Here is a 101,117-nt window from a genome sequence, read left to right on the forward strand (position 1 = left end):
GCTTGCATATACCTGCTTACGTAGGTGAGGCATCAGCAGCTACACCGTCTGTGAATCCGCTATATATCAGCAACTTCGGATTTCCTCCAGAAACTTGTACGAAGAAAAGCTGAACTGGCAGCGGTGGGGGGAAACGGTCCGGCGGCTGCTGGAAAAGCATCTGCCGCTTGCCGGCGCCCCAACGCAGGAACAGTAGGGGCCATTCATGGAAATTGCTGCTTTACGTAGCAGTAAGAAATACGCTCAGTCTATTACCAATACCCCGCATGAACATTCTCGTTGCTGTTGAAGAATTACGCATCGGAGGTGCCCAAACATTTGCCCTCCGACTAGCGCAAGCCTTGCACGAGGCAGGCCACTGCGTATTTCTTTACAATATGTACTGGCAGTACACCGAGCATGACTTGGTAAAACGGCTGGCGCCGGATGTTGAGTTGCTACAGTATCACCCCGTGAGCAAGTCGCTGGACAACCTGCTACTGCGTTCAGATGGCTGGCTGCAGCGGCATGGGCACAGTTCCGCGCTGCGCCTGGGCAGTCTGCGCAAACACCTGAAGCAGGTTATCGAGGAGAAAAATATTCAGGTCATTAGCAGCAATACATTTAAAGCCGACCAATTATGCGCGCAGGTGCTGCGCGAGTTGCCCCACATTCCGCTGATAGTAACCATGCACGGCGACTATGAGCAGTTTCTGAGCGCCTACCAGCAAGGATACGCCCACGCCATTCCCAGCTATATACAAGTACTTACCGAAACAGTCAGCCGCATTAATGGGGTGGCGTACCTGTCCGAGCAGAACCTGGAAGCCTTACAACCCACGGTTGTTGGAGCAGTTGCAGGGCATATTCACCTCAGGCAGATCTATAATGGTCTGGAAGGTCGCTTCTCGGATGAAGCCGCCCATTTCACCCGTGAAGCGCTGCAGGTGCCAGCGGAGGCGCTGGTTTACGGAATGGTAGCCCGGGGAGTACCCGAAAAAGGGTGGGTTCCGGTTATTCAGGCATTTCAGCGGCTGCAAAAGGAAGTGACGCGCCCCCTCCGGCTGCTCCTGATAGGAGCCAGCCAGTTTATGGATCAACTGCGCAAAGAATACCAGACCGAGCAGAACATACAGTTTCTGGGTTTTGTAAATAACCCTGTGGACTGTATCGCCTCCCTGGATGTTGGTATTCTGGCTTCTTCCCTGAAAGAGAGCCTGCCAAATTCCATCGCAGAATACTTATTCTGTGGTAAAGCCGTTATCTCAACCGACGTGGGAGAAATCCAGCGGATGATCTGTACCGACGATGGCCACGAGGCTGGTATTCTGATTGATTTTCCAACGCAGGGGCTGGCCGATGCGGATCAGCTCTACCAAGCCATGCTGCAGTATGCTACCAATGAGGCGCTGCTTCAGCAGCACCAGACCTGGGCCCCTTCTGCATTTGCAAAGTTTGATATGGATCGTTGCGTAGCCGCCTACACGAGCCTGTACCAGGACTGTTTGAACGCGCTGCATACTACGGCACAGGCGTAAGAGGTGACTCGCCTTCCTAGACTTGTCCTTGATCGTTTGAGCTGTTAAGCGCGGTATTCAGGTGAGGGCTACGTAGCAGAAGGTAGGACAACATACTGGGTTACTGTGGGGCAACCAATCCGGGAATAAGATAAAATTAGTAGGGCTCAGGCGTACCAGCCTACGGTGTACGACAGCCGGCCAGAGGCCCCTTATACTAGCCGTCTGCGGCGCATTCACTTGGTTGCGAAGGGTGGTGGGTTATAGGTGAAAGCGTGCTGCTTCTGACAAAAGCCAGTATCTTTGCCGGAAAATTTCTATATGCCGGCTTCTAAGAAACTGCTACTGCTTATTCCCAACCTGGGATTTGGGGGAGCACAACGGGTATTTCACGACCATAGTGTTGAGCTTGCCAACCACTATACGGTAACCGAAGCCGTGTTCAATATGGACGAAGGCAACATCTATCCCAGCGAGAATAAGCTGGTAAGCCTTGCCGTAGATGGTGGGGGTAGTGCTCTTGACAAGGTTCAGAATTTTGCCCGGCGGATCGCACGCCTGCGGAACCTCAAGCGCGAGTTGAAAACGGATGTGTGCGTTAGTCATCTGGAAGGCGCCGACTACGTGAATCTGCTAAGCAAAGGCTCTGAAAAAGTGGTGCTATGCATTCATGGCTCCAAGCTGCACGACGGCAACATCAGCGGGGTGGTAGGCTGGGTGCGGAAAAAGCTCCTGATGCCTAGCCTGTATAACCGCGCCGACCGCATCATTACTGTAAGCCGGGATATCAACCCGGAGCTGGTGGAAAGCTTCGGCGTTAAACCCGAGAAAATCCAAACCATCAACAACTTTTTCGAAGTCGGCCAGATTGAGGCAAAAGCCCGCGAGCCGCTCTTGGCGGCTGAGCAGGCCGTATACAGTGCAGCGCCTGTGCTGGTAACGTCGGGGCGGCTGGCTATTCAGAAAAATCAGGCCCCTCTGCTGGATATCTTCGCGGAGCTGCTGAAGCGCCGGCCGGCCAAGCTAGTGTTTCTGGGCGACGGAGAGCTGCGCAATGATTTAACTCGCCGCGCCCGGCAGCTGGGCCTACGGGTGTATGAGGCGTGGAACGAAGAGGCGCTGACTCCGGACTATGACGTGTATTTCCTGGGCACTCAGAAGAATCCCTTCAAGTACATCCGGCCCGCTTCGCTCTTCGTGTTTCCCTCGGCCTGGGAAGGCTTCCCAATGGCCTTGGGGGAGGCTATGATTTGCGGAGTGCCCCCGGTAACAACGGACTGCCCAACCGGCCCGCGCGAAATTCTGGCTCCTAGCACCCGCACTCCGCGCCAGCCAATCCGGGAAGCGGAAACCGCCGAATTTGGCGTGCTGATGCCCATGCTCAATCAGCCGGCCAGCTTGGCAGCGGATCAGCAGGTATGGGCTGCTACCCTGGACCGTCTGCTGGGCGACGCGACGGAGCGGGAGTGGCTGGGTAAGTTAGCCAGCCGGCGTATGCAAGACTTTAGCCGGGAAAAAATATTCCAGCAGTGGGTGGCCGTTCTGGATGACGTGCTGGCTAAGTAGGCCAGTAACCGTTTCGTATTGTCACCGGCCGTAGGCTAGGCAAGGCAGAATCATATTTGCAGGTAGTAGATTAAGTAAAGCAGTGGCGGTCCTATGAGCCAATTTTTTTCAAATGAACCGTTAACCGATATTTGGCGATACCGCGAAAGCGGCTACGCGGAAAAGCTGGTGGACCATGTGCTGGCTGCTGCCGGAGAAGAGTGGGAGGTCTATCTGCACCTGGAGCTGAGCCGTTGGAAGGGACAAGATCTACAAATCCAGCCCAGCCGTCGGAAGAAGGTAGTAATCTGCATCGGGGATGAGTCGGCCCGTACGGACTACCCGTTCCGCGACCAGGTAGACATCATTTTCCGCATGTATCTGCCCCAGGACCAGCAGGGCAACATATTCCATATTCCAGTGGGGCCTAGCCGGGAATTCAGGCCCGACGCAATCATCCCGCTGCACGAACGAGCACACAACGTCTTCTTCTCGGGGAATTTGCACGGCGGGCGGGCGGAACTCTACCAGGTTCTGGCCGGAGCACCTCCCATGCCGTTTGCTTTACTGCACCGCCTGCGCTGGCTGCTGGGCGAAAACCTAGACAAGAAGTTTCCTGACTCTATCATCCGGTTCAGCAAAGGTTTTCATAACGGTATTCCGCCCCAGGAATACGCCCGCTACCTCGGTAATAGCAAAATTGTGCTTTGTCCGGCAGGTATTGAGAACCCGGAAACCATGCGTCATTTTGAGGCCGCCAGCCTGGGATGCATCATCCTTACCAAGCCGCTGCCTGACGCGCACGTGTACCGCACGGCTCCTTTTATCGTGCTACCATCCTGGCGGGAGCTTAAGCCAACGGTAAACCAATTGCTGCGTGAGCCCAGCCGAATGCAGGAGCTGCACCTAGCCACGTTGGAATGGTGGCGCTCAACTGCCTCAGCAGAAGCCGTGGCTGCCTACATGCTGCACAAAATGACCACTGCTCAGGTAGGTAGTTTAAACTAATAAGTACAGTGGTGCATTCTTCCCCTGCAGATTTCCGACCAGTCGTCCTGCTGATTGATAGCTCCCGGGCCGTTACCGGCGCGTTAAATGCAATTCGGCACGCCACCGGGCCGCTGCAAACACAGTTTCGCTTTGTTTATGTAGTGCCTGCGGGCAGTACGGCGCGGCCGGTACTGGAGCAGGATGGGTACTTGGTGCACGAATTGCCCTTCGTGGAAATCAGCCGGCGTAAGGCCGACCTCTTGCGCTACCTGCCCATGCTACTGCTGAACGGGTGGCGCCTGCACCGGCTGTCCAAGCGTAGTGGCGCGACTATCGTGCATCTTAACGACTTCTACAACCTGACAGGCTACGTAGCCAAACTCCTGAGCTTTGGGCAGCTGCGGGTAGTCACGCACGTGCGTTTTCTGCCGCAGAGCCTAGTACAGCCGCTGGCGCGAACTTGGCGGTGGCTAGGTGAGCAGTTTGCAGACCGGGTGCTCTGTGTTTCGGAAGCCGTGCGCCAATACTTCGGTTCGGCAGTAAGCGTGCAGGTAGTATTCGACCCCATTCCCGGCCCGGAGCGTTATCCTGCGCCAACAGTGCCCGCTAGTCGGCCCGATGGCAGCGTACAGCTGCTCTACCTCAGCAATTACATCCAGGGCAAGGGACAAAACTTTGCGGTAGAAGCTTTCCAGCAAGCCTACGCCCAGAATGATACGTTACGATTGACGTTCGTCGGCGGGGATATGGGAATGGCCAAGAATCGGGAATTTCGACAGCAACTGGAAGCAGGCGTTGCCGCCGCGGGACTAAGCGGAGTAGTGTCGTTTCAAGGGTTTGTAGCGGATGTGGAACAGGCCATTAAAAGCGCCGATATTCTGCTAAACTTCTCCGAATCGGAATCATTTTCCCTTACCTGCCTCGATGCCCTCTACTTCGGTACGCCCCTTATTGCCTCTGACTGTGGTGGGCCAGCCGAGCTGTTCGAGCATGGAGTCTCGGGTTTGCTGGTTCCCAATCGGAATGTTGATAGCATGGCTCAAGCAATTAAGCAGTTGGCTGCCGACCCAAGTCTGCGGGCTCGTTTTGCAGCAGCGGGCCGCCGCTTTGTTCGAGAGAAGTTCAGAGCGGCTGCTACCTACGAGCGACTCGGGCAGATGTATACCGAAGTGCTTACCCGTAAGTGAGTTTAACTTGCCCTGTAAGTAGGCATGTCGCTTTGGTAAAACCCGAGCACAGTCTCTATAACTCGTTCTTGCTCGATGAAAGTAAGGTCATGGAATAGGGGTAAACGTACCAGCGTTCGAGCGTAACATTCGGCGTGCGGAAGAAGCCGTTCATCGTGCTGCGCGGCATAGAATGGACTCTGGTGTAACGGTAGGTAGTGGAATACTGCCAGGATATGGCGTCGCCGCAAGTGCGTAAGAAGATCGTCCCGTTCGACTTCATTGCGGCAGAGTAGTGCAAATACGTGCCAGTTGGGCTGCGCGTCCGGCAAATGGGGTAGCAAGCGGATAGCTCCCGTAGCAGCTAAGGGTTCCAAGGCCATGGCATATCGTTCCCACAAGTAACGGCGTCGGAGCTGAATGGTTTCAATAGCTTCGAACTGGGCCCAGAGGTAGGCGGCATTCAGTTCCGAAGGTAGAAAAGAGGAGCCCACGTCTACCCACTCGTAGCGCGCGGCTTCGCCTCGGTAAAACGCTGCACGGTTAGTACCCTTTTCCCATAGAATTTCGGCGCGGGCGCTAAAACGGGAGTCATTGATGACCAGCATGCCGCCTTCGCCGGAACTCACGTTTTTGGTTTCGTGAAACGAGAAAGCAGCCAAATGCCCAAACGTGCCCAGCGGACGACCTTGGTACTGGGCTTCGATGGCCTGAGCGGCGTCTTCTATTATCCACAGTCCATGCTGCTGCGCAAGATCCAGCAACTTCAATAAGCCCTCGGATGGTTGGCCGCCGTAGTGCACCAACACAACAGCACGCGTGCGAGGGGTAAGCAATGTGGCTATCTGCCGCAAATCCATGTTGGGGTGGTCCGGCTGACTATCGGCAAACACAATGCGCGCACCCCGCAACACAAACGCGTTGGCTGTAGAGGTGAACGTATAACTAGGCACAATGACTTCGTCGCCGGGTTGGATATCCAGTAGCAGCGCCGCCATTTCTAGCGCGGCAGTGCCGCTGGTAGTTAGCAAGGCCTTGGCTACGCCGTAGCGTTGCTCAATAAATTGTTGGCAGCGCTGGGTAAACTCACCGTTGCCCGAAAGCTTGCCCAGCGCCACTGCCTGCCGGATATATTCCAACTCGGGCCCTACTAAGTGAGGCCGGTTAAAGGGAATGAAGTCCGGAGGAAGAGGATGCGGAATCATGCGGTGTGTTCTGCTACGACGTAAAGGGGGCGGGCCCTCACCCCTTCAAAGGTTTTACCCACGTATAGGCCTACTATTCCCAGTACTGTGATTAGCACGCCAGAAAAAAAGCAGATCGAAACAATCAGACTAGCGTAACCCAGCACCACAATCTGGCCCTGTAGCGCCCGAATAAGCATTAGGATGCCCAAGCCAAAAGCACCGCTAGCCAGCAGCAGCCCGAAATAGACGGCCAAGCGCAAAGGCTTATCAGAATAGGAAAGCATGATGTCCAGGGCCAGCTGCAGGCGGCGGCCCAGTGAGTAGGAGGTAGGCCGCTGACTACGGCCATGCTGCACAGGCAAGGAGGTTTGCCGGAAGCCGGCCCACCGCACCATGGTCGGGAAATACCGCGTGCTTTCGCGCAGCTGAAGCACGGTATCAATCAGCCGACGATGATAGATGCCGAAGTTGCCCACTTCTGGGTCCTGAGCCTGGCCAGTAAGATAGCCCAACACGGCGTAAAAGGCCCGGGCTGGCCACACCGTAAACACTGAATCGGTGCGGCGCCCCCGGCGGGCTAGTACCGCCTCGTACCCTTCCTGGGCTTTGCCCCAAAGCTGGCTGATTTCTTCCGGCTGGTCCTGCAGGTCACAATCCAGCACCACTACCCATTCGCCCCGGCTCAAGTCGAGGCCCGCCGTGATGGCGTGATGCTGCCCAAAGTTGCGCGACAACCGTACGCCCCGTACCTGAGGCATGCGCGCCGCGTGCCGGCAGATGTTAGCCCAACTAGTATCCTTGCTGCCGTCATCTACTAAAATAATCTCGTAAGAAACCAGCAAATCCGTTAACGTACTTTCCAGCCGGGCTATTAGCTCATCTAATGCCTGTTCAGCTTGATACACAGGGCTAACCACGGACAGCAGCAGGGGAGAGGACGGTACGCTTGAGGGCATATAGGAAAGGAGGCAGGCCTGACTGTGCGGGGCCATCGAAGTTCTGCTGGTCAAAGATAACAACCTAGTGCCGGGTATGGGGTATTAAGCCCTGTCAGCTGCTGGAAGCGGCAGCAGTTCCCGTACCTTTGTTGGTTCCAATGGGTTACTTACACAGTAGCTCAGCTCAAATGTATAGTATGCGCATTCTTTTTCTGGTTCCCTATCCCACCGGTAAAGCTCCTTCCCAGCGGTTCCGTTTCGAGCAGTATTTCGATTTCCTGACGGCAGCCGGCCACCAGTACGAGGTAGCTCCTTTTATTTCCGATGCTACCTGGGCTATTTTGTATAAGCCTGGCCACCAACTGCAGAAAGTGGTGGGTATTCTACAAGGATTTGCTCGGCGGATAGCGTTGCTCTTCTCCGTATCGAAGTACGACTACGTATTTATTCACCGCGAAGCCTCGCCCATTGGCCCGCCTATATTTGAGTGGCTGATTGCGAAAGTGCTGGGCAAAAAGATAGTCTACGATTTCGATGACGCCATCTGGATTCCCAATACTTCGGAGGCTAATAAGATAGTAGCCGGCGTTAAATGGCACCACAAAGTAGGTAGCATCTGTCGCTGGGCTTATAAAGTAAGTTGCGGCAACGCCTACCTGCGCGATTATGCCCGGCAGTTCAACGCCAATGCCTTTGTTAACCCGACCACCATTGACACTACCCACCTGCACAACCGGGTGCGCGACCAGCAGGCACCGGGCAAGTTGGTAATCGGCTGGACCGGAACGCATTCCACGCTCAAATACATTGAGCAGGTAGTGCCCGTGCTGGCCCGTCTGGAGCAGGAGTACGATTTTGAATTCCGAGTAATTTCCAACCAGCCTCCGGAGCTTCCCTTACGCAGTCTAGTGTATCAGCCCTGGCGCAAGGAAACGGAAATAGCGGATTTGCTCACATTTCACGTAGGGCTGATGCCGCTTGAAGACGACCCCTGGGCCAAAGGAAAGTGTGCATTCAAAGCGCTGCAATACATGGCTTTGGGCGAGCCAGCGCTGGTGTCGCCAGTAGGCATGAATACGGAGGTGGTGCAGGACGGCATAAATGGCAACGTCTGCGCTACGCCTGAGCAGTGGGAGGCAGCTCTGCGCAACCTGATCAGTAGCCCCACAGTGCGAACCCGCATGGGTCAGGCTGCCCGCCAAACGGTAGAAGCGCGCTACTCTGTAGTAGCCAACCGAGAAAATTTCCTGGCGCTGTTCAGTTGAGGCTTGGCAATAACCCGTCGCTTCGGCTGAGCCTTGGCCTGCATAATGTAAAGGGCCGCCAGGTAGAAAGGCATCAGCGGAATCTTGTAGCGAACCAATGTGCCGAAATTGCCGCTGTTGATGCCTACCCCAATGGCGAAAACAATAGAAAACAGGAAACAAAAAAGTAGAATGGGAGTGCTAATAATCAAAGACAACCCTCGAAGCAATCCAGTACGATAAAAGAGTGAAACTGTTAGCCAGATAAATAGTGTTGCTTCTAAAGCTGAAAGTAGCATTACCGGATTTCGAACTTCAAATAGGAAGGGCCGGAAAATGGAAACGATAATGGCTTGCGGGGCTACTTTCAATGTAGAACTCAGCGAACCATCGAATTCCCCGATGTTATAAGTTGAGCCGTTGGCTGCGTAGGTAGTTAGGTATTGCTGATTGATTTTGGCTCGCTCACCCAGTTTTTCCACATCATACTTCTCGTCACCGGCCGTTAGGCCAGTAGCTCCCAAGTAGCCCGCTCCAGCCCCAAGTAGCAAAAAGAGTGGCTTAAGCAACATGCGCAACGCAGCCGACTTAATTCGCTGGTTATTCTCGTTAAATACCCACAATAGAGCTGCCGGTAGGAAGGAAAGCAGAATATAGACCTTCACCGACATCAGAACATAGGCACCCAGCGCCCCGAGAATCACAGCAGTTGGCAGGTTCTTCTTCAGAATGAAGGCGTGATAAAATCCATAAAAAGTCCAGCCCAGCGCCCCTATGCACAAGGAATCTTTCATCAAGCCCGAGCCCCAGAAGAACACAGACGGCAGAAAGAAGATGGCAATAGCCAGCTTCTTATAAGCTAAAGGGTAGATGCGCAGGAAAGTGATATACATGGCCCACATTCCGCAAAAGCTGAGAAAAGCAAAGCCAAGGGCAATAACGGTATAGCTGCCAAAACCAACCAGAGCGAATACGCTGGCTACCTGCGCAACAAAATATTCCGTCGGGGCATCATACCAGTACATCTGGCCGGTATAGCGCAACATATCCGCGTCGGCAGGATGCTTCCCTAGCAGCAGCTTAACCCCCGTACTGAATGAGTCTCCGAAAGCCTGGTATATTACCTTGACGTGGTGAAAATAGTTAAACGTGTCGCCGCCGCCGTAGTAAAACTGGTAGATTAACCCTAGCCCAATAGCGCCCAGAAACTTAACTGATAAGGCAGGGATGAAATACTTCTTGGTCAGAGGGTTAGTAAATCGTTTGCGCACGGCAAAGGCTACTGCGTAGAACAGGCCTAAGTAAAGCGGGGTTAAAAACAGGTCCTTGAGTTCCATACACAGTGCGCGGTAGCCTTCCCTACTTCCGTTTCGTTTTCAAGTACGCCTTTGCCTCCTTGTATTGTTCCGAATCGTGGTCGGATTTGTCCAGCACCACGCTGTAGTAGCGCCGGGCCGCGGTAACATCCTTGCCCCGGTCGGCAAGGCGAGCTAGGGCGAGGTTTGCAAAAACGTAGAATCCGTATTTAGTTTCTCCGTTGGTTTCAGCAAATACAATGCAGCGCTGGTAATACTCCTTGGCCTTGGCCATGTCTTTATACCGGTTCTGCATCAGGTAGCCTAGGAAGTACGTTGCGTAGCGGCCACTGTTGGCTTCGTAGCCTGGCAGCCCGCGGTTAAGCTTGTCCAGCATATCCCGGCTAACCCGCTCGCACTCTCGAAACTCGCCCTGCCGGAAGCAGGCATTGGCGTAAATGCGTTGGAGATAGCCGTTGTCGGGGTAGGTAGTAGCCAAATACCGGGCAATGGGCATAGCCTGCTCTGGCTTGTCTTCCTCGTTGATAAGGATGCGCATGAGAAATACCCGGGCCTCAGGACCCACGTAAAACCCGTTATCAGCCACGTTACGCAGCTGCTGTAGGCCGAGCTGCTTGTTGCCCTTAGGGAAAAACAGCAACACAGGCTTGAGCAAAGGGTAGTTATCGGGAATCCAGACGGCGTAGTAATTGAACAAGGCCTGACCAAATAAAAACTCCGGGCTAAGGCCATTGGCTTCCTTGCTTTTATCGAGGTAGTCTAGGGCCCGCTTGGCACCTACCGTGGCCTTCCGCCAGTCGTGACGTTCGGCGTGCAGGCGAGCATCAAAACCATAGCCAGCCGCCAGGAAAAAGCATGCTTCATAGTTTCGGTTATCGGCTTTGTACAAGGCCTCGCCCTTGGTAATAGCCGTATCCATGTAGGCAAAGAAAAGCTTGTCGTACTGGGTAGTTTGGATGCCCGCCGGCATAATTTTCCACCAAGTGCTCAGCCCCAGCAGAAAGTAAGGCATGGGGTGGTTAGGATAACGGCGGCGCAAGCTACGGAACTGCCGCTCGGCCTTGTCGTACTTGAAGTTGTAGAGGTTGAAAACCGCTCCTTCCAGCTCCGTCTGAATGTCTTTGTCGAGCAGGAGCCAGCCTTTGGTGTCAATGGCACCGGGAGCTACATCCACGTTTTCCAATTGTACCTGCCGCAACGAGTCCTGAAGGAGTAGCGGGCGGGCCGTGTCGGGTTGCTGCGCCAGCCCCACGAGAGGCAGGAGCAACAACAGGACAAATTGGAGTCGTTTAAACATAAGAATAACGAATTGCGGCTTCAAACACAACAGAGCAAATGTCCCATACTATTCATTGCAACAGCTAAAGTAGAACATTTGGCCTAGTTTTGGACAAATAAGATACACCATATGCAGCTTTTACAAGCCCTGTGCCAGATAGCGGCCCCTTCTGGTAATGAAGCTCCTCTGACAGAATTCTTGCTCCGGTACATACAGCAGCACCAACCTACTTGGCGCACCATACCAACGGTAGTAGCCGGTGGTGAGTTCCAGGATTGCATTATTCTTATATTTGGAAAGCCTCGCACGGCGGTTTTTGCCCACCTTGACAGCATCGGCTTTACCGTGCGCTACGGCCGGCAGTTGGTACGAATTGGGGGGCCTGATGCCGAAACTGGTTACCGCCTAGTGGGCCGCGACGCGCAGGGCGCCATTGAGTGTACGCTGCGAGTAGACGAGGAAACCGGGGCCTTGAGCTACGATTTCTACCGCGAGATTGAGCGCGGCACGGAGCTCACCTTCCGGTGTGACTTCCGGGAAACCGAAACCACCGTGCAAAGCTGCTACCTCGATAACCGCTTGGGAGTTTGGAATGCATTGCGCCTGTGCGAAACTCTGCAGGATGGCATCATAGCCTTCTCATGTTGGGAAGAGCACGGCGGGGGCTCTGTGGCGTATCTGGCCCGCTACATCTATGAAACCTACGGCGTGCGACAGGCTCTGATTTCGGATATCACCTGGGTGACGGAGGGCGTCCGGCCGGGCCAAGGCGTGGCTATTTCCCTGCGCGACTCCCTAATCCCGCGCCGCAGCTACGTGGAGCGCATCCGCCGCATTGCCCGCGAAGCTGGTATTGCGCATCAGCTGGAGGTAGAGGCTAGCGGCGGCTCCGACGCCAAGGAACTCCAACTCGGGGCCCAGCCCTGGGACTGGTGTTTCGTGGGGGCCCCCGAGGACAACGTGCATTCCCCGGACGAAATCGTAGCTAAAGCCGACATGGCAAGTATGCTGGCCTTGTACCAGGAGCTCATGCGCCAGCTCTAAGGGTAGCTTTACTTAGAAGCCAACCAAGCCGGGCGGCTGCCGCGTGAACCTTACGCGGCAGCCGCCCGGCTTTTGTGCTATGGCATCGGCACTGCTACGGCTTACTGCTTGACTATTAGCTAATAAATTCTATTTTACCCCACCAATCGTTCTTTCTCACCTTTCTCTTTCCCAACCACTTCAACCTATTCCCGCCGTTTATGATGAACATTCTGTACGTAGTGCCGGCCCTGGGAGTGCTGGCGTTAGTATACACGTGGTTGCGTTCGGGTTGGGTAAGTCGGCAGGATGCTGGCGACGAGCGGATGCGCACCATTGCCGGCTACATTGCTGATGGGGCCATTGCCTTCCTCCGGGCTGAGTACCGCGTGCTGGCCATTTTCGGGCTGATTGCCTCGGCCTTTCTGTTTTACCTGGGCAACACCGGCGAAAAGTCAAGCCCTATGATCGTGGTAGCCTTCATCATCGGGGCCGTATTCTCGGCGCTGGCGGGCTTTATCGGGATGAAGATTGCCACCAAGGCCAATGTGCGCACGGCCCAGGCCGCCCGCACTTCCCTGAGCCGGGCCCTGAGCGTGTCGTTTTCGGGCGGTTCGGTGATGGGGATGGGCGTAGCGGGGCTGGCGGTGCTGGGTCTGGGCTCGTTGTTTCTGGTGTTTTACAAACTATTCGTGGTTAACGCCGGCGGCACGGCCAACGACGTGCACATGGAGCGGGCCCTGGAGGTGCTGACGGGCTTCTCGCTGGGGGCCGAAAGCATTGCCCTCTTTGCCCGGGTAGGTGGCGGCATTTACACCAAAGCGGCCGACGTAGGCGCTGATCTGGTCGGCAAGGTAGAGGCCGGCATTCCGGAAGATGACCCCCGCAACCCCGCCACCATTGCCGACAACGTGGGCGACAACGTGGGCGACGTGGCCGGAATGGGCGCCGACTTGTTCGGCTCCTACGTGGCGACCATTCTGGCGACCATGGTGCTGGGCCGAGAGGTAGTGGCCCGCGGCGACCAATTTGAGGGCCTCTCGCCCATTTTGCTGCCCATGGTGATTGCCGGCATGGGCATCATTGCCTCACTGATCGGGATTCTGATGGTGCGAGTTAAGGAAGGAGGCAACGTGCAGGGCGCCTTGAATTTGGGCAACTACGTGTCAGTCATTGTGTCGGCGGTGGCTTCCTACTTCGTTATCCGCTGGATGCTGCCCACCGAAGACCTCACGATTCGCGGTATCACTTTCGACGCCCTGGATGTGTTTTATGCCGTGCTGGTGGGATTGGTCGTGGGTACGCTGATGAGCATTATCACGGAGTACTACACGGCTATGGGCAAGCGGCCCGTGCTCAGCATTGTTCGCCAGAGCAGCACGGGGCACGCCACCACCGTAATTGGGGGCCTGGCCGTGGGCATGGAAAGCACCGTACTGCCCATTATTGTGCTGGCTGCCGGCATTATCCTGAGCTTTGAGTGCGCGGGCCTCTACGGGGTAGCCATTGCCGCCGCCGGCATGATGGCAACCACGGCCATGCAGCTAGCCATTGACGCCTTCGGACCCATTGCCGATAACGCCGGCGGCATTGCCGAAATGAGCGAGCTGCCCAAGGAAGTACGCGAGCGGACCGATATTCTGGATGCTGTAGGCAACACCACGGCCGCTACGGGCAAAGGCTTTGCCATTGCCTCGGCGGCCCTTACCTCCTTGGCCTTGTTTGCCGCTTTCATGGGCACGGCCAATATCAGCTCCATCGACATCAGTAATGCCCGGGTGCTGGGCGGCCTGTTCGTGGGGGCCATGATTCCCTTTATTTTCTCGGCCCTGGCTATTTCAGCGGTGGGGCGCGCGGCCATGGCCATGGTGCAGGAAGTGCGGCGGCAGTTCCGGGAAATTCCGGGCATCATGGAAGGCACGGGCCGACCCGAATACGAGAAATGCGTGGCTATTTCTACGCAGGCCGCCATTCGGGAAATGATGCTGCCCGGGGCAATTGCGCTGGTGGTGCCGGTGCTGGTGGGCTTTACGTTCGGTCCTGAGGTACTGGGTGGCACGCTGGCCGGCGTTACGGTGTCAGGGGTACTGATGGCCATGTTCCAGAGCAATGCCGGCGGGGCCTGGGACAACGCCAAAAAGTCGTTTGAGAAAGGCGTGATGATTGACGGCAAAATGGAATACAAAGGCTCCGACGCCCACAAGGCCTCCGTCACGGGCGACACCGTCGGCGACCCGTTCAAGGACACTTCCGGCCCCAGCATGAACATCCTCATCAAGCTCATGAGTATCGTTTCCCTGGTTATTGCGCCCCACATTGCTGCTCCCGAGCGCGCCCTGACTACGGCCCCGGTGCCCACCGCCGAGCATCAAATAATCGAGAGCAAACCCAAAGCTGCGCTTGCCGCCACCAAGCCCGTACCCAACCATATCCGGTGAGTTACGCGGAGCTATTGGCGAAGACGTGCTGCAACTGCATGAGCACGAAAGCCGCCTTCCTTCCCCGGGAGGGCGGCTTTTTTCTGCTACCTTTGCCCGCCCGCTCACCTACGGCCCAACCCCAAACGGATGACCCCGGACCATATTTCGCTGCATAACAAGCAGTTTGAGCCCTACCTGTCGGCCGCCCAGCTAGCCCAGGCTATCCAGCAGGTAGCCGCTCGTCTCAACCACGACTACCACGGCCAGACGCCCCTATTCGTGGCGGTGCTCAACGGCTCCTTCATGTTTGCCGCCGATTTGCTCAAGGCAGTAACGCTACCCTGTGAGGTGAGCTTCATTCGGGTGACCTCTTACCAGGGCACCAGCAGCACCGGCCAAGTACAGCAAGTGCTGGGTCTCACCGAGGAGCTGGCGGGCCGCCACGTAGTCATCCTGGAAGATATTGTGGATACCGGCCACACCATGCGCATGCTGCTTGATACGCTGGCCGAAAAGCAGCCGGCTTCCCTGGAGGTAGCCACCTTGTTTCTGAAGCCCGAGTGCCTGCAACACGAGCTGCCGATTCGCTACGTGGGCCTGAGCATTCCCAACGATTTTATTGTGGGCTACGGCCTTGATTACGACGGACTGGGCCGTAATTACCCAGATGTGTACAAAGCCGTGTAGGAAGAGTCCTGCGCCTGGGGCTAGCTAAAATTCGCTGGCCTGCGTAGAGGCTTTCCCATTCGTTGCTTATATTTCCAAAACCACCCGTTTTCTCCTTCCTCCGCGTAACTCCCCGCTACTCATGCTGAATCTCGTGCTCTTCGGCCCGCCCGGTGCCGGCAAAGGAACGCAAAGCCAGAAGCTTATTGCCCGCTATAATCTGGTTCACCTCTCCACCGGCGACCTGCTCCGCGCCCAAATTACCCAGGGCACTGAGCTAGGCCTGCGCGCCAAAAAGCTCATGGACGAAGGGCTGCTGGTACCCGATGAGGTGGTAATTGGCATGATCAACAGCGCCCTTAGCGACAACAAGCAGGCTGCTGGCTTTATTTTCGATGGTTTTCCGCGCACCGTGCCCCAGGCCGCCAGCCTCGACCAGTTGCTGGCCCAGCATGATACCGGCGTGTCGTGCATGGTAGCCTTGGAAGTAGCGGAAGAGGAGTTGGTAAAGCGGCTGCTGGAGCGGGGTAAAACGTCGGGCCGGCCCGACGACCAGAACGAGGAGAAAATTCGCAAGCGCGTGACGGTGTACAACACCGAAACCGCCCAGGTGGCGGGCTACTACGCCGAGCAGCAGAAATTCCACTCCCTGAACGGTATTGGCGCCATCGAGGACATCTTCGCCCAGATCTGCGCCATTCTGGACAAGCACCAGCCCGCTACTACCGAAAGCAGCCGCCAGGCTACCGACGAAGTAAAAGCGTAACTTTGCAGCTGCTACCGCTTTGGTAGCGGCAGAACCCTCTGTCATCCTGAGCTTAAGCGAAGGACCTTATCCTGTCAGGACGATGTTCGTTTTTACGACTCGTTCGCGCGGGATAAGGTCCTTCGCTTAAGCTCAGGATGACAGCGTTTTACGACCATCTGATTAAGAAGCCGAACGTGAGCATGCCCTCCATACTTACTGCCTGATTCTTAACTCTTAATTCAACCCAGTGGCTTCTAATAACTTCATCGACTACGTAAAAATCAACTGCCGCTCGGGGCGGGGTGGGGCTGGCTCCCACCATTTCTTTCGCGCTAAAGGCTTGCCCAACGGCGGGCCTGACGGCGGCGACGGCGGCCGTGGGGGTCACATCATCCTGGAAGGCAACTCCCAGCTCTGGACCCTGCTGCACCTGCAGTACCAAAAGCACCTGATTGCCCAGGCCGGCGAAAACGGCGGCGAGAACCTGCGCACCGGCGCTCAGGGCGACGATATTATCATTCAGGTGCCGTTGGGTACCATTGCCCGCGACGCCGAAACCGGCGAGAAAAAGCTGGAAATCACGGAGCACGGCCAGCGCCTGATCCTGACGCCCGGCGGCCGCGGTGGCCTCGGCAACGACCATTTTAAATCTGCCACCAACCAAGCGCCCAGCTACGCCCAGCCCGGTGAGCCTGGCATTGACGAATGGGTGGTGCTAGAGCTGAAGCTGCTGGCCGATGTGGGCCTGGTAGGCTTCCCGAACGCCGGCAAAAGCACCTTGCTCTCGGTGGTGTCGGCGGCCAAGCCCAAAATTGCCGATTACGCTTTTACTACCCTCACGCCTAACCTGGGAGTAGTAGCGTACCGCGACTACAAGTCGTTTGTGATGGCCGATATTCCGGGCATCATTGAGGGCGCCGCCGAGGGTAGGGGCCTGGGCCACCGCTTTCTGCGCCACGTGGAGCGCAACTCCATTCTGCTGTTCATGATCAGCTGCGACTCACCCGATATCAATGCCGAATATCAGGTGCTGCTCAGTGAGTTAGAGCAATTTAATCCGGAACTGCTGGACAAGAAGCGGCTGCTGGCCATTACCAAATCCGACATGCTGGATGAGGAGTTGGAGGCCGAAATCAGGGACACGCTGCCCACCGATTTGCCCACCATCTTTATTTCCAGCCTGACGAACAAGAATATCCAGCCCCTGAAGGATATGATCTGGCAGGCGTTGCACGCCGAAAAGTAGACCGGGGCAGTCTGGCCCGCCAAGACGGCTGAACTAACTGCCTGGCAACTGAAGTTTCAGTGCCACAATGACAGCCAATTAGGGTTTGGCAGGTTCCTTGTGCCCCAAACCGGCTGTATGTCTTCCCGATTCAACCCATTCCGACGATTCCAAGCGAAAATGGCTGACGATAAAAACCCCCAATCCAACGACCCCCAATTCGATCAGACGGGCCCTGCTGCCGACCACGTAGCCGGCGAGGTAACGGACGAGCCCATTGCCCCCGAAACTGCCGGGGAAGTAGAAGGCGCCGCTACCGCCACTGCCGGCTCGAAGACGGACGCTGAATTGGCCGATTTGAAAGATAAATACCTGCGTCTGGCGGCGGAGTTCGAGAATTACAAGCGCCGTACCACCAAGGAGCGCGCCGACCTGTTCAAAACCGCCAATCAGGAGCTGATGGTAGCACTGTTACCTGTGCTTGATGATTTCGACCGGGCCCGCCACCATACCAAAGACACGGAGGATGCCAGCGCGGTGCGGGAAAGCATCGACATCATTCATAATAAGCTCCAGAAAACCTTGAACCAGAAGGGCTTGGCCCCGATGGAAGCTAAGGGTGGGGCTTTCGACCCCGATTTGCACGAGGCCATTACCCAGATTCCGGCCCCGTCGGACGACCTGAAGGGCAAGATTGTAGATGAGGTGGAGAAAGGCTACTACCTCGGTGACAAGGTGATTCGCCACGCTAAAGTGGTGCTGGGCCAATAGCAAGAGTCAGAAGGTCATGCAGAGGCGCAGCCGAAGCATCTCGCGTGGCATCGTTAAAACAGTAACTCCATACGTCAGCACGCGAGATGCTTCGGCTGCGCCTCTGCATGACAAGCCAAGTATAGTAAGATCATGGCAACGAAGCGAGATTATTACGAGGTGCTGGGCGTAGCCAAAAACGCTTCGGGCGACGAGATTAAGAAGGCGTACCGCAAGGTAGCCATCAAGTATCACCCCGATAAAAACCCCGACGACCCCACCGCTGAAGACAAGTTCAAGGAAGCGGCAGAGGCCTACGAGATTCTGTCGGATGAGCAAAAGCGTGCCCGCTACGACCGGTTCGGCCACCAGGCTGGCGGTGGTAACGGAGGTGGCCCGAACATGGAGGACATTTTCTCCCAGTTCGGCGACATTTTCGGGGGCGGCGGCTTCGAGGGTTTCTTCGGCGGCGGCCGCGGCCAGCAGGGCGGCCGGCGCGTGCGCAAGGGTTCCAACCTGCGCATCAAGCTGAAGCTGGACCTGGAAGAGGTAGCCAACGGCGTCGAGAAAAAGATCAAGGTGAAGCGCTATGTGGCCTGCAACACCTGCTCCGGCACCGGCGCCAAAAACGGCACTGACTTAAAAACCTGCGGCACCTGCAACGGCCAGGGCCAGGTAAAGCGCGTGGTGCAAACCATGCTCGGCCAGATGGTTAGCGCCTCTACCTGCCCTACCTGCGAGGGCGAGGGCAAGGTAGTAACCAGCAAGTGCGACGCGTGCCACGGCGAAGGCCGGCAGCTGCACGAGGAGGTGATTCCCATCAACATTCCGGCGGGCGTGGCCGAGGGCATGCAGCTGAGCATGAACGGCAAAGGCAACTACCCTGAGCGGGGCGGCGTACCCGGCGACCTGCTGATTCAGATTGAAGAAGAGCCGCACGAGGTGCTCAAGCGTGATGGTAACAATATCATGTTCGAGCAGTACATTTCGTTCGTGGATGCCTCACTGGGGGCCAGTATTGAGGTGCCGACCATTGAAGGCAAGGTCAAGATTAAGGTAGACCCCGGCACCCAGCCCGGCAAAATCCTGCGCTTGCGCGGCAAGGGCATCAAGGACATCAACGGCTACGGCCGCGGCGACCAGCTGATTCACCTCAACGTCTGGACGCCGAAGAACGTCACGGGCGAGGAGCGGGAGCTACTCGAGAAACTGCGCGATTCGCGCAACTTCACCCCGAACCCCGGCAAAAATGACAAAGGCTTCTTCGAGAAAGTAAAAGAGTACTTCCAGTAAGCCATTCCGGATTATTTATATAAAAAGCCCGCTTTCCGCTACGGAAAGCGGGCTTTTTGCATGGTAAAAAGTTCGTGCAGCAGGTGAGGGGTAGCCACAGAACGAGGAGAAGGAAAGGCCTCTGGGCCTGGCGCGGAAAATATTTTTAGGTTGAGCTGTAATGCAAAGCCGTGGTGGGCGACTTATGTAGTGTTCTTAAACTCTAGCCTGCTCCCGTGGCCGTCTCAGTTGCTTCCGCATCCTTCGTGGCGCACATCAATGCGCACCAGCCCCTGCTGCTGCGCATCTGCCGGATGTACTGCGCCGCGGCCGGCGACCAGCAGGATTTGTACCAGGAAATTGTACTGCAGCTCTGGCGAGCCTACCCCCGCTACGAAGCCCGGGCCAAGTTCAGCACCTGGCTTTACCGCATTGCCCTAAACGTAGCCATTTCCGACCTGCGCCAGCGCACCCGGAAGCCCGCCCCCGAGCGGTTCGGCCCCGCCCTGCCCGATGTGGCCGCACTTCCCGACTCCGGACCTAATGCCGACGACCTAGCCCAACTCTACCGCGCCATTGCCCGGCTCTCAGATGTGGAAAAGGCCTTTGTGCTGCTGTATCTGGAAGAACGTACCTACGAGGAAATGGCTGACATACTTGGGATTACACAGAACAATGTGCGCGTGAAAATGCACCGCGTGCAGGATAAGCTTCGCCACTTCCTAACTCAACTGGCCTGATGGAACTCGATGATTTTTGCCGCCGCTGGCAGGAGCAGCCAGCTGAGCCTACCCACATTTCTTTAACCGAACAAAAGCTACGCGCTATGCTTTCCTCTTCTTCCTCCGTAAATCCGCTGCTTAAGCTGAGAAAAAACGCTTCCCGTGAGCTTAACTGGGTAGTAATAGCCTTTGGGCTGAACGGCTTCAACGCCCTGTATTTTGCTCGGAACTCTGCTAGCCTGCAGTGGTTTGTGGTGATGTTGATGGCAATGCTGTCAGTAGTAGGAGGGCTGGTCTACCAGCGGCTGCGGGTGATTCGGGAAATGGAACAGCAGCAGGATAACTTGTACGAGTCCCTGAAAAACCGGATTGTCCGGTTCCGGCACCTGATGCGGTTGCACGACTACGTAGGGGTAGTAACCTTGACTCTGGTGGTGCTTACAGTTTTGCTGGTTCGATACACTGACCTGCTGAATTACCTGCGGCCTTCCAGCCCCGACTGGGGCCTGCACTTAGCCCTGGTAGCCGCGGGTGTGGTGGCGGTACTGGGCCTTATTTACGCCGCCTATGCGGTGGGAAAAGCGGAACACCAGCGCCGCTATGGCCGCTACCTCGACCAGCTGGAAGCAGCCCTGCGGGAGTTGGGGGAGTAAAGCAGCCGGTTGGTTGAAATACCAGATTCCGGACATAGCAAAAACTCTACATTGCTGCCACCTAACCAATTCACCTGCCGTGCAACCTATTCTTCAAGCCCTGAACGTGCGCAAGGCCTACGCCCAGCACGTTGCCCTCGACGGCGTCAGCCTCGATATTCCGGAGCGCAGCATCTTCGGCCTGCTCGGTCCTAACGGGGCCGGCAAAACCTCACTTATCCGCATTATCACCCAGATAACGGCCGCTGACGAAGGCGAAATCCGGTTTCGGGGGGAGCGGCTCAAGCCCGCCCACATTGCCGAAATCGGCTACTTGCCCGAGGAGCGGGGGCTCTACAAGAAAATGAAGGTAGGCGAGCAGCTGCTCTACCTGGCCCGCCTGCGCGGCATGAGCCGGGCCGACGCCACGGAACGCATTAAGGCCTGGCTGACGCGCTTCGACATCAAGCCCTGGGCTGAAAAAAACGTGGAAGACCTCTCCAAAGGTATGCAGCAGAAGGTGCAGTTCATTGCTACCGTGCTGCACGAGCCCAGCCTGATTATTCTGGATGAGCCCTTCTCCGGCTTTGACCCCATCAACGCCAACCTCATCAAGGACGAGATTCTGGATTTGCGCGACCGGGGCGCCACCATCATCTTCAGCACCCACCGCATGGAGTCGGTGGAGGAGATGTGCGACAGTATAGCCCTGATTAACCGCAGCCGCAAGGTGCTCGACGGGCCCGTGAGTGCCATCAAAGACCAGTTCAAAACCCAGACTTACGAGGTGGAGGGCAAAGGCCGCCTGATGGTAATGCACCCCGACTTTGAGGTGCTGGAACACAAGGAACGCGAAAACGGCCACTTCTACGACCGAATCAGGCTGCACGCGGGCACCACGCCCAACGATTTGCTGCGCTACCTGATCAGCAACGTGGAGGTGCATGCTTTCCGGGAGCTGATTCCGAGCATCAATGACATCTTTATCCGGCGGGTGCGCGAAACCATGCCCGAAAGCCTGGTAGAGCCGGTTTCCGCCTGATTTCCTACCCCCGCAACCTCCCTTCAACCTGAACGCACGACTACTGCTTCCTTCTCATGGATAAAATCTGGCTTATCATTCAGCGCGAGTACCTGACCCGGGTGCGCAAGAAAAGTTTTCTGATTATGTCGTTGCTGGCGCCGCTGCTGCTGGCAGGCAGCCTGGTGGGCATCGCCAAGTTCTCGGGCTCCTCGGAAACGCAGGTGGTAGCCGTGCGCGACGACAGCGCCCAGCGGATGCTGCAACACCTAACGGCCACGGAAGAAGTGCGCTTTGTGCCGGCCAGCGGCACTACCCTGGCCGGAGCCACGGAGGCCTTCAAGAAAGCCCGGCCCAAGCAAGACGCCCTGCTCTACTTCCCCCCAAGCTTCACGCTGGATAACAGCACCGGTATTCAGCTGCTGGCCAATGGCAACGTGAGCCTGAACCGGCAGAGCAAAATCCGGAAGGCCGTGGAAAAGGCTGTGGGCGAACTGAAATTAAGCCGCTCTGGCCTCACGCAAACCACCATCGACAACCTCAAGGCCAAGGTTGAGCTGGACGCCGTGGACCTCACCCAGCAGGGCGGGCGCAAAAACAACGTGGGCACCACCACCGCGGCGGCCTACTTCCTGTCCATTCTGGTGTACATGTTCATTTTCATCTACGGCGTGCAGGTGATGCGCGGAGTAGGGGAGGAGAAGTCGAGCCGCATTATGGAGGTAATGATTTCCTCGGTGAAGCCTTTTCAGCTCATGATGGGCAAGATTCTGGGCATTGCCGCCGTGGTGCTCACCCAGTTTGCCCTTTGGATGGTGCTGTCCTGGGGCCTGACGACCCTGGCCGCCCCTTTGCTCATGAAGTCCGACGTGAAGTCGCCGCCCGCGGCGGCCGTAGCGGGCATGCAGCAGGCCACTACCTACGACAAGGCCCCCGCCGCCACGGCCACTGCCTCCGATGATGCCGCCGTAGCGCCGACAGCGGCTACCACCAGTCCCTGGAGCTTCCTGAGCGGCCTGCCCGTGGGTACCATCATTGGCGGCTTCCTCTTCTTTTTCCTGGGCGGCTACCTGCTGTATTCGGCGCTATTTGCCTCCATTGGGGCCGCCGTGGACGACCAGACCGACTCCCAGCAGTTCATGTTCCCGATTACGATTCCGCTGATTCTGAGCTATGTCGTCAGCATCAACGTCATCATCAACGGCGACCCGAACGGCCCGCTCGCCTTCTGGCTCTCTATGATTCCGTTTACCTCGCCCATTGCCATGGTCATGCGTCTGCCCTTCGGCGTGCCGATGTGGCAACTGCTGCTCTCCGGGACGCTGCTGGTGGCCGGTTTTGTACTCACCACGTGGGTAGCGGCCCGCATTTACCGCGTCGGCATTCTGATGTACGGCAAGAAAGTAACCTACGCGGAGCTGTCGAAGTGGATGTTTTATAAGGGATAAACGCCCCGCATAACGTGAACAACCTGGGCCCCGGTAGCTGTTTACAGACAGCCGCCGGGGCTTTCGGGTATTTTGCTCCGTAGTTTTCCGGTGGCTACTCTCTTGTATGAAGCGAAACTCCCTGCTCCTAGTGCTGCTTGGCCTGCTAGTGGGCCTACCCCTGCGCGCCGACGATAAACCCGCGTACCGGCTGTTCACGGCCACCGGCAAGGCGGCCCCCTACGACAGAATGCTCCGGGAGCTGGCCGCTGCCGACGTGGTATTTTTCGGGGAGCAGCACAACGACCCCCTGGCCCACTGGCTGGAGCTGCAAGTCACGAAAGACCTGTTGCGCCTGCGGCAGGGCCAGGTGGTGCTGGGGCTGGAAATGTTTGAGCGCGACGTACAGCCTTTGGTAGACCAGTACACCACCGGGGAGTTATCGGACCAGGCCTTCGAGGAGCAAAGCCGCCCCTGGCCTAACTACGGCACCGACTACAAGCCTTTGCTGCAGCTGGCCCGGCAGCAAAAATTCCGGGTCGTGGGCACCAACGTACCGCGCCGCTACGCCTCCCAGGTGGCCAAGGGCAGCCTGACCAGCCTCAACGACTTGCCCGCCGACGAAAAGGTGTGGCTGGCGCCGCTACCCCTGGCGGTAGACTACAACTTGCCGGGCTATAAAAACATGGCGAAGATGTTCGGGGGCGACGCTGCCCACGCGGCTGGGGTCCAGAATATAATTCAGGCCCAGGCCCTGAAGGATGCCACCATGGCCTACTTTCTCAACCAAGCCCGCCCCGAAGGCCACCTGCTGCTCCACCTCAACGGCGCCTACCACTCCGACAACCACGACGGTATTTTGGCCTACCTGCGCCAGCAAAACCCCAGGCTGAAAGTGCTGACCATCAGCACCGTTTCGCAGGAGCAGCTGGGCAAGCTGGACCCGGAAAATGCGCAGAAAGCAGATTTTGTGCTCGTAGTGCCAACCGATATGATTAAAACCTACTAGACCCCGGATGCGGACGGATGGCTAACGGATGAAACCGACGAACTGACTTGAGGAAAGTATCCGCTGCGCTGGCTTGAGATTCTCAGGACATACCAACCCGACCTGCTTCGGCTGCGCGCAGCAGGTCGGCCTGAAGTAGCCGATGAGCAGCTTGTAGATGACGGTATCAGTTCATCTACTTGGCGACACCTAAAAACTAGGCCATCCGTTTCATCCGGTTTTGCATCCGTCAATCCTCTGTGGTTTAGTAGCTCACGAAGGGCATCTGGCCCACGAATTCTTCGCTTTCTACTTGTTTGAGGATGAAGTCGGCCAGATCGGCGCGGCTGATGCTGGTGCTGGCATTCACGCCCACCCAGCCCACGCGGTACTGGCCGCGAGCGGGGCCGGTGGTTAGGCGCGGGGCTCGCACTATTTCCCAGGATAACCCGTTGGTTTGCAGCACATCGGCGTGGCCTTGGGCATCGGTTAGTACATGGGGCACGGCCAGGCGCATGATGCCCCGAATGAGCTTGTCGGCTAGTTTGGGCTGATCGGCGGGGTAGGGCAGGCCCCCACCCGAGAGGCTGATGATGCGCCGGATGCCCTGCTGCTGCATGGCCGCGACGATGGTGGCCGTCCCGCGCGTCTGCACGTCCTTGGGTGAATTTTTTACTTGCCCGAACAAGCTCACAACCACATCAGCGCCCTGCAGGGTGCGGGCTACGTCGGCGGCACTGAGCACGTCGCCGGGAATCACCTCCAAGGCAGCCGACCGTTGTGGGATTTTGGCTGGGTCGCGGGCCAGAGCACGCACCGAGTAACCCTGGGCCAGGGCCAGCGGTAGGAATTGCTGGCCGGTGAGGCCCGAGCCGCCAAAAAGAGCAATATGTTTCATAAGCGCAAAAACATCAGGTTTCGGGCAAAGAACCGTAGCTTCGGGGTACTGGTTGCCATGGCTGGTACTAACCTTCAGGTAAGAAATGACGCCTTCGCCCGTATCCATCACTCCGCGCTGTCCCATCCGGACTACCCTGGAACTGGTGGGCGGTAAGTGGCGCCTGCTGGTGCTCCACCAGCTCAGGGGCGGGCCCCTGCGGTTTGGGGAGTTAAGGCGTCTGCTGCCGGGCATTAGCGAGAAAATGCTGGTGCAGGAACTGCGCCTGCTCACGGATGCCGACCTGCTTCATCGGCGCAACTACGGCGAGGTGCCGCCCCGCGTGGAGTACGCCCTCACGCCCACGGGCGAGGCAGCCCTACCCTTGGTAGCCGCCGCCGCTGCTTTCGGCCAGCACTACCTGAGTACCTTGCCCCAAAACCAGAGCCCAGGCCACCAGGTAGCTACTTCCGACCCAACGAAGCAATAAAGCCTGCTGACTTGCCTTCCCTCTCACGGCCTTCTCTCTAACGTATAGCCCGCCATGCTTTCCACCCAAAACTATACCGCCCTGCCCGATGCCGCCGCGTTGCAGCGCCTGTGCCAATCGTTGGCCGTGCTGGACGCCGTTAACTCCCAGGACCTTGAGTACCGCTACTACACGTATAATCCTGACTGGGACGACAAGGAGGCGCTGTTTGAGATGAGCGACGGCGAGGGCGACCAGATGCTGGTGCTGTTCCGGCCGGAAGGCTGCTGCATCAATGGCTACCTGGAGGGCTACGACCAACCCGACAAGGCCCAGGTAACGCGCGGACTCCCGGAGGTTTTCGATGAGTTTATTTTCGGCGAACCGGTAAATTCCATTGGTACTACCTTTTGCCTGTGGTACACGCCGGCGCATGGCTGGCAAACCGGAGTGGTTGAAAACGAAGACGATGGCTCGGAAGAGCTGCTGTTCATCTTCGACGGCCAGCCCGCTACCTACACGGAATGGGCCAATGAATACTTTATCGACGAAACCGACCGGGACCCGATTGACGAGGCTACCGTAGCCCGCATCTACCAACACGAGCCCCTGACCCGGCAACTGGTGCAAGAGCTGATAGATCCACTAGAAGACTGGGCGCAGCTAGAGGCTGACGTGCAGGCCATTGGCTACCCCTACAGCTTCAGCTGAGTTTGAGCCACGCCGCCCCCTACTTACGCTCCTGGCCGCGAGGTAGTGGTACTTCGACTCCGCCTAGCAGAACCAGTTTAGGTTGTTGCAGCCCTGTCAGCTAGCTGTGGTTGGTACTACTGCCGGGGTATCCGACAACACGTAATGCCGCGCTATTTCCGTGAAAGCGGCTACTTGTTGCTGCTGCCACTGCGGGCTTTTACCAAGTTCCTGGCCCAGCAATGCCGCTACCGTTGGGGCCATGCGCAGGGCAGCGCGGGCATCCAGAAACAGCACCCGCACGCGCCGGGCCAGTACGTCTTCCACGGTGCGGGCCATTTCGTAGCGGGCGGCCCACACCACCTCAGCCTGCACAAACTCCAGGCTTTGGTCTAGCTTCTGGCCGAGCTCGGGCCGCTGGGCAATGAGCTGCTGCAGGGCCGGCAGGTCGGAGCCGTACACGTAGAGGTGACTGCTCCGGTCGGGGGTAGGGTGGGCGCCGTGGATGGAGAGGTGGGCGGTTGGGCTGGGAGCGGGGGCGAGCTTGCCGAGCGCAATGACTTTATCGACCGTGTCCTGGGCCATGCGGCGGTACGTGGTCCATTTGCCGCCCGTGATGGTGACAAGGCCCGCTGGCGACACCAGAATTTTGTGGCTGCGCGAAATTTCCTGGGTTTTCTCGGAGCCGGAACCGGCTTGCGGAGCCGCCAAAGGCCGTAGCCCGGCAAAGACGCTCAGCGCATCGCTCCGCCGGGGGGCGCGGGTGAGGTACTGAGCCGTGGTGCGCAGAATAAAGTCTATTTCTTCTTCCAGGGCCCGGGGTTCGGGGCTGTGCTCCTTGAGCGGAGTATCGGTGGTGCCCAGCACCACGCGTCCGTGCCAGGGTACGGCAAATAGTACGCGGCCGTCGTCCGTTTTAGGAATCATCAGCGCCTCGTTGCCGGGCAGAAACGATTTGTCTACCACAATGTGCACGCCCTGGCTGGGCCGCACCAATTTGCGGCCCCCGGGCTGGTCCAGCTGCAGAATGTCATCCACGAAGACGCCGGTGGCATTGACTACGGTTTTCGCCCGTAGCCCATAGGTAGCGCCGGTTTCGTGGTCAGTAGCCCGCACGCCCACCACTTGTCCCTGGGCATCTTTCAGCAGCCCCTGCACCCCGAAGTAGTTGAGCAGCACCGCTCCTTGCTCAATGGCTGTTTGCGCCAGGTTGATAGCCAGACGAGCATCATCGAACTGCCCGTCGTGGTAGAGCACGCCCCCGCGCAAGCCAGCGGCTCTGATGTTGCCCAGGCGCTGCAGGGTTTCGGCCTGGCTCAGGTGCACCGAGGCGCCCAAGCTCAGCTCCCCGGCCAGCAAGTCGTACATCTTCAGCCCAATGGTATAGAACGGGCCTCCCCACCAGCTATAGTTTGGAATGATAAACTCCTGATTCCTGACGAGGTGGGGAGCGTTTTTCAGAAGTAAGCCGCGTTCATACAGCGCCTCACGTACCAGGCCTACGTCGCCCTGCGCCAGGTAACGCACGCCGCCGTGCACCAGCTTGGTGCTGCGGCTGCTGGTACCTTTAGCGTAATCAACCTGCTCCAAGAGCAGCGTTTTAAAGCCGCGGCTGGCGCCGTCGAGGGCGATGCCCAGGCCCGTGGCGCCCCCGCCAATTACCAGTAAGTCCCAGAGTAGCTGCGCCGTAAGCTGCCGGATCAGGTGCTCGCGCTGGAAGATGGATTCAGGGTGAACGTGTTGCATGGAAGAGGCCGTACCCCTGGCTCAACGGCCCAGGTCAGGCTCCTGCATCAACGGATTGCCGCGGAAATAGATAATTTCAGCCGTGCTCGGCGGGTAGTAAGCTGTAGCCACGCCCTATGAACACTCTGCCTATGTTGTTTCGCGAGGCCCAGGTAGCGGATATTCCCCAGCTGTCGGCAGTGCGCCTGTCGGTGCAGGAAAACCGCTTATCCAATCCTGATCTGGTTACGCCCGCAGCCTACGTTGACTACCTTACCCGGCGCGGCCAAGGCTGGACGTGTGAGGTCAACGGGGCCATTGTGGGCTTTGGCATTGCCGATGTGCGGGGCCACAGCATCTGGGCCCTGTTCGTGCGGCCGGAGTTTGCTAGGCAAGGCATCGGCAAGAAGCTGCATAATCTGATGTTGAGCTGGTACTTCGCCCAAACCACCGAACCCCTGTGGCTTAGCACGGCCCCCGGCACCCGCGCCGAAGAGTTCTACCGCCGCCAAGGCTGGCACGATACCGGCCGGACGGCCCAAGGTGAAGTGCGGTTTGAAATGAGGGTAGAGGGGTGGCGGCAGTAGGTGTGAAAATGTATACGCCCTTAAGTAAACGCCTACTGATGCGCTTTTTCGCTCACATAGCACTAATTGTCTGGAGCTTACTGGTATCCACTCAACCAGCTCAGGCTCAGCCTGCCCCCAGCTTTACCGTAGTGCCGCTGGGCGTGAAGGGGGGCTTGCAGGAAAGCAACCTCTCGGCCTACCTTGTGGCACCCGCTGGCTCGACTTCCTACGTTTGCCTGGATGCCGGAACCGTGTACAGCGGGGTAGAAGAAGCCATCCGCAACCGGGTACTTGCTGCTCCGGCCGGCGAGGTAGTGCGCAAGCAAATCAACGCCTACCTTATTTCCCACGCCCACCTCGACCACGTGGCGGGCCTGCTGCTGGGCGCTCCCGACGATACGCCCAAAAGTATCTACGGCTTGCAGAATTGCCTGGCTACCATTCAAAACGACTACTTCAACTGGCGGGCCTGGCCCAACTTCGGCGACGGTGGCAACCCGCCGGCCCTGAAAAAATACCGGCTGCGGGAGCTGGTGCCCCAGCAGGAAACGGTCATCGAAAACACTCCGCTCCGGGTGCAGGCTTTTGCCCTCAGCCACGGTAAGCCTTACCAAAGTGCGGCGTTCCTGGTGCGCAACGGCAGCAGCTACCTGCTTTACCTCGGCGACACGGGCGCTGATGCGGTGGAGCACAGCCAGAACCTGCGGGCCGTGTGGCAGGCCGTGGAGCCCCTGGTGAAGGCCCGCCAGCTTAAGGCCATTTTCATGGAAGCTTCCTACCCCAATTCTCAGCCGGTAACGCAGCTGTTCGGCCACCTCACCCCAAGGTTACTGATGCAGGAAATGGAGGTATTGAGCCAGTTGACTGGCCCGGCAGCTTTGCGGGGGCTGCCGGTGGTTATTACCCACCTCAAACCTTCGCCCGGCAATGAGGCTCTTATCCGCAAGCAACTCACCGAGGCCAACAAGCTCCACCTGAAACTGCTGTTTCCGGAGCAGGGACACCGGCTGGCGTTTTGAGATTCTGCCCGCGGAAATAGATTCCTTGCCCCGCGACAATTGCCCCCACAACACTAGCTTAGCGGCATGTCTTTCCTTTCCCTATGCAAATCAGCCCTGTGCTACGGCGGGCTGCTTCTGCTGGTGCTACTGGCGCCGGTGGCTCAGGCCCAAAGCCAGGCGCCCAAGCGCGAGCCGTTCGTGCTCGGCCACATCGACCGTATTCACTCGGGGCAGCTGAATGAGGAACGGGTGCTGAACATCTACCTGCCGGAGGGCTACGCCAACGAGCCGAAGGTGAGCTACCCCGTGATTTACTTGCTGGATGGGTCCGCTGATGAAGACTTCATTCACATAGTGGGCCTGGTGCAGTACCTGACGTTTCCCTGGATTGACGTGCTGCCCAAGTCCATTGTAGTAGGCATTGCCACGGTAGACAGGAGGCGCGACTTCACCTTCCCGACTCGCAATAAAAAAGACCTGCAAGAGTTTCCGACCACGGGTAAGTCGGCAGCTTTTATGCGCTTTATCGAGCAAGACCTGCAGCCCTACGTGGAGCGAACCTACCGAACGAACGGCCACAAAACCCTCATCGGCCAGTCGTTGGGTGGCTTGTTTGCCACGGAAGTGTTGCTGAAAAAACCGGCCCTGTTCAACACCTATGTCATTGCCAGCCCCAGCCTGTGGTGGGACGATGAATCACTGGTAGCCCAGGCCCCGGCCTTGCTGAAGCAGGCGGCAACAGCGGCGCCCGCCCACGTGTTCGTGGCCCTCGGCAATGAAGGCCCCCAGATGAAAAAGGCCACGGAGGCTATGGTAGGCCTGCTACGGGCGGCCCCCGCCAGAGTCGGCCGCCTGGAGTACGTGCCGTTTCCGGAAGAAACGCACGCTACCATTCTGCACCGGGCGGTGTACAAAGCGTTTGAAACGTTGTATAAGAAGCCGAAATAAGCGCGTGTTCGTTGGCCAACACAAAACCAGTAGCGGGTAATACCGGCCTAGCAGGCTTGGACAGCAGTGGCGTATCTTTCCCGTTCATTCCTGCCGGTTTATGAAACGACTCCCCTTCCTGCTGCTTGCGGGCTTCATGGGTACGATTGCCCAGGCCCAAACCGTTCATTCGCCCACCAACAAGCTTACCCTCAGCTTCCAGCTCAGCCCCGGCGGCGAGCCAACGTACCAGCTCCGCTTTGGGGCCAAGCCCGTGCTCAAGCCCAGCCGCCTCGGCATGCTGTTGCAGGGCCAACCGGCGCTCGACAAGGGCCTGACCATTGCCCGGGTTGATTCCAGCCAGCACGATGACACCTGGCAACCGGTCTGGGGCGAGGTAAAGCAAATCCGGAATCGTTACAAGGAACTGGCCGTAACCCTGCAACAGCCCACCAGCAATGGCCGCCGGGTAGTGGTGCGTTTTCGCCTCTACGACGACGGTCTGGGCTTCCGCTACGAGTTTCCCCAGCAGCCGGGCCTGAGCTACTTTGTGGTGCAGCAGGAGCTGACCGAGTTCAACCTGCCCGCCAACCACAAGGCCTTCTGGATTCCCGGCGACTACGACTCCAACGAGTACACCTATACCACGTCCCGCCTGAGCGAGGTCAACAGCGCCCCCATTGAGCCGATACAGCTCAAGTCGGACCCGAAGCGCGTGCAGACCCCGCTCATGCTCAAGTCGGATGACGGGCTGTACGTGAACCTGCACGAGGCGGCCCTGGTCAACTACCCGGCCCTGATGCTGGACGTAGATACCCAAGCCTTCGGGCTGCGCAGCCACTTGGTGCCCTCGGCTACGGGGGCGGCCGCCTACCTGCAAGCGCCGGAACATACGCCCTGGCGCACCGTGGTAGTAAGTGATAAAGCGCCCGAGGTATTGGCCAGCAAGCTGATTCTGAACCTGAACGAGCCCACCGCCTTTGCTGCCACCGACTGGATTAAGCCCCAGAAATTTGTGGGCGTCTGGTGGGAAATGCACGTCAACAAAGCCAGCTGGAACTACGCCGACACCAGCAACATCAAGCTGGCCGGCACCGACTGGAGTAAGCTCAGGCCCAACGGTCACCACGGCGCCAATACCCAGAACGTAAAACGCTACATCGACTTTGCCGCCAAGCATGGCCTGCAGAGCGTGCTTGTAGAAGGCTGGAACGTGGGCTGGGAGGACTGGGCCGGTAACTGGAAAGAGGAGGTATTTGACTTCGTGACGCCCTACCCCGACTTCAACGTGCCGGAGTTGCAGCAGTACGCCGCCAGCAAAGGCGTGAAGCTGATGATGCACCACGAAACCAGCTCCGCCGTAACCAACTATGAGCGCCGCCAGGATGCCGCCTACCGCTTTATGAAGCAGTACGGTTACGACGCCGTGAAAACCGGCTACGTGGGCCGCATCATCCCGCGCGGGGAACACCACGACGGCCAGTGGATGGTCAACCACTACAACCGCACGGCCCAGAAAACCGGTGAAAACCAGATTATGGTAGACATGCACGAGTCGGTGCGCCCAACGGGCCTGCACCGCACTTACCCCAACTGGCTGGCCTCGGAAGCGGCCCGCGGCAACGAGTTCAACGCCTGGAGCACGGGCAACCCACCCGAGCACGAAACCATTCTGCCCTTTACCCGCCTCATGGGCGGCCCCATGGACTACACCCCTGGCATCTTCCAGATTAAGCTGGAAGGCTGGAACCCGCAGCGCAACCAGGGCAAGCAGGTGCACACCACGCTGGCTAAGCAACTGGCCCTGTACGTGACCCTCTACAGCCCCGTGCAAATGGCCGCCGACCTGCCCGAGGCCTACGAGCAGCACTTGGATGCCTTCCAGTTTATCAAAGATGTGGCCGTGGACTGGGACGACACCCGCATTCTGCTGGCCGAGCCCGGCGACTACCTCACCACGGCCCGCAAAGCCAAGGGCACGGAGGAGTGGTACCTGGGCTCCATCACCGATGAGCAGGCTCGCACGCAAACCGTGAAGCTGGACTTTCTCACCCCCGGCACTACCTATGAGGCAACCATCTACGCCGACGGCCAAGGCGCCTCCTGGGACAAGAACCCCATGGCCTACCGCATCCGCAAGCAGAAAGTCACGAGCAAAACCACGCTCAAGCTGCAGCTAGCCGCTGGGGGCGGGGCGGCCGTAAGCATCAAGCCGGTAGGAAAATAGCTGGAACTTAAGCAACATCTTAAACGCTAAGCAAGCAGCAGTGCCCAGCGGCGGAAACCAGTTCCGTATAATGCTGCTACCCTTTTGTACCCAGTGTAATTATTACATAATGTCTTTTCTGAAAACAGCTTTCAAACACAGCTTGGCTGTGCTCCTTTCTACTGGCCTGCTGACTAACTGCAAATCCGATACGCCGGATGCGCCAGTGCCCGTTGCTCCGCCCGTAGCCACTACGCCCCCGCAATACGGTACTCCTTTTACGGGCGTGCCTAACCGCGAGGATGCCGTGCTATACCAGGTAAACATGCGCGCGTTTAGTCAAAGCGGCAACTTCGCGGGCGTAACAGCCCGCCTGGATTCCATCAAGGCGTTGGGCGCAAACGTGGTGTATCTGATGCCCATTTACCCGATTGGGGACCTACGAAGCGTGAACTCGCCTTACGCCGTAAAGGACTACACTGCCGTGAGCCCCGAGTTTGGTACGCTCACCGACCTGCGGACGCTGGTTGACGCCGCCCACAGTCGGGGCCTGAGCGTGCTGTTGGATTGGGTGGCAAACCATACCAGCTGGGACAATGCCTGGATTACGCAGCACCCGGAGTGGTACCTGCGTAATAACGTCGGCGTCATCCAGAGTCCGCCCAACACCAATTACACCGACGTAGCCCAGCTTAATTTTGCCAGCGCCCCCATGCGCCTGGCCATGATTGCGGCCATGAAATCGTGGGTGTATACGGCCAACGTCGATGGTTTCCGCTTCGACTATGCCGATGCGCCGCCCCTTGACTTCTGGAAGCAAGCCGTGGATACGCTGCGCAACGTGAAGTCTCATAAGCTGCTGCTGCTGGCCGAAGGCAACCGGAACGCCAACTTCTCGGCGGGCTTCGATTATACCTTTGGCTTCAATTTCTACGGCGGCTTCTGGGATGTATATCGCCGGAACGCTGCCGCCACTACCTTCGACGCGCTTAATACCAGCGAATATGCGGGGGCTACGGGTACCCAGCAGGTAGTGCGCTACATCACTAACCACGATGTAAACGGCTCCGACGGCACCCCCGTGGCGTTGTTCGGCGGCAAAGCCGGGGCCATGTCGGCATTCGTTATTGCCTCCTGCTACAAAGGAGTACCCATGATCTACAATGGCCAGGAAGCCGGCATGACCACGGCCATTCCTTTCCCATTTACCTCAGTGAAAGTGAACTGGGGTAGCCAACCCGACGTGACCAAAGCCTACAAGCAGCTACTGGCCGCCCGCGCCGGCAGTGCGGCCCTGCGGCGGGGCACGCCCACGGCCTACAGCACTGCGGACGTGTGCGCCTTCACCAAAACGGCCGGTACTGAGCAGGCCCTGGTGTTGGTAAATGTGCGCAACAGCGCCAAGCAGTACGTGCTGCCTGCGGCCCTAGCCAACACTACCTGGACCAATGCCCTGCAAGGCGGTTCCCTCACGCTGGGTACGCAGGTTTCGCTGCCCGCTTACGGGTATGTGGTGTTGAAAAAATAAGGCGGCAAGAAGGCGGCCTGCGCTCCGTCAGGGAAGAGCAGGCCCGACCGCGCACCGTGAAGCGGTAGTTAGCTGCCGGGGACGAATCGACCATGAGCAGCAAGCCGGTGGGGAAATAGGGCCCAGCACTGGCCGCCGCAAATCGTAGCGTGAAATGAGTAGATTGGGGGCTACTACCCACCGGCTACCCATTTCATGCTATGAGAAGATTTCCTGCCCTTGTGTGCGGCGCTGCCCTGCTGTTCACGGCTACCTCGTCCTCCGTTGCGCCCCCGGGTTGGGAGCCCCTCCTCGACAAGCAGTTGAGCAAGTGGCAGACCTACCAGAGCTACCGCCACCAGCTTGGCTACAAAGGGCAGCCCCCGACGGATGCCCAGGGGAAGCCCCTGCCACCCATTGGCTACAACAAGAACGAGGCAAACGTTTTCTCGGTCCTGATGCAGGAGGGCAAGCCGGTACTGCGCATCAGCGGCGAAATCTATGGCTGCGTATTTACCAAGCAGGATTTTCGCAATTACGACCTGAAGCTGAAGGTGAAATGGGGCACGAAAAAGTGGGTTCCGCGGCTAGATGAACCCCTGGACAGCGGCATCCTCTACAACAGCCAGGGCGAGTGCGGGGTAGATTATTGGCGCAGCTGGATGCTGAGCCAGGAGTTTCAGGTGTCGGAGGGCCAGCGGGGCAATGCCATGGGCGACTTCTGGTGCATTGCCAACTCCACCGCCGACATTCGGGCCGCTTACAACCCCACGAAGGATACCCTACGCTACAACCCCGCCGCTGCTCCCGTGACCATGGGCCGGGGTGGCCCCGGGTTCTGCCAGGCTGCCGCCAATTACGAGGTGCCCAACGGCCAGTGGAACGAGCTGGAACTCATCAACGTGAACGGCCAGAGCGTGCACATCGTGAATGGGCACGTAGTGCTGGCAGTTAACAACTCCGCCGCTGTAGTAAACGGCCAGCGCCAGCCGCTTACCTACGGCAAAATTCAGCTGCAAAGCGAAGCCGCCGAGGTGTTTTACCAGGACATTATGATTAAGCCCCTGGACGCCATGCCCGCCCAATACGCGAAATATTTTAAGTAAAGACTTGGTCCTGCCAAGGCTCAAATGCGCGTTTCCCCAAGCGTGCTCGGCAAAAGTGGACAGTAAGTAATTGCGGACCTGTTAGGCTTAGCCGCCGACTCGGCATGCCAGTAGTGCATTAGAATAACAATTTTACTACCTGCCTTCGCCTCTCATCATAGCGAAGCCAAAGGGTGGTAAGGAAAACAAACCGCAGCCGAGCCGGAGCAGCTGGCCTGAATCGTTTGGTAGATACCAAACGATTCAGGCCAGCTGCTCCGGCTCGGCCATTATATAATTACTTTATAACCTGGTAGCTACTGTCCGGGCGAATAGGTGCGCTCGGCGTGTTGTTTGATGTCTTCCGGATAGAACAGTACGTCCTTGAAATTCTCCTCAACGTACAAGCCGGCCTGGTCAGTGAAATGCGCGGAGGTAGGCTGGTTGTTGTTACCGCCGGCCAATACGGAACGGGCTTTAACCCGCGGCCCAAACTCGACTACCGCAATGAAGCTGTTCCCGACGCTGCCGTAGCGCTTTTTGGTGCCGGGGTAGGAGCGGGAGCCAAAGGCGGCCAAGGAGCCCCAGGCCGAGGACGTAAAGGCCACGGGCAGGCTGGGCTTCTGGTCATCGTAAGTTTCCTGAATGTTGCCAGTGAGGCGCTGAAAACGGTTGACCTCGCCCCAGGGCTTCTGCCAGGTGCCAAAGTCGCGGGTGAGCTCCTCCATGGTTTCCTGCAGGGCTGCTACCTTTTCCTGCGGGGTAGTGTTGGCAATGGCAAATTTGGTGAGGCTGATGTAATCCAGCGTCTGGGTGCCGGGTACCCGGGCGCGCGCCAGGCGCAGGAGTTTCTCACCCCAGTACGTGGCCAAGGTCTGCCCAACGGAGCCTTTTGCGTAGCGTTTGTCCCAGGCTTGGAGCACTTTCATGGCTTCCACTACCTCACCTTCCGGCGGGTTGGGGCTATCGGCCACAAATTGAAAGTCCTTCACCAGTGCCGGAATCAGCTCTTCAAAACCAGCCAGATAGGGGTCTTTGGCGGCGGCAATGAGCGTATCCAATGTGAAAACAGATTTGCGGCTGAGCACGCGCACGGCATTAATGCCCCGGTAGTTCTCGGCATCGGGGGCCATGTAGGCCGGATAGTTGCCCTTGGCCGGGCTGCTGGGGCCCGCGACGGTAAAGGGCGTGGAGTTGCAGTTCTGAATCCAGCCACTGGCCGGGTTTATTACCTGTACTAGCTCGGCGGCTTTGTGCAGGCCCTGCCACTCTGTTTGGGGGTTGCTGCCGTCTACCGGCTGGCTCCAGTCGAACTGGGGGTTGCGCTTGGGCATGAAGTTGCCGTGCCAGTAGGCAATGATGCCCTTGCTGTCGGCAAATACGGTGTTGTTGGAGGCGTTGCCGTTGAGCTTGAGTGTCTTTTGAAAGCTGGCGTAATCGGTGGCTTTGGTGCGCAGAAAAGACTGTTCTAATGCTTCTAGCGGCGTGTCCATCATGCGCACCGTCACCCACTTATTATCGGCCTGCTGGCCCACTACCGGGCCGTGGTGGGTGCGGTAAGTTGTGAACTGCCGGCGCTGCATTTTCCCATCCTGCAGGTACGGAATGGAAACGGTAGCCACCTGCACGGGTCGCAGCTTGGTACCGTAGCGGTAGTAAGGCTTGCCATCCTTCAACTCAATGGTTTCCAGATACTCATCCATAGAGTCGGCCTGGCTGGAAGTGTGCATCCAGCCGCAATGCTCGTTAAAGCCCTGATACACGAAAAACTGCCCCCAGGTCACGGCCCCGTACGCATTCAGGCCCGCCTGGCTGGTCACCTGCACCTCGGGGCGGAAATAGAACGAGGTGTGCGGGTTAATGAGCAGCAGGGCGTGGCCGCTGGCGCTTTTGGCCGGCGCCACCGCAAAGCCGTTGGAGCCGACCGGTTCCCGCTCTGCCCGCTCAAAGTCGGGCCGCTGCCAGGAGGTAGACTTGCGGTTGGCGTAGAAGTTTTTGAGGCGCTCCAGAGGCACCACGCTGATGTTGCCGCCAATGCTGCCTTCGCTAAACAGCAGCGGCATCCAGGGCTGGAAGCGGCGTAATAGCCGGGGCTTAACTGCTGGGTGGGAATAGAGGTAGTAATTGGTGCCGTCGGCGAAGGCGTTGAGCAACTGCTTCATCCAGGCCGGACTTTTTTTATAGAGACGGATGGCCTGGGTGCTGTCCATGAACAGGCGGGCGCGCAAGTCGTGGTAAATGGCGGCTTCGCCTTCTACTTCGGCCAGGCGCCCAATGGCATCGAGGTAATTGGTTTCCACCCGCGGGAAGTCGTCCTCGCACTGGGCGTACAGCAGCCCGAATACGGCGTCGGCGTCAGTTTTGCCCTGTACGTGGGGCACGCCCCAGGTGTCGCGCGTGATGGTAACCTGCTTGGCCTGCTGCTGCCAGCGAGCAATTTCGGCCGGAGTAAATACCTGAGCCTGGGCACCAATAGCGGCCAGCAACAGGCCTGAAATCAAGAAGGAACGCATCAGTAGAGGGTAGGGTGGAAGCTCGTCATTTCGGCCAGCCAGCTTTAGGCTACTTGCGCAAGGCCACCTTTGGCCCCCGGGAGGCCGCCTATGGAAGCAAGCGCCGCTGGTTCAACCGAAATGCTAACTTACCGCCAATATCTTCCATCCCGGTAATACAAAAAAGTATCATGGTTGAAGTAACAAAAGAAGGCGATACCGTTGTGTTCAACGTGAAGGGCTTGCACAAGCTGTGGGCCTTCAAAAGTCAGCTGCAAATTCCGCTCAGCCACATCAAGAGTATCCGGCAAGACCCCGAGATTCTGAAAGGCTGGTGGAAAGGGTTTCGGGCACCCGGCACCCACGTTCCGGGCCTCATTGCCGCGGGTACTTTCCTGCAGGACGGTAAACGCATCTTCTGGGACGTCCACCGCGCCGAAAACGCCCTTATTATTGAACTGGAACACGACGAGTACAATGAGCTGATCATTGAGGTAAAAAACCCGGCCGCCGTACTGGAGCTACTGGGTTCCGCCCGCGCGTAAGGCACTACCCGTAACCACCAGAAACCAAAAGCCCTGACCGTTACGGTCAGGGCTTTTGGTTTCTGGTGGTTACCCTCCCAATAGAAGTGAACCCGAATACGCCGCAGCAGAATTAGGACGAGAAGGACGAGCCGCAGCCGCAGGTGCTTTTGGCCTGGGGGTTATTGAAAACGAAGCCCCGGGCGTTCAGACCATCCTGGAAGTCAACCTCCATGCCCAGTACGTACATGGCGTGCTTCTTATCCATGATGAGCAGCACGCCGTCCAGGTCGAAGGTTTCGTCCTGGTCCTTGGCTTTGTCGAAGCCGAGCAGGTAGCTCATGCCGGAGCAGCCCCCGCCCTGAACCCCTACGCGCAGGCCGTACTCGGCGGGCACGTTTTTCTCAATCAGAATATTCCGAACCTCTTCCAGTGCACGCGCAGTGAGGCTGATGGGAGCAAGTTTCGTGGAGACGGCCGTTGCCATAGTGTGTTCGTCGTTAGGAAAGTAAGGCGACAAAGATACGAAGTCAGCGCTAGTAGCAGCGCACTGCCCATGGGGCACGTGCCGTACTACGCCGAGCCGTAGCGTCGTTTGGTCTTATAACAACGGCTGGCCCCCCGCGGTTCACGACCTATATTTGCCGGCCGGGGTAGCGCACCGCCGCGAAGTTGCGTAGTAATTCGGGCCCCCGTGTGCCTGCGCTACGGCCGGGCCCTTCCCACGTACTTTTTGTTGCCTAATCTGCTCTTCATGGATACATCCGCGTACTTTTTCGATCTGCTTAAAATTATTCTGCCCGCCCTGATTGTGGCCGGCGCCATTTATTTTCTCTTCCAGCAGTTTCTGGAGAAAGAGCAGCAGCGCCGCCTGATTGAAATGCGCCTGGAAGCCAGCAAAACGACCCTGCCCCTGCGCTTGCAGGCCCTAGAGCGCGTCACGATGCTGCTGGAGCGCATCACGCCCAACAATCTGCTGGTGCGGGTAAGCAGTGCCGGCCTCTCCGCCGCCGACTACCACCGGCTGCTGCTGCAGGAAGTGCGCGCCGAGGTGGAGCACAACCTCAGCCAGCAGCTCTACATGCAGCCCGAAACCTGGGCCGCCGTAAAGCAGGCCCAGGAAACCGTCGTGAACCTAATCAGCACCCAGTTTCGGGCGCTACCCAACCCCCAGGAAGCCCGCGGCCCCGAGCTGGCCCGCCGCATCCTGGAAAGCCTCATGACCGACCAGCCCGACCCCACCGCCGGTGCGCTGCTAGCTGTGAAGCGGGAGGCCGTGGCTATGTTCTAAGCAAAAGCTTGAGGTAGCGGCTTTACCCGGTATACCAAGGTGCAACCAACACCCCCCGCCTACTTCGTTGGGGTTTTGCCTGCTGTAGGTCTGCGGTGGGCATTGGCTGCGCCTTGGCATACTGGAGTAACACAAAAGTTTTAACGGCAGCACATGACGAAGACGCGCATTGCAGTGGATATGGACGAGGTAATTGCCGATTCCATTGCCCGCTTCCACGAATGGTACGGACTTGATTTTCAGCTCAGGCTCAGCCTCGATCAGCTTCGTGGCAAGCATTTTCACCAGGCCGTTGCTGCTGAGCATCAGGCTGCGCTCCAAGAGTATCCCAATCGGCCCGGCTTCTTCAAGGATCTGCCCTTAATAGCCGACAGCCAGCGCGTACTGCGCGAAATCAGTCAGCGCCATGAGCTGTTCATTGCCACCGCCGCCATGGAGTTTCCGAACTCTTTTCTGGATAAGTACGAGTGGCTGCAGCAGCACTTTAGCTTTATTCCGTGGCGTAACATTGTGTTCTGCGGCGACAAAAGCATCCTCAACGCCGACTACCTCATCGACGACAACGCCTTTAACTTCGACCATTTCCGGGGCGAAGGAATCCTGTTCGATGCCCCGCACAACGCCGCCGAAACCCGCTACCGGCGGGTGCGCAGCTGGCAGGAGGTAGCGGACCTATTTTTGTAAAAATCAACCTAACCGAAACGGGCCGACAGCAGTAAGCTGTCGGCCCGTTTCGGTTAGGTTGTGCCAAGCGCCGCGGTAGCCAACTTTGCCGCGTTTGCGCCCGACTAGTCAGCTATAGCTGTTTTCTTACACTGCTGCCACTAGGGTAGCATCAATGGCGCGCTGGTAGCAGGCCTCGTAGAGGGGCACAATCTTTTCTACGGCGAAGGTTTCGGCGTGGGCCCGGGCGGCTACTTTGAATCGGGGCAGGTTCTCGTCCTGAAGTACGTAGAGGGCGTTTTTAACCATGTCCTCCACGTCGCCGATGTTGCTGACCATGCCCGTGACGCCGTGCTCATTCAGCTCGGGAATACCGCCGGCATTGGTGCTGATAACCGGCACCTCGCACGACATGGCTTCTAGAGCGGCCAGACCGAAGCTTTCTTTCTCGGATGGCATCAGGAACAGATCGGCTACGCTCAGGACTTCCTCCACGGCTTCCAGCTTGCCCAGGAAGCGCACGTCGTTGCTGAGCAGGCCCAGTTCGCGGCAGATTTTTTCGATGCGGGGGCGGTCCGGCCCGTCGCCTACCAGCAGCAGCTTGGCCGGCATCTGCTTGCGGACCCCATCGAAGATGTGGACCACGTCTTCCACCCGCTTCACGGACCGGAAGTTACTGGTGTGCACCAGCAGCTTTTCGCCGTCAGGGGCAATGGCGGCCTTGAAGTGGCCCTTGTTCTGCTTCTGAAAACGGTCCAGATTAATGAAGTTCGGAATCACCTCAATGTCCTTCTCAATGGCGAAGTACTCGTAGGTTTCCCGGCGCAGATCGGCCGAAACAGCCGTTACGCCGTCCGACTGGTTGATGCTGAACGTAACTACCGGCTCGTAGCTGGCATCTTTGCCCACCAGCGTAATGTCGGTGCCGTGCAGGGTTGTAATGACCGGCACCCGAATGCCCTTCGTGATAAGAATCTGCTTGGCCATGTAGGCCGCCGAGGCGTGCGGAATGGCGTAGTGTACGTGCAGCACATCCAGCTTTTCGTTCTGCACAATGTCCACCATCTTACTGGCCAGGGCCAACTCATAGGGCGGAAACTGGAACAAGGGGTAGGGCGGAATGTAAACCTCGTGGTAGAACAGGTTCTCGTTGAAAAAGTCGAGGCGAACCGGCTGGCTGTAGGTAATGAAGTGGACGCGGTGGCCCTTCAGGGCCAGTGCCTTGCCTAGCTCCGTGGCCACGACGCCCGAGCCGCCGAAAGTAGGGTAACAAACAATGCCGATGTTCATGGGTGGCTTCAACTGAGCCCGGACCAGCTACGGTACGGATAGGGAGGGGGAGAACAATGAGAAGAGCAAGGAGACAAGCAACGGACACTTTCTGCGTGAAACCGTTGCGGGCACCACAAAGCTCCGCCTTGACTTTTGCTTACGAGCAGCCCATTTTTTGGTGCCGACTGTAAAAAAACCGGCGGCAAGTCACCCCGTTCGGATGCCTTGCCGCCAGGGCGGTTTAAAAGAGCAGGAAAGCCGGACAACAGATCATGTTTTCTGTAACGACTTGTAAATCACGTCGTGAATGCGGGTTCGGATGTTGTACTGCCGCAGCTTGTTATTGCCAGCGTCAGGGTACACGCGGTTAGAAAGAAAAATGTAGAGGATTTTGTTTTCGGGGTCCATCCACACGCAGGTGCCCGTGAAGCCGGTATGCCCAAAAGTGCTGGCCGGCGAGAGGTTGCTGGTGGGGCCTTCGGGCTTGCTCGGGTCGCCTTTGTCCCAGCCCAGACCGCGGCGGTTGCCGGCTTCGGTGCTGCGGGCAAATTCCGTGACAATGGGCGTCTGGAAATAGCGCTGCCCGCCGTAGCGGCCGTTCTGCAGGTTCATCTGCATGAGAATGGCCAGGTCGTTGGCGTTGGAGAACAGCCCGGCGTGCCCGCCCACGCCGCCAATCATGGCCGCCGTCTGGTCGTGCACGGTGCCTTGCAGCAGGGTGCGCCGGAAGTAGGTATCATTCTCCGTGGGTGCGATGCACGACTTCGGAAATTTCGCCAGCGGGTTATAGGTCATCGTGCCCAGGCCCAGGGGCTGGTAGAAGTTCTTCTGCAGGAACTGCTCAATGGGCTGCTGCAATACTTTCTCCGCTACCCGCTTCAGAATAATAAAGCTTAGGTCGGAGTACTCTACCGGGTACTTGCCCTTCACCTTGGGCAGCAGACTAGAGCGCCGCACCCAGGACCACACGGAATCTTCGGAAGTAGAAAGGCTGTAGAGCTGCGGGGTTACCTCCCGCGAAAACTGCGGCGACTCGATGCTGGCGTAGAAGGTAGGCTTGGGACCAGCTTTGGTGATGGTTCGCTCCCAGGTCGGGATGCCGGGCTTGAGGCCGGCCTGGTGCATGAGCACTTCCCGCACCGTCATGTCCTTTTTGTTGGTGCTTTTCAGCTCGGGCAAGTAGCCGGCTACTTTCTCGTCGAGGTTGAGCTTGCCCTGGTCCTTGAGGTACATGATGGCCTGCAAGGTGCCCGCTACCTTCGTGACGGAAGCCAGATCGTAGAGCGTGCTGCTGTTCACGGGCTGCGACTTGTCGTAGGTGCAGTAGCCGTAGCTTTTGTCGAACACCACCATGCCATCCTTGGCCACCAGCACCTGGCAGCCGGGCGCGGCAGCGTAGGCCACGGCTTCCAGAGCCACGTTGTCGATCTGAGACAGAATGCGGGAATCGAGGCCGGCTTCTTCGGGCGTACCGTAGCGCAGGCGGCGGAAGTCGGGGGTAGGCAGGCCCGTGCCAGCCTTCAGGTTCTCCGACACCGTGACGGGTAGGCGGCCCTTGGCCGGCAGCGCCCCGAATAGCACCTGCGGTACTACTAGCTGAGAAGCGTAGTTGTCCTCATAACCACACACCAGGGTGCGGCTGCCCTCCAGAAACTTCAGGGCGTAAGCGTTGCCAAAGGCCACCACCACCGTCTTGATGCGCTTGTTGGCCTGCAGCTCCTTCAGGAATTTCAGCGCCCCTTCCCCGATACCGTAGTTATGAGTGGGCGTGTTGTTCATGTTGTGCAGGCTAACTACCACCACGTTATAGGGCGTCAGGCTGCCGGCAATGCGGGCAAAGGTCGAGTCGACGGCGTACCGGTTGGGCACGGCGTACACCGGTCCGTTCTGGTACTTGCCCATAATCTCCTTGTAGGTCGACGCGTCCGAGCCGATGGTTACGGAGGCAATCCGCAGGGTGTCCAGGCGGTTGAAGGGTAGCAGGTCGTCCTCGTTTTTCACTACCGTGGTAGCGTGCTCATAAATCTGCTGCTGCACCATGCGGCTCAGGGGCCGGTTCAGGTTGGTCATCAGATTGGGCACGTCAATGGGCTGGTAGCGGTTCAGGCCCGCCCAGTACTTGGCCCGCAGCATTTTGCGCACCCGCAGGTCAATATCGGCCTGGTCAATCTTACCGGCTTCAATGGTTTCCTTGATTTTCTGCACGGCCATGGGCACGTCCTCGGGAAACAACAGCACGTCGTTGCCAGCCGCCAGGGCCAGGGCATCCAGCTCGCCGGGCTTATACAGGCTCGACACGCTTTTCATGTTCAGGGCATCCGTGAACACGAGGCCGCGGTAGTTCATCTTCTCCTTCAGCAGCCCCGTTACCAGGTTTTTGGAGATGGTAGCCGACAGCGTCCGGACCGTGTCAAACAGGGGCATGTACAAGTGGCCCACCATCACGCCCATCACGCCCTGGTCGATGGCCTTCTGGAACGGGTACAGATCCACGTTCATCAGTCGGGCCAGGTCGGAGTTGATAACGGGCAGAGCTACGTGGGAATCCACGTCGGTGTCGCCGTGGCCGGGGAAGTGCTTGACTACGGCCAGCACCCCGTGGTCCTGCAGTCCGCGGATATAGCTCACGCCGCGCTTAGCTACCTGCTCCTTGTTTTCACCAAACGAGCGGTTGCCAATCACCGGGTTGTCGGGGTTGGAGTTGACGTCGATAACGGGCGAGAAGCTTACGTGCACGCCCAGGGTTTTCATTTTCAGGGCAATTTCGCGGCCCATCTGGTACACGTACTGGTCGTCGTCCATGGCGCCCAGGGTCATGCCTTTGGCAAAGTGCATGGAGGAATCCAGGCGCATGTCCAGGCCCCACTCGGCGTCCATGGCAACCAGCAGCGGCACTTTGGCGGCGGCCTGGTAGCGGTTAGTGAGGTTGGCCTGCCGGCGCGGACCGCCCTGCAGAAACATCAGCCCGCCGATGTTATAGTTTTTGATCAGGAACTCCGTGTACTGGGTGTGCTTCCGGTCCTTGTTGGAGTACGCGGCCACCATGAACAACTGGCCCAGGCGCTGATCGGGAGTAAGCGAGTTAAACACGCTGTCGACCCAGTTTTGCTCGGCCACCGACATGGGCCGCGCATCTTCCTCGCGCGGGGTCGCTGAGGAAATGAGCAGACCCGTAATGGCCAGTACTAGCAGGAATATTCCAATCCGAAAGTCTTTGAGCATCGGCTCCGGTCGTTCGTGCTGAGGGGTGATAGGTAAGAGGAAGGCGAAGTGAAAAGCCCTACTTTTGCGGTTCCAAAAACGGTGCCGGCTACGGAGGCAGGCCACGCTACGGGCCGCTCATGCTGGCCTTTGCATTGTTACCTTCCTCACCTTCCAACGCACAAGACGGTGAATACGTCTCACGCTGCGCACACAAAAGTTGGCCGCAAACTTACGGATAATTTCCCGACGCCGGTTGTTATCAGGCCGATAGCCCCGCGGGAAGGCCCGGAAGCAGCACCGTTTTTTTCGTTGATTTTGCCTTGATTTCGATAGTGTATGGCCGATATTATTCAGCTGCTACCCGAGTATTTAGCCAACCAAATTGCCGCCGGCGAGGTAGTGCAGCGGCCCGCTTCGGCGGTAAAAGAACTGCTGGAAAACGCTGTGGACGCCGGCGCTACCCAGGTGCAGCTCATCGTGAAGGAAGCGGGCAAGCAACTGGTGCAAGTGGTTGATAACGGCTCGGGCATGAGCCCAACGGACGCGCGCATGAGCCTGGAGCGCCACGCCACCAGCAAAATCCGCACCACCGACGACCTGTTCCGCATCCGTACCCTGGGGTTCCGGGGCGAGGCGCTGGCCTCCATTGCCGCCGTGGCCCAGGTGGAAATCCGCACCAAGCAGCGCGACCAGGACACCGGCTCCTTACTACTGGTGGAAGGCTCGCAGGTGAGCAGCCAGCAGCCCGTGGCCTGCCCCGACGGCACCAGCATCAGCGTGAAAAATCTGTTTTTTAACGTGCCCGCCCGTCGTAACTTCCTCAAGAGCAACGCGGTGGAGATGCGCCACATTCTGGACGAGTTTCAGCACGTCGCCCTGGCCAACCCTCAGATCAGCTTCTCGCTGTTTCAGAATGATCTGGAGGTGTTTAACCTGCCGGCCGGCAAGCTGAGCCAGCGCATTGTATCGTTGCTGGGCAACGGCTACAAGGAGCAGCTGGCGCAGGTAGAAGAAGTGACGCCGTTTATCAGCGTGAAAGGCTTTATCGGCAAGCCGGAGTCGGCCAAGAAAAGTCGGGGCGACCAGTTTTTCTTTGTCAACAACCGCTTCATTCGCTCGGCCTACCTCAACCACGCCGTGCTGGCCGCCTACGAGGGGCTGCTGCCTAAGGACACGCACCCATTTTACGTGCTGTTTCTGGAGCTTGACCCCAAGGCCATCGACATCAACGTGCACCCGACCAAAACGGAAATCAAGTTCGAGGACGAGAAAACCGTGTACGCCATTGTGCGGGCCGCCGTGAAGCAAAGCCTGGGGCTGCACAACATGGCGCCTTCCCTGGACTTCGACGGCGACGTGAACTTTGCGCCTATTCAGCCCCTGCGCCTTTCGGGCCAGGAGCGCAACCCCTTTGCCGATGACTTCAAGCCCGACGCCCTGGCTTCCGCGGCGGCCCGGGCCGCGGGTAGCCCGGCTACTTCCAAAAATAAAACGCCCCGCTCCGATGCCTATGAGCGGCAGTTGCCGCCCCGGCCTACCGAGCAAGCCAAGCGGGAACTGGAGGACTTTTATAAGAGCCTGAGCCAGATCAGCGTGCCCGACGTGGAGCACGAGGCCACGGCGGCCGGCGTGCCGGTGCCCTCCGCCGCGGCAGTAGGGCCTCGTCCGGTGGCGGTGCCCGCGCTGCCGCCGGCCGCCGGGCCCGCGCCGGAACTACCCGCGGCCGGCGCATTTGCTACCCCGCCCGCGCCGGAAGAACCGCTGGCGGCGCCCGTTACGGCTACTCCGGAGCTGCCCCTGCGCGAGTCGTCCACGGGGCCCGGCAACAAGGTGCTGCAGCTGCACCAGCAGTATCTATTGGTACCCGTGAAGTCGGGCGTCATGCTGATTGACCAGGTAGCGGCCCGGGAGCGAATCCTGTTTGAGCAGTACGCCCAGAACCTGGAGCGTGACACCAGCGCCTCCCAAACCCTGCTGTTTCCGCGCACCATTACCTTCACCCCCCAGGACTTCGCCATTCTGCGGGAGGTAGAAGAACCCCTGCGGGCCCTGGGCTTCCGCTTTACCGATTTCGGCAAGCACACCATTGCCGTGGAAGGCATTCCGGCCGATGTGCCTGCCCGCGACGAGAAAGAGCTATTGGAGGGCCTCATTGAGCAGTTCCGGACCCACGCCGGCCCCATGAAGCTGGACCGCCGGGAGCAAATAGCCCGGGTGCTGGCCCGGCGCGTGGCGGCTACGGCCGCCGGCGCCCGCCTCTCGGAGCTGGAAATGACCACACTCGTTGACAAGCTCTTTGCCTGCCAGGTGCCCAACTACACCCCCGATGGCCGGCGCACCATTGTGCTGCTGGAGCTGGGTCAGGTGCAGGAGCTATTCCGGCGGTAGCCGGAAAGCGTGGCGCGCTAGGTAGCCGCACCGCCGCCGCTTACGTAGTTCCTTTGCCATCGGAGCCCGGGGCCCGCCTGGCGCTTATTCTTTCGTTCCAACCTGCCCTTCATGTTTCAGCTTACCCCCACGGTCCGCAACCTGCTTATCGCCAACGTGGCGGTGTTTTTTCTGAGTACCCTGGTGAGCAACCGCCTGCTTTTTCTGGCCCTGTATCCTCTTGATAACCGGCTGTTTGGGCCCTGGCAGTTTCTGACCCACATGTTCATGCACGCCGATATTGGCCATATCTTTTCTAATATGCTGGGCCTAATAGCCTTGGGGCCCATGCTAGAGCAGCGCTGGGGCGCCAAGCGCTTTCTGACGTACTGGCTGATTTGCGGTCTGGGAGCGGGCATGCTTTATAATGGCTTGCGCACCTATGAGCTGCGGCGAATGCAGCACGATACAGAAGTATTTCGCCAAGAGCCCACGGACTTGCACCTGCAGGACTACGTGGAGCATAACGTGACTGAAAATCCCCGGGCCTACGACCCCGTCATCAGCCAGCTGCACAAAACCCCCGACGATCAGCAGCTGATTCAGGGCGTGCTCACGTCGATGGAGCAAGGCTACCAGGACAGCCTGCGTTACCCCATGCTGGGCGCATCCGGGGCGCTTTTCGGCATTATGCTGGCCTTTGCCTTCTTCTTTCCTAATACTGAGCTGATGGTTTTTCCTATACCGATTCCCATCAAGGCCAAGTATTTTGTGGTGCTGTACGGGCTGTACGAATTCTACTTTGGGGTCCACCGCGTACCCGGCGACAATGTGGCGCACTTTGCGCACTTGGGCGGAATGTTGGTTGGCCTCGTGGTGTTGCTACTCTGGCAGCGTAACCGCACCCGCATGTACTAAGTCCGCGAACTTGTCAGGGCGCAGGAAGCTTGCCCGAAAATTGTAGAAATTACCGCCCGCTGCCGGTGCCTCACTACCGCCCCGGCCCCGCTTCAAACCTGCCTCACCTATGAGTATTGCCAACGATATCCGCACGGCCTTTAGCAAACGGGACAACGCCCTGAACCAGCTGCTGCTGCTGAATGTGCTGGTGTTCATTGGCTTCATTCTGCTGCGGACGGTGCTGTTCATCCTTACCAAGGACCGTAACGGACACCTGCCGGTACTGGAGTGGCTGGCCGTGCCCTCGGTGCCCGGCACCTTGCTCACCCGCCCCTGGACGCTGCTTACCTACAGCTTCATCCACTTCGAATTTCTGCACATTCTCTTCAACCTGCTGAACCTGTACTGGTTCGGGTCGTTGGTGCGCGAGTACCTCGGCGACCGGCGCCTGGTGAGTTTGTACGTGCTGGGCGCCTTTGCCGGGGCCGCCTTGTACGTGCTGGCGTTCAACCTGATTCCGGCCTTTCGCGATTCGCCGGCTATTTTGTATGGTGCTTCCGCCAGCGTAACGGCCGTTATTCTGGCCGCTGCTACCCTCTTGCCCGACTACACGTTCAGCATTATTCTGATTGGGCCGGTCCGCATCAAATACATTGCCGGCGTAGTGGTGCTGCTGAGTATTGCCGGCATCAACGGGGGGAACCCGGGCGGCGAAATTGCCCACCTGGGCGGGGCGCTGCTAGGCTTTCTGTTCATTAAGCAGCTCCAGGCGGGCCGCGACCTGGGCCGCCCGGTGCAGGCCGTCGGCGACTGGGTAACGCGCCTGGCTACCGGCCGGCCCAACCTGCGCGTAACGCGGGGCGGAGCCGCTACGGCAGTTCCCGCCGCGGCCGTACCCAAGAAAGGCAGCCTGGCCAAACCCGAGCAGGATGAAATTGACCTGATTCTGGACAAGATTTCGCGCTCCGGTTACGAAAGCCTGTCGAAAGATGAGAAGCAGAAGCTGTTCCGGGCCAGCCAGCGTTAAGCATTACCCTAGTTAAGCACCAAAAAGCCCACCGAATGTAATCGGTGGGCTTTTTGGTGGCTGCTAATCAGAAACTTTAAAAACAAAGGGCCTCTCTACCCGGGTAGAGAGGCCCTTTGCGTCTGAAGCTCGTCGGGGCAGCTTAGGCCGAAGCCTTGCTCATGTTGTCGAGGGCGTCCATTACCTCTTTCACGTGGCCGCGCGAGGTTTCCAGCAGAGCCTTTTCCTCGTCATTGAGTTGCAGCTCGATTACCTTCTCAATGCCGTTGCGGCCCAGGATAACCGGGGCGCCCAGGTACACCCCGTTGATGCCGTACTCGCCCTGCAGCTCAATGCACACGGGGAACACGCGGCGCTGGTCGCGCACAATGGCTTCTACCATCTGCGCTGCGGCGGCGCCGGGAGCATACCAGGCCGAAGTGCCCATCAGTTTCACCAGCTCGCCGCCACCCACGGCCGTGCGCTGCACAATGGCATCGAGTTCTTCTTTGCCGATGAGCTCGGTTACCGGAATGCCGCCTACGGTGGTGTAGCGGGGCAGGGGCACCATCGTGTCGCCGTGGCCGCCCATGAGCACGGCCTGAATGTCCTTGGGGCTCACGTTCAGGGCCTCAGCCAGGAAGGCACGGTAGCGGGCCGTATCCAGAATGCCAGCCATGCCAAACACCTTCTCGCGGGGCAAACCCGAGGTGAGGTGGGCCTGGTACGTCATCACGTCCAGCGGGTTCGACACAACGATGATGATGGCGTTGGGCGAGTATTTTACTACCTGCTCGGTTACCGTTTTCACGATGCCGGCGTTGGTCGAAATCAGGTCGTCGCGGCTCATGCCGGGCTTGCGGGGCAGGCCGGAGGTAATGACCACCACATCCGAGTCGGCGGTGCGGGTGTAGTCGCCGGTGACGCCTACGGTGCGGGAATCGTAGCCGATAATGGGGGCTTTCTGCCAGATGTCAAGGGCTTTGCCTTCGGCGAAACCTTCCTTGATGTCAACCAGCACAATTTCGTTGGCAATTTCGCGGGTGGCCAGTACATCGGCGCAGGTTGCCCCTACGTTGCCGGCTCCAACTACGGTAACTTTCATTGGGTGAGGAATTGGGTGTGAACTATGGGATGAGGTCGTAAAGCTAACCCAAAACGGTTTCTGGCAAACCCAATTACCGCAAAACTGTACGGTAGGGGCGCGAGTGCACACGGCTCAACCGTAGGGCTATTGCCCATCAGCTACACCCCTTACATGCGCTTCACCACCAGCACCCGCTCGGTTTCTTCGGTCACCTTGAACCGGTCGTCGGGGCGGAAGCCGATAACCCAGGCAATTTTGCCGTCGGCGGAAACCAGCACCTGCACGTTGTCTTTGAGGTTAAGCGGTACTTTCTGGTCGATGAGGAAGTCGGAGAGCTTCTTCTTGCCCTTCATGCCGATGGGCATAAACCAGTCGCCCTCCTGCCAAGTGCGCACCGTGAGCGGAAACTTCAGGGCGTCCGCATCCAGCGCCGCCACGGCTTTGCCCTTCGGAATATCGAAGCCTTCGGTTACTTCCCGCAGCTCGGTGCGCAGGTGCAGGCCGTCAATTTTCAGGGCTTCCTGGCCGGCTTGCAGCTGGTGGGTGCCAAACTTGGTGAGCGTGCGTGGGGTAATCACCAGCTGCTCCCGGTCCTTGACCAGCCGGTGCGTCGGCGACTCAAACCGGCGGCCCGACTCGGCCCCGAAGCTCTGCACAATGTCTTTTACCATGAGGTAGGAAAAGCCAAACGGCCGGAGCAGTTCGTGCAAGACTACGGCAGTAGCGGCCGTGCGCTGCAGCATCCGGATATCGAGGTAGGTCGCCTCGGGCTCGGTGCGCTGGGCCTGGGCGGCGGTTTCTTCCACGTAGCGGCGCACAATTTCCTCGGCCCCGCCCACGCGCTCAGCGGTAATGCTCAGGGTCTGGTCGAGGTTGGGGTTGATGTCGCGCAGCACGGGTAGTACGTCCAGGCGCAGGCGGTTGCGCTGGTATACGGGCGAGTCGTTCGAGGCATCCTCGCGCCAGATCAGGCGGTTTTCTACGACGTAATCGTAGAGGTCGGGCTTGCTGACGGCCAGCAGGGGGCGCACGAGGTAGCCGGCTTTGGGCCGGATGCCGTGCAAGCCCGCTAGGCCGGTGCCGTGGGTGAGGTTGAGCAGCATGGTTTCGGCCGTGTCGCGCTGGTGGTGGGCCGTGGCAATGTAGTCGAGGCCCTGGGTCTGGCGCAGGCGCTCAAACCACTCGTAGCGCAGGGCGCGGGCCGCCATCTGGGTTGAAATGCCTTCTTGCTCGGCAAACTGCTTGGTCTGGAAAAACTCCACGAAGTAGGGCACCTCGTACTGTTTGGCCAGCTTGCGCACGAACTGCTCGTCGGCGTCGGCTTCCTCGGCCCGTAGCCCGAAATGGCCGTGCGCTATGGCAAAGTCTATGCCCAGCTTGTGCAGCACGTGAGCCAAGACCACCGAATCGAGGCCGCCGCTGACGGCCACCAGCAGCTTATCGGTGGGGGAGAAGAGAGCGTGTTCCTGAATATAGGCTTGAATTCGGTCGAGCATGGGGGGTAGGGAGAAATGCGGTTAACGCAGCGGAAACAGACAAATGCATCTCTCCTGTCATTCCGACGCAGGAGGAATCTGGATTGTTCACCAAAGGCTAACCCAGATTCCTCCTGCGTCGGAATGACAGAAAAGGCTGATGGCTGATGGTAAAAAGGGTAGAAGTTGTTGCATGAGCACAGCCGACAGCTGTCTGGTCTTGATCAACTATCTGTACTATTCCACAAAGAAAACCGTTAGCAACGGCCCTTCTGTACCTTTGCAGTTAAATGTCGTTTCCGAAGCCTCTTTTTCTCTTCCTGCTCCTGCTGTTGCCCCTCCTCCCCTGGGCCCAGCAACGCCCCGCCGACCGCCCCGGTGCGCCGCCTACCCCTACCCAAGGTCAGCGCATCGAGCTACTCGGCGCTGGGCGGCTGCAAGGCGGCACGTTTAACGGCGTAGAAATTCGTAAGCTGATTGGCAACGTGAGCTTCAAGCAGGGCACCACACTGCTGTACTGCGATTCGGCCTACCAGTACACTGAGCGAAATGCGCTGGAAGCGTTCAGCAACGTGCGCATCATTCAGAACGACACCATCACGATTACCGGCGACCGGGGCACGTACGACGGCGACACCCGCAAGGCCCGCATGACCGGCAACGTGACCATGCGCGACCCGCGCATGACCCTGACTACCCAGCTGCTCGACTACGACCTGAACCGCAACCTGGCCTACTACAGCACCGGCGGCCACCTCCAGGACCCGGAAAACACCTTGGACAGCCAGTTTGGCTACTATAATACCCAAAGCAAGGTATTCAGTTTCAAGCGCAACGTGAAGTTGATAACCAAGGAAAACACTATCGACACCGATACGCTCCAGTACAACACCGTCAGCAAAATTGCCTACTTCTTCGGGCCGACGCGCATCCGGGGCAAGCAGGGCAACCTCTACGCCGAAAACGGCACCTACAACACCATTACCAAGGTTTCCAACTTTGCCCGCAACGCCAAAATTGAAACCCCCAACTACCTGCTCGGCGGCGACAAGATTTTCTACGACGAAGCCCGGCAGTACGGCGTGGCTACCGGCCACGTCTCGATGACCTCTAAGAAGGACAACATTGAAATCCGGGGCGACGTGGGCCGCTACTGGCGGGCCCAGGGCCGGGCCAAGGTGTACGGCAGCCGCCCGGTAATGCGCAATATCAACGACAAGGATACGCTTTACCTGACCGCCGACACGCTGGTGAGCCTGGAGGGCCGCCCGCCCCAGAACAAGGCCGGCGTCATCTACGCTTACCGCAAGGTGGGCATCTTCCGCGCCGATTTGCAGGGCCGCTGCGACTCGCTGACCTACGACCGGCAGGACTCCGTCATCTACCTCAGCCACGACCCGGTGCTCTGGAACCAGAAAAACCAGCTCACCGCCGATTCCATGCAGATTCAGCAGCGCAAGGGCCAGATTGACCAGATGCGCCTCTACGGGCACGCCTTCAGCATTGGGCAGGACACGCTGCTGAACTTCAACCAAGTGAAGGGCCGCTACATGGTGGCCTACTTCCGGGATAAGTCGATAAAAAAAATTGACGTGCTTGGCAACGCCGAGAGCCTCTACTATGCTCTTGAGGGCGACACGGCCGTGTCCGGGGTCAACAAATCTGTCTCGGCGACCATGGCCCTGCGCTTTGCCGACAGCAAGCTCCAAACCATCAGCTTCCTGACCAACCCCGAGGCCAGCTTTATCCCGCCCAATGAACTCAAGCCCGAAGATGCCCAGCTAAAAGACTTCCGGTGGCGGCCCAAGGAACGCCCTACCCGCCGCCAAACGTTAGGCAAGCACTTCGCCCTACCGGTCAAGCCCAAAAAGAAAGCGGCCCCCAAGAAAAAGCCCGCCGCTACTCCCCGAAAAGCAGCGCCGGTCAAAAAGAAAACGGCACCTGCCGCCCCCAAGCCGGTAGTGAAAAAGTAGCGCCAGTGGCCTGAGGGGTAGTAGTTTTACTTCCCTAAGCTGTGGTACTCATTGCCTCACTGATTATCCTTACCTTTGCGCCCCTTATGCTGTCTTTCCGCCCTACCTTCTTTGTTCTGCTGCTAAGCACGTTGCTGCTCGGCTCTTGCACCGGCTACCAGAAGCTGCTCAAGAGCACCGACGTGAACAAGAAGTACGAAGCTGCTATTCAGTACTATGAGAAAGGCGACTTTTTCAAGGCCGGCACGCTGCTCGAAGAGCTGATTCCGCTGCTGAAAGGCCGTCCGGAAGCGGAGAAGGCGCAGTTTTATTTTGCCAACACCAACTTCCGCCAGCGCAACTACACGCTGAGCGCCTACTATTTCAAGACCTTTTACGAGACGTACCCGAACTCCTCGTTTGCGGAGGAAGCGGCTTTCATGCAAGCCAAGTCTTTGTTTCGCGACTCCCCGGATTTTCAGCTGGACCAAACCAACACCTATTCGGCCCTGGAAGTCATTCAGGATTTCCTGAACCGCTTCCCCGAAAGCCGCTTCCGCGCCGAAACCGACGGCATGTCGCAGGAGCTGCAGAAGAAGCTGGAAAACAAAGCCTTCCGCGGCGCCCGCCTTTACTATGACCTGCGTTACTACCAGTCGGCGGTAACGGCCTTCACGGGTTTTCAGCAGCAGTATCCGGCCTCGGCTTTTGGCGAGCAGGCGGCCTTCCTCAAGCTCAGCGCCCAGTTTGATTTGGCCACGGAAAGCGTGGAAGAAAAGCAGCGGGAGCGGTACCTGGAAGCCATTGCCTTCTACCAGAATTTTATTGACGCTTTCCCGCAGAGCAAAAATCTAAAGGATGCCGAGCGTATGTACGACACGGCCCGCGACGCCGTAGCCAAGCTCAAGCCGGCTGAATCAACCGCCGCTAACTAAGCGGTTAATTTGTGATGTGATAACGAGCGGCTACCAGCACATCAGAAATTAGCATATTGACCCATCGACAAATCAGCCCATCAACTCCATATGAAGACTCCGAACAACGTACCCGCTTCTATTGTGACCCGCAACATGTCGGACTTCACCCACGAGACTGGCAACGTGTATGAGAGCATTGCCATCATCTCGAAGCGCGCCAACCAGATTTCCGTGAAGCTGAAAGAAGAGCTGAACGGCAAGCTGGCCGAGTTTGCTACCACCGTCGACAACCTCGAAGAAGTGTTCGAAAACCGTGAGCAAATCGAAATTTCCAAGCACTACGAGCGTCTGCCCAAGCCTACCAACCTGGCTGTAGAGGAGTTCCTGGAGGGCAAAGTGCACTTCCGCACGCCCGCTGAAGAGGAGCAGCTGCCCGAGGCCCGCAAGGCTGAGTAGTTCGCGCCCTGTCTCGCACAACAAGTAGCGCCATGCTGAGTTCGGGAAGCCCGGTGCCCGCCTCGTTGGAAACCCTTTCCGACGATTGCGCGCCGGGTTTCCCGAACTCAGCATGGCGTTTTCATGGAATATAGCCTTACCCTCTGATGGCTGAACTGCAAGGGCGCAAGATTCTGCTGGGCGTAAGCGGCAGCATTGCCGCGTATAAATCGGCTACGTTAGTGCGGCTGCTGGTAAAAGCCGGCGCCGAAGTGCAGGTGATTCTGACGCCTGCGGCCACCGCCTTCGTAACCCCGCTCACCCTGGCCACCTTGTCCAAGAATGCGGTACTACAGGGCTTTGTGAAGGATGAGCGGGGCGGAGAGTGGCACAATCACGTGCACCTGGGTTTGTGGGCCGATGCGCTGGTAATAGCTCCGGCCTCGGCTAACACGCTGGCACACTTGGCAAATGGCCTCTGCGATACCCTGCTCGATGCCGTTTACCTCTCGGCCCGCTGCCCGGTGTTTGTAGCCCCGGCCATGGACCTGGACATGTACCAGCACCCGGCTACCCAGGCTAACCTAAGCCGCTTGCGCCAGTACGGCAACCACATCTGGGAGTCGCCGGCGGGGGAGCTGGCCAGTGGCCTGAGCGGCCCGGGCCGCATGCTGGAGCCGGAGCAGATTGTAATCGAGCTAAAGCAATTCTTTGCCGAATAGTCTATCTTATCGGCCCTCTTGGCTGACTTATTTCTGATGGAAACCTTGCGCGTTCTGATTACTGCCGGTCCTACTTATGAGCCTCTGGACCCCGTCCGCTTTATCGGGAACCATAGCACCGGCAAAATGGGCTACGCGCTGGCCGAAACCTTTGCCGCCGCCGGCGCGGTAGTGGACCTGATCAGCGGCCCTACCAGTCTGCCCGATCCGGCCTCATCGAGCATCCGGGTGCAGCGCGTGCAAACTGCCGACGAAATGTACGCCGCCGCTGCCGCCGTAGCCGCCGCGGCCGACGTCTGGGTTTTTGCCGCGGCCGTAGCAGATTACAAGCCGGCGCAGGTGGCGGAAAACAAAATCAAGAAAGCTGGCGACACGCTTACCCTGGAACTGGTCAAGAACGTGGACATTGCCGCTACCCTGGGCAAAACCAAGCGGCCCGAACAATTTTCGGTAGGTTTTGCGTTGGAGACAAACAATGAGCGGGCGCACGCGCTGGAAAAGCTTCAGCGCAAGAACTTTGACCTGGTCGTCCTCAACTCCTTGCGTGACCCCGGGGCCGGTTTCCGTCATGACACCAACAAGGTAACCTTGCTGGGGGCCGATGGAGCGGTAACTACCTTTGAGTTGAAGCCCAAAACAGAAGTAGCCCACGACATTGTGCGTACCGTTTTAGCCCGCTTGCCCCACCATGCGTAACCTTGCCCTGCTGTCCTGTCTGCTGCTGTTGCCGGCCTTACTGCTGACCCGTTCTGCCCACGCTCAAGAACTGCAGGCGGAGGTAGCCATTTCCACGGAAAACGTGACCATTGCCGACCGGCAGCTGGTGCAGCAGATGCGCAACGACATGCAGGCCTTTCTGAACACCCGCTCCTTTACCAACCAAACGTACCGGCCGGAGGAGCGGATTCGCTGTAAGTTCTTCGTGGGCATTACGGAAATTCCGCAGAACGGCACTTACCGGGCCACAGTGCGCATCCTGAGCACCCGCCCGGTGTACGGCACCGGCTACGAAACCAACGTGCTTAGCTTTGCCGACCGGGGCTGGATTTTCAATTACTCGCCCCAGAACCCGATTGACTACTCCGAGAATACCTTCGTCGGTAACCTGTCGTCGTTGCTGGCTTTCTATGCCTATATCGTCATTGGCATGGACCAGGACAGCTTTTCGCCCCTGAGCGGCTCGGCGTACTACGACCGGGCCCGCAACATTCTGACCAATGCTTCCTCCCAAAACGTGACCAATGAGGCCGATGAGGGCTGGAAGGACGGGAACAACGGCAACCGCTACTGGCTGCTCAATAACTTGCAGGACCCGCAGTTGGAGGCCTTCCGCAGCGGTATGTACGCCTACTACCGACAGGGCATGGACGTGTTCATCACCAAGCCCGAGGAAGCCCGCACCACCATTACTACCGCCTTGCAGGGCGTGCAACAAGCCGTGCAGCGCCGGCCGGGTACGCTGCTAGCCCGTGCCTTCTTCACTACTAAGGCCGACGAAATAGCCAATATCTTCCGCACCAGTCCCGACCAGCAGCAGAAGACGCAGGTAGTTACCCTGCTGTCGGAGACGGACCCGACTAATTCGGCTAAGTACCAGGCTATCCTGCGGCAGCCGTAAGCAGGCTCAAAAAAAGATTCAGCGAAAATAGTTAGCAATTAACTAAGTGAGCTAGTAGCTTTGCTAAAGCTACTAGACTAGGCTGTGCCTGGCCCGTAGCTTTTCCCTTTTGTTTGCTACGGCCGGCTGTTCGGCCCTCACGTGGATTGCTATGCTCGTTGACCTGCGCATCCGAAACTACGCCCTGATTGAGCAGCTGCAGCTGCAACCCTCGGCCCTTCTGAATATTATTACCGGCGAAACTGGCGCGGGCAAGTCTATCATGCTCGGGGCCATTGGTCTCTTGCTCGGCAACCGGGCCGATTCGCGCATGCTCTTCGACACGGAGAAAAAGTGCGTGATTGAAGGCCAGTTCGACATCAGCAGCTACCAGCTGCAGGACATCTTCGAAGCCGAAGACCTCGACTACGACACCCAGTGCATTCTGCGCCGCGAGATTAGTCCGGCCGGCAAGTCGCGCGCCTTTGTGAACGACACGCCCGTGACGCTGGAAACCCTGCGTAACATCGGGGCCAACCTCATGGATATTCACTCCCAGCACGACACGCTCTTGCTCGGGGATGCTGTGTTTCAGCTAAACCTACTGGATTTATACGCCGGTCTGGTGCCTACCCGCGCTCAGTACAGCAACGCCTACCGCCAGTACCGCAAGCTGGAGGCCGACCTGAAAGCCTTGGAAGACCAGGTAGCCCAAGCCAACAAGGAGCTGGACTACCATAGTTTTCTGCTTAGCGAGCTGGAGGATGCCCGCCTCGACAATGAGCAGCAGGACGAGCTGGAGCAAGAGGTAAAGGAGCTGGAGCACGCCGAGGAAATCAAGTTTAAGCTTACGTCGGCCCTGCAAAGCCTGACGGAAAGCGAGTACTGCGCCACCAGCGGCTTGAAGGAAGCCGCTACTCTGCTGGGCCAAATTACTGCCTACTCAGAGCAGGCCCGGGAGTTGAAAAACCGCCTTGACAGCTGCCTGATTGAGCTGCATGATATTGCCGATGAAATTGAGGTAGTAGAGCGCCGCACCGAAGGCGACCCCGCCCGCATTGACGAGCTGCAGAGCCGCCTGAATGTGCTCTACAACCTGCAGCGCAAGCACCAAGTCCGCGACGTGGTGGCTCTGCTGGCCGTGCGCTCTGACCTGCGCGACAAGGTAGGCTCCGTGCTCAACCTGGACAAGCAAATCAACCGCCTCCGCCGCGACGCGGAAGGGGCCCTGGCCACCGTAAAAAAGCAAGCGGGCCGCCTATCGGAAGCGCGCCGCAAGGTATTCCCGAAGTTCGAAAAGGAGCTGGTAGCCCTGCTGGCTGACCTGGGTATGCCCAACTCGCGCATCGTGGTGCAGCACCAGGAAGGTCCGCCCGCTACCAGCGGCATCGACGTCGTCAGCATCCTGTTCACGGCCAACAAAGGCGCTCAGCCCCAAACCCTGAGCAAAGCCGCTTCGGGCGGTGAATTCTCGCGGTTGATGCTGTGCATCAAGTACATGCTGGCCGATAAGACAGCGCTGCCGACCATTGTATTCGACGAAATTGATACCGGCATCAGCGGGGAAATTGCCGTGAAAGTGGGCCGCATGATGCAACAGATGGCCCGCAAGCACCAGCTCATTACCATCAGTCACCTGCCCCAGATGGCCGCCGCCGGCGACGCTCACTATTTCGTGTACAAGGAAGACCGCGCCGACCGCACCGTGAGCAATATCCGGGTGCTGAACCTGGAGGAGCGGATTCAGGAAATTGCCCAGATGATTTCGGGCGCCAACCCCAGCCAGCACGCCTACCAGAGTGCCCGCGAGCTACTGGCCATGCGCGGCGAGGAATTGGTAGGGTAGCGGCGAAATTGTGACATGGTGAAATTGTGAATTAGTGAATGGCTAACTTGGCAGCCGCTAAACTGGAGTTTCAAACGGTGCAGTGGAGTCCAATACATCAACGCACCTTTTCACTATCTCACCCTCTCACCACATGTCTAACAACTTACTCGCTGGCAAAGTCGGCATCATTTCAGGCGCGCTCAACGAAGATTCCATTGCCTGGAAAGTAGCCCTGAAGGCCCACGCCGAAGGGGCCCGCTTTGTGCTCACCAACGCCCCGCTGGCCATGCGCATGGGCGAAATCAACAAGCTTTCGGAGCAGTGCAACGCGCCCATCATCCCGGCCGATGCTACCTCTATGGAGGACCTGGAAAAGCTGTTCAGCGGTGCCCAGGAGCAGCTGGGTGGCAAGCTTGATTTCGTGTTGCACAGCATTGGCATGAGCGCCAACATCCGCAAGGGCAAGCACTACGGCGAGCTGAACTACGAGTGGTTTCAGAAGACCCTGGACGTATCAGCCCTGTCGTTCCACAAAATGCTGGCCGTAGCGGAAAAGCAGGACGCCTTGAACGAGTGGGGCTCGGTAGTAGCGCTGAGCTACATTGCCGCCCAGCGCGCCTTCCTCGACTACACGGATATGTCGCAGGCCAAAGCCGTGCTCGAAAGCATTGCCCGCAGCTACGGGCAGCGCCTGGGTAAGCTTAAGAAAGTACGCGTAAACACGATTTCTCAGTCGCCGACCAAAACCACGGCCGGCACCGGCATCAGTGGCTTCGACGCTTTCTACGAGTACGCCAACAAACTGTCGCCCCTGGGCAACGCCCCCGCCGAGGCCTGCGCCGACTACTGCATCAGCCTGTTTTCGGACCTGACCCGCTACGTGACCATGCAGAACCTCATGCACGACGGCGGCTTCAGCACCACCGGTATTTCGGAGGAAATCGTGGAGGCCATTACCGCCAGCATGTCGCAGAACTCGTAAGTGTTTATGCCCCATTGCTTATAAAAAGCCCGGCCTGCAGGTCGGGCTTTTTTCGTTTTATCCAGCGAATTGCGCTTCAATCTGTAGTTGGTCGTAATCCAGAATCAACTCATGGAAACGCTCATATAGGTGGCGCAGAAGGAATCAGCATCAGCAGTAGGAAAGGGAGTTTATGCTGTAAATTGAAGCGAAGGGAGATGTGCCAATCAGCAACTAAGGGACTCGCTACTGATACGCCGGGGTAACATGGCTGCAAGAAATGTGAAAGTGCAGAGGCCATAAAACAAATAAGTAGGCAAGAAGGCTCACGAAGTACAGCTCTTCTTCCCTAGCTCCTCCATATCCTCCGCCGCGCTAGGCCGTAGGACTAGGCACCATCCGTAGCCGCCACGTGGCCGCTTGTTCCTACCCTATCTGCCATGCCCGAACTTATCCGCGACCCAAGCCTCGACAGCACCCTGGATGTACTGCGCGAAGGCTACCCCTTTTTGTATAATCGCAGCCAGCGCTTCGACTCCGACATTTTTCAGATTCAGCTGATGGGCATGAAGGCCATTTGTCTGCACGGAGCCGAAGCCGCCGAGCTGTTCTACAACCCTAAGCTTTTTATTCGGAAGGGAGCCATTCCGCGCCGGGTACAGACAACGCTCATGGGCATAGACGCTATTCAGACCCGCGACAACGGGGAGCACCGCTGCCGTAAGGAAATGTTTATGTCCTTGATGGAGCCCGCCAGCCGGCAGCGGCTGATGAGTTTGCTGGCCGAGCAATGGCAGCGCTATGCTCACCGCTGGGAGCAGATGGACAGGGTAGTGCTCTTCCGCGAAGCCCAGGAAATCCTGTGCCGAGCGGCTTGTGCCTGGGCTGGGGTGCCGCTAGAGGAAAAGGAAGTGCGCCTGCGCGCCCGCGACTTTGGCAACATGGTGGATGGCTTCGGCGGGGTAGGGCCCCGACACTGGCACGGCAAGCAGGCGCGCAGCCGCGGCGAAAAGTGGATGCGCAGCATTATTCGCGCCATTCGGAAGGGGACACTGCCGGTGCAGGAAGGTACGGCTGCCCACACCGTAGCCTGGTATCGGGATGCAGAAGGCGAGTTACTGGATGTACAAATGGCCGCCATTGAGCTGATGAATGCCATTCGGCCCATTGTGGCCATTTCTACCTACATCACCTTCGCCGCCCTGGCCCTGCACGAGTACCCGCCTTACCGGCAGCTGCTGCGCGACCCCGCCGAGGACTACGCTGAGCTGTTTGTGCAGGAAGTGCGGCGCTATTTTCCGTTCACGCCGTTTGTGGGCGCGCTGGTGCGCGAGGATTTTACCTGGCACGGCTTCGAGTTTCCGAAAGGCACGATGGTGCTGCTGGATGTGTACGGCACCCTCCGCGACGAACGGTGGTGGCAGGACCCCGAGGTGTTCTGGCCCGAGCGGTTCCGGCAGTGGCAAGGAAGCCCCTACGACTTTATTCCGCAGGGAGGCGGCGAGTATCTGACGGGCCACCGCTGCGCCGGCGAGTGGATTACCATCGAGGCCATGAAGCAAGCCGTGCTGTTTCTCAACGACGGTATCCGCTACGACGTGCCAGCCCAAGACCTCAGTTATGACCTGACGCGCATGCCCACGCTACCCGCCAGCGGCTTCGTGATGACGGAAGTGCGCGCCACCGGCAAAGGTGCCTTGAACCTGCTGCCCACGCCCGCGGCCGGCAGTAACGTAGCCGTTGCGGCCGGTTGCCCGTTTCACAAGGGGTAAGCAAATGCCTTCAGGTAGTTAGTAAAGCCGTCCCAGATCCTGCCATGTAGCGGACCTGGGGCGGCTTACGTGTTAGGTAGGGTCTGACAACGTTCCCGACAACGTTTGCGCGGAAATAGCGGGGTGCAAGCAACTGAATCCAGCGGATTTCCAATAAGTTGCCGCTCTACCCACTTGTGCGCTATGAAATCCGTCCTGCTTTTCTTTCTGCTAGTCTGGCTGACGCTGGGCCGGGCCCTGGGCTATGATTTTGTGGTGGCGCAGGATGGCAGCGGGCAATTCCGGACGGTGCAGGAAGCCTTCAACGCCGTGCCCGACTTCCGCAAAAAAGTCACTACCATCTTCGTTAAAAAAGGGGTGTATAAGGAAAAGCTCATTCTGGCGGGCTCCAAAAACCTAGTGCGCCTGATTGGGGAAGAACGGGAGCAAACCATCCTGACTTACGACGACTACAACCAGAAGAAAAACATCTTCGGGGAAGAGAAAGGCACCTCGGGCTCCTCCAGCTGCTACCTCTACGGCGCCGACTTTACGGCTGAAAACCTGACGTTTCAAAACTCTGCGGGCCCCGTGGGACAGGCCGTGGCCGTGTGGGTGGCCGGCGACAAAGCCCGGTTTAAAAACTGCCGCTTCCTGGGCTTCCAAGACACGCTTTATACCTACGGCTACGGCAGCCGCCAGTACTACGAGGGCTGCTACATCGAAGGCACCGTGGATTTTATCTTCGGCAGCAGCACGGCCTGGTTTGAGGGCTGCACGATTTTCTGCAAAACCGGCGGCTTCGTTACGGCCGCTTCTACCCCCGATAGCACCCGTTACGGTTACGTGTTCAACCAGTGCCGCATTACCGGCAACGCGCCCGCCGGTAGCTTCTACCTCGGCCGGCCCTGGCGGCCCTACGCCAAAACGGTGTTCCTGCGCTGCGAGCTGGGCAAGCAAATAAAACCAGAAGGCTGGGACCCTTGGGACAAGGAAAGCAACAAGCAAACTGCCCGCTACGCCGAGTACCAGAGCCGCGGCCCCGGTGCCGCGCCCCGGCAGCGCGTGGCCTGGGCCCGGCAGCTTTCCGACGCCGAAGCCCAGCACTACACCCTGCAAACCGTGCTACGCGGTTGGGACCCCACCACCGACTAAGCTCCGCGGGCCCTAAAAGTTCAGTTGCGCTTGCAGGCGTAACAGGCCGCCGCGCTGGCGGTTATCGGGCTTCTGGAAATCTTCGAAACGGCGCGAGGAAAGCGTGTACATGGTTACCAGCTCGAAGCTGGGGACGGGTTGCCATTCAACCCCCAGCTCGGCCTCCCGAACGTGGTAGCTGCGTGCGTCCCGCTCGTGCTTCTTGCCCCCGTTGTAGTATTGCAGGCGCAGAAAGGGGTAAAATTGCTGCTGTTGGTAGCGTAGCCGGTAGTTCAGCTGCACGTAACCCCCGTGCAGGCGCTGGGTTTCAATGCTGTCCGTGCGAGGGTTGAACTCGGGGCCGCGGCCCACATTGTACTCCGTTTGGATGCCGAAGGGCTGGGGGTACAGCACCAAGGTAGCCGCCGCGCGCTGGTCGGGGTAGCGCAGGTCGGGGCGGTGCTTCACGCCGCTGGAAAGCTGGTCTTTGGCCACCACGTATTCGCCGGTATAGGCTTGCAGGGCTGGCTCCAGCAGTTGGCCGCCAATGGCCAGCGGATACGTGATGCGCGCTACCACGTGGCGCTGGTTGTTTAGCTCGGGACGGTTGGCGGTTTGCCCGTTGAATACGCCCAGGCCCACAACACCGTAGTCGCCCGACCCTTTCAGGCCCTCCTTTACCAGCTGGCTGAAGCGCTGGCGCACGGCGCTAGGGGCCCAGTACAAAAAAGCGCCCAAGTCTCGTTCGTTCGAGAGGGCGCTGTTCAGGGCATCGTTCCGGTCCAGGGCAAGTCGGTTCTGGCTCGACTGCATATTCTCGAAGCCAAAGGGCACCTTGCTCTGTCCTACCCGAACCCGAAACTGGCTGGCTTTATCAAGCCCTAAGTCGAGGTAGGCGTCGCGGAGCTGGGCAAAGTGCAGGGAAGTGCTGCCACTGGGGGTGCTGGCAAAATCGGGCTGCAGGTAAAAGTACACCCGCTCGTGGAGCTGCCCGTAGAAAATTACCCGAATACGTCGAAACGAAAACCCGCCATTGTTGCCCCAGGACCGGTCGCACTGTTCACAGGCCAAGTTGGGGTTGGTTTCCAGCAGCCGGTTGTAGCGCGCCTGCAGGTAGCCCCGGATGGCAAACGTTTCAAACCATTTTTTTGCCCCTGTTTTGGGTTGGGCTACGGAGTCGGTTGATTGACCCTGGGCATACCCCATTGTCAGGAACAACAGGCTGGTTAACAATTTTTTCATACAATGATAATGCTAAGGCAAAGTGCGGCATTACGTATTACTTCAATGTGACCAGTGTGTTACGGCAATGTTATCAATAGCCGAAGTGCCTGAAAGAGCAGAGCCTAAAGCGGTAAGACAGACCATGTCGAAAAATGACTTCCAGTATCAGGTAGCCAAGCGAGAGGCTCCACCGCTGGCTTGGCCCGACGGTTTCCTCTTACCGTTCACTTAGCCACTCTGCTTGGCAACGTTGCCGGCATCGTTTGCGCAGAAATTCCCGGCGCACGGCAGTAGTAGCTGCCGCCTGCCCGCGTAAGTTGTCAGCATGTTTACTTGCAAGACAATGAAGCGTCTGCTCCTGACCCTAATTGGCGTTCTGTGGCTGACAGTGGGCCGGGCGGCGGAGGCGGAGCTAGTGGTAGCTCAGGACGGCAGCGGACAGTTCCGGACGGTACAGCAGGCCATTGATGCAGCACCTGCACAGTCAGGACGGGAGGTAGTAATCCGCATCCGCCGGGGTACCTACCGGGAAAAACTGGTAGTGCCGGTAACTAAACCCCACCTTACTTTGCTAGGCGAAGACCGGGACCATACCATTCTGACTTTTGATGACCACAGCGGCAAGGGGGCCATCAACACTTATACCTCCTACTCGGTGTTGGTGGAAGGAGCTGACTTCACGGCTGAGAACCTCACGTTCCAGAATACGGCGGGCCGCACCGCGGGCCAAGCCGTGGCCCTGCACGTCGCCGCCGACCGGTGCACCTTCCGCAATTGCCGCATCCTCGGCGACCAGGACACCCTGTTTCTGGCCACGGCGCACACTCGCCAGTATTTCCGGCGCTGTTTCATTGAAGGTACTACCGACTTTATTTTCGGTAGCAGCACGGCCGTATTCGATAACTGCACCATCCGCAGCAAGAAAAACTCCCACATCACGGCCGCGGCTACGCCACCAGACCAAGCCTACGGCTTCGTGTTCCGGCGCTGCCGGCTCACGGCCGACACCACGCTGGCCACCAACGTATCGTTGGGGCGGCCCTGGCAGCCCCACGCCCAGGTTACGTACCTGCGCACGTTCATGGACCGCCACATCCGGCCCACCGGCTGGGACAACTGGAAAAAGCCCGAAAGCGAAAAAACGGCCCGCTACGCCGAGTTCCGCTCCACGGGTCCGGGCGCTACGCCAGCTCAGCGGGTAGGGTGGGCCCGGCAACTGCCGGCGCGGGAGGCGCGGCGCTACACGTTTCGGCACCTCTTCGCGGGGGGCGCCGGGGCGCCGGCCTGGCGCCCATCGCGGCGTTAGAACGCTGACGGAACTGCGGTGCGGGGTAGCTGCGGCCTAGGCCGGCACGTTGCGGGTGCGTAGCCACTGCTGGGCCGCGGCCAAGTCCTCGAACAAGTGAATGTCGAGCTGGTCGGCAATGCGGCTCTGCATATTCTCGACGGAAAGCTGCCCAAAAATATCCGGCGACACCACCTGCGCAATGTAGCGCAGACCAGCACCCATGATGAGCGGGGTCCAAACCTGCTGAATCCACTCGTTGGCCTCGGTGAAAGTGCCTACCAGCTCGCTGTGGTCGTTGAGCAGGTTGGGGCAGGGCTCCTCGCGCAGCATGTTCAGGTAGGTCAGGCCCCCGTCCATAATGGTGCCCAGGGTCTGGCGGCCATACCAGCGGGCATGAATCCAGTTCTCGCGTACGTTCCGCTCTACCGTCAGGTAGGTACTGTCATCTCCCCGACGCAACGAAGTAATCATGAACAAGTAAGTAAGAAGAAGTAAGGCTGGGTAAATGTCCCTTTGCCGTGAAGGACGCCGCAAGTAACGGCTTCTTATTGGTATTGTTTTGGGAGCCCGACCGTGTCAACCAGAGAATAACCTTCCGCAGGTGGCCGCGTTGAAACGAGCTACTGCCCCCAGCGGGCTTTTTCTGGCTACCACCCTTTCCTACAAACATGCAGGCGCAACACAACCTCGAAGACGTTTTAAACACGGAACAAAAGAAGCTGGCTTTCTACCAGAACCTGATTTTGCTGGCTGCCGCCGATGGGCAGCTGGACCAGAATGAAAGCGCGTTCCTGCTGCAAATTGGGCAACGCCTGGGCCTTACCTCCGAGCAGGTGCAGCCCATTGCCGACAATCTGGGTGTACTCAGCTTTATCGTGCCCGCCGACGGCCTGCAGCGCACCCTGGAGCTACAGACCCTGGTGCAGATGATGCTCCAGGACGGGCAGATTGACCCCCGCGAGTACGGCTTGTGCATGGAGTACGCCAACCGCATCGGCTACAGCAAAGAAATCCTCGATGACATGGTCAACCAGCTGGCCGGCGCCGGGCCCGTAGTCAACCGCAACCCGCCCACGGTCAGCTAAGGACCTGTTTTGCCTACTATTGGGTAACATGCAGGTAAACGAGCTACTGTTTGCGCAACGGTAGCTCGTTTACTTGTACCAGCACCGTGTCGCCAGCGGCCAGCTGTTGGCTAAGCGTGGGGCTAACCGTATTCGCCTCCAGGTAGTAGCTGAAGGCTTCCCCCAAAGTACTCAACTCAGCAAGCGGGTAGCCCACCGGCCGAGGTAGCTACTCTGCTGCCCCGGTAGCGGCTAGCTGTTGCAGTAGGCGGAGGGCTTTGTCGGCATCGGCGGCGGCCACGAAAATATGGTCGTGGTAATAGGCCGCTACGACGTTGCAGCTCACGCCGGCTTCGGCCAGTACGCGCGCGAAGGCCGCCGTCAGGCCCACGGCTTCCAGCGCAGAATGCACCGTAAGCGTAAGCCAGGCCGCCACAAAGGTGTAAGGCAGCGCTAGCCGGTCGGCGGTGGCTTGGGGCAAAATGACGGTCAGGCCCTCCTGCTCCCGGAATAAGCCCACAATGTCGGCTACCTCCAGGCCATCCAGGGAAGTTACCGTGCAGAAGACGTAGGTACCCGGCTGCAATTCCGGCTGCATGGTACGGAGTAAGCGGGTCAGGTTGGTTTCGCCGGGCATAGCGGTGGGGTTGCGGGTATTGTGCGTTCGGTTGAAGGTAGTGGCCTTTCCAGCGAAAAGTCACCGCACTAGGCTTCAGAACTAAGCCGGGCCCGGCTAACCATTACGTGCGTGGTTGGCCGGGCCCTGCTTGAGGAATAGTCGCGTGGTGGTTATGACGGAATCAGTCGGTCGGCGCGCAACTGCTCGAACAAATCGTAAAACGAGTCTTCCGTTGACTGATACTCCAGGAAGCCCCGCTTGCGGCTGTTACTCATGTCGGTCATTACCTCAATGGGGCGGCCCAGGTCCAGGTCGGTGTGCCAGGCTGAGGCCAAGCGGTTCAGATCGGGCTCCGTGAGGTGCTGGCGCTCGGCAATTTCTCGCCACGTGGCCTCATCCTGGCTTAGCTCAGCTTCCAGGGGGCGCACAGTGCCATCGAAGCCGGCGGCTTCTACCCCAAACCAAGCCGCCAGGCGGGGCCAGAGCCAGCTCCAGCGGAATACGTCGCCGTTGGTGATGTTGAAGGCCTGGTTGCGGGCAGCCTCGGTGGTAGCGGCCCAGCGCAGCTGCTTGGCAATGATGCGGGCATCCGTTACGTCGGAGAGGCCGTGCCACTGCGCCTCCGAGCCGGGCCAGCGGAAGGGGCGGCCGGTTTCCCGGCAGATGCTGGCGTACACGGCCAGGGTGGTGCCCATGTTCATCAGGTTGCCCACGGCCTTGCCGATAATGGTGTGAGGCCGGTGAATGCTCCAGCTAAACCCGTCGCGCTCAGCGGCGGCGTACACCTCGTCTTCCTGGGCGTAGTAAAAGTTGTCGAGGGGTAGGCGGGGCTGCTCCTCGCGCAGGGGCGTGGGCGGCAGCGCGCCGCCGTTGGCGTAGGCTTCAAACGGCCCGAGGTAGTGCTTAAGGCCCGTTACCAAGGCCACGTGCCGCACCGATTTTTTAGGGCGCAGGGCCTCCAGCACGTTGCGCACCAGGGCGCTGTTCACCCGGATGTTCTCGGTTTCAGTTTCCTGCCGCATCCAGGTGGTAAGAAACACGTGGGTAGGCGCGAGGTCAGCCAGGGCGGCTTGCAAACCAGTTGGGTCCAGCAAGTCGGCGGCTACGGGTTGCAGGCCCGGCACGTCGGGGCGCGGGTTGCGGGCCAGGCCGTAGGTAGTCCAGCCGTGGGCCAGCAGTTCCTGGGCCAGATTGCTGCCAATGATGCCGCTGGCACCCACTATCAGGGCAATTTTTTCCATGTTGCAAAGTCAGGTTTCAAAAAGCCGCGCGTGCGGCGGCAGAAGCCTCTACAACAGATGAAAAGCAAAATTGGCCCGTCCGGTTGAGCTTGATTGCTGGGTTAAGTCACCAAAACAAGGTAGGCCAGCGGGTTAGGCGGGGCTCGATTTCAGTGCGATACCCCAGCCCGCCTTACCCTGCCGCCGGCCACGCCTACTTCTTGCGCAGATACAGCAAAGTCGACTGGTTGGAAGGGCCGTACTTGTCGTTAATCAGAAAATACCCGCCTTTGTAAGCGGCCAGCCCTTCCCAGTTATAGGTCTGGTACTGCGCGGGCAGCTCAAACAGGGGCTTCCAGCGCAGCTGGTGGCGCCGGTAGCGCAGGCTGATCAGGCGGCAATAGTTCTTGTAGCCAGCCCCCGCCTGAATAAACCGGGCATTGGGGTCTGGGGCCGGGGTGCGGTACACGCTGTCATCGTTGCCACTATAGAAGTAGTTGATGGCCGTGAAGCGGTTTTTCCCCTCGGGCACCAGGTCCGTTACCCGGAAGGGCAGCCGGCGCAGGGGCACGTACTGCGGAATATCGGGGGTAGTAGCGGCAGTGGGCAGGCGGTAGGCGTAGTTGTCGTGGGTAAAGTAGTTGTACTCGTAGAGCAGGAGCAGGCTGTTGTCGTAGCTGGCCAGGGCCTCAAAGCCGGCGTTGTAGACGTGGGTGCCGTTGGTCAGGGCAGGCTTGGGCAGGGGCACCAGGTAGCGGGTATCCAGCGTAATGGTTGCTGCCGCATCGTTCAGCTCGCCTTTGATCAGGTAGCAGTACGGCGAAGGGGTGGCCGTTTCAATGGAGAAGTAGGCTACGTCGCCGAGCATGGTCAGGCCTTCCAGCCCTTCGTAGATCTGGCCGGCGCTGTCCAGCCGGGCCCGGATTTTATCCAGGTTCACCAGGGCGTACTTCTTATAGGTTAACGGCTGGGTTTCCTGGGCCAGCTGGGCCTGCACACTACCTAAGTCCAGGGCGTACACTTTGGCCTCGGCACGCTCCTGCAAGCGGCTTTCCGAGAGTAGCAGCAGCTGATTACCACGGCAGTACAGCCCGGAGAACTGGTTGTTGCGGTCCGCAATTTCCGCCGGTAGCGTTAGGGTGTGCATGGTGAACGGAGCCTTCTGGGCCCGAGCAGAAAGGCAAGCGGTTAGCACTACGGCCAGCAGGAAATACTTCATAGAGGCAAAGCGAATGAGCTTCTAAAGGTAGGGGCCTGGCCACACCAGGCAACGGCCGCCCGGCCTACTCCAGTAGGAGTAGCATCACTTCATCCTTAGTCCAGCATCATGCGCTTCGGGGCCATTTCCTGGTTATAATCCTGAATTACCCGCCGCAGAATTTCCATGTCGCGGGGGCAGGAGCGGGCAAATTCCTCCCAGTTGGTCAGCGTAAGCACGGGCGGCATTTCTACAATGGCTACCACGGAATCCCAGAAGGCATCCCAGCTCGGGCCGTACCACTCCTCAAAGCCCAGCTTCTCCTTGAACAACTGGTGAATGGCCGTTTTGCTGGTAATGCCGGTCAGGTCGAGGGTCATATGGTGCGCTTCGGGGTCATTCCCGTAGTAACCGAATGTTGCAGGGCAGTGACAGGCAGATTTTTGCTGTAGACTGCTGATAGTCTTTTTACTACATCTGCTGCTCAGTTCTCAAAACATTCCGCGTTGAGTCAGAAATCAATAGGAATTGTTGCTGAATATATCCATCTAAGCGAGGAAAGCCAGCCTCCGGCAACGATACCTGACACCAGCCATCGGCCTGTATCCTCGCTAAATCCACGGTGCTACCTCCGGCAACTGTGCCAATAACGTGAGAAGCCCGCGCTGTATCAGTAGCCATTGAATACACGGGCACTTGTTTTCCAATCACCAAGACAGGGTGGTTAGTTGGCCCTATCATGTAATTAATCCAGGATATAACAGCTATGTTGAAAGCTAAAACCCAAGCAGCTAATTGTAGCCCATTCACGCACCACTTGCCGCCACGAAATTCTACCGGGGTAATTTTAAAACTCATCTGTAGTTAAAGATTATAGGAATTTTAAAAGTAAGCAGACTCTACCATAGATTGTACTCACGCGGCCGTGTCGCCTACCTCGTCCTCGTCGTCGGCCATCACGCGGGCCAGCTTTTCGATGTTGAGGCTGCGGGCCGAGGCGTCGAAGATTTCGCGGTAGGTGCCGCGCCGGTCGTAGAGCTGCTCGTGGGTGCCGCTTTCCGCCATGCGGCCCTGCTTCATCACGTAAATGCAGTCTGAGTCTACAATCTGGGCCAGGCTGTGGGAAATGATGACCACCGTGCGGCCCTGCTTGATGGCATCAAGAGAGTTTTTGATTTGCTCGGTGGCAATGGCGTCCAGGGAGGCGGTGGGCTCGTCGAGAAAGATAATGGGCGGGTTTTTCAGGAACAGCCGCGCAATGGCAATGCGCTGCTGCTGCCCGCCGGAAAGCTGCTGGGCGTCGCTCTGGTAGCCGTGGGGCAGCTCCAGTATCTGCTCGTGCAGGTAGGCTTGCCGGGCGGCGGCCTGAATCTGGGGCAGGGTAGCGTTCATTACGCCGTAGCGGATGTTTTCCTCAATGGTACCTTTGAAGATGTGGTTTTTCTGCAGTACCAGCCCAATTTGCTGGCGCAGGGTGTGGGTGTCGTAGTCGGCCAGGGGCTTGCCATCGAGCAGCATTTTGCCCCGGCCGGGGGTGTAGAACTTGCAGAGCAGGTTGATGATGGTGCTTTTGCCGGCCCCGCTCAAGCCCACCAGGGCGGTCGTCTTTCCGGCCTCAATAGTTAGGCATACGTCGTGCAGGGCCTGGGTGCCATTGGGGTAGGTGAAGTCTACGTTGCAGATGTCGAAGGTGCCCCGCAGGTGGGTAGGCTGGAGCGGACCGGTAGGCTCCACCGCATCCTCAGCATCCAGAATATCAAAGAAGCCCTCGGAGTACGTAAGCGCGTCGTTCATCTCGTCGTAGATGCGGTGCAGCTGCCGGATGGGCGCCGACACGTTGTTGAACAGCAGAATATGAAACATAATGGCCCCGATGCTGATCTGCCGATCCAGCACCAAGTAGGCCGTCAGGATGATGATGAGCACTACCCCAATCTGCTCGGTGAAGGTTTTGAGGCCGTCGTAGAGAAAGTTGGTTTTGCGCGTTTCCAGCTGAGCCGTCTGCAGGTGTTGCTGGGTCTGGGCCTGCTTCTGCTCCTCGTAGTCTTCGCGCACGAAGCTCTTGATGACCACCGCCGAATCAATCAGGTTCACGAGGCCCTGGCTTTTGGCCTCGCGCAGACCGCGCAGGGCCCGGCGGGTACCGTTGAGCTTGTCGGCCTGGCGGTAGCTTAGCCAGAAGTACACGGGCAGCACCGCCACCGCCACTAGCCCCACGTACACGTTGGCCATAAACATAATCACCAGCGCCACGATGGAGTTGGCAAATAGAGGCAGAATGTCAATAAAGAAGTTCTGCACCAGCTTCATCAGGCTTTCCACGCCCCTATCTATGCGGGTCTGGAGCTTGCCGGTTTGGTTGCCGCTGTCGGAGTAAAAGCCGAGCTGATAGCTGAGCACCTTGTGCACCGCATCCTGGGAAAGGGTGCTCGAGACGTTGATGCGAATTTTCTCGCCGTAGAACTTCTGCCCAAACTGGATCAGCGTGTTTACAACCTCCTTGCCCAGCAGCAGCCCGCTTACCAGCAGCAGCAGGTTGGCGCCTTCTACCAGACCCTGGTTGCGGTCCAGCATGCCCTGCACCGTATCCACGGTGTAGCGCAGCACAAAGGGATTTACCTGAGCGGCCAGGGAGCCCACCAGCGTCAGAAGCAGGGTGGCAATAACTAGTCCCCGGTAGGGCCGCACGTACGGAATCAGGCGCTTTATAATTTCCCAGAGGCTCATGCAAAATCGGGTAAGTAAGGGGGTAGCCGGTTAGACGAGCTTCGTGGGGTAGGGGTTTACTGGAAGGGCCGCTACCTCCCACTCAGGCACCAAGGGCCAAAGGGCTTGCCGGCACAACTGTGGTGCGGGTGATGACGGCCCCGGCTCTTTCAGAGTCATAAAAATTGTATATAAGTAAGAATATGCGTTGATGTTTTAATTTTTGTAAAATACATAGGTGTATGCTTGTCATAATGTTTCAACTGTAGCATATTATTGTATTCCTATTAGAGTCAACCCACCCGCGTATGTTCTCTTTTATTGACTTATACTCACCAGTTTCTGGTAACAAGCTAGGTAAGATACTGCTGGTTGTACTAGCCGGCGCCTTGCAGAGCTGCGCCAGCGGCTATAAGCAGCCCCAGGCCATAAGCAATAGCCTGCGTACGCCAGAGGTTGCGCCCATGGAGCTCAACCGCTTTAGCGTAGCTCCCGCCGCCAAAGCGGTTGAGCTACAGTGGGAAACGGTAGCCGAATTAGGCTGCGCCTACTTTATTGTGGAGCGTAGCCCCGACAACATCAGCTTTACGGCCATTGGCCAGGTGCCCGGCGACGATATGGCCATTGCCCCTACCACGCACGAGTTTACTGACCGCCAGCCGCTGGCATCAATGACTTACTACCGGCTGCGGCAGGTTGACCTGAATGGGGTAGTACACGCCGGCCCCACGCGCACCTATGACGCGCAGCCCGGCGTCAGCTGGAAGCAGCTGGCCCGCTTTTAACCCCGGGGTGCTACCCGCGTCACGCGCCCCCGCCCTCCAAAGAAAAAAGCTGCCTATGAGCAGCTTTTTTCTTTGGGTAAAATGGTAACGAGCTACCCCTTGCGCTCCGTCTTGCGCAAAAACTTAATCAGGGCAGGGAAATAATGCTCGGGGTCGTCCCACATGGCATAGTGTGAGCCGTTGGGACAGATGTACTGCTGGCAGTTAGGAATGTGCTTCTGCATGTAGGCTATGTCCTGGGTGGGCACGAAGTCGTACTTCGAGCCGATAACCAGCGTGGGCGTCCTGATGGAAGCCAGCCGGTCGGAGAAGTCCCAGGAAACCATGGTGGGCAGCATATAGCCCGCGTTTTTTCGGATGATGTGGGCTTGGCTGCAGGTAAAAGTGGCTGGCTCCGGCGTCCGGCGCATCATGTGCAAGCTGCGGAACTCGGTTTGCACGGCCGGGGTGATATAGCCCGATAGGGTTGCCAAGCCCATGGTATCGAGGCCAGCTACCGTTTTGCCTTCCTTGGCCGCATGCCGGCGAATAACATCGGCATACTGGCTGTAGCGGTGCTTGTTAAAGACGGTGGCCTTGTAGCCGATGTCGGAGGTAATCAGGCCCTTCAGGTGCTGCGGATACTTGGCGGCATATTCCAGCGCCAGCATACCGCCCCAGGAGTGGCCCAGCAGGTAAAAGTTATCCAGGCCCAGCCCCTGACGAACCTGCTCGACTTCCTCCACAAAGCGCGGCAGGTTCCAGACGCTCTTATCCTCGGTTTTATCAGAGTGGTAGGAGTTGAGCTGGTCGTAGTAATAGATTTCGACGCCTTCCTTACGCAGGTGCTCTGGAAAATTCTCGAAGTACTCGTGGGTATTGCCAGGGCCGCCGTGCAGAAGCAGCAGCTTGATTTTGCCTTCCCCCACCTTCTGGGTCCAGACTTTGTACTTCCCATCAACGGGTATCATCTTCACGCCCGGCGCCTGCATTTTGGCAATGTAGCTGCTGTCGGTGGCCTGCGCCTTACCCAAAAAAGGAAAGGCCAGTGAGAGGAAGGCGGGTAGAAAAGTGCGGAATAGCATGGGGTGAGGTGGGTAGGAAAGAAGGCAGCTCGCAGAAGCCGGGCCCCGGCGGCCCGTTATGGGCCGGAAGATGCGCAAAATTTTCGGCCACGTATTCGCCGGGATGATCCACCCAGGCTTTAAGCGTGCACGAAGGAGTCCATAACGCTAAGCATTTCGGCTGGGGCGCTTACGTGGGGGCAGTGGCCGGCTACGGGCAGCGTCACGAGGGTAGCCTGGGGAATAGCCGCGCGCAGGTAGTCGCCTACCTCTAGGGGCGCAATCAGGTCTTGGGCGCATTGCACTAGCAGGCAGGGCACTTGTAGCTTGGTCACGTCCAGGCGGTTATCAGACAGGAAGGTAACGCGGGCAAAATCTTTGGCAATGGCCGGGTCGTTCTGGCAGAAGCTATGCACCAGGGACGCAACCAAGGAGGGTTGGTCGGGTGAGCCCATCAGAAAGGGAACAAAGGAATCTACCCACCCCACGTAATCCTTTTCCATAAACGCCAGCATGTCTTCGATATCCGTCTGCTCGAAGCCCCCGTGATATTCGGCCTGGTTTAGGTAGCACGGCGAGGGACAAACCAACATCAGCTGCCGGAAGTAAGCCGGCTCCCGGATGGCTGCCAGTACGCCAATCATGGCTCCTACCGAGTGCCCGATGAGCGTAACCTGGGTTAGGCGCAGGTGCTGGCAGATGTCGAGCACATCCTGGGCGTAGCCTTCCAGTGACTTGTACTTTTGGGGCACGTAAGCCGCCGCATCCGATAAGCCAGTGCCAACGTGGTCGAAGAGAATCAGCTGAAACCGCTCGGAAAAAGCCGGGATGATATAGCGCCAAATGCTTTGGTCGCACCCGAAGCCATTGACAAAAAGTAGGGTCCGGGGGCCGTGCCCGAGAACCCGTACGTTGTTGCGTTTGAGGATATTCATGGTGAGTTGATGACTAGCGGGGTGAGGCGCTGCATGAAACTTACGTGCAGATATACGGAGAGTAGCAACCTTTATCTTTATTAAGGTAATAAGATATACTCAAGCAAGTACGGCCCAGCGGAGTGGGGAAAGGTGGGGCGGTTGCGCAGCTTTCCTGCCAGCTCCTCCGTATTGCTACCAGGCGCGGGTAGTCCTGCCGTCGGGTGCCGGCCCGGAGCCGGTGGGTTATGTTGTAGCGCGCATGGAAAATCACCTCTTCGCCTCCTCCCCGCTGGGAGCCCCGCTCAGTCGGGTTGATGGCCGCCAGAAAGTAACCGGGCAGGCGCGGTACGCCGCCGAACACGCCGTACCCGGCGTAGTGCACGGCGTGCTGCTGACCAGTACCGTTGCCCGGGGCCGTATCAAGGCCCTCGATACGGGGGCGGCCGAAAAAGCGCCGGGCGTGCTGGCCGTCCTCACGTACCGCAACTCGCCGGGCGTGCCCGCTTACCAGGAGGCCGCCGCCAACAACAATCCGCGCTTGGCCGGGCAGGAGCTGCGCGTATTCCACGACGAGCAGATTCACTTCAGCAACCAGCCCGTGGCGCTGGCCATTGCCGCTACCCTGGAGCAGGCCCAGCACGCGGCCACGCTGGTGCGGGTGCAGTACGAAGAAACCCCACCCGAAACCAACCTGGCTGAGCACCGCGCCCGGGCCCGCAAACCCCAGAAAGCCGACGATTACCTGCGCGGCCAGCCCGATGCCTACCGGCAGGCACCCGTGCGGATAGAGCAGGAATACCGTACGCCGGTGCAGGTGCACAACCCCCTGGAGCCCCACGCCGCCATTGCCCGCTGGGACGGCCCCCGGCTAACGGTATACAGCAAAACTCAGGCTCCGACCCTGGCCCGGCAGGACCTGATGCGCATGTTTAAGCTAGCCCCCGATGCCGTGCAGGTACATTCGCCCTTTGTGGGTGGGGCTTTCGGGGGCGCCTCGCGCATCTGGCCCCAGGAGGTGGCCGCCATTCTGGGGGCGAAGCTGGTGGGGCGGCCGGTGAAGGTGGCCCTCACGCGCAGCCAGATGTTCAACCTGGTAGGGTACCGGCCGCATTCCATCCAGAAGGTAGGCGTGGGCGCTACCCCCGATGGCCGGCTCCTAGGTATCACCCACGAAGCGTACGGGCAGACCTCCCGCCACGAGGAGTTTGCCGAGCGCATCGTGGACCCGACCAAATCGGCCTACCAGTGCCCCAACCTCAATACCCGCTACCAGCTTGTGCCCCTGGATCTGAGCACGCCTGCCTGGACGCGTGGCCCCGGCGAAGCCAGCGGCTCCTTTGCCCTGGAATCGGCGATAGATGAGCTGGCCGTGGCGTTGCGCCTGGACCCGCTGGCCCTGCGCCTGAAGAACTTTGCCGCCACCGACCCCGTGGGCAACAAACCCTGGTCGAGCAACCAGCTGCGGGCCTGCTATGAGCGCGGGGCTGAGCGCTTCGGCTGGAGCAAGCGCCCCGCCCAGCCCCGCGCTACCCGGCAGGGTGAGTGGCTGGTGGGCTGGGGCATGAGCATGGGCATTTACAAGGCGGAGCGAACCAAGGCGGCCGTCCGCGCCCAGCTCTTTGCCGATGGCCAGCTCCTTATGCAAAGCGCCACCGCCGACGTAGGCCCCGGCACGGCCACCATCATGAGCCAGATTGCAGCCGCGGCCAGTGGGGTGCCCGTGCAACACATCCGCTTTGAGTTGGGCAACTCCTCGCTGCCGCCTGCGCCGGGGCAGTTTGGCTCCCACACCGCCGCCTCAGTGGGGGCGGCGGTGCACGCAGCGGGCACGGCCCTGCAACAGCAACTGCTGGAGCTGGCGGCCCGCGTCCCAGCCTGGGCCAAGTACCGCCTGCAACCCACCGACTTAGTAGCCGAAAACGGCACCGTGCGCTTAAAGCAAACCCCCGGCACGGCGCTTTCCTACGCCGCTATTCTGCGGGAGCACAGTCTGATGGGGCTTGACTTGACCCGGGAAGTAGATAAAGGGCCGGAGCAAGAGGCGCACTCCGGTAAGTCCTTCTGCGCCAACTTTGTGGAAGTGCGCGTGCACGAGCCAACCGGTACGGTGCGGGTTAGTCGGGTAGTGTCGGCCCTGGATGTGGGGCGGGTGCTGAACGCCCAAACGGCCCGCAGCCAGGTGTACGGCTCCGTGGTATGGGGCATTGGCCTGGCCCTGCTGGAGGACGCCCGCCTGGACCACCGGTACGGGCGCTTCGTGAACAACCAGCTGGCCGAATACCATGTGCCCGTCAGTGCCGATATACCGGATATTGACGTGCTGTTCATCGACGAGCCCGACCCCCACCTAAACGCCATGGGCGCCAAAGGCCTGGGCGAGATTGGACTGATTGGCTTCACGGCCGCCGTGGCCAACGCCGTGTACCACGCTACCGGCCAGCGCATCCGGGAACTGCCCATTACGCCCAGTAAGCTGCTGGGAAGTGGAGCGCGTAGCTGAGCGCCAGCGGGTAGGGGAGCCGCCGTAGCAGGCAACTGCTTCTCGGTTGCGAGTTAATTGAGCACACGGACCGAGTAAGGCCGGCTGCGGGCGGTACGCAACGTGCGCGGGGTTTTAGGTACTTTAGAGGCGGTACAAATCTTCTCGACCTTCCTTCTCCGATGCATACACTCCGACTCCTCGCCCTGGCCTCGGGCCTGGCGGCCGCTACCCCGGCGCTGGCCCAGCAAGGCACCAAAGCCGACCCGGCCGTACTCGCTAAAATCAAGGACGAGGGCCTGAACCGTTCCAAAGTGATGGAAACGGCCTTTTACCTCACCGATGTGTGCGGCCCCCGCCTGGCCAACTCCGACGGCCTGAACCGCGCCAACCAGTGGACCCAGAAGCAGCTCACCAGCTGGGGCCTCACCAAGGCTACCATCGAGCCCTGGGGTACGTTCGGCCGCGGCTGGGACATCGAGAAGTCCTACGTAGCCATGACGGCGCCCTACTACCACACCCTGATTGGGGCGCCCAAGGCCTGGACGCCCAGCACCAACGGCCCCCTGAAAAAGCAGGTGGTCGTGGTGAAAGCCACCACGGAAGCCGAGCTGGACAAGTACAAAGGCCAGTTGCGCGACAAGATTGTGCTACTGGACGTAGCGGTTCCCAAAACGGCCTTCGAGCCGGACGCCCGGCGCTACACGGCCGAGGAGTTGCAGAAAATGGCCGACTACAAGCCCGACGCACCGGCCACAACGGCCGCTCCTGCCACCGCAGAAATGGAGCAGCGCCTGGCTGCCCGCCGGGCCATGCTGGCCCTGCGCACCAAAATATCGGACATGATTATGAGCGAGGGGGCCGCGGCCATTCTCAGCAGCCGCGGCGGCTCCGACGGTACGTTCTTCACCTCCAACGGCGCCCCGTACGCCGCCGATGCCAAGCCGGTACTGCCCGAGCTGGAAATGGCTCCCGAAGACCAGCTGCGCCTGATTCGCCTGGCCGATGCGGGTATTCCGGTGGAGCTGGAGCTGGAAACCCGCACCCGCTTTCAAAGTCAGGATTTGAAGGGCTACAACGTAGTGGCTGAAATTCCGGGCACCGATAAAAAGCTGAAAAGCGAGGTAGTGATGCTGGGCGGCCACCTCGACTCCTGGCACGCCGCTACCGGCGCCACCGATAATGCCGCCGGCTGTGCCATCATGATGGAAGCCGTCCGGATTCTGAAAGCCGCGGGCGTGCAGCCCCGCCGCACCATTCGTATTGCCCTGTGGGGCGAGGAGGAACAGGGCCTGTTTGGTTCGCGAGGCTACGTGAAAAACCACTTCGCCGACCCCGCTACCATGAAGCTGCTGCCCGAGCACGAAAAGCTGGCCGCCTACTTCAACCTCGATAATGGTGCCGGCAAAATCCGCGGAATCTATGCCCAGGGCAACGAGGCCGCCGCGCCAATTTTCCAGGAGTGGCTCAAGCCCTTCGCCGACCTAGGCGCTACCACGGTTACCTTGCGCAACACCGGCGGCACCGACCACCTTTCCTTTGATGCCGTGGGCCTGCCGGGCTTCCAGTTCATTCAGGATCCACTGGACTACGGCACCCGCACCCACCACACCAACATGGATACCTACGAGCGTCTGCCCGCCGACGACCTGAAGCAGGCTTCGGTACTGGTAGCGTCGTTCGTGTACCAGGCCGCCATGCGCGACCAGAAACTTCCCCGCAAGCCCCTGCCCGCCGCCAAGCCCGAGCAGCGCATGTAGACGGTGAGTTGGCGAAGTAGGGCGTTGTAGCAGGTGCAGCGCACCACGCTACTCGCCCTGACCCATGCACTACCCCCAACGAAACAGACAAGCCCTTTCCTCCGGCACGGAGAAAAGGGCTTGTCTGTTTCGTTGGCGTTGGGTAAGTAAAGCGGAAAGATGAAGGTAAGGGCAGGTTGCTCTGACTCTTATCCAGGAGAGGAAGATAAGGGCGGCTTGCTATGATGGTTCGCTAAACCACTCACTCACTGACTCACCATTTCGCCTTGTTACTGCACGACCAGCTTTTGCACCGATTTGCCGGTGGCATTGGTCGCCTGAATCAGGTACAGGCCGCTGCGCAGGGGTAGGTCCTGGCCTACTTTCACCTCCGAGCCGAAAGCTGTCGTCTGCCACACCTGCTTGCCCTGGGCGTCCAGAATCTGCACGTGGGTGGGCAGCAGGTCGGCGGTGGGCAACTGAATGCTGAGGGCGGAACCAACTGAGTACGGGTTCGGATAGACGCTGAAGGGTTTGTCCTGCTCGGGGCTGGTGGCGGTGGTGGTTACGGCGGCGGGGCGGGCCGCTGCCTTGGAAATTCGAATCCAGTTGAGGTTCCAGCCGCCGGTTTGGGCAAATACACCGAAGTTGTAGGTGCCCGCATTAACAGTCACCGTTCTAGATACGGTGGTCCAGTTCTGCCAGCCGCCAGTGGCCGGAATGGCCGTGTTACCCAGCTGAATAGCCCCGGCGTTCAAGTCCGAAGACAGCGTGCCGCCGCTGGGGCTGGCTACCCGATACTCGATGGTATAGGTGCCGGTAGTCGGGAAGTTGATGGCGTTGTAGGCCATCCAGTCGCCGGCATCAATATACGATACGTTCTGGCCCCCGCCCGTGTCGGTAGTGGTTTCCAGCTGTACCCCGTTCATGGAGCTGTAGCTCTCGGCCTGAATGGTAGTGCTGGAGGTAGTAGGAGGGGGAGTGGTAGTACCCGACTTTTGGTACACCCGCACGTAGTCGACAAACATGGTGGCGGGCAGCTTGCTTTCGTCTACGGTTTGCCCGGGCCAGTTGCCGGCCACGGCCAGGTTCAGCAGCAGAAAGAAGGGACGCTGGAATTCCTCGGTGCTACCCGTGCCGTTAGTGATGTTGATTTCGTGGAACTTCACCCCGTCCACAAACCACCGAATGTAGGTAGGCTCCCACTCCACGGCGTAGGTGTGGTAGTCCTGGGGCGTGGTGATGAGGTTGCCCCCGTACTCGGCGTGGCCGTTGCTGTCCCAGTGCACGGTGCCGTATACCTTGTTTTCGGCGTTGATGTGCTCCATCACGTCAATTTCGCCGCAGGCCGGCCAGCTCACCGTGTTGATATTGGCGCCCAGCATCCAGAAGGCCGGCCACAAACCCTGGCCCAGCGGCAGCTTCATGCGGGCCTCAATCTTGCCGAACTTAAACTCTTTGAGCCCCTGCGTTTTCATGCGCGAGGAAGTGTAGGGCATGCCGCCTACTGTCTCTTTGCGGGCGGTAATCTGCAGAATGCCATTGACGACGGTAGCGTTGGCGCGCTGGTAGTATTGCTTCTCGTTGTTGCCCCAGCCGCCTCCGCCGGTTTCAAATACCCAGCTGGAGCTGATGCCGTTAGTGAATTCATCGGCCCATACCTGCTGGTAGGTTTGGGCGTGGGTGGAAGCGGAGCCGAGCAGCCATAGCGCAGCCGCTCCCAAGAGGGAGGTAAACCGGTGTTTCATTGGTTGTGTGGGAATTGGTGGATGGTAACTAGAGCAGCGGGGAAGGCCAGCGGAGGCCGGCAGCGCCAGGGGCAGGTTCGGGCAGCGCCCAGTGACGGAGGGCAAGCGTCTGCAAACCAGTAGCCTGTGGGAAGCGCGCACCAGGGTTGAAGCCCGGCGGAAGTAGCCAAATATATCGGCGGGCTACGCAGAAACGCAAGGTTGCAAGCCGCCCCGCGGGGCGGCGTAGCTTCCGGTTAATACCGCACTTATACACTTACAACACATGTCCGAACCAAGCATTTTCCGGGTTAGCTAGCCCCAACCCAGTAGGATAGCTCAGCCATGCCGGCATCTAAAAAACACGTAAAAAACTGTCCAATTGCCAAAGTTTTCTACAATTCCTCTGCGGCTCACAACTGCTAGGAGTAGCGCTTTTGAGGCGAGGCTTCCCTAAAAAGCAAAACCGCCCACCGCTTAAGAAGCGGTGGGCGGTGAAGCTACGCCTGACTACCCAAGTGTTAGCAGGGCGTAGAGAGTTCTATACTTTCCAGTAGTCCGTTGTGGAAAAGCAGCAACCAGCTGTAATCGTTGGGAATCTGGGCGCTTTGCAGGACTACTGCTACCCGCTTCCCCGTCTTATAAACATCTAGTACGCTTTGCTTTTTTACGGCCTGCGGGAATACCTTGCCCAGACTGGCCAGGGTAGTAGTACGACTTAGTCGAAGGCCCTCACTGTGCAGCTCCAGACCTGGGTGGCGCTTAAAATTAAGCGACGAGACAACGGCCGTGTCGCCGTACACTTCCACGCAACTTCTGCCATAGTAGGCGCACTTAAACGAGCGGTTATCATAATACGGCATGCAGTAGTCCAGCATGTTTGGCGCCACGAGGCTATCAGGGCGGCCCAATACCTTGTACAGGCTGGCCGTGCGGCCTACCAAATGCTGGGTGCCGTTGATAGTAACCTCGTCGGAATCAATAAACTCGATGGACGTAGTGTCGGGTAGGGCGGGACTGGCAGCGGCGGAAATACTAGTAGCGGGGCTAGCAGCAGCGGGGTTTGGCAGGGCTGCCGGTATTTCACTAACGGAGCCGGTTTCTTGACAGCTTCCGAGGAAAAGCCCTGTGAGCAATAACGTTAAAACCCTGATAGCGCGTTGGTCGCTCATGAACTGGAATAGGATGCGCGTAAACTAAAACGAGCCAGTATTTACCCTAGCTTCTCCTTAAACAGCTTCAACGTCCGGCTCCAGGCCAGCTTGGCGGCCTCGGCGTTGTAGCGGGCAGGAGAGGAGTCGTTGTTGAAAGCGTGGTTGACACCTTCGTACACGTACTGCTGGTACTTCACCCCGGTGGCTTTCAGCGCGGCTTCGTAGGCATCCTTACCGGCATTCACCCGCTCATCGAGGCCAGCGTAGTGCAGCAGCAAGGCCGCTTTGATGTTGGGCACATCTTCGGCGGGCGGCTGCGTGCCGTAGTAGGCCACGGCCGCATTCAGCTGGGCATCGTGGGTAGCCAGGCTGTTGGCCATGGCGCCGCCCCAGCAGAAGCCCACGCAGCCGGTTTTGCCATTCGAATCGGGCCGCTGGCGCAGGTAGCGCAAGGCCGCCAGGTAGTTACCCAGGTTTTGCTGCTTGTCCAGCTTGCCAATAAGCGTGCGGCCCTCGTCCTCGTTGGCCGGCGTACCTCCAAACACCGACAGCGCATCAACTCCCAGGGCCAGGTAGCCGGCTTTGGCTACGCGGCGCGTGACGTCCTTGATGTGGGGCGTGAGGCCGCGGTTTTCGTGAATCACTACCACGGCCCCGCGTTTCTTCTTGCCCTTAGGATGCACCAGGTAGCCTTTCATGGTAACGCCCGCCTCGCCGGGCCAAGCCACTTCCTCTGTCAGCAGGTCTTCATCGTCGGTGGGGACGGTAGCGGCCTGGGCGTAACCGGGCTCCAGCACAGCCAGGGCCGCACTGGCCAAGGCCGTGCCGCCCGCCAGCTTTACCAGACGGTCCAGAAACTCCTTGCGGGTCAGGGGGGCGTGGGTGTACTCGTCGAAGAGGTTGATAATGCGCTGATCCATTGGGACAAGGTAGGTGACAGGGGAGGAGTATGCGGATAAGGCTCCGGAAGATAGGGTAATTCTGTCCGGCCTAAATAAGCTATTCTTCCTCCCGATGCACGGTAGCCGGACTGAACGCCGGCACGCAAATCGACCAATACTCGCACTCAGCATCGAAGGGGTTGGAGTAACGCACCCGCGCGCCCGCCTTAATCAACAACGACTCGCCGGCACTCAGCTCAATTATGTCGCCATCTACCTCGAACCGCTTCCGGCCCCGCACGATGATGGTAACTTCATCAAACTCCGGCCGCTGGTGGGGCTCACTCCACTGGGGCGGGGCCACCATGTGGGCTACGCTGTACTGTTCGGTGCCGGTACTGGCCTGACCAATGTGCTCCTCAATGAGCTTTCCATCGGTGGTAGGAACGACGAAGGGGGTTTGCTGCCGGAAATAACGCTTCTCAGCCATAGGTAGGAAAGTCAAAAGTGGAAAGACACCCGTGGGGGCCAAAGGCCCTGCAAGCTACGCTCCGGCCGGAAAATGTAACCCTCGGCAGTTTTCACAGGTGGCAACTATAAGGGCCAGTAGCGGAGGCTTGGCTATGTTTCGGCCTACTGGCCGCCCTTGGGTTGTCCGGGGTCGGTGCTGGCACAGGCGCCTTTGGTAAAGCTGGTTACCCCAGCATTGCTGGCTTGGCAGGCGTTGCCATATGTTTTGCCGTCGCAGCCGCACACAGGGTCATACTGCATGGTACACATGGCATCCTTCCGGATTTTGCTGGCATCGATACAGGATGCTTGCGTGGAGGGTGCTGGACCTTGCTGGCAGGCGCTCAGAGGTAGTAAAAACGAGGCGAGAAGGAGGATTCGATGCATCAGGCAAAGGAAAGCGGAATTCTGGAATTCAGAATACGGCAAGCCCCGAGCTTCGAACAGGATTCGGGCAATATTATAAGTTGCTAATTTTTATATGGAGGCAAAACCTCACTACCATCTGTCCGTATAGCTGCCCATATCCGGTACCCAACCTCCTCATTATGGGGTAGCAGCTGGCCCTCACGGGCTTGGTTTACCAGGATTTACCCTTGAACCCTATTTTTTCACTCCCTTCTCTCCCCACGAACCATGTCATATCACGAAGAAGACAACTCGGGCAAAATTCTCCTCGCTGCTCTGGCCGGTGCCGGTGCTGGTATCATTGCTGGCCTGCTGATGGCTCCCGATAAAGGTACGGCTACCCGCAGCAAGCTGGGCAGCGCGGCCACCAAATACAGCGGCCAGCTGGGCGAGCAGCTCTCCAAATACGGCGAAGACCTCGACTCGAAGTTTAAAGGCTACATCGAGAAGCTGGAAGACCTGGGCATCACGGGTGCCGGCTCCAAGCTGAAGCTGAAAGGCAACTGGGACGAGGCCAAAGGCAAGCTAAAGCAGCAGTACGCTCAGCTCACCGACGAAGATCTGGAGTATGCTGAAGGCCAGGGCGACGAGCTGATCGGCCGCTTGCAGACCAAGCTTGGCAAAGCCAAGCAAGAAGTAGTAAAGCTGCTCAACGACCTGTAAGCCAAGCTTACGAGTAACAAAAGAGCCCCCGCCTTCCATAAGGCGGGGGCTTTTTGCTGCCTATTGCTAGTGAACGGTTATATCTTTTATAAACTATATAGTCCGGTTAAAACAACTGCTGCTTTTTTCTCGTTACTAGTACCCCGGTGCGTCCCCGGACCGGGGTATTCTCACCTCAATATCTTCCGCCTCATGCAAGACACGAAAGGCAAAGTAATACTCTCCCTGCTGGTCGGGGCTACGGCTGGTGTAGTGGCCGGGCTGCTGCTGGCCCCTGAAACCGGCGACGACACGCGCAGTAACCTCAAGAAGTCGGCCGCTAAGTGGACCGACGACCTGAGCAAGCTGCTCAAGCAAGGCCAGGCCCGCTTGAGCGCTTTGCGGAGTGAGGACTCCGTTTCGGAGCAACTGCACACCGACCGCTCGGCCGCCGACAGTTTGCTGAATTCCCTGAGCGACTCCGCCTACGAAGTGTCAACTTCCAATGATGCCGACTCCGACTACGATGGGGTAGGAGGCGACTCCCGGCACTACCCCGGTTACAAGGCCTGATAATTTTTTTCAGGATTGATGTAACCCTGCGTTAGCAGCCCCGTTAAAGAATATACAATCGGCTTGAAAGAAGATTGGAGAAGTTATAGCAAGTAAAATTGCCGACTCGTTGAGCTTCTGACTGGATATGGTTAAACAGCCCGTCAGCAAAATCTAACGTTGTCCATCGCAAGCTTCTTGGATAACCCCAGTTGGAAGGGTAAGCCAGTTGTATTAAACGGAAAGCCTCTCGCAACTTATTTAGCGGGAGGCTTTCCTGTTATATGCTGGTTTTAGGCTAGCTATGAAAAAAATTCGCTGACTGTAACCTTGCCACTAGTGTCTCGTTAAAGAACACATAACCGACTTACAAGAAGTTGGATACGCACCTGTTGTAAAATTGCCGGCTGTAGAGCTTCTGCAAGGGAATGGTTAACAAACCTTGGCAGTAAAATCATACATGCTCATCGCAAGCTTCCTCAGGCAAAGGCTGTTCAACGGACCGACCCGTTGGTTATAAAAAGAAAGCCTCCCGCTACTAAACAGCGGGAGGCTTTCTGATTTTTCAAGCTCCTTGAATTATACCTCTGCCTCAGGCTTAGGTGCATTCTCAGACTTTGTGTACTCCGGCTTCATTTGCGGAAAGAAGAGCACATCCTGAATGGAGTTGGAGTTGGTCATAATCATGCTCAGTCGGTCAATGCCAATGCCCAGGCCAGCTGTGGGGGGCATACCGTACTCTAGGGCCCGCAGGAAGTCTTCGTCGAGCACCATGGCTTCGGTGTCGCCACGTTTGCCTAGCTCCAGCTGTTCTTCAAAACGGGCGCGCTGGTCAATGGGGTCATTCAGCTCAGAGAAGGCGTTACAGATTTCCTTGCCGTTGCAAATAGCCTCGAAACGCTCTACCAGGCCCGGCTTGCTCCGGTGCTTTTTGGCCAGCGGCGACATTTCCACGGGGTAGTCGGTAATGAAGGTGGGCTGAATCAGCTTGGGCTCCACATGCTCCCCAAAGATTTCGTCGATGATTTTGGCTTTGCCCATGCTCGGGTCCAGGCCTACTTTCAGTTCCTTGGCGGCGGCGCGCAGTTCCTCCTCGCTCTTACCGTCAATGTTGAAGCCGGTGAAGTGCTCAATGGATTCAGCCATCGTGAAGCGCTTCCAGGGGCGCTGGAAGTTGATGAGGTTTTCACCCACCTGCACCTCTGTTTTGCCGTGCAGAACCAGGGCCACGCGCTCCACCATTTCCTCTACCAAGTCCATCATCCAGTAGTAGTCTTTGTAGGCTACGTACAGCTCCATTTGGGTGAACTCCGGGTTGTGGAACCGGCTCATGCCCTCATTGCGGAAGTCCTTCGAGAATTCGTACACCCCATCGAAACCCCCTACAATCAGGCGCTTTAGGTACAGCTCGTTGGCAATGCGCAAATACAGCGTCATGTCCAGCGTGTTGTGGTGGGTTTTGAACGGCCGGGCGGCCGCCCCACCGTACAGAGGCTGCAGGATGGGGGTCTCCACCTCCAGGTAGCCTTTGTCGTTGAGGTAATTGCGCATGGCCTGCACCAGCTGGGTCCGCTTCACAAAGGCATCTCGCACGTGCGGATTCACCACCAGGTCCACATACCGCTGGCGGTAGCGCTGCTCCGGGTCGGAAAAGGCATCGTACGTAATCTTTTCGCCAGTGGCTTCATCGGTCCGCTCCTTTACTACTGGCAGCGGACGTAGGCTTTTGCTCAGCAGCGTGAAGCCGGTTACGTGGATGGAGGTTTCGCCTACCATCGTCTTGAACACATGACCCTTCACGCCCACGAAGTCGCCCAAGTCCACGAGCTTCTTGAACACGGTGTTATACAGCTCCTTGTCTTCGCCGGGGCAGATTTCGTCCCGGTTGATGTAGAGCTGAATACGGCCCGACGCATCCTGCAACTCCGCAAAAGAAGCCTTTCCTTTCACCCGAATCGACATCAGGCGACCCGCCAAGCTTACCTCCTGGAAGTTGTTGAGTTCGGGATGATAGTTCTCGAGGATTTCCTGGGCGTAGAAGTTCACGTCGAACAGCTCGGACGGATACGGCTCGATGCCAAGCTTCTGGAGTTCTTCCAGCTTATTACGACGGATTATCTCCTGTTCGCTGAGGTGCTGCATGGTGCGGTGGGTAAAAACAGGGCCCTCAGGGGGCCGATAAAGTCAAGCTGCAAAAATAGCGCGGCTCGCAGACTTATTTGCATAAACCACCGAAGAGTTGGATAGTTGCCTAAAATGAGGGAATAGCTAAGGTAGCACAAGCAAAAAGCGCCGGCCCTTAGGGCCAGCGCTTACGTGTATATGCAGTCAGATGCAAACAGTTCGGGCAACTTAGGCCGCCATGCGCATGGTCGGCTCATTGTCGCGGAGCTGGGGCTCAACGCGGGTCTGCAGGCGCTCCTGCACAAAGGAGTTTTGCAGGTGCTTGGGCAATTCAGCCACTAGCTGCTGGTAGCGCTCCAGGCCCATGGCCTTGGCCACGTACGTCTCATGAATACCGTTGAGGTAGCTCACGATGTTGAGCAGAGAATGGTGGAAGAGTTTGAAGTCAATCTCGGCTTCCACGAAGCGCTCGATTTCCCGGCTGGTCTGGGAAATGCGTAGACGGCCTAGCAGGTCGAAGATGGTGGTGTAACCGAGACGCCACGTAATCTGCTGCCAGTGGGCGGCAGTCCACTTATCGAGCACCTTACCGGTCTTCTGGCTGCGCAGAGCCGTATTCGGGTTGGCCTGTACTTGCTGGCGAGTAGCCTGGGCTTTCAACTTGCGAGTAGTCCGCAGAAACTGCCCAATCTGAGCTTGCGCGTCAATCTCTTTGCTCGCAATGTGCAACCCCGCTTTGTAGCCAGCCAGCGGCAGGCGGTGGATGCTGAAGTCGCCATGTGCGCCGGCAGCATAAAAGGAGATAGGACGGGGGTATGCGTTGCGAACCACCAAGCGGCCAACTTCCCGACGGATCAAAGAAGGGTTGCTGCTACGTACCCCGGCTGTGTACAGGAAGGCCTGCAACCCAGCCATGATGGTATGATACGCTTGAGGGAATGTCCAATGCAGGGCATTACGCAGGTAGTCCTCGTCGCCGAGTTCTGCAGTAGCGCGCAGGGCATACTCTGTGCTCCAGCTGGCATGCAGCAGTTTAGTAACGGCTTGCACATCAGCCTCCGTTAGCTCGGCTTGGTGAGCCCGGAAATAAGGTAAATGCTGCAGGCCGCCCAAGGCGTCGTCAGCCTCCTGAATGTGGTAGTTAATAGCGAAGAAGTAGTTCAAGAACACCTGAGCCGGAATGGATTTGCGCCAGATTTCCTCAGCCTGCTTCTGCTCGTCCGTTACGAGCGGAATGATGGTCGTTTCCATGTTCGTCGTTGTCATGCTTAGTAAACCAATATAGCAGGTTTTGAGTTCTTATTTGCTAAATTTTTTGACATGATATACTAAAAATAATAAACTGTATATCAGACACTTATATGCAAAAGTAACTTGCTTTTAACTTTGTTGGTTAAGGTCTATTTGCTAAAGATTATGCGCGGTTGAATATGGACCCAAAAAAGCCCTTCTGCAAAGAAGCAGAAGGGCTTTACGAAGAGGGTGAAAAACCTTAGATCTGGTCTTTCAGCACGGCTACAGCCTCGCGCAAGGTGATATCCTTCTTCAGGGGCTTTACGAAACGAGAAGCGCGGTTAACCTTAATAGTATCAGCTCCCAACTGCCGCAAGTCGAAAGTAAGAGGGCTGATGGCAATGGGCTGGGCCGCGTTCTGTACAGCTTCGTACTTATCCGATTCAGCCTTGGCCTGCAGCTGCTCAGCCCGGTAGTTAGCTAGCTTCAGCGACACCTTCGTGTCGTCCTTACGCTTCACCATCCGCTGTACCATATCCGAAAGCTGCTTGAAGCTAGGGCTGGCATTTACGCGAGCAGTGCTAGCTTGGCGAAGCTTATCAATAGCAGGAGCAGCATTCCAGGCACGGTAGCGAGCGGGCGTAATCTCGTCCCACTTTAACGGGTAGTCCGTTTCCTTCTCGCCCTGGTCAAGGTAGCTGTAGGCATCCGGCAGGATGATGTCCGGAATCACACCCTTGAACTGAGTAGAGCCACCGTTAATACGGTAGAACTTCGAGGTAGTCAGCTTCAGCGAGCCAAACGGCTTGATGTTGTTAAACTCAGCGGGCATAGCCTCGTCCAAATCAAAGATGCGCTGTACTGTGCCTTTGCCATAGGTGCTAGCCGAGCCCATTACAACACCACGCTTGTAGTCTTGAATAGCGGCGGCCAGAATCTCGGAAGCTGAAGCGCTGTATTTGTTTACCAGCACTACCAGCGGGCCGCCGTACTGAATACGGGGGTCACGGTCGTTGAGAATGGTAGGAGCACCTTGGCTGTTGCGCACCTGCACTACCGGACCGCTATCCACGAACAGACCTGCCATTTCCACAGCATCCTGCAATGACCCGCCACCGTTAAAGCGCAGATCAAGTACCACGCCTTGTACGTTTTCGGCTTTTAGTTTTTCGAGCTCCTTTTTCACGTCGGCAGCCGAGCTACGACCACCATTATCGTTGAAATCGGCGTAAAAGTTGGGCAGCTTAATGTAGCCTAGTTTCTTGCCGTTGTCTTCAATAGTGGCCGACTGCGCGTAGGTTTCCTCGATCACCACTACGTCGCGGATGATGGAGATAATCTTGGTGCTGGCATCGGGCTTCTTGACCGTCAGGCGTACTTCCGTACCCTTTTTGCCTTTGATCATCGATACGGCTTTGTCCAGACGCATACCCTCCACTGATACGGGCTCAGCGGCACCTTGCGCAACGCGTAGGATAACGTCGCCAGCTTTCAACTCACCCTGACGGTAAGAAGCGCTGCCCGGAATGATGTCCGACACTTTAATCTGGCCGTCTTTCTCCTGAAGGGAAGCCCCAATGCCTTCGAAGCGGCCCGTCATGGCAATATCAAACGTTTCCTTGTCGCGGGGCGCAAAGTACTCAGTGTGCGGGTCGTAAGTATTGGCAATAGTATTGGCATACATAGCCAACCGGTCGTTGGCATCCGTCTGCTGCAAGTCCTTGAAGTAGTCATCGAAGTACTTCATCACGCGCTTGCGAGCTTCGGCCTCCATCTGGGCAGGCGTACGCATGGGTTCAGAAGTAGTAGCGGGAGAAGGAGTAGCCGAGGTAGAAGCCAGGGGTTTATCTTTCTTTTTCGCCTGCTCGTCCATCATCTCCGATACCCGCACCATGGTCTGGTACTTCAGAAACTTGCGCCACTCTTCACGCTGGGCTGCAGCGTTGGCTGCAAAAGTCACCTTGTCCGACTCTGTTTCGAAGCTTTCCTCGGTAGTGAAATCGAAGGGCTTGGAGAGAATATCCCGGTACAAACCCTGGATGTCCTTTACTCGCTGCGCCATGAGCTGATTGCCCAGGTCCATGAACTCGTGCGTGCCACGCTGCACTTGGTTGTCGATGTCGAGTTGATATTTGCGCAACTGTTCTACATCTGTCTGAAGCAGAAACTTCTTGCTGCTATCCAGGCGCTTTAAGTACAAATCAAAAACTCGCTTGGAAAAAGCATCATCAATACGCTCCGGCTGGTAGTGAGCCTGCGACAGGCCCTGTAACATGGCCTTGATGAGTACTTCGTCCTTCTGAGGAGAGCGGCCGTCGTTGCGCCGGTACAGCTTGTAAGAAGCCAGTACGAACACCGCCAGCAACACCGAGGCATAGAGGCCTATCTTGAGTCGGGGGGAAGACATGAACTATCGGGGTGAAATGAAGGAAAGTCGAAAGAAGAACCACCGCTACAGGCTACGCAGAGTATAGAGTGGCGGTTTTATAGGAAAACGTCGATGACAGTTAAATAAGTGCCCTGCGGTGTTTGTGAATTCCTGTCTAAGGGTGAGGAAACTGCAATGGAGGTTGCATATCACTTGCTAGATTGAGGTAGCCCTATATAGTCGCTCAGCAAGTAAGCACAGAAACCGGAATCGGGAACGGATACGACTAGCTAAAACAAAAAAATGCTCTTCCTAACTGAATAGGAAGAGCATTTTCTAAGGCAAATCTACTGCCAGACTAGTAGCGACGAACTTTGTCGCCGCTGTTACGACGGAACTCTTCTTCAAAGTAGCGAGCATCTTCCTCGTTGCGAGGACGTACGCCCATTACGATGTTACCGTTCTTCACGTCGCTTTCGTACTCAGCGGCGTGTTCCTCAGGAATGCCCGAGCCTACTAGAGCGCCTACTAGGCCGCCCGTCAGACCACCGGCACCGGCACCAGCCAGCGCAGCAGCAATAGGACCAGCAATTACGAGGCCCAGGCCGGGCAGCGCTACCGAAGTACCGATGGCAGCAATAGCACCAATGATAGCACCGGCAGTACCACCAATGGCCGAGCCTACGCCAGCACCTTCCATGGCTTTGTCACCCAGCTCGGTGTCAGGCGTGTGGTCGCCGAAGTGAGTTTTGCGGGTGTCATCCGACATCAGCACGTTCACGTCGTCTTTGCTATAACCACGCGACGAGAGCGACTGATAAGCACGCTCAGCGCTAGCACGGTCACGGAACGAGCCATAAGTAGAAGTGTTACCCGTAATGGCACGGCCAGCGTCGCTAGCAGCGTTTTGCACGGCATCAATGCCAGCACCTACCGTTGCTCCAGCCGAACCTGCCATAGCTGCACCTTTCTGGGTAGCGCTGTAGTCGTGGTTAGGGTTATTGTCGGAGCTACTGTACGAAGAGGAACCTACACCACCCTGGTTGGCTGAGCTACCCGTGCTGGAGTTGCCCATGTTGCCGCTCGAGGTGCTGCTGCCCGTTCCGGCGCCGAAGCCAGTGCCAGGGGTATCGCTACCGTAGTTAGCGCCTGAACCAGTACCAGTGTTCGTCGGGTTGATTGAATCGTTGGTGTTCATAAGGGTGGAATTGAATTTGAATGGAAAAGGAGAGAGTACTCCGAAGTGGACTATTAATGGAAAGAAAAATCCAACATCGGTTTCAGGAGTGCTTAACGGTAGCTCCTCAACTCAGGTTGCAGAAATAATTCTGTCTTTCCTTCTCCCAGCCATTCAAATAATGCCCTTAGGAGCATTCAGGAAGCTTTTTGCTCACGCAAATTTTTCAAAATTGCTACTATCCTTCCAAAAGTCACGACACTCCCGACGCGTCGTTTTCAGAAAATCCTCTTGTTGCTTCAGGCCCCGCCATTCTCCCATTCCCAGCCGTTCGCAGAGCTTATAAAAGTTGTCACCCTGACCTTTGGAGCCCTCTACCTTAACAAGGCAACTCAAAATAGGCCGACCCGCCCGATACTCAGTTTCCGAAATTTCAGCCAGGATCTCATTAAGGCGAGCTTTTTCGTGAGAAATATCCAGGTTTAGGCCTAATTCAGCTTCCTGAACCAAGTTTAGGTAGCTGGTGGTGCCTACCTGAGTGCGGGCAAAACGAATTAAATGGCTGCGTACTCGGCCGATCATGAGCAGGGGGTGGTGGGAAATGGAAAGCGGAATGTAGCAAAAAAAACACCCGTTACCGTAGGACAAAACCACGGTAGCGGGCGGGTGCTAACCAAAACTGTGCCGTTCAACTATATAGCAACGGCTAAGAGGCTTTCCGACGGTTCATTTCTTTCTGAATTAGCAGAAACTCCCGGCTGGTTTGGCCAGCAATGGCCGTGTTCTCGTCAGCGCGGCGGAGCAGGTAGGGCATCACTGCTTCCACGGGCCCATAGGGAACATATTTAGCGGTGTTATACCCTGCGTGCGCTAGGTTGTAGCTCAGGTTGTCGCTCATACCGTAGAGCTGGGCAAACCACACGCGCGAGTCATTGGGCCGCAGATTGTGCTCTTGCATCAGTTCCGTGAGCAGCAAAGAGCTAGCCTCGTTGTGAGTGCCGGCACAAATGCTGATCCGGTCCACATGCTCTATGCAATAGCGCAAAGCTTCGTTGTACAAGTCGTCGGTGGCTTGCTTAGTAGGATTGATGGGATTCGTGCGGCCTTGTTGGCTGGCTACTCGACCTTCTTTCTCCATGTACGCACCGCGTACCAGCTTGCCACCCAGGTAGTAGCCGCCACGCACGGCATCATCGTAGGCTTTCTTGATGGCATCAAGTCGGTCGTGGCGGTAGAGTTGGTAAGTGTTCCACACAATGGCCGACTCGCGGTTATAGCGCTGCATCATCTCGTAGGCCAGCTGATCGATGGTCTCCTGAAACCAGCTTTCCTCCGCGTCCACGAACACCCGGACACCATACTGATGAGCCCGCGCGCAAATAGCGTTGATCCGTTTTTTGGTGCGCTCGAAGCTAGCCTGCTCGGCCGGCGAGAGGGCAGTGCCACGCTGTACCTTTTCCAGAATGGCCGCGTCGCCCACGCCCGTTACTTTAAATACGGAGAACGGAATGTTTTGCGAGCGGTGCGCTAAATCAATAGTTGCCAATAGCTCGGTGGTGGTAGCATCGAAGCTTTTATCGTTTCCTTCTCCTTCCACAGAGTAGTCGAGGATGGTGCCAATGTGGTAGCGGCCTAACTCCTGAATCACGGGCAAGCATTCCTGAATGGATTCGCCCCCGCAGAACTGCTCGAAAATAGATTTCTTGATTAGAAACTTGGTGCCGGGAAGATGCCATTTCAGGGCGGCCTTCATCAGTCCGCCGCCGGTTTTAACCAACGAATTGTTATTCATGGCGGCAAACAAGGCGTACATCTTGCGCAACTCGCCGTCAGATTTAGAGGCGAAAGCAACGGCAGTATCATCGAAGGAAATAGGCGGAGCTTGGGTTACGGGCATCGGTGGGTGGTGAGGTGGGGTGGCCAGCGGGTAGAAAAGTCTTCCTGCAAAGATAGCCGGTAAACATTGTTTCCGGACGGATAGTTGCCCCGCATTCCAAAGCCTGACAGCTCCCAAACCACACGAAATTCCCTTCCGCTACCGTGCTGTTTCAGAACCGGCTTTTCAGTTGCTCACGTCAGGTAGTTGGGTCATCGGTACCCCGCATCCGATAGCTTAACAAAGGCTACATTATAGCCCTTGCTGCTTGCTGGCTTGCACTGAAACCTCCGGGGCTGCCCGGATATACATATGATCCGACGTTTTGCCACTGGCATCCTGTAAATGCAACCGGTTGCCTGATACGGAATAGAACTGATTGTTCTGGTAGCCCCGATAGATGATGACGTGGCGGGAGGGTTTTCCGAAGCCATTGGTAACCCGGCGAACTGAAAATGCGGCCGCGCTTACCAGCTGCCCATCCTGGTAGAACCGGGCGCGACCCCGCCGGTCGAACTCTACAATTACCCGGTGGCCCGTGTTACCTGGCGTAAGACTATGCTGGCTGTCGGCGGCAGTTTGCTGCCATTCCCAGCGGCCAACTAGCTTCTCTTCCACGGTTGGCACGGAGTCTCGGTTGCAAGCCCCCAGGGATAAGCTGGTGCCGGTTAAAACCATGACGAATACGCCACGAGTAAAAGTAGTCATAACAGAATAGAAAGTAAGTTGCATTCGTATGATCGGAATCCAGGCTAGATAGTTGCATCAAAGCAAGCTATTTTTGTCCAATCTCTTTTAGTTAGTGAGGTTGTTTTTTTAAACACATTTTATTTTGAACGAAAACGTGTTTTTTGGGGCCGAGGCGCTGGCAAGTCTTGCCGCGTTGGTTTCCCGGCCTGCAGTAACCCAAATATTTGTGTTAGTAGACACGAATACCGCTCGCTACTGCCTGCCGTTACTAGAAAGACAGCTGCCGATGGGTTTTACCCCTATTGAAATTTCGGCGGGAGAAGAATATAAATCCCTAGCCACCTGCGAAACGGTGTGGGAAGCCCTTACGGAGGCTCGCGCCGACCGCCATGCCCTGCTCGTGAATGTTGGGGGCGGAGTTGTGACGGACCTGGGAGGCTTTTGCGCCGCTTTGTACAAGCGGGGAATTTCGTTTGTGCAGGTGCCTACCACCTTGTTGGCCCAGGTAGATGCCAGCGTAGGCGGAAAAACCGGCGTTGATTTCCTCGGCTTCAAAAATCAGCTAGGAGTTTTTCAGGAGCCGATGGCCGTGTGCATTGAACCGCGCTTCCTGCAAACCCTGGATCCGCGCCAGCTGAAGGCCGGTTATGCCGAGATAGTAAAGCACTGGCTGATTGCCGATGCCGCGGCGTTTGCCCGCAACCGCCGAATTGGTATTCTGGTGGATGACTGGACGCCGCTTATTCAGGAGTCGGTTGCCCTTAAGCAGGGCATTGTAGCCCAGGATCCGCTGGAAAGTGGCTTGCGGAAGCTGCTTAACTTCGGGCACACGGTGGGGCACGCGCTGGAAAGCTACCTACTTACCCAGCCCGGCCGCGAAATTTTGCACGGCGAAGCAGTAGCCGCAGGCATAATCTGCGAGGCTTGGTTAAGCCACCGCAAGGGCTTGCTCAGCGACCTGGAGCTGGATCAAGTCGAAACCTTCCTTTTTTCGATTTTCGACAAGGTGCAGTTCGTAACCCTGGAAACGGAGGCCATTGCGGATTTTGCGCGGCAGGATAAAAAGAATGCGGGAACAACCATCAACTGTACCTTGCTGGAAGGCATTGGCCACGGGGTGTACGACCAGCCCGTTACGGTAGCAGAAATTGCGGAATCTCTGCGGTATTACCACCGCTTATAATTGCATGTAAGGCGAAGCTCCAGCTTCGTGAGGGCTGCTCTAAGCAGTTGGTTAGCACGTTACATCGAGGGGGAAGCTGGAGCTTCGCCCTGCAAGCCTGTCGCATCATCAATTCTTCCCTGACACTTTCCTGGCCTGGCCACCCGCTGCGGGGCATTGCCCAGGTTCCGGCCTCCAAAAGCGAAAGTAACCGCGCCCTGATCATTCAGGCCCTGGCAGGCGGCGGTACGCTGGCCAATCTGTCCGATGCCAACGATACTCAGCTTATGCAGCGGTTGCTGCAGGAGCCTGCCGCCTCAATCGTCGATGCGGAGGATGCAGGCACCGTTATGCGTTTTCTGACGGCTTACCTGGCCATGACCGGCCGCCAGGTCACGCTAACCGGGACTGCCCGCATGCAGGAACGACCCATTCAGGTGCTGGTGGAGGCCCTGCGCCAGCTCGGTGCCCGTATTGAGTACACCGGTCAGGAGGGGTATCCGCCCCTGCGCCTGCTGGGGCGCACGCCCGAGTCGGCCACGGAAGACTCGGACTTCACGGAGCTCACCGTGCGCGGCGATATTAGCAGCCAATACATTTCTGCCCTGCTGATGATTGGGCCCATGCTGCCTCATGGCCTGCGCATTTGGCTAACAGGTAAGGTAGGCTCCCGCCCTTACATCCGCATGACACAGGCCCTGATGCAGCACTTCGGAGCGCAGTGCCGCGACTTGGGCGAAGTGCTGGAAGTGCGTCCGCAGGCGTACCAGCCTACCGACTACACGGTGGAAGGCGACTGGTCGGCGGCCAGCTACTGGTACGCTATGGTGGCGCTGGGACCGGCTGGTTCCCACCTCACGCTGCCTACCCTGCGCCGCTACTCCTGGCAGGGCGACCAGGCCATTGTTGGTATCATGGAAAAATTGGGTGTGCGTACAGAGTTTCTGGCCGATGAAGCCATTCGGCTAACCCAAACAAACTCGGCGGGCCGCTTCGCCCAGGATTTTACGGACTGCCCTGACCTGGCGCAAACCGTAGCAGTAGTAGCAGCGGCGCTGGGGGTAGAGGTGGAAATGACCGGACTGGAAAGCCTGCGCATCAAAGAAACCGACCGAATTGCGGCCCTGCAGGTGGAGCTAGCCAAGTTTGGGGGCCACCTCACCGACGAAGGAGCGGGCCGCTTCCGCGTAGGGGCCCAAGAGTTTCGTGTGGCCGGGCAACAGGTAGCAACCTACCACGACCACCGAATGGCCATGGCGTTTGCGCCCCTGGCCTTACGCGGTGCCCTATCCGTGGAAGCCCCACAAGTGGTGCGCAAGTCCTACCCCCAATTCTGGAAAGAGCTTGAGAAAGTCGGTTTTCTAACTGATCCGACACCTGCACCAATATACTGAGACTGACAGACAGCAGCTCACCAGTACTTAACCAGAATGCGGCCCGCACGTGTACACTACGGGCCGCATTCTGGTTAAGTACTGGTGAGCTGCTGTAAATAAGCGGCTGACTGCAGCAAGCGGCTGCCGTACCAGCTGAACAGCTCCCCATCGACAATGCGTATTTGCGCCTCCGGGCAAAGGGCCTGAAACTCGGCTTTATGCTTTTCGCTAAAAGGGTAGGGCTCTGAAGAAAGTAAAATCTGATGGGGAGCGGCCAGTTGTACGTGTTGGGCGCTAATTTCGGGGTAGCGGCTTAGGCGACTGAACACGTTTCGGAAGCCAGCCCGCGCCAGCAAATCATCAATGAAAGTTCCGGTAGCGGCTACCATGTAGGGCTTGCGCCAGATAAAGTAGGCCACCGGAATAGGCTCCGCTACCTTTAGGGAGGCAAATGAACTGGCAATGGTAGCAGCCATCGGCTCGGCTCGCCGCTGCTGGCCTGTAAGCAGCCCCACCCGCCTAATCATTTCCAGGGCGTCGGCCAGCGTCGTAATGTCGCTCATCCAGACCGGGTAGCGCTCGGCCAGCTGCTCAATACCTTCCTGATAATTCTCCTCCTTATTGCCAATAATCAGGTCGGGGCGGCAGGCGGCAATTTTAGCGAAGTCAAAGTTCTTCGTGCCCCCAATAACGGTGGCCCGTTGCCGCGCTTGGGCGGGGTGAATGCAAAATTTGGTGACGCCAACTACCCGCTGACCCAGACCCAAATCGTGGAGCAGTTCGGTCTGGGAAGGGACTAGCGACACGATCCGCTGGGGCGGAAAGGGCACGGCCACCCGGCGGCCCATCTGGTCCGTAACATTAAGCGGGACGCTCAGCTCAGCAGGAAGCATAAGAGTAGTAGGGGAGACTGTATAAAAAGCCTGCTCCCGGCCAGCTGCATCGTTGCTACGATGCAGCTTCGGCCGGGAGCAGGTCCGTGGAGGTAAGGTAGGGGATGCGGCTACCGGCTAGCTGAAGTACCGAAAGTCGTGGCCGTCTTCAATGCGCAGCAGGGCTTCGTAAATCAGCTTGGTTACGTTCTCCACGTCGTCCTTGTGCACCGTTTCCACCGTGGTGTGCATGTAGCGCAGGGGCAAAGAAATCAGGGCCGAGGCTACCCCCGCGTTGGAGTAAGCAAAGGCATCGGTATCGGTGCCGGTGGCCCGGGTGGCGGCCGCCCGCTGGAAGGGAATTTCCGCGCTCAGGGCCGTTTCGATGATAAGGTCGCGCAGGTTGTTTTGCACGGCCGGGCCGTAGGTGATTACCGGGCCTTTTCCGCAGTGCAGGTCGCCGGAGGTTTTTTTCTCGTACATCGGCGCCTGCGTGTCATGAATGACGTCCGTCACAATGGCTACATCGGGCTTGATGCGGTGGGCAATCATTTCCGCCCCGCGCAAGCCAATTTCTTCCTGCACCGCATTCACAATGTATAGGCCGAAGGGAAGCTTCTTATCGTTTTCCTTCAGCATTCGGGCTACTTCGGCAATCATGAAGCCCCCCATGCGGTTATCCAGCGCCCGGCCCACGTAGAACCGGTCATTCAGCACCGAAAACTCGTCCTCAAAAGTCACGACGGAGCCCACGTGAATGCCCATTTCCTCTACTTCTTCCCGGCTGGCGGCGCCACAGTCCAGGAATACGGTTTCAATGGATGGTGCCTTGTCCTGCTCCACTTTGCGCACGTGAATAGCTGGCCAGCCGAAAACAGCCTTTACCAAACCGTTTTTGGTGTGAATGTTCACCCGTTTGCTCGGGGCCACCAGCGGGTCGGAGCCGCCGTTTTTGCGCAAATACAGGAAGCCTTCTTTCGTTATGTAGTTAACAAAGTAGCTGATTTCATCGGCGTGGGCCTCAATGACCACTTTATAGGTGGCCTCCGGGTTCACTACCCCCACCACCGTCCCGTAAGTATCCACGAAGTACTCGTCGATATAGGGCCGGATGTAGTCGAGCCATAATTTTTGGCCTTCTTTCTCAAAGCCAGTTGGGGAGGGGTTATTCAGGTACTTCTGAAGGAAGTCGAAGCTTTCTTGACGCATACGTATTGCCATTTCAAGCGCAGAAAAACGGAGCGAGGTTTTAACTGCAGATGAGGTTTCACACGCCGGCAGAACCTAACAGAGGCGCTGCCAGCCTCGCCGGAGTGTTACAGAGGGATGTTCCCGTGCTTCTTACGCGGTAAGGTATCTACTTTGTTTTCGAGCATTTTAAACGCCCGGATGAGCTTCTGACGCGTTTGTGCGGGCAGAATGACTTCATCAACGAAGCCGCGGTGGGCGGCGCGGTACGGGGTAGCAAACTTCTGCTGGTACTCATCTACCTTTTCCTGCAGCTTCGCTTCCGGGTTTTCGGCCTGGGCAATTTCGCGTTTGAAGATGATTTCGGCTGCGCCTTTGGCACCCATCACCGCAATTTCGGCCGTGGGCCAGGCGTAGTTTAGGTCGGCCCCAATGTGCTTGGAATTCATTACGTCGTAGGCCCCGCCATACGCCTTGCGGGTAATAACAGTGATGCGCGGCACGGTAGCCTCGCAGAAAGCGTAGAGCAGCTTAGCTCCGTTGGTGATGATGCCGCGCCACTCTTGGTCGGTGCCGGGCAGGAAACCGGGCACGTCTTCCAGCACCAGCAGCGGAATGTTGAACGAGTCGCAGAATCGTACGAAGCGGGCCGCTTTCGTAGAGGCATTGATGTCGAGCACGCCGGCCAGCACGGCGGGCTGGTTGCCCACGATGCCAATGCTGCGGCCCCCTAGGCGGGCAAACCCAACCACGATATTCTCGGCAAAATTCTGATGCACTTCCATGAAGGAGCCGGCATCAATAATACCCTCCACAACTTCCCGTATATCGTAAGGCTGGTTGGGGTTTTCGGGAATAATGGAGTCCAGCACCGGCCGCGACTCGTCCAGCCCGGTTTCGTAGGGTAGGGCAGGGGCCGTTTCCTCGCAGTTCTGAGGCATGTAGCTCAGCAGCGCCTTGAGCTGGTTGATGCAGGCTACCTCATTCGGAGCCGTAAAGTGCGTAACACCACTCTTAGTCGAGTGGGTGCTGGCCCCGCCTAGCTCTTCGCTGGTCACGTTTTCGTGGGTCACCGTCTTGACCACGTTCGGCCCGGTCACGAACATGTAGCTCGTGTCCTCCACCATCAGAATGAAGTCGGTAATGGCCGGCGAGTATACTGCCCCGCCCGCGCACGGCCCCATAATGGCCGAAAGCTGAGGGACTACCCCCGAGGCCAAGGTGTTCTTGTAGAAGATGTCGGCGTAGCCGCCCAGGCTTACTACCCCTTCCTGGATGCGGGCCCCGCCCGAGTCGTTCAACCCGACAACCGGCGCGCCGTTTTTCATGGCGAGGTCCATAATCTTCACGATTTTCTCGGCGTGCGTTTCGCTAAGCGAGCCGCCGAACACCGTGAAATCCTGGGAGAAAACGTACACCAGCCGGCCGTTTACGGTACCATAGCCCGTTACCACGCCGTCGCCCAGGTAGTACTCTTTGTCCAGCCCGAAGTCCTTGGAGCGGTGCATGACAAATTTGCCAATCTCCTCAAACGAGCCTTCGTCCAGCAGCAGGTCAATCCGCTCACGCGCCGTGAGCTTGCCTTTTTTGTGCTGGGCATCAATGCGGGCCTGGCCGCCACCGAGCAGGGCCTCTTGGTTTTTACGGTCGAGGATTTCGAGTTTGCTTAGTTGGGCTTCAGCGCGGGATTCAGACATTGGGTGGGCTTGAGAAAGGTCAAATATGCAACTGCGGGTAAGAAGCCAAAGGTACACACCGGCCAAGAAAAGCCACACCAGAATTCTGGGGCGCCTTTAGGAGCGTTGTAAGAAACTGAATTCGAAGAAGCGTCAATTGTGGAGCTGGCCTTTGTGGCTACCTTGGGCCTAGTTTGCAGTAGCAATATATTTATATTAATGTCAGTTATTTAACATACAAGTGGCATTTATAATCGAATGAAAAATAAAAGTTTATTTATGGTAAACTTAGGCCTTGTTATGGGTGTAATAATAGTGTTTGTCATTATTGTTAATAAGCCAAATGCAACATTGATAATGACTGAATACAAAGAAAATTATTTGCCTTATTATTATGCTACATGCTTTGTGGGAATTGAATGGAAAAGTATTTTATAAGAAATATTTAAGGTGGTGGTAAAATAGCAGGTGATTAGCCATCTGCTTCTATGCGTTGGTTATGCGCATCGATGACGAGTTGCAAGCGGATG

88 protein-coding genes are annotated in these 101,117 nt (G+C 58.0%); 50 read left to right on the top strand and 38 right to left on the bottom strand.

Annotation, left to right across the window (positions count from 1 at the left end):
• Window positions 1-266 precede the first annotated feature (266 nt).
• The 4 genes from IEW18_RS19055 (at window position 267) to IEW18_RS19070 (ending at window position 5,218) form a co-directional block, all read left to right on the top strand.
• Window positions 267-1,517 carry a glycosyltransferase gene (locus IEW18_RS19055; RefSeq protein WP_188559475.1) on the top strand — a complete coding sequence of 417 codons (1,251 nt, stop codon included), beginning with the start codon at window positions 267-269 and terminating at the stop codon, window positions 1,515-1,517.
• Between the two features lie 300 nt (window positions 1,518-1,817).
• Window positions 1,818-3,062, top strand: coding sequence for a glycosyltransferase (locus IEW18_RS19060; RefSeq protein WP_188559476.1), 1,245 nt, complete (start codon window positions 1,818-1,820; stop codon window positions 3,060-3,062).
• A 93-nt stretch (window positions 3,063-3,155) separates the two neighbouring features.
• A complete protein-coding gene (locus IEW18_RS19065; protein ID WP_188559477.1) occupies window positions 3,156-4,049 on the top strand; it encodes a CgeB family protein in 894 nt (297 codons plus the stop codon).
• A gap of 11 nt (window positions 4,050-4,060) precedes the next feature.
• Window positions 4,061-5,218 (top strand): glycosyltransferase family 4 protein, encoded by a 1,158-nt coding sequence (locus IEW18_RS19070; protein ID WP_188559478.1) that lies wholly within the window; start codon window positions 4,061-4,063, stop codon window positions 5,216-5,218.
• A 2-nt stretch (window positions 5,219-5,220) separates the two neighbouring features.
• On the opposite strand, the gene rffA is transcribed toward IEW18_RS19070, so the two are convergent.
• Both rffA and IEW18_RS19080 read right to left on the bottom strand, forming a co-directional pair.
• On the bottom strand, window positions 5,221-6,402 hold the full coding sequence (gene rffA, locus IEW18_RS19075) for a dTDP-4-amino-4,6-dideoxygalactose transaminase (RefSeq protein WP_188559479.1): 1,182 nt from the start codon (window positions 6,400-6,402) through the stop codon (window positions 5,221-5,223).
• Window positions 6,399-7,340 (bottom strand): glycosyltransferase family 2 protein, encoded by a 942-nt coding sequence (locus IEW18_RS19080; RefSeq protein ID WP_188559480.1) that lies wholly within the window; start codon window positions 7,338-7,340, stop codon window positions 6,399-6,401. The genes rffA and IEW18_RS19080 overlap by 4 nt, the downstream gene beginning before the upstream one ends.
• A gap of 179 nt (window positions 7,341-7,519) precedes the next feature.
• Between IEW18_RS19080 and IEW18_RS19085 the strand changes: the two genes are divergently transcribed.
• Window positions 7,520-8,587, top strand: a complete 1,068-nt coding sequence (locus tag IEW18_RS19085) for a glycosyltransferase (RefSeq protein ID WP_188559481.1) — start codon at window positions 7,520-7,522, stop codon at window positions 8,585-8,587.
• Here IEW18_RS19085 and IEW18_RS19090 read toward each other — a convergent pair.
• Both IEW18_RS19090 and IEW18_RS19095 read right to left on the bottom strand, forming a co-directional pair.
• Window positions 8,539-9,903: a hypothetical protein gene (locus IEW18_RS19090; RefSeq protein WP_188559482.1), complete on the bottom strand. Its 1,365-nt coding sequence runs from the start codon at window positions 9,901-9,903 to the stop codon at window positions 8,539-8,541. The two genes, IEW18_RS19085 and IEW18_RS19090, sit on opposite strands and share 49 nt — an antisense overlap.
• 22 nt (window positions 9,904-9,925) lie before the next feature.
• Window positions 9,926-11,149 (bottom strand): tol-pal system protein YbgF, encoded by a 1,224-nt coding sequence (locus IEW18_RS19095; protein ID WP_229728859.1) that lies wholly within the window; start codon window positions 11,147-11,149, stop codon window positions 9,926-9,928.
• A gap of 141 nt (window positions 11,150-11,290) precedes the next feature.
• Between IEW18_RS19095 and IEW18_RS19100 the strand changes: the two genes are divergently transcribed.
• The 12 genes from IEW18_RS19100 (at window position 11,291) to IEW18_RS19155 (ending at window position 24,076) form a co-directional block, all read left to right on the top strand.
• The gene (locus IEW18_RS19100; protein WP_188559484.1) at window positions 11,291-12,205 is read left to right on the top strand and encodes a M20/M25/M40 family metallo-hydrolase; all 915 of its coding nucleotides are present in this window, start codon (window positions 11,291-11,293) and stop codon (window positions 12,203-12,205) included.
• Window positions 12,206-12,405: 200 nt separating this feature from the next.
• Complete coding sequence (locus IEW18_RS19105; RefSeq protein ID WP_188559485.1) at window positions 12,406-14,622, top strand: sodium-translocating pyrophosphatase; 2,217 nt, start codon at window positions 12,406-12,408, stop codon at window positions 14,620-14,622.
• A 129-nt stretch (window positions 14,623-14,751) separates the two neighbouring features.
• On the top strand, window positions 14,752-15,291 hold the full coding sequence (hpt, locus tag IEW18_RS19110; protein ID WP_188559486.1) for a hypoxanthine phosphoribosyltransferase: 540 nt from the start codon (window positions 14,752-14,754) through the stop codon (window positions 15,289-15,291).
• Between the two features lie 121 nt (window positions 15,292-15,412).
• The gene (locus IEW18_RS19115) at window positions 15,413-16,036 is read left to right on the top strand and encodes an adenylate kinase (protein ID WP_188559487.1); all 624 of its coding nucleotides are present in this window, start codon (window positions 15,413-15,415) and stop codon (window positions 16,034-16,036) included.
• Between the two features lie 229 nt (window positions 16,037-16,265).
• Window positions 16,266-17,264 carry a GTPase ObgE gene (gene obgE / locus IEW18_RS19120; RefSeq protein ID WP_188559488.1) on the top strand — a complete coding sequence of 333 codons (999 nt, stop codon included), beginning with the start codon at window positions 16,266-16,268 and terminating at the stop codon, window positions 17,262-17,264.
• Window positions 17,265-17,423: 159 nt separating this feature from the next.
• Window positions 17,424-18,014: a nucleotide exchange factor GrpE gene (locus tag IEW18_RS19125; protein ID WP_188559489.1), complete on the top strand. Its 591-nt coding sequence runs from the start codon at window positions 17,424-17,426 to the stop codon at window positions 18,012-18,014.
• Window positions 18,015-18,146: 132 nt separating this feature from the next.
• Window positions 18,147-19,286, top strand: coding sequence for a molecular chaperone DnaJ (gene dnaJ / locus IEW18_RS19130; protein WP_188559490.1), 1,140 nt, complete (start codon window positions 18,147-18,149; stop codon window positions 19,284-19,286).
• Window positions 19,287-19,501: 215 nt separating this feature from the next.
• The gene (locus tag IEW18_RS19135; protein ID WP_229728860.1) at window positions 19,502-20,005 is read left to right on the top strand and encodes an RNA polymerase sigma factor; all 504 of its coding nucleotides are present in this window, start codon (window positions 19,502-19,504) and stop codon (window positions 20,003-20,005) included.
• Between the two features lie 86 nt (window positions 20,006-20,091).
• Window positions 20,092-20,640 carry a hypothetical protein gene (locus tag IEW18_RS19140; protein ID WP_188559491.1) on the top strand — a complete coding sequence of 183 codons (549 nt, stop codon included), beginning with the start codon at window positions 20,092-20,094 and terminating at the stop codon, window positions 20,638-20,640.
• 79 nt (window positions 20,641-20,719) lie between these two features.
• The gene (locus IEW18_RS19145; protein ID WP_229728861.1) at window positions 20,720-21,661 is read left to right on the top strand and encodes an ABC transporter ATP-binding protein; all 942 of its coding nucleotides are present in this window, start codon (window positions 20,720-20,722) and stop codon (window positions 21,659-21,661) included.
• Window positions 21,662-21,717: 56 nt separating this feature from the next.
• Entirely contained in the window at window positions 21,718-23,088 is a 1,371-nt protein-coding gene (locus IEW18_RS19150; protein WP_188559493.1) for an ABC transporter permease, read from the top strand.
• Between the two features lie 106 nt (window positions 23,089-23,194).
• Window positions 23,195-24,076 carry a ChaN family lipoprotein gene (locus IEW18_RS19155; RefSeq protein ID WP_188559494.1) on the top strand — a complete coding sequence of 294 codons (882 nt, stop codon included), beginning with the start codon at window positions 23,195-23,197 and terminating at the stop codon, window positions 24,074-24,076.
• Window positions 24,077-24,320: 244 nt separating this feature from the next.
• Here the strand turns inward: IEW18_RS19155 and IEW18_RS19160 are convergent, their stop codons facing one another.
• The gene (locus IEW18_RS19160; protein WP_188559495.1) at window positions 24,321-24,953 is read right to left on the bottom strand and encodes an NAD(P)-dependent oxidoreductase; all 633 of its coding nucleotides are present in this window, start codon (window positions 24,951-24,953) and stop codon (window positions 24,321-24,323) included.
• An 85-nt stretch (window positions 24,954-25,038) separates the two neighbouring features.
• Here IEW18_RS19160 and IEW18_RS19165 point away from each other — a divergent pair, with 85 nt between their 5' ends.
• Both IEW18_RS19165 and IEW18_RS19170 read left to right on the top strand, forming a co-directional pair.
• Complete coding sequence (locus IEW18_RS19165; RefSeq protein ID WP_188559496.1) at window positions 25,039-25,422, top strand: winged helix-turn-helix transcriptional regulator; 384 nt, start codon at window positions 25,039-25,041, stop codon at window positions 25,420-25,422.
• A 54-nt stretch (window positions 25,423-25,476) separates the two neighbouring features.
• Window positions 25,477-26,112 carry a hypothetical protein gene (locus IEW18_RS19170; RefSeq protein WP_188559497.1) on the top strand — a complete coding sequence of 212 codons (636 nt, stop codon included), beginning with the start codon at window positions 25,477-25,479 and terminating at the stop codon, window positions 26,110-26,112.
• 96 nt (window positions 26,113-26,208) lie between these two features.
• On the opposite strand, the gene IEW18_RS19175 is transcribed toward IEW18_RS19170, so the two are convergent.
• Window positions 26,209-27,837 (bottom strand): glycerol-3-phosphate dehydrogenase/oxidase, encoded by a 1,629-nt coding sequence (locus IEW18_RS19175; RefSeq protein ID WP_188559498.1) that lies wholly within the window; start codon window positions 27,835-27,837, stop codon window positions 26,209-26,211.
• Between the two features lie 116 nt (window positions 27,838-27,953).
• Here IEW18_RS19175 and IEW18_RS19180 point away from each other — a divergent pair, with 116 nt between their 5' ends.
• From IEW18_RS19180 to IEW18_RS19205, 6 genes are all read left to right on the top strand, one after another.
• Window positions 27,954-28,403, top strand: a complete 450-nt coding sequence (locus IEW18_RS19180) for a GNAT family N-acetyltransferase (protein WP_229728862.1) — start codon at window positions 27,954-27,956, stop codon at window positions 28,401-28,403.
• 38 nt (window positions 28,404-28,441) lie between these two features.
• The gene (locus IEW18_RS19185; RefSeq protein WP_188559499.1) at window positions 28,442-29,404 is read left to right on the top strand and encodes an MBL fold metallo-hydrolase; all 963 of its coding nucleotides are present in this window, start codon (window positions 28,442-28,444) and stop codon (window positions 29,402-29,404) included.
• Window positions 29,405-29,470: 66 nt separating this feature from the next.
• Window positions 29,471-30,334, top strand: coding sequence for an alpha/beta hydrolase (locus IEW18_RS19190; RefSeq protein ID WP_188559500.1), 864 nt, complete (start codon window positions 29,471-29,473; stop codon window positions 30,332-30,334).
• A gap of 100 nt (window positions 30,335-30,434) precedes the next feature.
• Window positions 30,435-32,540 (top strand): glycoside hydrolase family 97 protein, encoded by a 2,106-nt coding sequence (locus IEW18_RS19195; RefSeq protein WP_188559501.1) that lies wholly within the window; start codon window positions 30,435-30,437, stop codon window positions 32,538-32,540.
• A 148-nt stretch (window positions 32,541-32,688) separates the two neighbouring features.
• Window positions 32,689-34,047 (top strand): alpha-amylase family glycosyl hydrolase, encoded by a 1,359-nt coding sequence (locus tag IEW18_RS19200; protein WP_229728864.1) that lies wholly within the window; start codon window positions 32,689-32,691, stop codon window positions 34,045-34,047.
• Between the two features lie 200 nt (window positions 34,048-34,247).
• Window positions 34,248-35,132 carry a 3-keto-disaccharide hydrolase gene (locus IEW18_RS19205; RefSeq protein ID WP_188559503.1) on the top strand — a complete coding sequence of 295 codons (885 nt, stop codon included), beginning with the start codon at window positions 34,248-34,250 and terminating at the stop codon, window positions 35,130-35,132.
• Between the two features lie 296 nt (window positions 35,133-35,428).
• Here IEW18_RS19205 and IEW18_RS19210 read toward each other — a convergent pair whose 3' ends face one another.
• The gene (locus IEW18_RS19210; protein WP_188559504.1) at window positions 35,429-37,624 is read right to left on the bottom strand and encodes a penicillin acylase family protein; all 2,196 of its coding nucleotides are present in this window, start codon (window positions 37,622-37,624) and stop codon (window positions 35,429-35,431) included.
• Between the two features lie 170 nt (window positions 37,625-37,794).
• On the opposite strand from IEW18_RS19210, the gene IEW18_RS19215 reads away from it, so the two are divergent.
• Entirely contained in the window at window positions 37,795-38,148 is a 354-nt protein-coding gene (locus tag IEW18_RS19215) for a hypothetical protein (protein ID WP_188559505.1), read from the top strand.
• 112 nt (window positions 38,149-38,260) lie between these two features.
• On the opposite strand, the gene IEW18_RS19220 is transcribed toward IEW18_RS19215, so the two are convergent.
• Window positions 38,261-38,614, bottom strand: coding sequence for a HesB/IscA family protein (locus tag IEW18_RS19220; RefSeq protein ID WP_188559506.1), 354 nt, complete (start codon window positions 38,612-38,614; stop codon window positions 38,261-38,263).
• Window positions 38,615-38,881: 267 nt separating this feature from the next.
• On the opposite strand from IEW18_RS19220, the gene IEW18_RS19225 reads away from it, so the two are divergent.
• Window positions 38,882-39,418 carry a DUF7935 family protein gene (locus tag IEW18_RS19225; RefSeq protein ID WP_188559507.1) on the top strand — a complete coding sequence of 179 codons (537 nt, stop codon included), beginning with the start codon at window positions 38,882-38,884 and terminating at the stop codon, window positions 39,416-39,418.
• Window positions 39,419-39,571: 153 nt separating this feature from the next.
• The gene (locus IEW18_RS19230; protein ID WP_188559508.1) at window positions 39,572-40,102 is read left to right on the top strand and encodes a 5' nucleotidase, NT5C type; all 531 of its coding nucleotides are present in this window, start codon (window positions 39,572-39,574) and stop codon (window positions 40,100-40,102) included.
• Between the two features lie 126 nt (window positions 40,103-40,228).
• Here IEW18_RS19230 and bshA read toward each other — a convergent pair whose 3' ends face one another.
• On the bottom strand, window positions 40,229-41,371 hold the full coding sequence (gene bshA, locus IEW18_RS19235; protein WP_188559509.1) for an N-acetyl-alpha-D-glucosaminyl L-malate synthase BshA: 1,143 nt from the start codon (window positions 41,369-41,371) through the stop codon (window positions 40,229-40,231).
• Between the two features lie 252 nt (window positions 41,372-41,623).
• Complete coding sequence (locus IEW18_RS19240; protein ID WP_188559510.1) at window positions 41,624-44,575, bottom strand: serine hydrolase domain-containing protein; 2,952 nt, start codon at window positions 44,573-44,575, stop codon at window positions 41,624-41,626.
• 318 nt (window positions 44,576-44,893) lie between these two features.
• On the opposite strand from IEW18_RS19240, the gene mutL reads away from it, so the two are divergent.
• The 3 genes from mutL (at window position 44,894) to IEW18_RS19255 (ending at window position 48,851) form a co-directional block, all read left to right on the top strand.
• The gene (gene mutL, locus IEW18_RS19245; protein ID WP_188559511.1) at window positions 44,894-46,945 is read left to right on the top strand and encodes a DNA mismatch repair endonuclease MutL; all 2,052 of its coding nucleotides are present in this window, start codon (window positions 44,894-44,896) and stop codon (window positions 46,943-46,945) included.
• A gap of 111 nt (window positions 46,946-47,056) precedes the next feature.
• A complete protein-coding gene (locus tag IEW18_RS19250) occupies window positions 47,057-47,842 on the top strand; it encodes a rhomboid family intramembrane serine protease (protein WP_188559512.1) in 786 nt (261 codons plus the stop codon).
• 109 nt (window positions 47,843-47,951) lie between these two features.
• The gene (locus IEW18_RS19255; protein WP_188559513.1) at window positions 47,952-48,851 is read left to right on the top strand and encodes a rhomboid family intramembrane serine protease; all 900 of its coding nucleotides are present in this window, start codon (window positions 47,952-47,954) and stop codon (window positions 48,849-48,851) included.
• 142 nt (window positions 48,852-48,993) lie between these two features.
• Here IEW18_RS19255 and mdh read toward each other — a convergent pair whose 3' ends face one another.
• Complete coding sequence (gene mdh / locus IEW18_RS19260) at window positions 48,994-49,935, bottom strand: malate dehydrogenase (RefSeq protein ID WP_188559514.1); 942 nt, start codon at window positions 49,933-49,935, stop codon at window positions 48,994-48,996.
• Window positions 49,936-50,084: 149 nt separating this feature from the next.
• Window positions 50,085-51,413, bottom strand: a complete 1,329-nt coding sequence (gene tilS / locus IEW18_RS19265) for a tRNA lysidine(34) synthetase TilS (protein WP_188559515.1) — start codon at window positions 51,411-51,413, stop codon at window positions 50,085-50,087.
• Between the two features lie 311 nt (window positions 51,414-51,724).
• Between tilS and IEW18_RS19270 the strand changes: the two genes are divergently transcribed.
• The 10 genes from IEW18_RS19270 (at window position 51,725) to IEW18_RS19320 (ending at window position 62,710) form a co-directional block, all read left to right on the top strand.
• On the top strand, window positions 51,725-53,365 hold the full coding sequence (locus tag IEW18_RS19270; RefSeq protein ID WP_188559516.1) for an OstA-like protein: 1,641 nt from the start codon (window positions 51,725-51,727) through the stop codon (window positions 53,363-53,365).
• Between the two features lie 86 nt (window positions 53,366-53,451).
• Window positions 53,452-54,279: an outer membrane protein assembly factor BamD gene (locus IEW18_RS19275; RefSeq protein WP_188559517.1), complete on the top strand. Its 828-nt coding sequence runs from the start codon at window positions 53,452-53,454 to the stop codon at window positions 54,277-54,279.
• A gap of 90 nt (window positions 54,280-54,369) precedes the next feature.
• Entirely contained in the window at window positions 54,370-54,717 is a 348-nt protein-coding gene (locus IEW18_RS19280; RefSeq protein WP_188559518.1) for a DNA-directed RNA polymerase subunit omega, read from the top strand.
• A 146-nt stretch (window positions 54,718-54,863) separates the two neighbouring features.
• A complete protein-coding gene (locus tag IEW18_RS21965) occupies window positions 54,864-55,418 on the top strand; it encodes a flavoprotein (RefSeq protein WP_188559519.1) in 555 nt (184 codons plus the stop codon).
• An 18-nt stretch (window positions 55,419-55,436) separates the two neighbouring features.
• Window positions 55,437-56,114: a phosphopantothenoylcysteine decarboxylase domain-containing protein gene (locus IEW18_RS21970; protein ID WP_308428075.1), complete on the top strand. Its 678-nt coding sequence runs from the start codon at window positions 55,437-55,439 to the stop codon at window positions 56,112-56,114.
• Window positions 56,107-57,036, top strand: coding sequence for a type IX secretion system protein PorD (gene porD, locus IEW18_RS19295; protein WP_188559520.1), 930 nt, complete (start codon window positions 56,107-56,109; stop codon window positions 57,034-57,036). The genes IEW18_RS21970 and porD overlap by 8 nt, the downstream gene beginning before the upstream one ends.
• A gap of 151 nt (window positions 57,037-57,187) precedes the next feature.
• Window positions 57,188-58,861: a DNA repair protein RecN gene (gene recN / locus IEW18_RS19300; protein ID WP_188559521.1), complete on the top strand. Its 1,674-nt coding sequence runs from the start codon at window positions 57,188-57,190 to the stop codon at window positions 58,859-58,861.
• A gap of 133 nt (window positions 58,862-58,994) precedes the next feature.
• Window positions 58,995-59,825 carry an enoyl-ACP reductase FabI gene (locus tag IEW18_RS19305; RefSeq protein WP_188559522.1) on the top strand — a complete coding sequence of 277 codons (831 nt, stop codon included), beginning with the start codon at window positions 58,995-58,997 and terminating at the stop codon, window positions 59,823-59,825.
• A gap of 419 nt (window positions 59,826-60,244) precedes the next feature.
• Window positions 60,245-61,576, top strand: a complete 1,332-nt coding sequence (gene cypC, locus IEW18_RS19315) for a CYP152 family fatty-acid peroxygenase CypC (protein ID WP_188559523.1) — start codon at window positions 60,245-60,247, stop codon at window positions 61,574-61,576.
• Window positions 61,577-61,759: 183 nt separating this feature from the next.
• Window positions 61,760-62,710, top strand: coding sequence for a pectinesterase family protein (locus IEW18_RS19320; RefSeq protein WP_188559524.1), 951 nt, complete (start codon window positions 61,760-61,762; stop codon window positions 62,708-62,710).
• 12 nt (window positions 62,711-62,722) lie between these two features.
• Here the strand turns inward: IEW18_RS19320 and IEW18_RS19325 are convergent, their stop codons facing one another.
• Complete coding sequence (locus tag IEW18_RS19325) at window positions 62,723-63,931, bottom strand: porin (protein ID WP_188559525.1); 1,209 nt, start codon at window positions 63,929-63,931, stop codon at window positions 62,723-62,725.
• 325 nt (window positions 63,932-64,256) lie between these two features.
• On the opposite strand from IEW18_RS19325, the gene IEW18_RS19330 reads away from it, so the two are divergent.
• Window positions 64,257-65,219, top strand: coding sequence for a pectinesterase family protein (locus IEW18_RS19330; RefSeq protein WP_188559526.1), 963 nt, complete (start codon window positions 64,257-64,259; stop codon window positions 65,217-65,219).
• A 36-nt stretch (window positions 65,220-65,255) separates the two neighbouring features.
• Here IEW18_RS19330 and IEW18_RS19335 read toward each other — a convergent pair whose 3' ends face one another.
• Window positions 65,256-65,672, bottom strand: coding sequence for a hypothetical protein (locus tag IEW18_RS19335; protein ID WP_188559527.1), 417 nt, complete (start codon window positions 65,670-65,672; stop codon window positions 65,256-65,258).
• 197 nt (window positions 65,673-65,869) lie between these two features.
• On the opposite strand from IEW18_RS19335, the gene IEW18_RS19340 reads away from it, so the two are divergent.
• The gene (locus IEW18_RS19340) at window positions 65,870-66,286 is read left to right on the top strand and encodes a TerB family tellurite resistance protein (RefSeq protein ID WP_188559528.1); all 417 of its coding nucleotides are present in this window, start codon (window positions 65,870-65,872) and stop codon (window positions 66,284-66,286) included.
• A 43-nt stretch (window positions 66,287-66,329) separates the two neighbouring features.
• On the opposite strand, the gene IEW18_RS21765 is transcribed toward IEW18_RS19340, so the two are convergent.
• From IEW18_RS21765 to IEW18_RS19370, 7 genes are all read right to left on the bottom strand, one after another.
• Window positions 66,330-66,482 carry a hypothetical protein gene (locus tag IEW18_RS21765; protein WP_229728865.1) on the bottom strand — a complete coding sequence of 51 codons (153 nt, stop codon included), beginning with the start codon at window positions 66,480-66,482 and terminating at the stop codon, window positions 66,330-66,332.
• 12 nt (window positions 66,483-66,494) lie between these two features.
• Window positions 66,495-66,902: an ACT domain-containing protein gene (locus tag IEW18_RS19345; RefSeq protein ID WP_188559529.1), complete on the bottom strand. Its 408-nt coding sequence runs from the start codon at window positions 66,900-66,902 to the stop codon at window positions 66,495-66,497.
• A gap of 152 nt (window positions 66,903-67,054) precedes the next feature.
• Window positions 67,055-68,125 (bottom strand): SDR family oxidoreductase, encoded by a 1,071-nt coding sequence (locus IEW18_RS19350; RefSeq protein ID WP_188559530.1) that lies wholly within the window; start codon window positions 68,123-68,125, stop codon window positions 67,055-67,057.
• A 193-nt stretch (window positions 68,126-68,318) separates the two neighbouring features.
• A complete protein-coding gene (locus tag IEW18_RS19355; protein WP_188559531.1) occupies window positions 68,319-69,323 on the bottom strand; it encodes a hypothetical protein in 1,005 nt (334 codons plus the stop codon).
• Between the two features lie 95 nt (window positions 69,324-69,418).
• Entirely contained in the window at window positions 69,419-69,682 is a 264-nt protein-coding gene (locus IEW18_RS19360; RefSeq protein WP_188559532.1) for a barstar family protein, read from the bottom strand.
• Window positions 69,683-69,773: 91 nt separating this feature from the next.
• The gene (locus IEW18_RS19365; RefSeq protein ID WP_188559533.1) at window positions 69,774-70,160 is read right to left on the bottom strand and encodes a hypothetical protein; all 387 of its coding nucleotides are present in this window, start codon (window positions 70,158-70,160) and stop codon (window positions 69,774-69,776) included.
• A 57-nt stretch (window positions 70,161-70,217) separates the two neighbouring features.
• Window positions 70,218-72,029 (bottom strand): ABC transporter ATP-binding protein, encoded by a 1,812-nt coding sequence (locus tag IEW18_RS19370; RefSeq protein WP_188559534.1) that lies wholly within the window; start codon window positions 72,027-72,029, stop codon window positions 70,218-70,220.
• Between the two features lie 287 nt (window positions 72,030-72,316).
• Between IEW18_RS19370 and IEW18_RS19375 the strand changes: the two genes are divergently transcribed.
• On the top strand, window positions 72,317-72,793 hold the full coding sequence (locus tag IEW18_RS19375; protein WP_188559535.1) for a hypothetical protein: 477 nt from the start codon (window positions 72,317-72,319) through the stop codon (window positions 72,791-72,793).
• A 92-nt stretch (window positions 72,794-72,885) separates the two neighbouring features.
• On the opposite strand, the gene IEW18_RS19380 is transcribed toward IEW18_RS19375, so the two are convergent.
• A complete protein-coding gene (locus IEW18_RS19380; RefSeq protein WP_188559536.1) occupies window positions 72,886-73,857 on the bottom strand; it encodes a proline iminopeptidase-family hydrolase in 972 nt (323 codons plus the stop codon).
• Window positions 73,858-73,976: 119 nt separating this feature from the next.
• Window positions 73,977-74,771, bottom strand: coding sequence for an alpha/beta fold hydrolase (locus IEW18_RS19385; protein WP_188559537.1), 795 nt, complete (start codon window positions 74,769-74,771; stop codon window positions 73,977-73,979).
• A gap of 241 nt (window positions 74,772-75,012) precedes the next feature.
• Here IEW18_RS19385 and IEW18_RS19390 point away from each other — a divergent pair, with 241 nt between their 5' ends.
• Entirely contained in the window at window positions 75,013-77,253 is a 2,241-nt protein-coding gene (locus tag IEW18_RS19390) for a xanthine dehydrogenase family protein molybdopterin-binding subunit (protein ID WP_188559538.1), read from the top strand.
• A gap of 161 nt (window positions 77,254-77,414) precedes the next feature.
• Entirely contained in the window at window positions 77,415-78,992 is a 1,578-nt protein-coding gene (locus tag IEW18_RS19395; protein WP_188559539.1) for a M28 family metallopeptidase, read from the top strand.
• 269 nt (window positions 78,993-79,261) lie between these two features.
• Here the strand turns inward: IEW18_RS19395 and IEW18_RS19400 are convergent, their stop codons facing one another.
• The 5 genes from IEW18_RS19400 to IEW18_RS19420 all read right to left on the bottom strand — a co-directional run bounded on the left by IEW18_RS19400 (window position 79,262) and on the right by IEW18_RS19420 (window position 83,630).
• Entirely contained in the window at window positions 79,262-80,719 is a 1,458-nt protein-coding gene (locus IEW18_RS19400) for a carbohydrate-binding protein (RefSeq protein ID WP_188559540.1), read from the bottom strand.
• A gap of 500 nt (window positions 80,720-81,219) precedes the next feature.
• Entirely contained in the window at window positions 81,220-81,870 is a 651-nt protein-coding gene (locus IEW18_RS19405) for a hypothetical protein (protein ID WP_188559541.1), read from the bottom strand.
• Between the two features lie 41 nt (window positions 81,871-81,911).
• Window positions 81,912-82,772, bottom strand: coding sequence for a dienelactone hydrolase family protein (locus IEW18_RS19410; protein WP_188559542.1), 861 nt, complete (start codon window positions 82,770-82,772; stop codon window positions 81,912-81,914).
• Between the two features lie 79 nt (window positions 82,773-82,851).
• Window positions 82,852-83,223, bottom strand: a complete 372-nt coding sequence (locus IEW18_RS19415; protein ID WP_188559543.1) for a cupin domain-containing protein — start codon at window positions 83,221-83,223, stop codon at window positions 82,852-82,854.
• Between the two features lie 143 nt (window positions 83,224-83,366).
• Window positions 83,367-83,630 (bottom strand): Kazal-type serine protease inhibitor domain-containing protein, encoded by a 264-nt coding sequence (locus IEW18_RS19420; protein WP_188559544.1) that lies wholly within the window; start codon window positions 83,628-83,630, stop codon window positions 83,367-83,369.
• 249 nt (window positions 83,631-83,879) lie between these two features.
• Between IEW18_RS19420 and IEW18_RS21975 the strand changes: the two genes are divergently transcribed.
• The gene (locus IEW18_RS21975) at window positions 83,880-84,314 is read left to right on the top strand and encodes a CsbD family protein (RefSeq protein ID WP_188559545.1); all 435 of its coding nucleotides are present in this window, start codon (window positions 83,880-83,882) and stop codon (window positions 84,312-84,314) included.
• Between the two features lie 192 nt (window positions 84,315-84,506).
• Window positions 84,507-84,866 carry a YtxH domain-containing protein gene (locus IEW18_RS19430; RefSeq protein ID WP_188559546.1) on the top strand — a complete coding sequence of 120 codons (360 nt, stop codon included), beginning with the start codon at window positions 84,507-84,509 and terminating at the stop codon, window positions 84,864-84,866.
• A gap of 558 nt (window positions 84,867-85,424) precedes the next feature.
• Here the strand turns inward: IEW18_RS19430 and lysS are convergent.
• The 7 genes from lysS to IEW18_RS19465 all read right to left on the bottom strand — a co-directional run bounded on the left by lysS (window position 85,425) and on the right by IEW18_RS19465 (window position 94,331).
• The gene (gene lysS / locus IEW18_RS19435; RefSeq protein ID WP_188559547.1) at window positions 85,425-86,987 is read right to left on the bottom strand and encodes a lysine--tRNA ligase; all 1,563 of its coding nucleotides are present in this window, start codon (window positions 86,985-86,987) and stop codon (window positions 85,425-85,427) included.
• Window positions 86,988-87,197: 210 nt separating this feature from the next.
• A complete protein-coding gene (locus tag IEW18_RS19440; protein ID WP_229728866.1) occupies window positions 87,198-88,235 on the bottom strand; it encodes a hypothetical protein in 1,038 nt (345 codons plus the stop codon).
• A gap of 226 nt (window positions 88,236-88,461) precedes the next feature.
• Window positions 88,462-90,609 carry a carboxy terminal-processing peptidase gene (locus IEW18_RS19445; RefSeq protein ID WP_188559548.1) on the bottom strand — a complete coding sequence of 716 codons (2,148 nt, stop codon included), beginning with the start codon at window positions 90,607-90,609 and terminating at the stop codon, window positions 88,462-88,464.
• 319 nt (window positions 90,610-90,928) lie between these two features.
• Complete coding sequence (locus IEW18_RS22035) at window positions 90,929-91,768, bottom strand: hypothetical protein (protein WP_373285750.1); 840 nt, start codon at window positions 91,766-91,768, stop codon at window positions 90,929-90,931.
• A 192-nt stretch (window positions 91,769-91,960) separates the two neighbouring features.
• Window positions 91,961-92,329, bottom strand: coding sequence for a hypothetical protein (locus tag IEW18_RS19455; protein ID WP_188559549.1), 369 nt, complete (start codon window positions 92,327-92,329; stop codon window positions 91,961-91,963).
• A 124-nt stretch (window positions 92,330-92,453) separates the two neighbouring features.
• Window positions 92,454-93,644, bottom strand: a complete 1,191-nt coding sequence (locus IEW18_RS19460; RefSeq protein WP_188559550.1) for a proline dehydrogenase family protein — start codon at window positions 93,642-93,644, stop codon at window positions 92,454-92,456.
• A 231-nt stretch (window positions 93,645-93,875) separates the two neighbouring features.
• The gene (locus IEW18_RS19465; RefSeq protein ID WP_188559551.1) at window positions 93,876-94,331 is read right to left on the bottom strand and encodes a hypothetical protein; all 456 of its coding nucleotides are present in this window, start codon (window positions 94,329-94,331) and stop codon (window positions 93,876-93,878) included.
• A gap of 136 nt (window positions 94,332-94,467) precedes the next feature.
• Between IEW18_RS19465 and aroB the strand changes: the two genes are divergently transcribed.
• Window positions 94,468-95,496 (top strand): 3-dehydroquinate synthase, encoded by a 1,029-nt coding sequence (gene aroB, locus IEW18_RS19470; RefSeq protein ID WP_229728870.1) that lies wholly within the window; start codon window positions 94,468-94,470, stop codon window positions 95,494-95,496.
• A 47-nt stretch (window positions 95,497-95,543) separates the two neighbouring features.
• On the top strand, window positions 95,544-96,869 hold the full coding sequence (locus tag IEW18_RS19475) for a 3-phosphoshikimate 1-carboxyvinyltransferase (protein WP_308428076.1): 1,326 nt from the start codon (window positions 95,544-95,546) through the stop codon (window positions 96,867-96,869).
• 74 nt (window positions 96,870-96,943) lie between these two features.
• Here the strand turns inward: IEW18_RS19475 and IEW18_RS19480 are convergent, their stop codons facing one another.
• The 3 genes from IEW18_RS19480 to IEW18_RS19490 form a co-directional block, all read right to left on the bottom strand.
• On the bottom strand, window positions 96,944-97,744 hold the full coding sequence (locus tag IEW18_RS19480; protein WP_229728867.1) for an ABC transporter substrate-binding protein: 801 nt from the start codon (window positions 97,742-97,744) through the stop codon (window positions 96,944-96,946).
• Window positions 97,745-97,861: 117 nt separating this feature from the next.
• Complete coding sequence (locus IEW18_RS19485; RefSeq protein ID WP_188559553.1) at window positions 97,862-98,932, bottom strand: M42 family metallopeptidase; 1,071 nt, start codon at window positions 98,930-98,932, stop codon at window positions 97,862-97,864.
• Between the two features lie 107 nt (window positions 98,933-99,039).
• Complete coding sequence (locus IEW18_RS19490; RefSeq protein ID WP_188559554.1) at window positions 99,040-100,608, bottom strand: acyl-CoA carboxylase subunit beta; 1,569 nt, start codon at window positions 100,606-100,608, stop codon at window positions 99,040-99,042.
• Between the last annotated feature and the right edge of the window lie 509 nt (window positions 100,609-101,117).

Origin of the sequence: Hymenobacter glacieicola, from assembly GCF_014640315.1 — a bacterium.
Lineage (GTDB): Bacteria > Bacteroidota > Bacteroidia > Cytophagales > Hymenobacteraceae > Hymenobacter > Hymenobacter glacieicola.

Excerpts from the sequence above, each read along its gene's own strand:
- IEW18_RS19055 (WP_188559475.1), top strand. The coding sequence starts at position 267 with ATGAACATTCTCGTTGCTGTTGAAGAATTACGCATCGGAGGTGCCCAA.
- IEW18_RS19060 (WP_188559476.1), top strand. The coding sequence starts at position 1,818 with ATGCCGGCTTCTAAGAAACTGCTACTGCTTATTCCCAACCTGGGATTT.
- IEW18_RS19065 (WP_188559477.1), top strand. The coding sequence starts at position 3,156 with ATGAGCCAATTTTTTTCAAATGAACCGTTAACCGATATTTGGCGATAC.
- rffA (WP_188559479.1), bottom strand. The coding sequence starts at position 6,402 with ATGATTCCGCATCCTCTTCCTCCGGACTTCATTCCCTTTAACCGGCCT.
- IEW18_RS19080 (WP_188559480.1), bottom strand. The coding sequence starts at position 7,340 with ATGCCCTCAAGCGTACCGTCCTCTCCCCTGCTGCTGTCCGTGGTTAGC.
- IEW18_RS19085 (WP_188559481.1), top strand. The coding sequence starts at position 7,520 with ATGCGCATTCTTTTTCTGGTTCCCTATCCCACCGGTAAAGCTCCTTCC.
- IEW18_RS19090 (WP_188559482.1), bottom strand. The coding sequence starts at position 9,903 with ATGGAACTCAAGGACCTGTTTTTAACCCCGCTTTACTTAGGCCTGTTC.
- IEW18_RS19100 (WP_188559484.1), top strand. The coding sequence starts at position 11,291 with ATGCAGCTTTTACAAGCCCTGTGCCAGATAGCGGCCCCTTCTGGTAAT.
- IEW18_RS19105 (WP_188559485.1), top strand. The coding sequence starts at position 12,406 with ATGATGAACATTCTGTACGTAGTGCCGGCCCTGGGAGTGCTGGCGTTA.
- hpt (WP_188559486.1), top strand. The coding sequence starts at position 14,752 with ATGACCCCGGACCATATTTCGCTGCATAACAAGCAGTTTGAGCCCTAC.
- IEW18_RS19115 (WP_188559487.1), top strand. The coding sequence starts at position 15,413 with ATGCTGAATCTCGTGCTCTTCGGCCCGCCCGGTGCCGGCAAAGGAACG.
- IEW18_RS19125 (WP_188559489.1), top strand. The coding sequence starts at position 17,424 with ATGGCTGACGATAAAAACCCCCAATCCAACGACCCCCAATTCGATCAG.
- dnaJ (WP_188559490.1), top strand. The coding sequence starts at position 18,147 with ATGGCAACGAAGCGAGATTATTACGAGGTGCTGGGCGTAGCCAAAAAC.
- IEW18_RS19140 (WP_188559491.1), top strand. The coding sequence starts at position 20,092 with ATGCTTTCCTCTTCTTCCTCCGTAAATCCGCTGCTTAAGCTGAGAAAA.
- IEW18_RS19150 (WP_188559493.1), top strand. The coding sequence starts at position 21,718 with ATGGATAAAATCTGGCTTATCATTCAGCGCGAGTACCTGACCCGGGTG.
- IEW18_RS19155 (WP_188559494.1), top strand. The coding sequence starts at position 23,195 with ATGAAGCGAAACTCCCTGCTCCTAGTGCTGCTTGGCCTGCTAGTGGGC.
- IEW18_RS19160 (WP_188559495.1), bottom strand. The coding sequence starts at position 24,953 with ATGAAACATATTGCTCTTTTTGGCGGCTCGGGCCTCACCGGCCAGCAA.
- IEW18_RS19165 (WP_188559496.1), top strand. The coding sequence starts at position 25,039 with ATGACGCCTTCGCCCGTATCCATCACTCCGCGCTGTCCCATCCGGACT.
- IEW18_RS19170 (WP_188559497.1), top strand. The coding sequence starts at position 25,477 with ATGCTTTCCACCCAAAACTATACCGCCCTGCCCGATGCCGCCGCGTTG.
- IEW18_RS19175 (WP_188559498.1), bottom strand. The coding sequence starts at position 27,837 with ATGCAACACGTTCACCCTGAATCCATCTTCCAGCGCGAGCACCTGATC.
- IEW18_RS19180 (WP_229728862.1), top strand. The coding sequence starts at position 27,954 with ATGAACACTCTGCCTATGTTGTTTCGCGAGGCCCAGGTAGCGGATATT.
- IEW18_RS19185 (WP_188559499.1), top strand. The coding sequence starts at position 28,442 with ATGCGCTTTTTCGCTCACATAGCACTAATTGTCTGGAGCTTACTGGTA.
- IEW18_RS19190 (WP_188559500.1), top strand. The coding sequence starts at position 29,471 with ATGTCTTTCCTTTCCCTATGCAAATCAGCCCTGTGCTACGGCGGGCTG.
- IEW18_RS19195 (WP_188559501.1), top strand. The coding sequence starts at position 30,435 with ATGAAACGACTCCCCTTCCTGCTGCTTGCGGGCTTCATGGGTACGATT.
- IEW18_RS19205 (WP_188559503.1), top strand. The coding sequence starts at position 34,248 with ATGAGAAGATTTCCTGCCCTTGTGTGCGGCGCTGCCCTGCTGTTCACG.
- IEW18_RS19210 (WP_188559504.1), bottom strand. The coding sequence starts at position 37,624 with ATGCGTTCCTTCTTGATTTCAGGCCTGTTGCTGGCCGCTATTGGTGCC.
- IEW18_RS19215 (WP_188559505.1), top strand. The coding sequence starts at position 37,795 with ATGGTTGAAGTAACAAAAGAAGGCGATACCGTTGTGTTCAACGTGAAG.
- IEW18_RS19220 (WP_188559506.1), bottom strand. The coding sequence starts at position 38,614 with ATGGCAACGGCCGTCTCCACGAAACTTGCTCCCATCAGCCTCACTGCG.
- IEW18_RS19225 (WP_188559507.1), top strand. The coding sequence starts at position 38,882 with ATGGATACATCCGCGTACTTTTTCGATCTGCTTAAAATTATTCTGCCC.
- IEW18_RS19230 (WP_188559508.1), top strand. The coding sequence starts at position 39,572 with ATGACGAAGACGCGCATTGCAGTGGATATGGACGAGGTAATTGCCGAT.
- bshA (WP_188559509.1), bottom strand. The coding sequence starts at position 41,371 with ATGAACATCGGCATTGTTTGTTACCCTACTTTCGGCGGCTCGGGCGTC.
- IEW18_RS19240 (WP_188559510.1), bottom strand. The coding sequence starts at position 44,575 with ATGCTCAAAGACTTTCGGATTGGAATATTCCTGCTAGTACTGGCCATT.
- mutL (WP_188559511.1), top strand. The coding sequence starts at position 44,894 with ATGGCCGATATTATTCAGCTGCTACCCGAGTATTTAGCCAACCAAATT.
- IEW18_RS19250 (WP_188559512.1), top strand. The coding sequence starts at position 47,057 with ATGTTTCAGCTTACCCCCACGGTCCGCAACCTGCTTATCGCCAACGTG.
- IEW18_RS19255 (WP_188559513.1), top strand. The coding sequence starts at position 47,952 with ATGAGTATTGCCAACGATATCCGCACGGCCTTTAGCAAACGGGACAAC.
- mdh (WP_188559514.1), bottom strand. The coding sequence starts at position 49,935 with ATGAAAGTTACCGTAGTTGGAGCCGGCAACGTAGGGGCAACCTGCGCC.
- tilS (WP_188559515.1), bottom strand. The coding sequence starts at position 51,413 with ATGCTCGACCGAATTCAAGCCTATATTCAGGAACACGCTCTCTTCTCC.
- IEW18_RS19275 (WP_188559517.1), top strand. The coding sequence starts at position 53,452 with ATGCTGTCTTTCCGCCCTACCTTCTTTGTTCTGCTGCTAAGCACGTTG.
- IEW18_RS19280 (WP_188559518.1), top strand. The coding sequence starts at position 54,370 with ATGAAGACTCCGAACAACGTACCCGCTTCTATTGTGACCCGCAACATG.
- IEW18_RS21965 (WP_188559519.1), top strand. The coding sequence starts at position 54,864 with ATGGCTGAACTGCAAGGGCGCAAGATTCTGCTGGGCGTAAGCGGCAGC.
- porD (WP_188559520.1), top strand. The coding sequence starts at position 56,107 with ATGCGTAACCTTGCCCTGCTGTCCTGTCTGCTGCTGTTGCCGGCCTTA.
- recN (WP_188559521.1), top strand. The coding sequence starts at position 57,188 with ATGCTCGTTGACCTGCGCATCCGAAACTACGCCCTGATTGAGCAGCTG.
- IEW18_RS19305 (WP_188559522.1), top strand. The coding sequence starts at position 58,995 with ATGTCTAACAACTTACTCGCTGGCAAAGTCGGCATCATTTCAGGCGCG.
- cypC (WP_188559523.1), top strand. The coding sequence starts at position 60,245 with ATGCCCGAACTTATCCGCGACCCAAGCCTCGACAGCACCCTGGATGTA.
- IEW18_RS19320 (WP_188559524.1), top strand. The coding sequence starts at position 61,760 with ATGAAATCCGTCCTGCTTTTCTTTCTGCTAGTCTGGCTGACGCTGGGC.
- IEW18_RS19325 (WP_188559525.1), bottom strand. The coding sequence starts at position 63,931 with ATGAAAAAATTGTTAACCAGCCTGTTGTTCCTGACAATGGGGTATGCC.
- IEW18_RS19330 (WP_188559526.1), top strand. The coding sequence starts at position 64,257 with ATGAAGCGTCTGCTCCTGACCCTAATTGGCGTTCTGTGGCTGACAGTG.
- IEW18_RS19335 (WP_188559527.1), bottom strand. The coding sequence starts at position 65,672 with ATGATTACTTCGTTGCGTCGGGGAGATGACAGTACCTACCTGACGGTA.
- IEW18_RS19340 (WP_188559528.1), top strand. The coding sequence starts at position 65,870 with ATGCAGGCGCAACACAACCTCGAAGACGTTTTAAACACGGAACAAAAG.
- IEW18_RS19345 (WP_188559529.1), bottom strand. The coding sequence starts at position 66,902 with ATGCCCGGCGAAACCAACCTGACCCGCTTACTCCGTACCATGCAGCCG.
- IEW18_RS19350 (WP_188559530.1), bottom strand. The coding sequence starts at position 68,125 with ATGGAAAAAATTGCCCTGATAGTGGGTGCCAGCGGCATCATTGGCAGC.
- IEW18_RS19355 (WP_188559531.1), bottom strand. The coding sequence starts at position 69,323 with ATGAAGTATTTCCTGCTGGCCGTAGTGCTAACCGCTTGCCTTTCTGCT.
- IEW18_RS19360 (WP_188559532.1), bottom strand. The coding sequence starts at position 69,682 with ATGACCCTCGACCTGACCGGCATTACCAGCAAAACGGCCATTCACCAG.
- IEW18_RS19365 (WP_188559533.1), bottom strand. The coding sequence starts at position 70,160 with ATGAGTTTTAAAATTACCCCGGTAGAATTTCGTGGCGGCAAGTGGTGC.
- IEW18_RS19370 (WP_188559534.1), bottom strand. The coding sequence starts at position 72,029 with ATGAGCCTCTGGGAAATTATAAAGCGCCTGATTCCGTACGTGCGGCCC.
- IEW18_RS19375 (WP_188559535.1), top strand. The coding sequence starts at position 72,317 with ATGTTCTCTTTTATTGACTTATACTCACCAGTTTCTGGTAACAAGCTA.
- IEW18_RS19380 (WP_188559536.1), bottom strand. The coding sequence starts at position 73,857 with ATGCTATTCCGCACTTTTCTACCCGCCTTCCTCTCACTGGCCTTTCCT.
- IEW18_RS19385 (WP_188559537.1), bottom strand. The coding sequence starts at position 74,771 with ATGAATATCCTCAAACGCAACAACGTACGGGTTCTCGGGCACGGCCCC.
- IEW18_RS19390 (WP_188559538.1), top strand. The coding sequence starts at position 75,013 with ATGGAAAATCACCTCTTCGCCTCCTCCCCGCTGGGAGCCCCGCTCAGT.
- IEW18_RS19395 (WP_188559539.1), top strand. The coding sequence starts at position 77,415 with ATGCATACACTCCGACTCCTCGCCCTGGCCTCGGGCCTGGCGGCCGCT.
- IEW18_RS19400 (WP_188559540.1), bottom strand. The coding sequence starts at position 80,719 with ATGAAACACCGGTTTACCTCCCTCTTGGGAGCGGCTGCGCTATGGCTG.
- IEW18_RS19405 (WP_188559541.1), bottom strand. The coding sequence starts at position 81,870 with ATGAGCGACCAACGCGCTATCAGGGTTTTAACGTTATTGCTCACAGGG.
- IEW18_RS19410 (WP_188559542.1), bottom strand. The coding sequence starts at position 82,772 with ATGGATCAGCGCATTATCAACCTCTTCGACGAGTACACCCACGCCCCC.
- IEW18_RS19415 (WP_188559543.1), bottom strand. The coding sequence starts at position 83,223 with ATGGCTGAGAAGCGTTATTTCCGGCAGCAAACCCCCTTCGTCGTTCCT.
- IEW18_RS19420 (WP_188559544.1), bottom strand. The coding sequence starts at position 83,630 with ATGCATCGAATCCTCCTTCTCGCCTCGTTTTTACTACCTCTGAGCGCC.
- IEW18_RS21975 (WP_188559545.1), top strand. The coding sequence starts at position 83,880 with ATGTCATATCACGAAGAAGACAACTCGGGCAAAATTCTCCTCGCTGCT.
- IEW18_RS19430 (WP_188559546.1), top strand. The coding sequence starts at position 84,507 with ATGCAAGACACGAAAGGCAAAGTAATACTCTCCCTGCTGGTCGGGGCT.
- lysS (WP_188559547.1), bottom strand. The coding sequence starts at position 86,987 with ATGCAGCACCTCAGCGAACAGGAGATAATCCGTCGTAATAAGCTGGAA.
- IEW18_RS19440 (WP_229728866.1), bottom strand. The coding sequence starts at position 88,235 with ATGACAACGACGAACATGGAAACGACCATCATTCCGCTCGTAACGGAC.
- IEW18_RS19445 (WP_188559548.1), bottom strand. The coding sequence starts at position 90,609 with ATGTCTTCCCCCCGACTCAAGATAGGCCTCTATGCCTCGGTGTTGCTG.
- IEW18_RS22035 (WP_373285750.1), bottom strand. The coding sequence starts at position 91,768 with ATGAACACCAACGATTCAATCAACCCGACGAACACTGGTACTGGTTCA.
- IEW18_RS19455 (WP_188559549.1), bottom strand. The coding sequence starts at position 92,329 with ATGATCGGCCGAGTACGCAGCCATTTAATTCGTTTTGCCCGCACTCAG.
- IEW18_RS19460 (WP_188559550.1), bottom strand. The coding sequence starts at position 93,644 with ATGCCCGTAACCCAAGCTCCGCCTATTTCCTTCGATGATACTGCCGTT.
- IEW18_RS19465 (WP_188559551.1), bottom strand. The coding sequence starts at position 94,331 with ATGACTACTTTTACTCGTGGCGTATTCGTCATGGTTTTAACCGGCACC.
- IEW18_RS19480 (WP_229728867.1), bottom strand. The coding sequence starts at position 97,744 with ATGCTTCCTGCTGAGCTGAGCGTCCCGCTTAATGTTACGGACCAGATG.
- IEW18_RS19485 (WP_188559553.1), bottom strand. The coding sequence starts at position 98,932 with ATGCGTCAAGAAAGCTTCGACTTCCTTCAGAAGTACCTGAATAACCCC.
- IEW18_RS19490 (WP_188559554.1), bottom strand. The coding sequence starts at position 100,608 with ATGTCTGAATCCCGCGCTGAAGCCCAACTAAGCAAACTCGAAATCCTC.